83 protein-coding genes, 3 tRNA genes and 2 pseudogenes (1 of these 88 cut by a window edge) are annotated in these 101,409 nt (G+C 70.2%); 38 read left to right on the top strand and 50 right to left on the bottom strand.

What is annotated here, in order from left to right:
- From murJ to trxA, 6 genes and pseudogenes are all read left to right on the top strand, one after another.
- Positions 1-1,916 (top strand): murein biosynthesis integral membrane protein MurJ (gene murJ / locus AC07DS_RS09035; RefSeq protein ID WP_479143814.1); only part of this gene is annotated, 1,916 nt, incomplete at its 5' end.
- A gap of 118 nt (positions 1,917-2,034) precedes the next feature.
- Complete coding sequence (locus AC07DS_RS09030) at positions 2,035-3,750, top strand: protein kinase family protein (RefSeq protein ID WP_479143813.1); 1,716 nt, start codon at positions 2,035-2,037, stop codon at positions 3,748-3,750.
- Between the two features lie 26 nt (positions 3,751-3,776).
- Positions 3,777-4,502 carry an RNA polymerase sigma factor SigM gene (gene sigM / locus AC07DS_RS09025; RefSeq protein WP_479143812.1) on the top strand — a complete coding sequence of 242 codons (726 nt, stop codon included), beginning with the start codon at positions 3,777-3,779 and terminating at the stop codon, positions 4,500-4,502.
- Entirely contained in the window at positions 4,499-5,428 is a 930-nt protein-coding gene (locus AC07DS_RS09020) for an anti-sigma factor family protein (RefSeq protein ID WP_479143811.1), read from the top strand. Before sigM ends, AC07DS_RS09020 begins: the two co-directional genes overlap by 4 nt.
- 170 nt (positions 5,429-5,598) lie before the next feature.
- Positions 5,599-6,564 (top strand): thioredoxin-disulfide reductase, encoded by a 966-nt coding sequence (trxB, locus tag AC07DS_RS09015; RefSeq protein ID WP_479143810.1) that lies wholly within the window; start codon positions 5,599-5,601, stop codon positions 6,562-6,564.
- A 33-nt stretch (positions 6,565-6,597) separates the two neighbouring features.
- Positions 6,598-6,933 (top strand): annotated as a pseudogene (gene trxA / locus AC07DS_RS09010) (thioredoxin); the annotation flags it as partial.
- Positions 6,934-7,010: 77 nt separating this feature from the next.
- On the opposite strand, the gene AC07DS_RS09005 reads toward trxA, so the two are convergent.
- From AC07DS_RS09005 to rpmH, 9 genes are all read right to left on the bottom strand, one after another.
- Positions 7,011-7,628 (bottom strand): GNAT family N-acetyltransferase, encoded by a 618-nt coding sequence (locus AC07DS_RS09005; protein WP_479143809.1) that lies wholly within the window; start codon positions 7,626-7,628, stop codon positions 7,011-7,013.
- A gap of 316 nt (positions 7,629-7,944) precedes the next feature.
- Positions 7,945-9,045, bottom strand: coding sequence for a ParB/RepB/Spo0J family partition protein (locus tag AC07DS_RS09000; protein ID WP_479143808.1), 1,101 nt, complete (start codon positions 9,043-9,045; stop codon positions 7,945-7,947).
- Positions 9,042-10,115, bottom strand: coding sequence for a ParA family protein (locus tag AC07DS_RS08995; protein ID WP_479143933.1), 1,074 nt, complete (start codon positions 10,113-10,115; stop codon positions 9,042-9,044). Before AC07DS_RS08995 ends, AC07DS_RS09000 begins: the two co-directional genes overlap by 4 nt.
- Positions 10,116-10,423: 308 nt before the next feature.
- Positions 10,424-11,140, bottom strand: coding sequence for a 16S rRNA (guanine(527)-N(7))-methyltransferase RsmG (gene rsmG, locus AC07DS_RS08990; RefSeq protein ID WP_145878958.1), 717 nt, complete (start codon positions 11,138-11,140; stop codon positions 10,424-10,426).
- A 117-nt stretch (positions 11,141-11,257) separates the two neighbouring features.
- Positions 11,258-11,770, bottom strand: a complete 513-nt coding sequence (locus AC07DS_RS08985) for a Jag family protein (protein WP_145878960.1) — start codon at positions 11,768-11,770, stop codon at positions 11,258-11,260.
- Positions 11,771-11,785: 15 nt separating this feature from the next.
- The gene (gene yidC, locus AC07DS_RS08980; RefSeq protein WP_479143807.1) at positions 11,786-13,066 is read right to left on the bottom strand and encodes a membrane protein insertase YidC; all 1,281 of its coding nucleotides are present in this window, start codon (positions 13,064-13,066) and stop codon (positions 11,786-11,788) included.
- Positions 13,067-13,069: 3 nt separating this feature from the next.
- Entirely contained in the window at positions 13,070-13,435 is a 366-nt protein-coding gene (gene yidD / locus AC07DS_RS08975; RefSeq protein ID WP_479143806.1) for a membrane protein insertion efficiency factor YidD, read from the bottom strand.
- Entirely contained in the window at positions 13,432-13,803 is a 372-nt protein-coding gene (gene rnpA / locus AC07DS_RS08970) for a ribonuclease P protein component (RefSeq protein ID WP_479143805.1), read from the bottom strand. The genes yidD and rnpA overlap by 4 nt, the downstream gene beginning before the upstream one ends.
- A 21-nt stretch (positions 13,804-13,824) precedes the next feature.
- Positions 13,825-13,962 carry a 50S ribosomal protein L34 gene (gene rpmH / locus AC07DS_RS08965; RefSeq protein ID WP_015659252.1) on the bottom strand — a complete coding sequence of 46 codons (138 nt, stop codon included), beginning with the start codon at positions 13,960-13,962 and terminating at the stop codon, positions 13,825-13,827.
- Positions 13,963-14,336: 374 nt separating this feature from the next.
- On the opposite strand from rpmH, the gene dnaA reads away from it, so the two are divergent.
- The 9 genes from dnaA to AC07DS_RS08920 all read left to right on the top strand — a co-directional run bounded on the left by dnaA (position 14,337) and on the right by AC07DS_RS08920 (position 27,222).
- The gene (gene dnaA, locus AC07DS_RS08960) at positions 14,337-16,319 is read left to right on the top strand and encodes a chromosomal replication initiator protein DnaA (protein ID WP_479143804.1); all 1,983 of its coding nucleotides are present in this window, start codon (positions 14,337-14,339) and stop codon (positions 16,317-16,319) included.
- A gap of 1,010 nt (positions 16,320-17,329) precedes the next feature.
- Positions 17,330-18,460 carry a DNA polymerase III subunit beta gene (gene dnaN / locus AC07DS_RS08955; RefSeq protein WP_336113188.1) on the top strand — a complete coding sequence of 377 codons (1,131 nt, stop codon included), beginning with the start codon at positions 17,330-17,332 and terminating at the stop codon, positions 18,458-18,460.
- A 154-nt stretch (positions 18,461-18,614) separates the two neighbouring features.
- Positions 18,615-19,490 carry a phosphogluconate dehydrogenase (NAD(+)-dependent, decarboxylating) gene (gene gnd / locus AC07DS_RS08950; protein ID WP_479143803.1) on the top strand — a complete coding sequence of 292 codons (876 nt, stop codon included), beginning with the start codon at positions 18,615-18,617 and terminating at the stop codon, positions 19,488-19,490.
- A 52-nt stretch (positions 19,491-19,542) separates the two neighbouring features.
- Positions 19,543-20,664 carry a DNA replication/repair protein RecF gene (gene recF / locus AC07DS_RS08945; protein ID WP_479143802.1) on the top strand — a complete coding sequence of 374 codons (1,122 nt, stop codon included), beginning with the start codon at positions 19,543-19,545 and terminating at the stop codon, positions 20,662-20,664.
- Positions 20,661-21,206: a DciA family protein gene (locus AC07DS_RS08940; protein WP_145878975.1), complete on the top strand. Its 546-nt coding sequence runs from the start codon at positions 20,661-20,663 to the stop codon at positions 21,204-21,206. The genes recF and AC07DS_RS08940 overlap by 4 nt, the downstream gene beginning before the upstream one ends.
- A 375-nt stretch (positions 21,207-21,581) precedes the next feature.
- Complete coding sequence (gyrB, locus tag AC07DS_RS08935) at positions 21,582-23,651, top strand: DNA topoisomerase (ATP-hydrolyzing) subunit B (protein ID WP_479143801.1); 2,070 nt, start codon at positions 21,582-21,584, stop codon at positions 23,649-23,651.
- Positions 23,652-23,693: 42 nt separating this feature from the next.
- On the top strand, positions 23,694-26,288 hold the full coding sequence (gene gyrA, locus AC07DS_RS08930; protein WP_479143800.1) for a DNA gyrase subunit A: 2,595 nt from the start codon (positions 23,694-23,696) through the stop codon (positions 26,286-26,288).
- A gap of 19 nt (positions 26,289-26,307) precedes the next feature.
- Positions 26,308-27,036 carry a DUF3566 domain-containing protein gene (locus AC07DS_RS08925; RefSeq protein ID WP_479143799.1) on the top strand — a complete coding sequence of 243 codons (729 nt, stop codon included), beginning with the start codon at positions 26,308-26,310 and terminating at the stop codon, positions 27,034-27,036.
- Between the two features lie 112 nt (positions 27,037-27,148).
- Positions 27,149-27,222 (top strand) — tRNA-Ile (locus AC07DS_RS08920).
- Between the two features lie 204 nt (positions 27,223-27,426).
- Here the strand turns inward: AC07DS_RS08920 and AC07DS_RS08915 are convergent.
- Complete coding sequence (locus AC07DS_RS08915) at positions 27,427-31,572, bottom strand: nSTAND1 domain-containing NTPase (RefSeq protein WP_479143798.1); 4,146 nt, start codon at positions 31,570-31,572, stop codon at positions 27,427-27,429.
- A gap of 427 nt (positions 31,573-31,999) precedes the next feature.
- A complete protein-coding gene (locus AC07DS_RS08910) occupies positions 32,000-32,470 on the bottom strand; it encodes a hypothetical protein (RefSeq protein ID WP_479143797.1) in 471 nt (156 codons plus the stop codon).
- A gap of 224 nt (positions 32,471-32,694) precedes the next feature.
- Between AC07DS_RS08910 and AC07DS_RS08905 the strand changes: the two genes are divergently transcribed.
- Entirely contained in the window at positions 32,695-33,150 is a 456-nt protein-coding gene (locus AC07DS_RS08905) for a hypothetical protein (RefSeq protein WP_479143796.1), read from the top strand.
- Positions 33,151-33,182: 32 nt separating this feature from the next.
- Positions 33,183-33,395, top strand: a complete 213-nt coding sequence (locus AC07DS_RS08900; protein ID WP_479143795.1) for a ferredoxin — start codon at positions 33,183-33,185, stop codon at positions 33,393-33,395.
- 16 nt (positions 33,396-33,411) lie between these two features.
- Here AC07DS_RS08900 and AC07DS_RS08895 read toward each other — a convergent pair whose 3' ends face one another.
- The 3 genes from AC07DS_RS08895 to AC07DS_RS08885 form a co-directional block, all read right to left on the bottom strand.
- The gene (locus AC07DS_RS08895; RefSeq protein ID WP_479143794.1) at positions 33,412-34,170 is read right to left on the bottom strand and encodes a glycosyltransferase family 2 protein; all 759 of its coding nucleotides are present in this window, start codon (positions 34,168-34,170) and stop codon (positions 33,412-33,414) included.
- A gap of 8 nt (positions 34,171-34,178) precedes the next feature.
- Positions 34,179-34,826, bottom strand: a complete 648-nt coding sequence (locus tag AC07DS_RS08890; protein ID WP_479143793.1) for a UTRA domain-containing protein — start codon at positions 34,824-34,826, stop codon at positions 34,179-34,181.
- A 169-nt stretch (positions 34,827-34,995) separates the two neighbouring features.
- Positions 34,996-35,325, bottom strand: a complete 330-nt coding sequence (locus AC07DS_RS08885; RefSeq protein WP_479143792.1) for a DUF6344 domain-containing protein — start codon at positions 35,323-35,325, stop codon at positions 34,996-34,998.
- Between the two features lie 348 nt (positions 35,326-35,673).
- On the opposite strand from AC07DS_RS08885, the gene AC07DS_RS08880 reads away from it, so the two are divergent.
- On the top strand, positions 35,674-35,802 hold the full coding sequence (locus AC07DS_RS08880; RefSeq protein WP_003999697.1) for a DLW-39 family protein: 129 nt from the start codon (positions 35,674-35,676) through the stop codon (positions 35,800-35,802).
- A 304-nt stretch (positions 35,803-36,106) separates the two neighbouring features.
- Positions 36,107-37,369 carry a hypothetical protein gene (locus AC07DS_RS08875; protein WP_479143791.1) on the top strand — a complete coding sequence of 421 codons (1,263 nt, stop codon included), beginning with the start codon at positions 36,107-36,109 and terminating at the stop codon, positions 37,367-37,369.
- Here AC07DS_RS08875 and AC07DS_RS08870 read toward each other — a convergent pair.
- Together AC07DS_RS08870 and AC07DS_RS08865 are read right to left on the bottom strand one after the other, a co-directional pair.
- On the bottom strand, positions 37,333-38,736 hold the full coding sequence (locus AC07DS_RS08870; protein ID WP_479143790.1) for a serine/threonine-protein kinase: 1,404 nt from the start codon (positions 38,734-38,736) through the stop codon (positions 37,333-37,335). The two genes, AC07DS_RS08875 and AC07DS_RS08870, sit on opposite strands and share 37 nt — an antisense overlap.
- A 130-nt stretch (positions 38,737-38,866) precedes the next feature.
- Entirely contained in the window at positions 38,867-39,415 is a 549-nt protein-coding gene (locus tag AC07DS_RS08865; RefSeq protein ID WP_145878989.1) for a helix-turn-helix domain-containing protein, read from the bottom strand.
- Positions 39,416-39,596: 181 nt separating this feature from the next.
- Between AC07DS_RS08865 and AC07DS_RS08860 the strand changes: the two genes are divergently transcribed.
- A tRNA-Ala gene (locus AC07DS_RS08860) sits at positions 39,597-39,669 on the top strand.
- Positions 39,670-39,745: 76 nt separating this feature from the next.
- Here the strand turns inward: AC07DS_RS08860 and gntA are convergent.
- The 16 genes from gntA to AC07DS_RS08780 form a co-directional block, all read right to left on the bottom strand.
- The gene (gene gntA, locus AC07DS_RS08855; RefSeq protein ID WP_479143789.1) at positions 39,746-40,843 is read right to left on the bottom strand and encodes a guanitoxin biosynthesis heme-dependent pre-guanitoxin N-hydroxylase GntA; all 1,098 of its coding nucleotides are present in this window, start codon (positions 40,841-40,843) and stop codon (positions 39,746-39,748) included.
- Positions 40,833-41,684, bottom strand: a complete 852-nt coding sequence (fabI, locus tag AC07DS_RS08850; protein ID WP_479143788.1) for an enoyl-ACP reductase FabI — start codon at positions 41,682-41,684, stop codon at positions 40,833-40,835. The genes gntA and fabI overlap by 11 nt, the downstream gene beginning before the upstream one ends.
- A gap of 46 nt (positions 41,685-41,730) precedes the next feature.
- Positions 41,731-43,098 carry a condensation domain-containing protein gene (locus tag AC07DS_RS08845; RefSeq protein ID WP_479143787.1) on the bottom strand — a complete coding sequence of 456 codons (1,368 nt, stop codon included), beginning with the start codon at positions 43,096-43,098 and terminating at the stop codon, positions 41,731-41,733.
- Positions 43,088-44,362, bottom strand: coding sequence for a beta-ketoacyl-ACP synthase II (fabF, locus tag AC07DS_RS08840; protein WP_479143786.1), 1,275 nt, complete (start codon positions 44,360-44,362; stop codon positions 43,088-43,090). The genes AC07DS_RS08845 and fabF overlap by 11 nt, the downstream gene beginning before the upstream one ends.
- 12 nt (positions 44,363-44,374) lie before the next feature.
- On the bottom strand, positions 44,375-46,114 hold the full coding sequence (locus AC07DS_RS08835; RefSeq protein ID WP_479143785.1) for a thiamine pyrophosphate-binding protein: 1,740 nt from the start codon (positions 46,112-46,114) through the stop codon (positions 44,375-44,377).
- Positions 46,111-48,771: an aldehyde dehydrogenase family protein gene (locus AC07DS_RS08830; protein ID WP_479143784.1), complete on the bottom strand. Its 2,661-nt coding sequence runs from the start codon at positions 48,769-48,771 to the stop codon at positions 46,111-46,113. Before AC07DS_RS08830 ends, AC07DS_RS08835 begins: the two co-directional genes overlap by 4 nt.
- A gap of 66 nt (positions 48,772-48,837) precedes the next feature.
- Positions 48,838-50,127: a hypothetical protein gene (locus tag AC07DS_RS08825; RefSeq protein WP_479143783.1), complete on the bottom strand. Its 1,290-nt coding sequence runs from the start codon at positions 50,125-50,127 to the stop codon at positions 48,838-48,840.
- Positions 50,124-51,353: an MFS transporter gene (locus AC07DS_RS08820; RefSeq protein WP_479143782.1), complete on the bottom strand. Its 1,230-nt coding sequence runs from the start codon at positions 51,351-51,353 to the stop codon at positions 50,124-50,126. Before AC07DS_RS08820 ends, AC07DS_RS08825 begins: the two co-directional genes overlap by 4 nt.
- An 8-nt stretch (positions 51,354-51,361) precedes the next feature.
- Entirely contained in the window at positions 51,362-52,375 is a 1,014-nt protein-coding gene (locus AC07DS_RS08815) for an AurF N-oxygenase family protein (protein WP_479143781.1), read from the bottom strand.
- Entirely contained in the window at positions 52,372-53,634 is a 1,263-nt protein-coding gene (locus tag AC07DS_RS08810) for an ATP-grasp domain-containing protein (RefSeq protein ID WP_479143780.1), read from the bottom strand. The genes AC07DS_RS08815 and AC07DS_RS08810 overlap by 4 nt, the downstream gene beginning before the upstream one ends.
- A 35-nt stretch (positions 53,635-53,669) precedes the next feature.
- Entirely contained in the window at positions 53,670-58,601 is a 4,932-nt protein-coding gene (locus tag AC07DS_RS08805) for an amino acid adenylation domain-containing protein (protein ID WP_479143779.1), read from the bottom strand.
- Between the two features lie 14 nt (positions 58,602-58,615).
- Complete coding sequence (locus tag AC07DS_RS08800; RefSeq protein WP_479143778.1) at positions 58,616-59,368, bottom strand: thioesterase II family protein; 753 nt, start codon at positions 59,366-59,368, stop codon at positions 58,616-58,618.
- Positions 59,365-59,574 (bottom strand): MbtH family protein, encoded by a 210-nt coding sequence (locus tag AC07DS_RS08795; RefSeq protein WP_479143777.1) that lies wholly within the window; start codon positions 59,572-59,574, stop codon positions 59,365-59,367. Before AC07DS_RS08795 ends, AC07DS_RS08800 begins: the two co-directional genes overlap by 4 nt.
- Positions 59,575-59,576: 2 nt before the next feature.
- The gene (gene sbnB / locus AC07DS_RS08790; RefSeq protein ID WP_479143932.1) at positions 59,577-60,590 is read right to left on the bottom strand and encodes a 2,3-diaminopropionate biosynthesis protein SbnB; all 1,014 of its coding nucleotides are present in this window, start codon (positions 60,588-60,590) and stop codon (positions 59,577-59,579) included.
- Between the two features lie 20 nt (positions 60,591-60,610).
- Entirely contained in the window at positions 60,611-61,627 is a 1,017-nt protein-coding gene (gene sbnA / locus AC07DS_RS08785) for a 2,3-diaminopropionate biosynthesis protein SbnA (protein ID WP_479143776.1), read from the bottom strand.
- A 175-nt stretch (positions 61,628-61,802) separates the two neighbouring features.
- On the bottom strand, positions 61,803-62,822 hold the full coding sequence (locus tag AC07DS_RS08780) for a helix-turn-helix transcriptional regulator (RefSeq protein ID WP_479143775.1): 1,020 nt from the start codon (positions 62,820-62,822) through the stop codon (positions 61,803-61,805).
- A gap of 164 nt (positions 62,823-62,986) precedes the next feature.
- On the opposite strand from AC07DS_RS08780, the gene AC07DS_RS08775 reads away from it, so the two are divergent.
- The 4 genes from AC07DS_RS08775 (at position 62,987) to AC07DS_RS08760 (ending at position 66,634) form a co-directional block, all read left to right on the top strand.
- Positions 62,987-63,277 (top strand): hypothetical protein, encoded by a 291-nt coding sequence (locus AC07DS_RS08775; protein ID WP_479143774.1) that lies wholly within the window; start codon positions 62,987-62,989, stop codon positions 63,275-63,277.
- A gap of 197 nt (positions 63,278-63,474) precedes the next feature.
- Entirely contained in the window at positions 63,475-63,654 is a 180-nt protein-coding gene (locus tag AC07DS_RS08770; protein ID WP_479143773.1) for a hypothetical protein, read from the top strand.
- A 47-nt stretch (positions 63,655-63,701) separates the two neighbouring features.
- Complete coding sequence (locus AC07DS_RS08765; RefSeq protein WP_479143772.1) at positions 63,702-64,658, top strand: ParB/RepB/Spo0J family partition protein; 957 nt, start codon at positions 63,702-63,704, stop codon at positions 64,656-64,658.
- Positions 64,659-64,762: 104 nt separating this feature from the next.
- Positions 64,763-66,634 (top strand): AfsR/SARP family transcriptional regulator, encoded by a 1,872-nt coding sequence (locus AC07DS_RS08760; protein ID WP_479143771.1) that lies wholly within the window; start codon positions 64,763-64,765, stop codon positions 66,632-66,634.
- Positions 66,635-66,694: 60 nt separating this feature from the next.
- Here AC07DS_RS08760 and AC07DS_RS08755 read toward each other — a convergent pair whose 3' ends face one another.
- Positions 66,695-67,519: an SDR family oxidoreductase gene (locus AC07DS_RS08755; RefSeq protein WP_479143770.1), complete on the bottom strand. Its 825-nt coding sequence runs from the start codon at positions 67,517-67,519 to the stop codon at positions 66,695-66,697.
- A 202-nt stretch (positions 67,520-67,721) separates the two neighbouring features.
- Positions 67,722-68,423 (bottom strand): DUF5324 family protein, encoded by a 702-nt coding sequence (locus AC07DS_RS08750; RefSeq protein ID WP_479143769.1) that lies wholly within the window; start codon positions 68,421-68,423, stop codon positions 67,722-67,724.
- Positions 68,424-68,666: 243 nt separating this feature from the next.
- Here AC07DS_RS08750 and AC07DS_RS08745 point away from each other — a divergent pair, with 243 nt between their 5' ends.
- Both AC07DS_RS08745 and AC07DS_RS08740 read left to right on the top strand, forming a co-directional pair.
- A complete protein-coding gene (locus AC07DS_RS08745) occupies positions 68,667-69,200 on the top strand; it encodes a peptidylprolyl isomerase (protein WP_479143768.1) in 534 nt (177 codons plus the stop codon).
- 122 nt (positions 69,201-69,322) lie between these two features.
- The gene (locus tag AC07DS_RS08740) at positions 69,323-70,207 is read left to right on the top strand and encodes a rhomboid family intramembrane serine protease (RefSeq protein ID WP_479143767.1); all 885 of its coding nucleotides are present in this window, start codon (positions 69,323-69,325) and stop codon (positions 70,205-70,207) included.
- 259 nt (positions 70,208-70,466) lie between these two features.
- Here the strand turns inward: AC07DS_RS08740 and crgA are convergent, their stop codons facing one another.
- A complete protein-coding gene (crgA, locus tag AC07DS_RS08735; protein ID WP_145879029.1) occupies positions 70,467-70,721 on the bottom strand; it encodes a cell division protein CrgA in 255 nt (84 codons plus the stop codon).
- Positions 70,722-70,861: 140 nt separating this feature from the next.
- Between crgA and AC07DS_RS08730 the strand changes: the two genes are divergently transcribed.
- The 6 genes and pseudogenes from AC07DS_RS08730 to AC07DS_RS08705 all read left to right on the top strand — a co-directional run bounded on the left by AC07DS_RS08730 (position 70,862) and on the right by AC07DS_RS08705 (position 75,134).
- On the top strand, positions 70,862-71,650 hold the full coding sequence (locus tag AC07DS_RS08730) for a DUF881 domain-containing protein (protein ID WP_479143766.1): 789 nt from the start codon (positions 70,862-70,864) through the stop codon (positions 71,648-71,650).
- 21 nt (positions 71,651-71,671) lie between these two features.
- Positions 71,672-72,313: pseudogene (locus AC07DS_RS08725) on the top strand (class E sortase); the annotation flags it as partial.
- A 64-nt stretch (positions 72,314-72,377) separates the two neighbouring features.
- On the top strand, positions 72,378-72,575 hold the full coding sequence (locus AC07DS_RS08720; protein WP_186581498.1) for a hypothetical protein: 198 nt from the start codon (positions 72,378-72,380) through the stop codon (positions 72,573-72,575).
- Complete coding sequence (locus AC07DS_RS08715; protein ID WP_145879037.1) at positions 72,572-73,210, top strand: aminodeoxychorismate/anthranilate synthase component II; 639 nt, start codon at positions 72,572-72,574, stop codon at positions 73,208-73,210. The genes AC07DS_RS08720 and AC07DS_RS08715 overlap by 4 nt, the downstream gene beginning before the upstream one ends.
- Positions 73,207-74,370, top strand: a complete 1,164-nt coding sequence (locus AC07DS_RS08710) for a class E sortase (RefSeq protein ID WP_479143765.1) — start codon at positions 73,207-73,209, stop codon at positions 74,368-74,370. The genes AC07DS_RS08715 and AC07DS_RS08710 overlap by 4 nt, the downstream gene beginning before the upstream one ends.
- A 14-nt stretch (positions 74,371-74,384) precedes the next feature.
- Complete coding sequence (locus tag AC07DS_RS08705; protein ID WP_479143764.1) at positions 74,385-75,134, top strand: class E sortase; 750 nt, start codon at positions 74,385-74,387, stop codon at positions 75,132-75,134.
- A 218-nt stretch (positions 75,135-75,352) separates the two neighbouring features.
- Here AC07DS_RS08705 and pknB read toward each other — a convergent pair whose 3' ends face one another.
- The 6 genes from pknB to AC07DS_RS08675 all read right to left on the bottom strand — a co-directional run bounded on the left by pknB (position 75,353) and on the right by AC07DS_RS08675 (position 83,507).
- Entirely contained in the window at positions 75,353-77,335 is a 1,983-nt protein-coding gene (gene pknB, locus AC07DS_RS08700) for a Stk1 family PASTA domain-containing Ser/Thr kinase (RefSeq protein ID WP_479143763.1), read from the bottom strand.
- 172 nt (positions 77,336-77,507) lie between these two features.
- Entirely contained in the window at positions 77,508-78,989 is a 1,482-nt protein-coding gene (locus AC07DS_RS08695; RefSeq protein WP_479143762.1) for a penicillin-binding transpeptidase domain-containing protein, read from the bottom strand.
- On the bottom strand, positions 78,986-80,431 hold the full coding sequence (locus AC07DS_RS08690; RefSeq protein WP_479143761.1) for an FtsW/RodA/SpoVE family cell cycle protein: 1,446 nt from the start codon (positions 80,429-80,431) through the stop codon (positions 78,986-78,988). The genes AC07DS_RS08695 and AC07DS_RS08690 overlap by 4 nt, the downstream gene beginning before the upstream one ends.
- Before the next feature lie 24 nt (positions 80,432-80,455).
- Positions 80,456-81,997 (bottom strand): Stp1/IreP family PP2C-type Ser/Thr phosphatase, encoded by a 1,542-nt coding sequence (locus AC07DS_RS08685; RefSeq protein WP_479143931.1) that lies wholly within the window; start codon positions 81,995-81,997, stop codon positions 80,456-80,458.
- Between the two features lie 132 nt (positions 81,998-82,129).
- Positions 82,130-82,648, bottom strand: coding sequence for an FHA domain-containing protein FhaB/FipA (locus tag AC07DS_RS08680; protein WP_479143760.1), 519 nt, complete (start codon positions 82,646-82,648; stop codon positions 82,130-82,132).
- A 10-nt stretch (positions 82,649-82,658) separates the two neighbouring features.
- A complete protein-coding gene (locus tag AC07DS_RS08675; protein ID WP_479143759.1) occupies positions 82,659-83,507 on the bottom strand; it encodes an FhaA domain-containing protein in 849 nt (282 codons plus the stop codon).
- Between the two features lie 394 nt (positions 83,508-83,901).
- Between AC07DS_RS08675 and AC07DS_RS08670 the strand changes: the two genes are divergently transcribed.
- A tRNA-Leu gene (locus tag AC07DS_RS08670) sits at positions 83,902-83,985 on the top strand.
- A gap of 190 nt (positions 83,986-84,175) precedes the next feature.
- Here the strand turns inward: AC07DS_RS08670 and AC07DS_RS08665 are convergent.
- The 3 genes from AC07DS_RS08665 to AC07DS_RS08655 form a co-directional block, all read right to left on the bottom strand.
- Positions 84,176-84,808, bottom strand: coding sequence for a hypothetical protein (locus AC07DS_RS08665; RefSeq protein ID WP_479143758.1), 633 nt, complete (start codon positions 84,806-84,808; stop codon positions 84,176-84,178).
- Between the two features lie 385 nt (positions 84,809-85,193).
- The gene (locus AC07DS_RS08660; protein ID WP_479143757.1) at positions 85,194-85,649 is read right to left on the bottom strand and encodes a hypothetical protein; all 456 of its coding nucleotides are present in this window, start codon (positions 85,647-85,649) and stop codon (positions 85,194-85,196) included.
- Between the two features lie 40 nt (positions 85,650-85,689).
- A complete protein-coding gene (locus tag AC07DS_RS08655) occupies positions 85,690-86,880 on the bottom strand; it encodes an amidase domain-containing protein (protein ID WP_479143756.1) in 1,191 nt (396 codons plus the stop codon).
- 467 nt (positions 86,881-87,347) lie between these two features.
- On the opposite strand from AC07DS_RS08655, the gene AC07DS_RS08650 reads away from it, so the two are divergent.
- A complete protein-coding gene (locus tag AC07DS_RS08650; protein WP_479143755.1) occupies positions 87,348-87,683 on the top strand; it encodes a helix-turn-helix domain-containing protein in 336 nt (111 codons plus the stop codon).
- A gap of 57 nt (positions 87,684-87,740) precedes the next feature.
- Here AC07DS_RS08650 and AC07DS_RS08645 read toward each other — a convergent pair whose 3' ends face one another.
- From AC07DS_RS08645 to AC07DS_RS08630, 4 genes are all read right to left on the bottom strand, one after another.
- On the bottom strand, positions 87,741-88,538 hold the full coding sequence (locus AC07DS_RS08645) for a hypothetical protein (RefSeq protein ID WP_479143754.1): 798 nt from the start codon (positions 88,536-88,538) through the stop codon (positions 87,741-87,743).
- A 728-nt stretch (positions 88,539-89,266) separates the two neighbouring features.
- Positions 89,267-89,443 (bottom strand): hypothetical protein, encoded by a 177-nt coding sequence (locus AC07DS_RS08640; protein WP_479143753.1) that lies wholly within the window; start codon positions 89,441-89,443, stop codon positions 89,267-89,269.
- Positions 89,444-89,656: 213 nt separating this feature from the next.
- Entirely contained in the window at positions 89,657-90,586 is a 930-nt protein-coding gene (locus AC07DS_RS08635; protein ID WP_479143752.1) for an NAD-dependent epimerase/dehydratase family protein, read from the bottom strand.
- 29 nt (positions 90,587-90,615) lie between these two features.
- Positions 90,616-91,578: a ScbA/BarX family gamma-butyrolactone biosynthesis protein gene (locus tag AC07DS_RS08630; RefSeq protein ID WP_479143751.1), complete on the bottom strand. Its 963-nt coding sequence runs from the start codon at positions 91,576-91,578 to the stop codon at positions 90,616-90,618.
- Positions 91,579-91,967: 389 nt separating this feature from the next.
- On the opposite strand from AC07DS_RS08630, the gene AC07DS_RS08625 reads away from it, so the two are divergent.
- On the top strand, positions 91,968-92,699 hold the full coding sequence (locus AC07DS_RS08625) for a response regulator transcription factor (protein ID WP_479143750.1): 732 nt from the start codon (positions 91,968-91,970) through the stop codon (positions 92,697-92,699).
- Positions 92,700-92,812: 113 nt separating this feature from the next.
- Positions 92,813-93,463 (top strand): ScbR family autoregulator-binding transcription factor, encoded by a 651-nt coding sequence (locus AC07DS_RS08620; protein WP_479143749.1) that lies wholly within the window; start codon positions 92,813-92,815, stop codon positions 93,461-93,463.
- 39 nt (positions 93,464-93,502) lie between these two features.
- On the opposite strand, the gene AC07DS_RS08615 is transcribed toward AC07DS_RS08620, so the two are convergent.
- Entirely contained in the window at positions 93,503-93,877 is a 375-nt protein-coding gene (locus AC07DS_RS08615) for an ArsR/SmtB family transcription factor (protein ID WP_145879062.1), read from the bottom strand.
- Between the two features lie 459 nt (positions 93,878-94,336).
- Between AC07DS_RS08615 and AC07DS_RS08610 the strand changes: the two genes are divergently transcribed.
- Together AC07DS_RS08610 and AC07DS_RS08605 are read left to right on the top strand one after the other, a co-directional pair.
- Positions 94,337-98,068 (top strand): ACP S-malonyltransferase, encoded by a 3,732-nt coding sequence (locus AC07DS_RS08610; RefSeq protein ID WP_479143748.1) that lies wholly within the window; start codon positions 94,337-94,339, stop codon positions 98,066-98,068.
- Between the two features lie 141 nt (positions 98,069-98,209).
- Positions 98,210-99,700, top strand: coding sequence for a hypothetical protein (locus tag AC07DS_RS08605; protein WP_479143747.1), 1,491 nt, complete (start codon positions 98,210-98,212; stop codon positions 99,698-99,700).
- A gap of 821 nt (positions 99,701-100,521) precedes the next feature.
- Here AC07DS_RS08605 and AC07DS_RS08600 read toward each other — a convergent pair.
- Positions 100,522-101,409 carry the 3' portion of an MFS transporter gene (locus AC07DS_RS08600; protein ID WP_479143746.1) on the bottom strand. The gene runs 561 nt beyond the window's last position, so only the last 888 of its 1,449 coding nucleotides appear in the window; its start codon lies off the right edge, out of view — the gene reads right to left on this strand; its stop codon occupies positions 100,522-100,524.

Genomic DNA, 101,409 nt, shown 5'->3' with positions numbered 1-101,409 from the left:
CCTTCTCAGAGAAAAACAAGAGCCCCCCCCCCCCCCCCCTCACCCCCCCCCTCCCCCCCCCCCCCCCCCCCCCCCCCCCCCCCCCCGGGCCGGGCCCGGCGGCTCCGTACCCGGCGCCGCCGCACGCCCAGAGCCCGCAGTACGCGAACCAGTACGCCGAGACTCCGTACCAGGCCGGACAGCCGGTCCAGCCGCCGGTGCCGGCCCCGGCCGCGGCTCCCGAGCCCGTCGGTCCGTCCGCTCCCGCGGAGGCCTCCGCGCCCACGGCTCCCGCCCCGAAGAAGGGCGGGAAGGCCGGCGGGCTGCTCAAGTCCAGCGCGGTCATGGCGGCGGGCACGATGGTGTCCCGGCTCACCGGTTTCATCCGCTCCGCGCTGATCGCCGCCGCGCTGGGCCTCGGCTTCCTCGCCGACTCCTTCCAGGTGGCCTACCAGCTGCCGACGATGATCTACATCCTCACGGTCGGTGGCGGTCTCAACTCCGTCTTCGTGCCCCAGCTGGTGCGCTCCATGAAGGAGGACGAGGACGGCGGCGAGGCCTTCGCCAACCGGCTGCTGACCCTCGTGATGGTGGCCCTGGCCGCACTGACCGGTCTCGCGATGCTCGCGGCGCCGCTGCTGGTGCGGGCGCTGTCTCCCACCATCGCCGACAACTCTGCGGCCAACGACGTCGCGGTCACCTTCACCCGCTACTTCCTGCCCTCGATCTTCTTCATGGGCATCCACGTAGTGATGGGGCAGATCCTGAACGCGCGCGGGAAGTTCGGCGCGATGATGTGGACGCCGGTCCTGAACAACATCGTCATCATCATCTCGCTCGGCGCGTTCATCTGGGTCTACGGCACCGCAGCCAACTCCCACCTGGACGTCGCCAGCATCCCGCCGCAGGGCCAGCGACTGCTCGGTGTCGGTGTGCTGCTCGGCCTGGTCGTCCAGGCCCTCGCGATGATCCCCTACCTGCGCGAGACCGGATTCCGGATCCGGCTGCGCTTCGACTGGAAGGGCCACGGCCTGGGCAAGGCCGCGATGCTCGCCAAGTGGACGATCCTGTTCGTCCTCGCCAACCAGGTGGGCGCCATGGTCGTGACGCAGCTCTCCACCGCCGCCGGCGACGCTTCCGGTGTCAAGGGCACCGGCTTCGCCGCCTACGCCAACGCCCAGCTGATCTGGGGTCTGCCGCAGGCCATCATCACGGTGTCTCTCATGGCCGCGCTTCTGCCGCGCATCTCGCGGTCGGCCGCCGAGGGCGACAGCGGGGCCATCCGCGACGACATCTCCCAGGGCCTGCGCACCACCGCGGTCGCCATCGTGCCCATCGCCTTCGGCTTCCTCGCCCTCGGCATCCCCATGTGCACCCTGATCTTCGGTTCCGCAGGCACCAACTCGGCCGTCAACATGGGTTACATGCTGATGGCCTTCGCCCTCGGCCTCATCCCGTACTCCGTGCAGTACGTGGTCCTGCGCGCCTTCTACGCCTACGAGGACACCCGGACGCCCTTCTACAACACCGTCATCGTGGCGGCGGTCAACGCGAGCGCCTCCGGGCTCTGCTACCTCCTGCTGCCGGCCCGCTGGGCGGTCGCGGGCATGGCTGCCGCGTACGGCCTCGCCTACGCGATCGGTGTGGGCGTCGCCTGGCGGAGGCTGCGCAAGCGGCTCGGCGGTGACCTGGACGGCGCACGGGTGCTGCGGACGTACGCGCGGCTCGGCATCGCCTCGGTACCGGCGGCCCTGCTCAGCGGTGCGGTCTGCTACGGCATCGGGCACACTCTCGGCCAGGGCGTCATCGGCTCCTTCGCGGCGCTGGTGGTCGGCGGCGCGGTCCTGCTCGGTGTCTTCTTCGTCGCCGCCCGCCGGATGCGGATCGACGAACTCAACTCGCTCGTGGGCATGGTGCGCGGGCGTCTGGGTCGCTGAGTCGGGGGTAGGCGCACAACCATCGTCCGCAGCTGTGTGTCGTGCATAGCGTCGGACTGTGGGCACAATTGGATTCGGCGTCGGACAGCGTGCAACAGATGGGGAGGCAGGGACGACGGTGGCGGAACGGAGCACGGCTGCCGTCGACGTGGCAGACAACAGCGGCGAGCAGCCGCTGACCGCCAAGGCGGACCAGTCCACGGCCGACGGGGTGGCCCAGAACCCGGAGCGGGACACGGACAGCGAGGGGCAGGGGAGCGGCGGAACGGACGGTCATGGAAAGAAGGCCTCACCGCCGGAACTGCACAGCGGTCACAAACTCGCCAGACGCTACCGTCTCGAGGAGTGCGTCACCCGACTGGACGGATTCAGCAGCTGGCGTGCGGTCGACGAGAAACTCCGTCGCGCCGTCGGCGTTCACATCCTGCCCGCGGACCATGCGCGGGCCCGGTCGGTACTGGCCGCAGCGCGTTCCTCGGCGCTGCTCGGCGATCCACGCTTCGTCCAGGTCCTGGACGCCGTCGAGGAGAACGACCTCGTCTACGTCGTGCACGAATGGCTGCCCGACGCCACCGAACTGACCGCGCTGCTGGCGGCCGGCCCACTGGAGCCGCACGACGCCTACCAGATGGTCAGTCAGGTGGCCTCCGCCATGGCCGCCGCGCACCGCGAGGGGCTCGCCCATCTGCGGCTGAACCCGAACGCCGTCCTGCGTGCCTCCACCGGTCAGTGGCGCATCCGCGGCCTGGCCGTGAACGCGGCGCTGCGCGGTATCAGTTCCGACACCCCGCAGCGCACCGACACCGAGTCGATCGGCGCCCTGCTGTACGCCGCGCTGACCCAGCGCTGGCCGTACGAGAACGATGCCTACGGCCTGTCCGGCCTGCCCAAGGACATCGGCCTGATCGCCCCGGACCAGGTGCGCGCCGGTGTCCACCGCGGGCTGTCCGAACTCACCATGCGCGCCCTGGTGAACGACGGGGCCACCGCGTCCCGGCACGAGGCTCCTTGCACGACTCCGGAGGAGCTGGTCAAGGCGATCGGCGAGATGCCCCGCATCCGCCCGCCGGAGCCGGCGTTCACGGCCCCGCCGGAGTACCAGCGCACGACGTACCAGCAGGGCACGTACGGACGCCCCGCAGCGCGCCCTGGCGTCTCTCAGCCGATCGCGGCCCCGCCGGCCCCGCTGCAGAGCCGCACCGGCAAGGCTCTGAAGTGGGCTGTCTCGGCGCTCCTCATCGCCGCACTGGGCCTGGGCAGCTGGCAGCTGGCGGACGCTCTGATGGGCCAGGGCGAGTCGGACGACACCAACAAGACACAGGTCCAGGACGGCGGGGACAAGAACGGCGCGAAGCCGAAGGCAACGCCGATAAAGATCGCCAATAGCCGGGAGTTCGTCGCCGTCGGCGACCCCCAGCACCCCAACGATGTCTCCAAGACCTACGACCACAACGCGTCGACGTACTGGAGGACCAAAACCTTCACCGAAGGCCCCCCGATCGCGCCGCTCAAGCCGGGTGTCGGCATCGTCTATGACCTCGGTTCGGCGAAGAATCTCAGCACGGCCACCCTGGACCTCCGTTACGGCGGCAACCACACGACCGTCGAGCTGTACGCGGCCGACACGCTGGAGCCGGCATCACTCGACTCGATGAAGAAGATCGGCAGCGTCACAACCTCGGGTAATACCGCTACGGTGAAGGTCACCAAGTCGGTGAAGACGCAATACGTCCTCGTGTGGCTGACCGCTGTGCCGTACTCGGGTCCGGACTCGGTCACGTATTCCCAGGCCGGCTTCAAGCAGGCCATCGGCGAAGTGCGGTTCACGGGCTGACGTCTCACTCGAACCGGAGGGGGCAGATGGCGGAGGGCGCCGGATACGACGGTGTGAGCGACCAGGACCTTCTCGCCCGCCATGTGGAAGGCGACCCCGATGCCTTCGGTGAGATCGTGCGGCGGCATCGGGACCGACTCTGGGCGGTGGCGCTGCGCACTCTGGGGGACCGCGAGGAGGCCGCTGACGCCGTCCAGGACGCGCTGGTGTCCGCCTACCGGGCAGCGCACACCTTCCGGGGGCAGTCGGCCGTCACGACCTGGCTGCATCGCATCACCGTGAACGCCTGCCTGGACCGGGCCCGCAAGGCCGCCTCCAGGAAGACCGCTCCGGTCGACGACACCGAGCGGCTGGAACAGCTACTGGAGCCGCACGAGGCGGCCTCCGCTCCGGCCGAGCGGAACGATGTGCACCGTCAGCTCCTCGAGGCCCTCGGCACGCTTCCGTATGAGCAGCGTGCGGCTCTGATCCTCGTGGACATGCAGGGCTATCCCGTGGCCGAGGCCGCCCGGATCCTCGATGTACCGACGGGGACGGTGAAGAGCCGTTGCGCCCGAGGCCGGGCCAGACTTCTTCCGCTGCTCACCCATCTGCGGCCCGGCCATACCGATGACGAAAAAGAACCCGGGCCGGGACGGAACCGGGTGGAAGGGAAATCCGTCCCACCTGCGACGGATCCCCATGACAAGGGTCCTGGGCGTACGGGTCCGAGCGATTCAACCGTAGTGAAGGGCGGAGGTGGGCGAGCGTGACTTCCTCGACAGACACGGCCGGGCACCCGGACGTCGCCGAGATTTCCGACCTCACCGAAGGCCTCCTCCCACCGGATCGAAGCACTGCGGTACGGCGCCACCTGGAAGGGTGCGAGCTGTGCGCGGACGTGCATGCCTCGCTGGAGGAGATCCGGGGGCTGCTCGGCACCATGCCGGGGCCGCCGCGGATGCCGGCGGACGTCGCCGGGCGTATCGACGCCGCCCTTGCCGCCGAAGCGCTGCTGGCCTCCACCGCACCTGAGGCTCTGGCCGCGCCCCTCCTCGTTTCCGAGGAGCCGGCCCGCACCGGTGGTCGTGTTTCACGTGAAACATCGGTCCCGTCGGACCGCCCCCGCGGGCGCCCCAGCGGATCCACCGGCCCGGGAAGGAAGGGACGCGAGCGTGCTCGGCGCCGCCGGACCGTCGCCCTGGGTGCCGTTCTCACCGCCGCCGTCCTGGGAGCCGGCTCGCTCGTCCTCCAGTCGCTCATGGGTGGCGGGGCCGATACGACCGCTCACGGCCGACCGACACCGGCCACCAGCGCGTTCTCCGGGGACAGCGTGCAGAGCCAGGTGAAGGACCTGCTCGCCACGAAAAAGGGCACGGAGCCGGGCTCCGAGAGCCGGCGACCACGCTCCGGTATCGACTCCCAGCAGAACAGCCCCGGGTCCACCCAGAGCGCGAACACCCTGATCCAGACGCAGCCCTCGGTTCCCGACTGCGTCCGTAAGGCGATCAACAGCAGCGACGCAGTCCTCGGCGCCAAGACCGGTACCTATGGCGGCAGGAGTGCCTATCTCGTCGTGATGCCCGACGTCGGCGACAGCACCCGAGTCACGGCCTATGTCGTCGACGCGGACTGCGTCCACCAGGCCACTTCGTCCGTCGGTAAGGTCCTGCTCAAGCAGTCTCTCCCTCGGACCTGAGTCGGTAGAGGATTCATCTCCGTCTGTGCGGTCATCCGTACCGTGGGCGATCCCCGTGTGCCCGGACACAACGGGAATGCGCGCCCCTTAGGATCCGTTGGGTGGGGTGAGAGTTCCGAAAGGGGCTCCCACCGGTCGACTGACGCAGACCAGAGACGAGGAACCAAGCCGTGAGCGACGTCCGTAACGTGATCATCATCGGCTCCGGGCCGGCAGGCTACACGGCGGCGCTCTACACCGCGCGCGCCTCGCTGAAGCCGCTGGTGTTCGAGGGGGCTGTCACCGCCGGTGGCGCGCTGATGAACACCACCGAGGTGGAGAACTTCCCGGGCTTCCGCGACGGCATCATGGGTCCTGAGCTGATGGACAACATGCGGGCGCAGGCCGAGCGCTTCGGCGCCGAGCTGATCCCGGACGACATCGTCTCCGTCGACCTGACCGGTGAGATCAAGACCGTCACAGACACCGCGGGTACGGTCCACCGGGCGAAGGCCGTGATCGTCACCACCGGCTCCCAGCACCGCAAGCTCGCCCTCCCGAACGAGGACGCGCTCTCCGGCCGGGGTGTCTCCTGGTGCGCCACCTGTGACGGGTTCTTCTTCAAGGACCAGGACATCGCCGTGATCGGCGGTGGGGACACCGCGATGGAGGAGGCCACCTTCCTCTCGCGGTTCGCCAAGTCCGTGACGATCGTGCACCGCCGTGACACCCTGCGCGCCTCCAAGGCGATGCAGGAGCGTGCCTTCGGCGACCCGAAGATCAAGTTCGTCTGGGACAGCGAGGTCGCCGAGGTGCAGGGCGACCAGAAGCTCTCCGGTCTGAAGCTGCGCAACGTCAAGACCGGTGAGCTTTCCGATCTGCCGGTGACGGGCCTGTTCATCGCGATCGGCCACGACCCGCGCACCGAGCTGTTCAAGGGCCAGCTGGACTTGGACGAGGAGGGCTACCTGAAGGTTGCCGCCCCGTCCACCCGCACCAACCTGACCGGTGTCTTCGCCGCCGGTGACGTAGTCGACCACACGTACCGGCAGGCAATCACCGCGGCCGGCACCGGCTGTTCCGCCGCCCTCGACGCCGAGCGCTTCCTCTCCGCCCTCGCGGACGAGGACAAGGCCGAGGCCGCCGCCGCCGTCTGACCTTCCCTTCCCCGCCCCACCGCAGAAGATAAGGAGCCCACCGTGGCCCTGAAGAGCACGACCGACGCGTCCTTCGACGAGGACGTCCTCAAGAGCGACAAGCCCGTCCTGGTGGACTTCTGGGCCGAGTGGTGCGGCCCGTGCCGCCAGATCGCTCCGTCCCTCGAGGCCATTGCCGCCGAGCACGGCGACAAGATCGAGATCGTCAAGCTGAACATCGACGAGAACCCGGGCACGGCCGCCAAGTACGGCGTCATGTCCATCCCGACCCTCAACGTCTATCAGGGCGGTGAGGTCGTCAAGACGATCGTCGGTGCCAAGCCGAAGGCTGCGCTGGTGCGCGACCTCGACGAGTTCATCGCCGAGTGACGTTTCACGTGAAACACGAATGGGCCAACCCTTCTGGGTTGGCCCATTTGCATGAGGCTCTCGGCTGACACCGACCACTACAGCGGCCGCAGCACCGGTTCCTTCTGTACGGCCCCCAGCAGCCTGTCGAGCGCCATCTCCACGTCTTCCTTCCAGGAGAGCGTCGAGCGCAGCTCCAGCCGCAGACGGGGGTGCGTGGGGTGCTGCCGGACCGTCTTGAAGCCCACGGCCAGGAGATGGTCGGCCGGCAGCAGACAGGCGGGTTCCCTCCAACGGGCGTCACCGAACGCCTCGACCGCCTTGAAGCCCCGGCGCAGCAGATCCTTGGCGACCGCCTGGACCATCACCCGGCCCAGCCCCTGCCCCCGGTAGCCGGGCATGATGAACGCCGTCATGAGCTGGACGGCATCCGGTGAGACCGGACTCGTGGGGAACGCCGTGGAGCGCGGGACATAGGCCGGCGGCGCGTAGAGAACGAAGCCCACGGGGATGTCGTCGACGTAGACCACCCGGCCGCACGATCCCCAGTCCAGCAGGACAGCGGAGATCCAGGACTCCTTCTCCAGCGCGGAGGTGCCCGCCTTTACCGCGGCTTCGCCGCTGACGGGGTCGAGCTCCCAGAAGACGCACGAGCGACAGCGCTTGGGAAGGTCCTGAACGTTGTCCAGCGTGAGCGGTACGAGCCGGCGCCCCATGAAGGCTGTTCCTCGCTTCCTTCGCCCGCTGCGTCGCGAGCGGCTGTCAGAGCGCTCCGTTCCCTGAGCAGGCTGCCGACGAATCCGCCGACGGCCCCAAGGCCCAAGCCAGCGCTCACCAATCCGGTGCGGCTCATCGATCGCATGGCCCCTGTCTCCCCACTCAGAGATCCGCCAGGTGGATGCGCCTACCCCATCCGCATCGTATCCACGAAGCGATTCCCTCGATACCTGCCTCAAAGCAAAGAGCGGACCGCCTTCCGGTACACCGGATGCGATCCGCTCCCCTGCCCCCTCCGGCGGGACCGCCGGAGGTTCAGTCGTCCTGTTCCTCGGAGTCGCCGTCGTGGAGACCCTTCTGCAGAACCGGCCCCTCGCCCGGGGCGAGGCTGCCGAGAATCCGCTCAAGGTCCTCCATGGAGGCGAACTCGACGGTGATCTTGCCCTTCTTCTGACCGAGGTCGACCTTCACCCGGGTTTCGAAGCGGTCCGACAGACGGGTGGCCAGCTCGCTCAGCGCCGGGGAGACCCGGGCACCGGCCCGCGGGCCCTTGGAGCGCTGGGTCGTCTGGGGCCGCGAACCCATCAGGGTCACGATCTCCTCGACGGCCCGCACCGAGAGGCCCTCGGCCACGATGCGATGCGCCAGTCGGTCCTGCTCGTCCGAGTCCTCGACGGACAGCAGCGCCCGGGCGTGACCGGCGGAGAGAACCCCGGCGGCGACCCTGCGCTGGACCGCCGGCGACAGCTTCAACAGCCGCAGGGTGTTGGAGACCTGCGGGCGGGAGCGCCCGATGCGGTCCGCCAGCTGGTCGTGCGTGCAGTTGAAGTCCTTCAGCAGCTGGTCGTAGGCGGCCGCCTCTTCCAACGGGTTCAACTGCGCCCGGTGCAGGTTCTCCAGCAGGGCGTCCAGGAGGAGCTTCTCGTCATCGGTGGCCCGGACGATCGCCGGGATGGCCTCGAGGCCGGCCTCACGGCAGGCCCGCCAGCGGCGCTCACCCATGATGAGCTCATAGCGGCCGGGACCCAGCTGTCGTACGACTACGGGCTGAAGGAGGCCGACCTCCTTGATGGAGGTGACCAGCTCCTGCAGCGCGTCCTCGTCGAAGACCTCACGCGGCTGCCGCGGGTTCGGCGTGATGGCGTCGAGGGGCAGCTCGGCGAAGTGGGCACCCACCGGAGGCACGGGAGCCTCCGCGGCAGGGCTCAGCGAGGGCTCCTCGGTTTCATGTGAAACAGGCGGCAACGTGGCCACCTTCGCCGCGGCCACCCCGCGGTCGGTCGTCAGCACCGGAACCGCTGCCGGAGACGTGGACGTTCCACTCCCCATCGCGGCCGGAGCCGGGTTCTTCTCGGTCGGGGCAGCAGGGATCAGCGCGCCGAGTCCACGGCCCAGCCCCCTCCGTCGCTCGCTCACTGGATACCCTCCACCATGCTCGGGTCGTTCTGGGCGCCGATGTGGGCCTGGCTGGCGTCATAGCTGACGCCGATGCCCTTCAGCGCGATTTCTCGGGCCGCCTCAAGATAGGAGAGGGCACCGCTCGATCCAGGATCGTAAGTCAGCACCGTCTGCCCGTAGCTCGGCGCCTCGGAGATACGGACTGAGCGGGGAATGCTCGTCCGCAGCACCTCGTCGCCGAAGTGAGTGCGCACCTCTTCCGCAACCTGCGAGGCGAGACGCGTCCGGCCGTCGTACATGGTGAGCAGGATGGTCGACACATGCAGGGTGGGGTTGAGGTGCCCCCGCACCAGGTCGACGTTGCGCAGCAGCTGGCCCAGTCCCTCCAGCGCGTAGTACTCGCACTGGATGGGGATGAGGACTTCCTGGCCCGCGACGAGCGCGTTGACCGTCAACAGGCCCAGCGAGGGCGGGCAGTCGATGAGGATGTAGTCCAACGGTTGCTCGTACGCCTGGATCGCGCGCTGCAGCCGGCTCTCACGGGCCACCAGGGACACCAGCTCGATCTCCGCACCGGCGAGATCGATGGTGGCAGGAGCGCAGAAGAGGCCTTCGACATCAGGGACGGGCTGGACGACCTCAGCGAGCGGCCTGCTCTCCACCAAGACGTCGTAGATGGAAGGCACTTCCGCGTGATGATCGATACCCAGCGCCGTGGAGGCATTGCCCTGCGGGTCGAGGTCGATCACCAGAACGCGGGCGCCGTGCAGAGCCAGCGAAGCGGCAAGGTTGACGGTCGTCGTGGTCTTGCCCACGCCGCCCTTCTGGTTGGCGACCACCATGACTCGGGTCTGCTCAGGGCGCGGCAGGCCTTCGCCGGCGCGGCCCAGAGCCTCCACCGCCAGTTGGGCAGCGCGACCGATGGGAGTGTCGTCCATCGGGGGCGGTGTTTCACGTGAAACATCCGCCCCCATCGACTCGGTACGGGGACCGGGGACCGGATCGGTCATCGGTCCCGCGATGTTGGCGTCGGACCGCACGGATTCACTCTCCTCGACTTCAGGCTCGCAATGAACAGAGCCTCCCATGTCTTCGGGGTCGTGAACCAGTGAGGCCTGGTGTTCTGTGGAGAAATCCACCTCTGTGGACAACTCCGATGCCTCCCCGAGTGAACCGAGAGGCTTCCGGTCGCGAGGTTCGGCCGCGGCGCGGCCGCGACTGATGATGCCGTGCAGCAGTGAGCGACGTTTCACGTGAAACACGATGCACAGCGATGGCGGCCGGACCGTCGCGACACTCCGGCTTGCGTACGTTTGGCAGCTTGTGTGGAGTACGTCTCGTCGTCAGGACGGTCAGAGATGCCTGCCTCCAAGGCCGGCAACACCGATCTCGCGCGTCAGCGACGTCGCCGTACCCGCCCCGTCCGGGCCGCCTTGGCCCGCTTGGCCGCGAAACGCACACCGCCCGGGCTCTCTCCCACCTCGACCCGCACGACCGTGGACGGGGGATCCACCACGCCCTCGCCCACATGCAGGATCGAGGTCGACACCGCACCGAGCTTGCTGAGCGCGGTGGCCGCCGCCTTCAGCTCCTCCTCGGCGGTGTCCCCCTTGAGCGCGAGCATCTCGCCGTACGGGCGCAGCAACGGGATGCCCCAGGTGGCCAGACGGTCCAGCGGAGCCACGGCGCGGGCCGTCACCACATGGACCGGCGGCAGCTTGCCCATGACCTCCTCGGCCCGGCCGCGCACCACGGTGACGTGATCCAGGCCCAGCAGCTCGACGACCTCGGTGAGGAAGGTCGTGCGCCGCAGCAGGGGCTCCAGCAGGGTGATGTTCAGGTCGTCCCGGACCAGGGCCAGGGGGATACCCGGCAGACCGGCGCCCGAGCCGACGTCGCACACCGTCACCCCCTCGGGGACCGCTTCCGAGAGCACTGCGCAGTTCAGCAGGTGCCGCTCCCACAGACGGGGCACTTCGCGTGGGCCGATCAGGCCACGCTGCACACCCGCCTCGGCGAGCAGCTCCGCATAGCGGACCGCATCGGCGAAGCGATCACCAAACACTTCCCGCGCCTGCTCGGGCGCGGGGGGAAGCGCCGCTGCCTCCGTCACGGGGACCGTCCTTCCGTACAGCGCCGGCGCTTCGCGCACCGACCACCAGAACTACCAGGCTGACAAAGTTCGGCCCCGTCTGCGGGCAGACGGGGCCGGTAAAACGTGAGAGTCCGATCAGGCGGGCAGCACGACGACGAACCGCTGCGGCTCCTCGCCCTCCGACTCGCTGCGCAGCCCGGCGGCCTTGACCGCGTCGTGCACGACCTTGCGCTCGAACGGGGTCATCGGCTTGAGCTTCACGGGCTCGCCGGTGTTCTTCACATCGGCGGCGGCCTTGGCACCCAGCTCGGACAGCTCGGTGCGCTTCTTGGCGCGGTAGCCCGCGATGTCCAGCATCAGACGGCTGCGGTCGCCGGTCTCCCGGTGCACGGCCAGGCGCGTCAGCTCCTGCAGTGCCTCCAGCACCTCGCCGTCACGACCGACCAGCTTCTGCAGGTCGCGGCTGTTGGTGTCGCTGATGATCGACACGGAGGCGCGATCGGCCTCGACATCCATGTCGATGTCGCCGTCGAGGTCGGCGATGTCCAGCAGACCCTCCAGGTAGTCCGCCGCGATCTCGCCCTCCTGCTCCAGGCGGGTGAGGGTGTCTGCACCCTCGGCAGCGGCGGAGGTGGTGCCTTCCGTCACGGGATGGGCTCCTTCTTACTTCTTGGACGGGGACTTGGGCCGCTGCGGGCCACCCTTGCGCTGGCCGGACTGGGCCTTGCTGCGGGTGCCGGAGCCGGGCTTCTCGGGCTCCTTGGCAGCGGCGGGCTTGGCGTCCTGCGGCTCGTCGGCGTCGGACTTCTCCAGAGAAGTGGCCGACGTCTCGTCGCCCGCCTGCTTGGTCGCGCCGGACTGGCGCTGAGCCTTGGTCTGACGCTTGGGCTGCTGGCGCCGGGCGGCGGCGGTGGTCGCCGTCGTGCCGTCCTCGGTCTGCGCCACGGCCTGGCTCTCGCTCTTCACCACGGTGCCGTCGGTCTGGGCCGCGAGGCCCGCCTTGCTCAGCCCGTTGATGAACTTGCGCTCGAACTCGTTGCGGTCGCGGCCCTTGGCGACGATCGCCTTGACGATGGTCTTCTCGCTGCGGCGACGGATCTTGCCGTGGTGCGTGACGTGCTTGGTGAGGCGCTCCAGGTAGGCGGCCTGGGCCTTGGAACCCGGGGTCGGGTTGTTGTGGATGACGTACATCTGCTGGCCCATGGTCCACACGTTGGTGGTCAGCCAGTAGATCAGGACACCGACCGGGAAGTTGATACCGAAGACGGCGAACATGATGGGGAAGACGTACATCAGCATCTTCTGCTGCTGCATGAACGGCGTCTTCACCGTGGTGTCGACGTTCTTCGTCATCAGCTGGCGCTGCGTGTAGAACTGCGACGCCGACATCATGACGATCATGACCACGGTCACGACGCGGACGTCGACGACCGAGGCGCCCAGCGCGTGGATCGTCTCGGCGCTGTCCTTGAACTTCGCGGCGAGCGGGGCGCCGAAGATGTGCGCCTTACGGGCGCTCTCCAGCAGCGGCTGGTTGATGACGCCGATGGTCTCGCCCGACGCGATGCCGTTGAGCACGTGGTACAGGGCGAAGAAGAACGGGGACTGCGCCAGGATGGGAAGGCACGAGGAGAGCGGGTTGGTGCCCGACTCCTTGTACAGCTTCATCATCTCTTCGGACTGACGCTGCTTGTCGTTCTTGTAGCGCTCCTGGATCTTCTTCATCTCGGGCTGGAGCGTCTGCATGGCCCGGGTCGCCTTGATCTGCTTCACGAAGAGCGGGATCAGGCAGATACGGATCAGGATCACGAGGGACACGATCGACAGGCCCCAGGCCCACCCGGTGTCGGGGCCGAAGATGGCGCCGTACACCGTGTGGAACTGGACGATGACCCAGGAGACAGGTGTCGTGATGAAGCTGAAGAGGCTGGCAATCGTGTCCACTAATCATGCTCCTTGGGCATGGGACGAGGTCTCTGCGGCCGGGCTCGGGGAAAGCTCGGAGTGAGGCTTCTCCTCGATGGCCGGTTCGGCGGCGGAGGTCCCGCCCTTGCGTGCGCGCCAAGCGTTGCGCAGCAGTTCGTGCCACCGCGGGCGCTTGCGCGGCGGAACATGGTCCACACCGCCGAGCGACCACGGATTGCACCGGAGGATGCGCCAGGCGGTGAGTGCCGTTCCCTTGATCGCACCGTGCCGGTCGATGGCCGTGAAGCCGTAATGGGAGCACGACGGGTAGTACTTGCACACCGGCCCCAAAAGCGGACTGATCGTCCACTGGTACAGCTTGATCAGAGCCAGTAGCGGGTACTTCATCGCGCGCCCCTTCCCAGCAGCCGCTCGAGGGCGGCGTCCAGGTCTCGGGCCAGCTGTGCGTGGTCTGCGTCGCCCGCTCCGGGCAGCGCTCGTACGACTACCAGGCTACCGGGGGCAAACAGGACGACTCGGTCACGCATCAGGTGGCGAAGTCTGCGCTTCACTTGGTTGCGCACGACCGCTCCACCCACAGCTTTGCTCACGACGAAACCCGCACGCGTCGGGGGAGCGCTCTCCCCTGGCGCGTGCGGGTCCGTGGCACCGCTACGAAGGTGGACGACGAGGGTCGGGCGACCTGCCCGACGACCCCGCCGTACCGCGGTCGCGAAGTCCTCGCGCCGCCTCAGCCGGTTCTCGGTGGGCAGCACGACGTCATGACCTGATCGGGATCAGGCGGACAGGCTGGCGCGACCCTTGGCACGACGGTTCGCGAGAATCGCGCGGCCCGCACGGGTACGCATCCGCAGGCGGAAGCCGTGGGTCTTCGCGCGACGACGGTTGTTCGGCTGGAAGGTGCGCTTGCTCACTCGAGGGCTCCAGAAATCAAATCGGTGGTGGCGGGTGCCGTCCTGGCTGTCACCGTGCGCCCACGAGTAGCTCGCGTCACGCCCGAGTGCACCGCTTCCCGATCACCTGACGTGACCTGTGCCCTTCGGAGGCAGGCGGCAGCAGCCATCGACAACTCGACCTGGTTACGGTACGCGGGGCTACGCCATCCGGTCAAACCGAGGGTCGCCGAGAGACACTATCCACAGGCTGGGGACAACAACTTGAACCGTAGCCGCCGCGCTGACTACCGTGGCTGGACTCCGATTCGTTCCCTTATCCCCGCCCGACCCGATTTTCATCCCGACCCGTCCCACAACCACACGTTCGTGGGACCTGTGAGAGAGCGTGCCCTGTGGCTGACGTACCTGCCGATCTTGCCGCAGTGTGGCCACGAGTACTCGAGCAGCTCCTCGGCGAAGGCCGAGGACAGGGCGTCGAGGCGAAGGACGAGCACTGGATCCGGCGCTGCCAGCCGCTCGCGCTGGTCGCGGACACCGCCCTGCTCGCGGTACCGAACGAATTCGCGAAGAACGTACTGGAGGGCCGTCTCGCGCCGATCGTCAGCGAGACCCTGAGCCGCGAGTGCGGCCGCCCCATCCGCATCGCGATCACCGTGGACGACTCGGCCGGCGAGCCGCCGGCCCCGCAGGCACCGCCCGCCCAGCCGCAGCGGCAGCAGCGCTACGAGGAGCCGGAGCTGCCCTCCGGACCGTACGAGGGCTACGGCCGGCATCGTGCCGCCGAACCGCTCCCGGGCAGCGAGCCGGGCCCCCGCGGGGACCAGCTGCCGACCGCCCGGCCCGCGTATCCGTCCGAGTACCAGCGGCCCGAGCCAGGCGCCTGGCCGCGGCCCGGACAGGACGAGTACGGCTGGCAGCAGCCGCGCCTCGGCTTCCCCGAGCGTGACCCGTACGCCTCGCCGTCGCAGGACTCCTACGGCTCCTCGGGGCAGGACACCTACGACTCGCCGCCCCAGGACTACCGCCCGAAGGGCATGGAGCGCCCGTCGTACGACCAGCAGCGCGGCGACTACGACGCCCCGCGCCCGGAGTACGACCGTCCGGACTACGACCGCTCGGAGTACGAGCGCCCGAACTACAACTCCCGTGCCGACTACGACTCCGCGCGCGCCGAGTACGACCAGCGCGACCCCGTCCGGCGTGAACGGCCCGACCAGTCGGCCGGAGCCGGCCCGGTGCACCGCGGCGGCCCCGGCCGCCCGGACCTGCCGCCGGCCGGCGGGAGCGGTGCGCCCGGTCCGCTGGCCGCGAAGCCCGCGCCGGCGAGCGGTCCCGGTGAGCCGACCGCGCGGCTGAACCCGAAGTACCTGTTCGACACTTTCGTCATCGGCGCCTCCAACCGGTTCGCGCACGCTGCCGCGGTGGCCGTCGCCGAGGCACCCGCGAAGGCCTACAACCCCCTCTTCATCTACGGGGAGTCGGGGCTCGGCAAGACGCACCTGCTGCACGCGATCGGGCACTACGCCCGCAGCCTCTACCCGGGCACGCGCGTGCGGTACGTGAGCTCCGAGGAGTTCACCAACGAGTTCATCAACTCCATCCGCGACGGCAAGGGCGACAGCTTCCGCAAGCGGTACCGCGAGATGGACATCCTGCTCGTCGACGACATCCAGTTCCTCGCGGACAAGGAGTCGACGCAGGAGGAGTTCTTCCACACCTTCAACACGCTCCACAACGCGAACAAGCAGATCGTGCTCTCCAGCGACCGGCCGCCCAAGCAGCTGGTGACGCTGGAGGACCGGCTGCGGAACCGTTTCGAGTGGGGTCTGATCACCGACGTCCAGCCGCCCGAGCTGGAGACGCGCATCGCGATCCTGCGCAAGAAGGCGGTGCAGGAGCAGCTCAACGCCCCGCCGGAGGTACTGGAGTTCATCGCCTCCCGGATCTCGCGGAACATCCGTGAGCTGGAGGGCGCGCTGATCCGGGTGACGGCGTTCGCCTCGCTCAACCGGCAGCCGGTGGACCTGGGCCTCACCGAGATCGTCCTCAAGGACCTGATCCCCGGGGGCGAGGACTCGACCCCCGAGATCACCGCGTCGGCCATCATGGCGTCCACCGCGGACTACTTCGGCCTCACGGTCGACGACCTGTGCGGCACCTCGCGCGGCCGCCAGCTGGTCACGGCCCGCCAGATCGCCATGTACCTGTGTCGTGAGCTCACGGACCTGTCCCTGCCGAAGATCGGCGCGCACTTCGGCGGCCGCGACCACACGACCGTCATGCACGCGGACCGGAAGATCCGCGCGCTGATGGCCGAGCGGCGCTCGATCTACAACCAGGTGACCGAGCTGACCAACCGCATCAAGAACGGCTGACGGCAGCCGCAGACCGACGCTGAGGGCGCCCTCGGGAAGACATCCCGGGGGCGCCTCTTCGCGTCCGGGTGCGACAACCCTGGCGGCCGCTCTCCGCGCCCCCAGCCGCCGTCCTCCGCGTCCTCAGCCGACCGTCCTCCGCGTCCTCAGCCGACCGTCCTCCACTTCCCGGGCAGCCTCCGGCACCCCTCATCGCGCCCTGCCGACGGCTCGTCGCCGCGCCTCGGGTGTCCCTCCCCGGCCACCGAGTGTTCGATTAAGTGCCTGGTTACGGCCGCTCTCCACAGATTCGGTGAGTTTCTTCCGTCCACATGCTGGGGACTGTGGAGTTGTCCCGAACTGCGTCCACAGGCAGCTTGGGGAAGCGGCGTCCGCCCAGCTCAGCTGCCTGTGGAATCGTGGACGAACGATCTCCACAGTCTGTGGACGAAACGGAGATCCACAGACTGTGGACGAAGTTTTCCACGGGAAGCCCACAGGCTGAGGCCGGTTGTCCCCAGCGAATCCCGGCTTCTCCACATGGCTGTCCACTGTTCGGCAACGCGACGCACCCTCTCACCGCGTCGAGTGAACCCCGTCACACGAAGCTGCCGGATTGGGGTGTGGGAAACGTGGGTAAACCTGGGGACACAGCTGGGGAGAACTGCCCTCGAGCTGTGGGCGGTGTGTGCAGAACTTTCTGTTCTCCACAGAGACCCCTGGTTGTCCACCGCCTCCACCCACAGGGTCAGTGGACAAAATTCGTGCTCTGAGCTGGGCAAACGTGGTTATCCACGGTATCCACAGCCCCTACTACTACTTCCGACTAGAGAGAGCTCGGAATCCGTTTCGAAGCGGGGCCTGTGCACAACTCGCGCTCTCGAGCCCGGCTGCCCCTCGGAGCGACTTGACCCCGACAGGCACCTACTGTCAGTGCGGTGCGTCAGACTGGTCCCCGGTGTCCTGCCCTTCGCAGTGGGCGGTGAGACCGAGTCGGAGGACTCAGTAGCAACAGCAGGAGGCGGCTTACGGTGAAGATCCGGGTGGAACGCGACGTACTCGCGGAGGCAGTGGCGTGGGCTGCACGCAGCCTCCCGGCCCGTCCGCCGGCGCCTGTCCTCGCCGGCCTCCTGCTGAAGGCCGAGGACGGCCAGCTGAGCCTGTCGAGCTTCGACTACGAGGTCTCCGCTCGGGTGAGCGTCGAGGCCGAGGTCGAGGAGGAGGGCACGGTTCTCGTCTCCGGCCGGCTGCTCGCCGACATCTCCCGCGCTCTCCCCAACCGCCCGGTGGAGATTTCCACAGACGGTGTACGGGCGACCGTGGTCTGTGGTTCCTCGCGATTCACACTGCACACCCTGCCTGTGGAGGAGTACCCGGCGCTGCCGCAGATGCCGACCGCCACGGGCACCGTTCCCGGCGAGGTCTTCGCCGCCGCCGTGTCCCAGGTGGCCATCGCCGCCGGCCGCGACGACACGCTGCCCGTCCTCACCGGTGTGCGCATCGAGATCGAGGGCGACACGGTCACCCTGGCCTCCACCGACCGCTACCGCTTCGCGGTCCGCGAGTTCCTGTGGAAGCCGGAGAACCCCGACACCTCCGCGGTCGCCCTGGTCCCGGCCAAGACGCTCCTGGACACCGCCAAGTCGCTCGGTGCGGGCGACAGCGTCACGCTGGCGCTGTCCGGCTCGGGCGCGGGCGAGGGACTGATCGGTTTCGAGGGCGCGGGCCGTCGTACGACCACGCGTCTGCTCGAGGGCGACCTGCCGAAGTACCGCACGCTGTTCCCGACCGAGTTCAACTCCGTCGCCGTGATCGAGACCGCCCCCTTCGTGGAGGCCGTCAAGCGTGTGGCCCTGGTCGCCGAGCGGAACACCCCGGTGCGGCTGAGCTTCGAGCAGGGCGTGCTGATCCTGGAGGCCGGCTCCAGCGACGACGCACAGGCTGTGGAAAGGGTTGACGCGCAGCTGGACGGCGACGACATCTCGATCGCCTTCAACCCGACGTTCCTGCTGGACGGTCTGAGCGCCATCGACTCCCCGGTGGCCCAGCTGTCGTTCACGACGTCCACCAAGCCCGCGCTGCTCAGCGGCAAGCCGGCGCTGGACGCCGAGGCGGACGAGGCCTACAAGTACCTGATCATGCCGGTGCGGCTCAGCGGCTGAGCCGCAGCCGCCGGTATCCACAGGACAAAGCCCCAGGTGAGGGCATACGTATGAGCGCGTATGCCCACAGCTGTGCGTGAGGGTCCGGGACTAGGCTCGGACCCGGGTACGCAGGTGCCCCACACGCCACACAGCAACCTAAGGAACACAACTGATGGAGCTCGGTCTCGTCGGCCTCGGCAAGATGGGCGGCAACATGCGCGAGCGGATCCGCCGCGCGGGCCACACCGTCCTCGGATACGACCGCAACGCCGACCTCGCGGACGTCCACAGCCTCGAAGAGCTTGTGGGCAAGCTCAGCGGTCCGCGCGTCGTCTGGGTGATGGTCCCGGCAGGCGAGGCCACGCAGTCCACGATCGACCGGCTCGGCGAGCTGCTGGAGCCCGGTGACGTGGTCGTGGACGGCGGCAACTCCCGCTGGACGGACGACGAGAAGCACGCCGAGGAGCTGGCCGCCAAGGGCATAGGCTTCGTCGACTGCGGTGTCTCCGGCGGCGTCTGGGGCCTGGAGAACGGGTACGCGCTGATGTACGGCGGCGACGCCGAGAACGTCGCCAAGGTGCAGCCCGTCTTCGACGCGCTCAAGCCGGAGGGCGACTTCGGCTCGGTGCACGCCGGCAAGGTCGGCGCGGGCCACTTCGCGAAGATGGTCCACAACGGCATCGAGTACGCCATGATGCAGGCCTACGCCGAGGGCTGGGAGCTGCTGGAGAAGGTCGACTCCGTGGAGAACGTCCGCGAGGTCTTCCGCTCCTGGCAGGAGGGCACGGTCATCCGTTCCTGGCTGCTCGACCTCACGGTGAACGCGCTGGACGAGGACGAGCACCTCGACCAGCTGCGCGGTTATGCACAGGACTCCGGTGAGGGACGCTGGACTGTGGAAGCCGCCATCGACAACGCGGTGCCGCTTCCCGCGATCACCGCGTCGCTGTTCGCGCGGTTCGCCTCCCGCCAGGAGGACTCGCCGCAGATGAAGATGATCGCCGCGCTGCGCAACCAGTTCGGCGGCCACGCCGTAGCGAAGAAGTAATCCACAGGGTCGCTCCGCGATCCACAACCCTGGGGGAGGTCGGCGAACGACCATGCACGTCACGCATCTTTCGCTGGCCGACTTCCGCTCGTACGCCCGGGTCGAGGTTCCGCTCGACCCGGGCGTCACCGCCTTCGTCGGCCCCAACGGGCAGGGCAAGACCAATCTGGTCGAGGCGGTGGGCTATCTCGCGACCCTCGGAAGCCACCGCGTCGCCTCCGACGCCCCCCTGGTCCGCATGGGCGCCGAGCGGGCCGTCATCCGGGCGCAGGTCAGACAGGGCGAGCGGCAGCAGCTGGTCGAGCTTGAGCTGAACCCCGGCCGGGCCAACCGCGCCCGCATCAACCGGTCCTCGCAGGTCAGGCCGAGGGACGTGCTGGGGATCGTACGGACCGTGCTGTTCGCTCCGGAGGACCTCGCGCTGGTCAAGGGGGATCCGGGTGAGCGGCGCCGGTTCCTGGACGAGCTGATCACCGCGCGCTCGCCGCGCATGGCGGGTGTGCGTTCGGACTACGAGCGGGTGCTCAAGCAGCGCAACACGCTCCTCAAGACCGCGGCGCTCGCGCGCAGGCACGGCGGCCGCTCCATGGACCTGTCCACGCTGGACGTGTGGGACCAGCACCTCGCGCGCGCGGGCGCCGAGCTGCTCGCGCAGCGTCTGGACCTGGTCGCCGCGCTGCAGCCGCTGGCCGACAAGGCGTACGAGCAGCTGGCCCCGGGCGGCGGTCCCATCGCGCTGGAGTACAAGCCGTCCGCGCCCGGCGAGGCGCACACCCGCGAGGACCTGTACGGCCAGCTGATGGCGGCGCTCACGGAGGCGCGCAAGCAGGAGATCGAGCGGGGCGTCACCCTGGTGGGCCCGCACCGGGACGATCTGGTTCTCAAACTCGGTCAGCTGCCCGCCAAGGGCTACGCCTCCCACGGCGAGTCGTGGTCCTACGCCCTCGCCCTGCGCCTGGCCTCGTACGACCTGCTGCGGGCGGAGGGCAACGAGCCCGTACTGATCCTCGACGACGTGTTCGCCGAGCTGGACGCCCGCCGCCGTGAGCGGCTGGCCGAACTGGTCGCGCCCGGCGAGCAGGTGCTGGTCACCGCCGCTGTGGACGACGACGTACCGCACGTACTGGCCGGCGCCCGCTACGCGGTGGCCGACGGGACGGTGGAGCGCGTATGAGCACCGACGAACCCACCCCGAAGAACCCCGGGAAGTCTCCGGAGCCCTCCGGTGTCGACCTCGCGCGCGTGGCGCTGCGCGCCGCGAAGGAGCAGGCACGCGCGCGTGGCGACGCGGCGCGGCAGAAGAAGCAGGCGCGGCGCGGCGGCGGTCTGCGCTCGGGCGCGCGTGCGGACGGACGCGACCCGATGGCGCTCGGTGCCGCGATCAACCGGCTGCTGAACGAGCGCGGCTGGGAGACGCCGGCCGCGGTGGGCGGTGTCATGGGCCGCTGGCCGCAGATCGTCGGCGAGGACCTGGCGAAGCACTGTGTGCCGCAGCGGTACGACGAGGACGAGCGGGTGCTGTCCGTGCAGTGCGACTCGACGGCGTGGGCGACCCAGCTGCGGCTGCTCGCCCCGACCCTGGTCGCCCGGCTCAACGAGGACCTCGGACACGGCACGGTCCGGCTGCTCAAGGTCAACGGCCCCGGCGGTCCCGCCCGGCGCTACGGCCCGCTGCGGGCTCCGGGGAGCACGGGCCCGGGCGACACCTACGGGTGACGTACCTCACGTCGTGCGGTCGGCGTGTGGTCGGCGTGTGGTGCCGTCGTACCCCTTGGCGCAGCCCTGTGCACAGGTGTGGATCGCGTACTGACCCCCCAGTAGCCAAGGGTTGACGGCCCGAAGCGCTGAGTGGCGCTGTGAGCCCCTTGGAGCCCCCATCCGTATATCGGTACCCGGCCGAGACCGGTTCAGGGCGGCACATGAGGACTCAGGTACCGGCAAACCCCCATCACTGTCGGCGCTACCGGTAGACTGGAAGCCAATCCCGCCCCAATCGTGGGGACCGCCCGGGAAAAGCTGAGCAACGCTGATCAAGGCTTACCAACGCAACATGCCGCAGCCGCTCCGGCAACCCGCCGACGAGCCCGGCTCGTGCTGTGCCAGAAAGGGCGCTTCGTGGCCGATTCCGGCAACCCCAACGAGAACATCCCGTCCACCGACGCCGGCGTGACTTCCGAGGCCACCGCCTCCGCGTCGTACGACGCCAGCGCCATCACCGTGCTCGAAGGGCTGGACGCGGTCCGCAAGCGGCCCGGTATGTACATCGGCTCCACGGGCGAGCGCGGTCTGCACCACCTGGTGTACGAGGTCGTCGACAACTCGGTCGACGAGGCGCTGGCCGGGTACGCGGACACCATCGACGTGACGATCCTCGCCGACGGTGGCGTGCGCGTCATCGACAACGGCCGTGGCATCCCCGTGGGCATCGTGCCCTCCGAGGGCAAGCCGGCCGTCGAGGTCGTGCTGACGGTCCTGCACGCGGGCGGCAAGTTCGGCGGCGGCGGTTACGCCGTCTCCGGCGGTCTGCACGGTGTGGGTGTGTCCGTCGTGAACGCGCTGTCCACGAAGGTCGCCGTCGAGATCAGGACGGACGGCCACCGCTGGACGCAGGACTACAAGCTCGGCGTCCCGACGGCCCCGCTCGACCAGCACGAGGCGACCGAGGAGACCGGTACCTCGGTCACCTTCTGGGCCGACCCCGACATCTTCGAGACCACCGAGTACTCCTTCGAGACGCTGTCCCGGCGTTTCCAGGAGATGGCCTTCCTCAACAAGGGCCTGACCCTCCGGCTCACCGACGAGCGCGAGTCGGCGAAGGCGACCAGCGGTGCGGACGAGGCGGGTGCGGACGAGAAGGCCGAGGTCAAGACCGTCACGTACCACTACGAGGGCGGCATCGTCGACTTCGTGAAGTACCTCAACTCCCGCAAGGGAGACGCGGTGCACCCCACCGTGATCGACCTGGAGGCCGAGGACAGGGACAAGAGCCTGTCCCTCGAGGTCGCCATGCAGTGGAACAGCGGCTACAGCGAGGGCGTGTACTCCTTCGCGAACATCATCCACACCCACGAGGGCGGTACGCACGAGGAGGGCTTCCGTGCGGCCCTCACGAGCCTGATCAACAAGTACGCGCGCGACAAGAAACTGCTGCGCGAGAAGGACGACAACCTCACCGGTGACGACATCCGTGAGGGTCTGACCGCGATCATCTCGGTCAAGCTGAGCGAGCCGCAGTTCGAGGGGCAGACGAAGACCAAGCTGGGCAACACGGAGGCCAAGACCTTCGTGCAGAAGGCGGTCTACGAGCACCTCAACGACTGGCTGGACCGCAACCCGGTCGAGGCCGCGGACATCATCCGCAAGGGCATCCAGGCGGCCACCGCGCGCGTGGCGGCCCGCAAGGCCCGCGACCTGACCCGCCGCAAGGGCCTGCTGGAGAGCGCGTCCCTGCCGGGCAAGCTGTCGGACTGCCAGTCCAACGACCCCACCAAGTGCGAGATCTTCATCGTCGAGGGTGACTCCGCCGGCGGCTCGGCCAAGTCCGGCCGCAACCCGCAGTACCAGGCGATCCTCCCGATCCGCGGCAAGATCCTCAACGTGGAGAAGGCCAGGATCGACAAGATCCTGCAGAACCAGGAGATCCAGGCGCTGATCTCCGCCTTCGGTACGGGTGTGCACGAGGACTTCGACATCGAGAAGCTCCGCTATCACAAGATCATCCTGATGGCGGACGCCGACGTCGACGGCCAGCACATCAACACCCTGCTGCTGACCTTCCTGTTCCGCTTCATGCGGCCGCTGGTCGAGGCCGGGCACGTGTTCCTGTCCCGTCCCCCGCTCTACAAGATCAAGTGGGGCCGGGACGAGGTCGAGTACGCGTACTCGGATCGTGAGCGCGACGCGCTGCTGGAGCTGGGCCGTCAGCGCGGCAAGCGGGTCCGTGAGGACTCGATCCAGCGCTTCAAGGGTCTCGGCGAGATGAACGCCGAGGAGCTGCGCGTGACCACCATGGACATCGAGCACCGCGTCCTCGGCCAGGTCACCCTCGACGACGCCGCCCAGGCCGACGACCTGTTCTCGGTCCTGATGGGCGAGGACGTCGAGGCCCGCCGCGCGTTCATCCAGCGCAACGCCAAGGACGTCCGCTTCCTCGACATCTGAGTCGGTCTCAGCTGACCGCACCAGAAAGGATCTTCACCAGCAATGGCCGACGAGAACACTCCAGTCACCCCTGAAGAGGGCGGCGACAGCACCGTGCGCATCGAGCCCGTCGGGCTCGAGACGGAGATGCAGCGCTCGTACCTGGACTACGCGATGTCCGTCATCGTGTCCCGCGCGCTGCCCGACGTCCGGGACGGTCTCAAGCCCGTCCACCGCCGTGTGCTGTACGCGATGTACGACGGCGGCTACCGCCCCGAGCGCGGCTTCTACAAGTGCGCGCGCGTGGTCGGCGACGTCATGGGCAACTACCACCCGCACGGCGACTCCTCGATCTACGACGCCCTGGTGCGCCTCGCCCAGCCGTGGTCGATGCGGATGCCGCTGGTGGACTCAAACGGCAACTTCGGCTCTCCGGGCAACGACCCGGCGGCCGCCATGCGCTACACCGAGTGCAAGATGGCGCCGCTGTCGATGGAGATGGTCCGCGACATCGACGAGGAGACCGTCGACTTCACGGACAACTACGACGGCCGCTCCCAGGAGCCGACCGTCCTGCCCTCCCGCTTCCCGAACCTGCTGATCAACGGATCCGCCGGTATCGCGGTCGGTATGGCGACCAACATCCCGTCGCACAACCTGCGCGAGGTCGCGGCCGGCGCCCAGTGGTGCCTGGAGAACCCGGAGGCCTCGCACGAGGAGCTCCTGGACGCGCTGATCGAGCGCATCAAGGGCCCCGACTTCCCGACCGGCGCCCTCGTCGTCGGCCGCAAGGGCATCGAGGAGGCCTACCGCACCGGCCGTGGCTCCATCACCATGCGCGCGGTGGTCGAGGTCGAGGAGATCCAGAACCGCCAGTGCCTGGTGGTCACGGAGCTGCCGTACCAGGTCAACCCCGACAACCTCGCGCAGAAGATCGCCGACCTGGTGAAGGACGGCAAGATCGGCGGCATCGCGGACGTCCGCGACGAGACGTCGTCCCGTACGGGCCAGCGCCTGGTGATCGTCCTGAAGCGGGACGCGGTCGCCAAGGTCGTCCTGAACAACCTGTACAAGCACACCGACCTGCAGACGAACTTCGGCGCCAACATGCTGGCGCTGGTCGACGGCGTGCCGCGCACGCTGTCCCTGGACGCGTTCATCCGCCACTGGGTGACGCACCAGATCGAGGTCGTCGTCCGCCGGACGCGCTTCAGGCTGCGCAAGGCCGAGGAGCGCGCGCACATCCTGCGCGGTCTGCTGAAGGCCCTGGACGCCATCGACGAGGTCATCGCGCTGATCCGGCGCAGTGCGACCGTCGACGTCGCGCGCACCGGTCTGATGGGCCTCCTGGAGATCGACGAGATCCAGGCGAACGCCATCCTCGAGATGCAGCTGCGCCGGCTGGCCGCCCTGGAGCGCCAGAAGATCGTCCAGGAGCACGACGAGCTCCAGACGAAGATCAACGAGTACAACGAGATCCTGGCCTCCCCGGTCCGCCAGCGCGGGATCGTCAGCGAGGAGCTGGCCGCGATCGTCGAGAAGTACGGCGAGGACCGTCAGACCAAGCTGATCCCGTACGAGGGCGACATGTCCATCGAGGACCTGATCGCCGAGGAGGACATCGTCGTCACCGTCTCGCGCGGCGGTTACGTCAAGCGGACGAAGACGGACGACTACCGGGCGCAGAAGCGCGGCGGCAAGGGCGTGCGCGGCACGAAGCTGAAGGAAGACGACATCGTCGACCACTTCTTCGTCTCCACCACGCACCACTGGCTGCTGTTCTTCACCAACAAGGGCCGGGTGTACCGGGCGAAGGCGTACGAGCTGCCCGAGGCCGGCCGGGACGCGCGCGGCCAGCACGTGGCGAACCTGCTCGCCTTCCAGCCGGACGAGGCGATCGCCGAGATCCTCGCGATCCGCGACTACGAGGCGGCGCCGTACCTGGTCCTGGCCACCAAGTCAGGCCTGGTCAAGAAGACGCCTCTGAAGGATTACGATTCGCCCCGCTCCGGCGGTGTGATCGCGATCAACCTGCGCGAGCGCGAGGACGGCTCGGACGACGAGCTGATCGGTGCCGAGCTGGTCTCGGCCGATGACGATCTGCTTCTGATCAGCAAGAAGGCACAGTCGATCAGGTTCACCGCCTCGGACGACACCCTGCGCCCGATGGGCCGCGCCACCTCCGGCGTCAAGGGGATGAGTTTCCGTGAGAGCGATGAACTTCTGTCGATGAATGTTGTTCGACCCGGTACGTTCGTGTTCACTGCCACGGACGGCGGGTACGCGAAGCGGACCGCTGTCGACGAGTACCGCGTCCAGGGTCGCGGCGGCCTCGGCATCAAGGCCGCCAAGATCGTGGAGGACCGCGGTTCTCTCGTCGGCGCGCTGGTTGTCGAGGAGAACGACGAGATCCTCGCGATCACCCTGTCCGGCGGTGTGATTCGTACGCGAGTCAACGAGGTCAGGGAGACGGGCCGTGACACCATGGGCGTCCAACTGATCAACCTGGGCAAGCGCGATGCCGTGGTCGGTATCGCACGTAACGCCGAGGCGGGGCGCGAGGCGGAGGAGGTCGACGGCGAGGGTGCCGTCGACGAGACCGCCGAGGGTGCCGCGACCACCGGCACGGACGAGGGTGAGGCGCCCTCGGCCGAGTAGGCACGAGGAGTGAGTCATCGTGAGCGGAGCCGCGGGCGCGGGATCGGCCGGTACCTCTGTGGGTACGGAAACGGACGGCGGCCGTGGCTCCGCCGCGCGTGCGGCGGACCCGCACACGACCCAACTGCGCAAGATCGAGGCAGGCACGACCGACTCGCCCTCGACCGACACGCATGCATCCCAGGGGGGAACTGTGACGGACACCCGTGGCCCGCAGACCCAGCCCGGCCCGGCCGAGCGGCAGCAGGCGTCCCCGCTGCCCGGTGAGCGGCGCCCCGAGTCCGCGGAGCAGCCCTACCACCCGCCGCAGGCCTATCCGGCGCAGGCTCCCACCGGGGCCGTGCGCCGGCCGCGCACCGGCGCGAAGACCGCGCCGCGCACCCGCAAGGCCCGTCTGCGGGTGGCGAAGGCCGACCCGTGGTCGGTGATGAAGGTCAGCTTCCTGCTCTCCATCGCGCTGGGCATCTGCACGATCGTCGCCTCGGCGGTGCTGTGGATGGTCATGGACGCGATGGGCGTGTTCTCCACGGTCGGCGGCACGATCTCGGAGGCCACCGGTTCCAACGAGGCGAACGGCTTCGACCTCCAGGCCTTCCTCTCGTTGCCGCACGTCCTGACGTTCACGTCGATCATCGCGGTGATCGACGTGGTCCTCGCGACGGCGCTGGCCACCCTCGGCGCGTTCATCTACAACCTCTCCGCGGGCTTCGTGGGCGGTATCGAGCTGACGCTGGCCGAGGACGAGTGACCCCACCTGCCGGGCTCTCCTGACAGTCCCCGGACAACCGATTTTGGGACTGCTGCCCTCGTGCGCTAATCTTCAGGAGTCAGCGCGCGGGACACATACCGCAGAGCGCGGCGGGGCTATAGCTCAGTTGGTTAGAGCGCATCCCTGATAAGGATGAGGCCACAGGTTCAAATCCTGTTAGCCCCACAGAAAGAAGACCTCCGGTCCACTTGGGCCGGGGGTCTTCTGCATGTCCGGGGCTTTCCACGGGTTTCACGGTACGAAAAAAGGCCCGACCGCTGGCGACGGGGGATGCACCAGCGATCGGGCTATGGCCAAGGGTAACAAGGTTGAGCCGCTTGCGGGAGATAACGGGCCTGTTGGTTGGGGTAGTTGGCTGATCTTGATCGGTCAGTCGGCGCACGGAGGGTCGTACGACAGCCGCGGGAGGTACTCGTGCCACCGCTGCGGGGTCAGAACGTTCCTGGTCACCGCGCAGATGTGCTGGATTGCCGCGTCGGAGTCCAGGCGCCACAGGCGGATCGTGTCGGCGCCGCTGGACACCCCGAGGACGTGGCTGTCGGGGCTGAAGGACAGCCAGTTGCCCGTCTTGGCATAGGGGCTCATCGACTGGCCGATGGGTGTGGCCGACGAAGGGCGGGCGACGTTCCAGATCCGGACCGTGTTGTCGTCGCCGCCGCTCGCCAGGGTCCGGCCGTCCGCGGTGAACGTCAGCGAGGTGACCGCCTCGGTGTGGCCGGTGAGGGGGGAGCCGAGCGCGGTCGCCGCCCGGGGGTCGGTGACGTTCCAGAGCCGCACGGTGTCGTCGTCGCTGCCGCTGACGAGGGTGCGGCCGTCGGGGCTGTAGGCGAGAGCGTTGACGGGGCCGGTGTGCCCGGTGATCGGACGGCCGATCCGGGTGACATGGCCGGGGTCGGTCACGTTCCACAGCCGGATGGTGAGGTCCGCGCTGCCGCTGGCGAGGGTGTGTCCGTCCTGGCTGAAGGCGAGGGCGTTGACGTAACCCCGGTGGCCGGTGAGCGGCTTGCCGAGCGGGACGGTACGGGAGGGGTCGGTGACGTTCCACAGCTGGATGGTGCGGTCCTGGTAGGCGGTGGCCAGGGTGCGGCCGTCCGGGCTGTACGCCACCGTGTGGAAGCCCGCGAAGCGGGTGCGCAGGGCGATGGGCCGCCCGGCGGGGACCGGACGGGCCGGATCGGTGACGTTCCACAGGTACAGCGTCCCCGTCCCGTTCAGCACGGCGAGGGTGCGGCCGTCGGGGGAGAACATCATCGAACGGTGCCCGCCGTCCGTGCCCATGAACGGCTTGCCCAGCGCCACGGGCCGGTCGGGCGCCGCCACGTTCCACAGCCGGACCCTGCCGTCGCGCGCGGCCGTGGCCAGCACCTTGCCGTCCGGGCGGAAGGCCCCGCTGCGGCCGGTCATGTCCCGTGTCGGTACCGACCACAGGCGGACCTTGCTGTCACCGCTGCCGGTGGCGAGGGTGCGGCCGTCGGGGCTGAACCCCAGCGCGAACATCTCGCCGCTGCTGCCCGCGAGCGGCGCGCCGACCTGCGAGGGGGACGCCGGATCGCTGACGTTCCACAGGCTCGCCGTGCTGTCCGCGCTGGCCGCGGCGAGCCGGCCGCCGTCGGGGCTGAAGGCCACCGACCAGATGGGGCCGGTGTGCCCGGTGAGCGGTGAGCCGATCGCTGCCGCGTGCGCGGGGTCGGACACGTTCCACAGCCGGATGGTGTCGTCCGCGCTGCCGCTGGCGAGCGTGCGTCCGTCGGGGCTGAAGGCCACCGAGTGCACGATGTCCGTGTGGCCGCTCAGCACCGTGGGCAGGGCCTTGGGGTGACCCGGATCGGCGGTGTTCCACAGCCGGATCGTGTTGTCGTCGCTGCCCGCCGCGAGCGTGCGCCCGTCGGGGCTGAACGCGACGCAGCGCACCGCCGCCGTGTGGCCGCCCAGTGTGCGCAGCGGCTTGGGCCGGCTCGGGTCCGCCACGTTCCACAGGCGGACGGTCCGGTCCTCGCTCGCCGAGGCCAGCGTGTGTCCGTCGGGGCTGAAGGCGACCAGGTAGATCGTGCCCGTGTGGCCGGTCAGCGGCCGGCCCAGCGGCACCGGGTGGGCGGGGTCGCGCACGTCCCACAGCCGGATGGTGCCGTCGTCGCCGGCGCTGGCCAGGGTGTGTCCGTCCGGGCTGAAGACCGCGCTGCTCACCCAGCTGGTGTGTCCGGTGAGGGGTTTGCCGAGCGGCTTGGGGCGGCCTCGGTCGGCCACGTTCCACAGGCGGACGGTCCGGTCGTAGCCGGCCGTGGCCAGCGTCTTGCCGTCGGGGCTGAAGGAGGTGAGGTAGACGGCGCCGGTGTGGCCGAGCAGGGGCGTGGCCAGGGGCGCGTTCACGATCGAGATCAGACGGCTGTACGTCCCCTCGTCGCCCGGCCGCAGCCGGTGGGCCACCAGGTCGAGCTGGGCGGCCAGCGAGGGGTCCGTGTGCTGGACCCGGTCCGCCTCCGCGAGCACCTGTTCGAACACGGCGTCGTCCCGCTGCTGCCACGCCACCACCGCCGAACCGGCGGCCAGCACGGCCAGCACGACCAGTGCCGCCACGGCCCCGCGGCTGATCAGGACCGTCCGCCTGCGCAGCCGGACCGAGGCGGCCAGGAACTGCATCGCGCCGCGGGTCAGATAGGTGTCACCTGCGGACTTCGCCCAGCCGCGGGCCTGCTCCAGGCGCGAGCCGCGGTAGAGCAGCGAGCTGTCCCGGTCCGAGGCCTCCCAGGCGCGGCCGTCCTCCTCCAGCCGCTGGCGCACCAGATGATCGCTGCGGTCCTCGTCGATCCAGTGGCGCAGCCGTGGCCAGGCGTGCAGCAGCGCCTCGTGGGTGATCTCCACGGTCTCCGCGTCGAGCGTCACCAGCCGGGCGCGGACCAGGGCTTCGAGCGACTCCTCGGTCTTGCCGGGGTCCGCCGACTCCTGCGCCAGCTGGCGCCGTGTGCCGCGCCTGCGGGTGGCCTGGGTGTCCTCGCCCAGCCGGACGAGCCGCAGCAGGAGCAGCCGGGCGGCCGTGCGGGCGGCCGGATCGAGGCCGGACCAGGCGCGCTCGGCGGTCGCCGCGACCGCGCCCTGGATGCCGCCGGCCGCCCGGTATCCGGCCAGGGTCAGCCGCCCCGACTTGCGGCGCTGCCAGGTGGCGAGCAGGGCGTGCGAGAGGAGCGGGAGCACTCCGGCGTCGTGGGCGCCGCGCGGGCCGTCGGCGCTCACCTCCCGCACGATCAGCTCGGCCAGCCCCGGCTCCAGCTCGAGTCCCACGGCCTTGGCGGGTCCGGTCACCGCCTCGCGCAGCTCGGCCGTGGTCAGCGGCCCGAGCACCATGTGCCGGTGCTGCAGCGCGTCGGCCAGCTCCGGATGGACCAGGCACTGCTCGTAGAAGTCGGCGCGGATGCCGAGGACCACGACGGCGGGCGCGGGGCCCGGCGAGTCCGCGGACGGGGTGCAGGCCGCGTGCAGGAACTGGAGGAAGGTGCGGCGGTCGGGCTCGTCGGCGCAGAGGGTGAAGGTCTCTTCGAACTGGTCGACGATGATCACCGGACGGGTGGCCGGGGCCACGCCCGAAGGGGGCGCCGGGGATGCGTCCGCGGGGGTGGACGTGGAGGCGTCGCCGGACGCGGCCCCGGCCGAGGAGGCCGAGGCGTCCGAGGCGGCCGACGCGTCCGGAGGCGCCCCCCGGTGTGCCCACGCCGTGACGGCCTCGCGCACCGCCTCGGCGAAGTCCGCGGTGTCGGAGCCCGGTGCCGCCGGGTTCCTTGCGGCGTCCTCCTCGGCCTGCCGCGCCTTCGCGGCGAGAGAGGCGAGTTCCGGTATGCGGCGGGTCAGTTCGCCGAGCGGATCGGCGCCCGGCACGAGCTGGAGCACGGCGTTCGGCCGGCCGCCGTCCCCGAGCGCGCCGCTCTCCACCGCCGGCACCAGACCGGCGTTCAGCAGCGACGACTTCCCCGCGCCCGAGGCGCCGACGAGCATGATCAGGCCGCCCGGCCACTCCGTCGCACGCAGCAGGGCCACGAGAGCCTCGGTGCTCCGCTCCCGCCCGAAGAACCAGCGGGCGTCCTCCTGGCGGTAGGGGGCCAGTCCCCGGTAGGGGCACACACCGCCGGCGACGGGCGGGGTCTCGGCCGGTGCCTGCCGGTCCTCCTGCCGGGGCGCCGAAGCGCGCTCGCCCGCCGGGTCGGCCAGCGCGCGCTCCCACAGGCGCTGCCACTGCGCGAGGTCGTACAGGCCGCCGGAGACGGCAACGGGCCGGGCGCGCCGGGCCTCCGGGATCAGGATCTGCAGGACGGCCGCGAGGGCGGCGAACTGCGCCGGTACGTTCTTGGCCCGCCGCCAGTCACTGATGCGCTGGGCGGACACCCGCACGGGGCGCCCGCGCTCGTCCACCCGCTGCAGCCGTACGACCGCCTCGGACACGCTCTTGAGGGGAGGGTTGCCCGCCTCCTTGTAGAGCAGCGCGAGACGCTCGGCGAAGGCCACGCGTGCCCCTGAGTCGGAACCCAAGGCCCCACCCCTTACTCCCCCCGTGTCTGGACGTCCGGACCGGAAAACTCACCCTATACGGCTGACCTGCGGTTACACGGTGGTCCGGAGACCGGAACCTCCTCGTCGTGGACGACAAATGGCAGGATCACGACGCGGTATCCGCCTCATCACACACCGTCCGGACAGGCCACCGGCCCAGCGCTCGGAAAGACACCCGGGGCGCCGAACGTTCTCGGTCAACTTCGCCGGGAGCGCCGGCGGCACCGACGCCACCCAGCTACCTCATGGACACGCACTTCGGTCCGCGCCGACACGCCGACGCGGCACGGATCGACGACACCCGCTCCGTTCGGCACCGGCCTCCACGTGGGGAGAGGCCGGTGCCGGACGGGCCGGGTACCGGCACCGCCCCGACCGGTACCTCCCAGGGCTCGACCGGTACCTCCTAGGCGATCCACCCCGCCGCGCGGGCGGCGCCGACGGCCTGGTGTTCGGCCTCGTCGGCCGTGGCGTTCAGTGCCGGGTCGCGGCCGGGTGCCGTGCCGCCCGCGGCGGCAGCCGCCGCCCGGGAGGCGGCCAGGGCGGCGCGCAGGGCCGGGGCGGCATCGGCGGTGTCGTGCGCGGCGGCCACCTGGGCCGCCAGGGCGGCGGCCGCCGCGGCGTTCCGGGCGCAGCGGGCGTCCGCCGCGGGATCGGGCGCGCTCGCGGCCAGCGCGTCGAGCGATCCGGCCGACAGCCGCAGCGCGGCCGCGGCCCTGCCGACCGGGCTCGTCGGCACGAGCTGGGCGGCCTCCTGGGTTACGCCGGCGTGGCGGCAGACGGCGACGGCACGGTCGTACGCGCTGCGGGCGCGGTCGGCGTGGATCTTTCTCAGCGCCGCCGGCGCCGCGGTGACTGCCTCTTCGAGTCCGCTCATCTTCGGTCTCTCCCTCTGCCGAGACGGCTTTGTGGCTGTCGGGGACGGGGCGCGGGCAGGGTGCCATGCCGGCCGTGAAGAGGCCAGAAGCGTGCCGTGGATCGCCCTGGAAACCTGACGACCCGTCAGCTAAGGTCGGCCCGCCTGCCGTTCCCGAAGGGGTGAGTGCCTTGGTGAATCGTCCTGATTGCCCCCAACCTCCCGGTACCCCGCGCTGGGTCGCGATGTTCTACCAGCCTTCCCGGGCCTCCTGGCGGGTGGGCGCGGAGTCCCCCGACCGGACCCCTGTGCTGTACGCCGTGGGAGACATGGCCCAGACCGTACGCGCGCGCGGGGACGACATGACGGTCGCGGTGTGGGGTCCGCAGGACGGCGCCTGGCACCGGTTCGACACCCCGGCGGCCAGGCCGTCCGCACCCGAGGCGTCCCCGGCACGCCCCGGGGAGCCGGCCAAGCTCGCCGAGCGCATGTCGGACCGCCGCCACCAGGTGCTGATGGCCGGCCTGAGCAAGGCGGGTCTGTACGACCTCTCCGCCGAGGACGCCGAGGCGGTGCGGGCGCTGGTCGACCGGCTCGACGAACCGACGGTCCGCCGGGTCGCCCACTGGCTCGCCGCAGCGGGCGGGCCGCAGCGCGGCCAGGGGGTCCACCGGTTCACCGGGCGGCCCGCGGGGCAGTGACGTCCTGGAAGTCACCCGAGGCTGGAGGACGTATGAAGGTCTCCCTCGACCGCACCGTGTGCTACGGCTCCGCCGAGTGCGCGCACCGGGCCCCGTCCGTGTTCGCGTTCGAGGACGAGTACGGCGTGGTCCGGCCCGGCAGGGAGGAGTCCGGGGACGATCCACAGGTGTGCGAGGCCGCCGAGAAGTGCCCCTCGCAGGCCATCGTGCTCACCGGACGGGACGGAGGGGTCCGGGCCGGCTGAGACGGAGGGGCTCCGGTCAGCCGCCGGCCGGGTAGGTCCACCCGAAGTCCGCCAGCGCCCGGGCCCTGGCCTCCGCCACGGCCATGCGCGCCTCCCGCTCGGCCGGGTCGACATGCGAGGCCTGCCCGGTCGCCTGCCCCTCCCACTTGCGGTAGAGCAGCCCCACCTCGGCGGAGAACCAGCCGCGGCTGACCGCGTTCAGCGCCAGCAGCAGGCCGGTGTCCTCGGAGGCGGGCAGGGCCATCCAGCCGCCCAGCGCCGTCAGCAGGTCCCGGCGGACGAAGAGCGTCGCCGGATGCACCTGGGCCAGGAACCCGTTGTCCTTCCAGAAGCGGAGGACCGCCCCGCGCTCGACCGGGCCTTCGTCCGGATCGCCGGGGAAGCCGGCCGTGGAGCCGTCCGGCAGCAGGTCCAGGACCCGCGAGGTCGTCCAGCCGATCGTGCGGTCCGCCTCCAGCGCGGCCAGGTCGCGGGCGAGGGTGCCGGGCGGGAGCTGGTCGTCGGCGTCCAGGACCTTCACGTACTCCCCGCCGGCGTGCGCCAGCGCGATCGTGCGGGCGACACCGGGCCCGCCCGGCCGGCCCTGACGGAAGCTCACCCGCTCGTCGTCCGGGACGTACGGGCGGACCGCGTCCGTCGTGCCGTCCTCCTGGATCACCCAGTCCCACTCCCAGCCGTCCGGAAGCCACTGCTCGCGCAGGGACTTGTGGGCCTCCGGCAGGAAGCGGGCGGACGGGGCGTGGACAGCGGTGACTACGGTGATGCGCCGTGACACGGCGGCATTCACCACCTTTCCAGACGAGTGGTGAAGAGCAGTTCCGTACGGTCGCCGGGCAGCACGACGTCGCAGACCTCCACGACCTGGCCGTGGATGTCGTACGAGGTCTTCCGGACCAGGATCACCGCCGTGCCGTCCGGCAGCTCCAGCTCCCGGGTCTCCTGCGGGGTCGGCGGACGCGCGGTGCAGCGTTCCTCGACACGGTCGATCTCCACGCCCACGGTGGCGAGCTGATGGTGGGTGCCGCCGGGCCAGGGCTCCTTGGACACGTCCAGGAGATCGGGGTCGGCCGCCGCCACGGCGTGCAGGAGATAAGAGGTGACGAGGCCGAAGGGGGCCGTCTCCGCCGCGCACCGCGTGCGGTAGCCGCGTTCGAGGAGGGGCGTCCCCTCCGGCACGCCGAAGACCTCGGCCAGCGGTGCGGGTGCCTCGATCGTGCGGTAGCGCGCGAGGAAGACGAGGTCCGCCGGGACCAGACCGGTGTCGTGCTCCGTGGCGCCGGTCGCGGCCCGGGTGGTCCGGGGCTGCCGGGCCCGGTCCTTCTCCCACTGGTGACGGCCGCTGTCGCGCACCACCCGGGTGCGAGGACGCCGTGCATACGTGTCGCGCCCGTGCGGCCTGTCGTCCGCGATCTCCTCGTAGGCCCTGGCCACGTGTCCAGGCTACGACTCCCGAAGAGGACCCGACGACCCGGCGGTCGTGGTCCCGTGGAACGCGCAAGACCCCCGGCCGTCCCGGCCGGGGGTCTGTCCGTGTCGACTGGTGGGTACGCAAGTCGCCGTCATGTCGAAACGTCTGCGGTCCTGCGTGCTGCCGTGCGGCTCAGCAGTCGAGGGGGGCCGTGGACTGGTCCGCCGGGTCCGTCTGCGCTTCCGTCTCGTCGAGGTGCCGGTGCCGGCAGCTGGGCGATTTCCCGTGGGCCTCGGCCCGGATCCGCTGCTTCATCGTGGGGGGCAGTGACTTGCCATGGGACCAGGCCCAGTGGTGCATCGCCGGGACCGTCCGTTCCGCGACGGTGTTCTGCGGGCTCTCGGTCCGGGGTGTGGCCGTCGCCGTGGTGGCGGTGGCGGTGGCGAGTCCGAGCGCAGTGCACAGTGCGAAGAAGGCGGTGACGATGGCGGTCCACAGCTTCATGACCTTGTTCTGGGTCATGGCCCCTCACTTTCGGGTTGGGCGATTTGCGTACTTTCCTCATGATGTGTATGAGGTTCGCGAAGTGGTGGACCTCCGCCCGTGGCGCGTCGATGTTCCGATGAACACCACTCGGATGGCCGTAAGAAGGTCGGAAAACCGCCAAAACCAGGTGAGGGAGTGCGAAGGGGGAGCAAAGTCACGGTCCGTGGGGGTGTGATCACCCTCCGATCGGAGCGGCGCCGACCTGGTCTATTGCGCTTCCGGGGGCGGGAGTTGGGGCCCGACGCAGGTCACCGATCGATATCGGTCGGTGTGTATAGTCGGGCGCCAGAGGTCCCCTACGTCAAGGAAAGACGAGGTCGCGCGGTGAAGAAGCTGCTCCTGGTCGCACTGGCCGCCATCGGCGGGCTCCTCGTGTACCGCCAGATCCAGGCGGATCGCGCCGAGCAGGATCTGTGGACGGAGGCGACTGACTCCGTGCCCACGGGTTCGTGAGTACCGATCCAGAACCTGATCAGACCCCGGCCGCCTGCGCGGTCGGGGTTTTGTGTTGTCCGGGCGGGGTCCCCGGTGCGACTCGTGTTGCGCGTCCTCGACAGGTGGTGTAGCCGTTCCGGCAGGACGCGCGGACACGGCGACGGACGGGGCGTTCGTTTCGGACGGCCGTACGGATTCCACGGATGGCGCAGGGGCACCCGGGGCAGGATGGGCCACGGTCGGGTACGCGGCGGCAGAGGGGTGGCACGTGCGGGGGCGAGGGCGTACGACATGGTGGCCGCGGGGCGCCCGGGCGGCTGTCGTGACCGCCGTCCTGTGCGCCGTGGCCGCGCTGCCGGGCGGGATCGCGGCGGCAGGCGAGCCGGGGGCGTACGCCTTCGCTCCGGATGCCCTGACGGTCACCGGCGCGGCGAGTCCCGCCGACGCCCCGCGGCTGGAGCCCGGCCGGACCTACCGCAGCTCCCTGCCCAGCAACGGCAGGCGCTTCTACCGCCTCGACCTCGCCGCCGCGACCACCACGGCGTACGTCCCCGTCACCGCCGTACCCCCCGCCCACGCCACGGTCACGGCCACCGACGGCATCCGTGTCTCGGTCCAGGACGCCGCGGGCGGCTCCTGCTCCAACGCCTCCGCCCGCTTCGGCGCCGCGCTGAGCCCCCGTCCGGTCACGGCCCTGGCCGAGCGTGAGCCCGGCCGGACACTGTGCCCGGGCGCGGGGACGTACTACGTGCTCGTCGAACGCGTCGACTCCGGTACGGCGGGCCAGGCGCAGCCATGGGATCTGGAGATCAAGCCGGTCACGGAACCCCGCCCGGCGAAGGCCGGGCCCACCATCGCGCCCCGGGCCTGGGACTCCGCCTCCCCCGAGCCCCTGGCCGGCGACCCCCGCGACCGGACCGGCGGCACCGGCTTCACCACCGCCCGCCTGCTGGGTGAAGGAGTCTGGCGGAGCCGCGTCGCCCCGGGGCGGACCCTCTTCTACAAGGTGCCGGTCGACTGGGGCCGCCGGGTGCACGCCGTCGCCGAGCTGGACGGTTCCCCGAGCGGCCACGGCTATGTCGGCGGCGCCCTGAACCTCTCGCTCTACAACCCCGTCCGCGGACTCGTCGACGACGCCTCCCTCGGCTACACCGGCACCCGGAAACCCGTCGCCCTCGCACCGCTGCCGCCGGTCGAGTACGCCAACCGGTACGCCGTGCTCAGCGGGGAGAACGCGATGCGCTTCGCCGGTGACTACTACCTGGTCGTGCACCTCAGCGAGCAGATGGCCGGCACCTTCGGGCAGGGGCCGTTCGGCGTGACGCTGCGGGTACGGCTCGACGGGCAGGCGCAGAGCGGGCCCCGGTACGCCGGGCGCCCCGTGCCGGACGACGTCTTCACGATCACGGAACAGGACCGGGTCGCGGCGGCGACCGGGAGCACCGGCGGCGGTGACACCGCGATGCGGGCGCTCGCCGTCGGGGGGATCGGCACCGGGACCGTGCTGCTGCTGGTGCTGGGGGTGTGGACCATGGCGGCCCGGCGGGCTCAGACGCGGGTCAGCGCCCAGAAGCCCACGGCGTAGCAGACCAGCGCGAGAAGCAGGATCGGGATCGTGGCCCTGGCCGGGGGACCGGGGCGGCGGGCGGCGCGGCGGGCCCGGCGGCCGTGCGCACGGGGTGTCCCCGCCGGCCGTGCGAGAGGCGGAACCCGCGGGTCCTGAGCGGTGTACGAAGCGGTGGAGGTGTCGACGCACGGCCGCGTCTCCGGGACGAAGTGCGGCTGCGCCTCCGGGAAGACGCGCGGCTGCGCTTCCGGCACCGGGGGCGGAGGGGGCACCGGGGCGGGGGGCATGCCGTACCGGGCGCCGGGGTGCGCCTGCTGGGCGTACGGCTGGGGGTTCGGGGTCGGCTGCGGGGGCGGGAGGTGGAAGCTGCCGGTGTCCGACATCGGGGGAAGCGCGGAGTGCTGCGAGTCGCCGCCGCTCCGGCGGGGGTCGGCCGCCGGTCGCTCGGTGCTGTCGGTGTCCGTGCCCGGCCGCGCTTCGCGTACCCGGACTCCGGACGCGCGCTCGAGCGGGCCGTCGGGGCTGAATCCGGAGGGCAGCGGCCCGAGTTGGTCGAAGATCTCGATCAACTCGTCGTCGGGGCCGGGCTCCGGCAGGAGTTCCGCGGCGGAGGCGAGCGCCTTGCGCGCTCCCGTGGCGGTGCGGAAACGGGCCGTCGGATCGGGCTGGAGCAGGGTGGCGACGACCTGCCACAGCGGCTCGGGAACTCCCTTCGGCGGGCCGGGAGTTCCGTGCTCCATGAAGTACTGCACCAGCGCCTTGGCATCGGGCTTGGCACCTTCGAGCAGATACAGCGCGACCAGGCCCACGGCGAACAGGTCGGCGGGGAAGTCCGGTTCGGCGCCCAGCATCTGCTCGGGCGCCAGGTAACCGGGCGTGCCCACCACGAGGTTGGTCTCCGTCAGCCGTGGTTCACCGAACCGCATGGCGATGCCGAAGTCGGACAGCCTGAGCCGCGGCCGGCCGGTGCCGGTCACTTCGAGCAGCAGGTTGGCGGGCTTGATGTCCCGGTGGACGACCCCTTCCGCGTGCACCGCGGCGAGCCCCGACAGGAGCTGGTCGAGCAGGACGCACACGTACGCCGGGGGCAGTGGTCCGTAGTCGCCGACCAGGTGGACCAGCGAGCCGCCCCCGACCAGGTCCATGGTGAACAGGACCTTGTCGTCGTCGGCGGCCCAGCTGGCCGGGGCGAGGACATGGGGATGGTCGATACGCAACGCCTGTTCCCGTACGAAGCGCAGCAGCGAGTGGGCGTCGCGCTGCTGGAGCACCTTGGCGGCCACATAGCGCCGGCGCCGGTGGTCCCAGGCGCGCCACACGGCACCCGCACCGCCGCGCCCGATCGGGTCGGCCAGCTCGTACCGGCCGGCGAAGACCTCACCCATGACAGTCCGCCGCTCCTCCCCCTAGCCCCGCGTACCCCTCTACTCCCTCTACCCCCTCTGTCCCCCGCGTCCCCCCTCCGACGCCCCTGGGCCCGGCCCCGGACCCCCTCCGAGGAACCGGGCCCCGAGGTCAGTTCTGGTGGGACTGGTAGTGCGCGACCGCGTCCGAGGTGCGTCCTGCGCCGTAGACCCGGAGGAACTCTGCCAGTTCGGGGTGGCTCGGGGCGAGGGTGTCGGCGGCCTCGATGATGTCGCCGGCGGCGGCCACCGAGCGCAGCAGCGACTGGATCTCGCGCACCACGCGCTTGACCGTCGGTGCCCCCGAACCGCTCGTGGTCTGAGTGGTGTTGTTGAGCACGGATCCCCCCTGGGACTTCTTGATCTCGTCCATGCGGTCGGTCGCCTCGGCCGCGCTGACGCTGCCGTCCGCGACCTGTGCCGCCAGCTCCTGCAGCAGCTGCACCCGCTGGACCACCGCGGGATTGCCGATCTTGGCGCGCTGGCCGCTCATCAGCTGCGACAGCATCGGGGCCGACAGGCCCAGAACCGCCGCGAGACGGGCCTGGTTGAGCCCGAGATCGTCGATGAGCTTACGGAAGAGCGCCCCCAACGGCTCCCCGTACCAGTTCCGCTGCAGCTCCCGCGCTCTCGCGGTCGCTTCCTGCTGTGCGGCGTCCATTGCGTCTCCCCATCGCTTCCCCAAAAAACCGCGGTTCGCTGTAGCGAACCACGACGAGCATCTTACGGAGAGTGGTCATCCGCGGGGACCCCCAATCTTTTTGCGGGATACGGGGGGTGACCCGGTACTCTGGTCTGCGGCGCCCGCCGGAACGCAAGATCCGGCTGACGCTTCCCTTTCCGGGGCCTTAGCTCAGTTGGTAGAGCGCCGTCTTTGCATGGCGGATGTCAGGGGTTCGACTCCCCTAGGCTCCACAACGTATGACCCCTCTGAACTGCGGAAACGTGGTCGGAGGGGTCTTTTTTCGTGCCGAGGCGGTGCCGCGGTGCGTCAGTCCCCGGTGCGGGCCGTGAACGGGCAGGCCCAGCTCTGCTCGGTCATGCGGCCGCTGTAGTGGCGGGCCTCGTCGCGATACGTCAGCAGGCTGGGGTTGGCCGAGCCGTGCAGGGCGTCGTCGCGCTCCCTGATCTTCTTGCGCATCTTGAAGAAGGTGCGGCCCAGGGCGTTGAACTGCAGATGCGAGTTGAACACCAGGGCGGGCAGGGCGAAGCGGCGGCTGGGGCGGGAGGCGCCGGGGTGCAGGCCCACCACGAAGAAGGGGTGGCCGAAGAGGGAGAGGGCGAAACGGGGGGAGGCCGGGTCGGAGTCGTAGAGACCGGTCCAGGGGTGGTGGCGGCTGTCCTCGTCGTGCAGGGCCTGGAGATGGCGCCAGACGGTCTGCTCGAAGGTCTGCTCCGAGGTGTCCGGGAGGCGGTCGAAGGTCATGACGAACGACGAGAAGCTCTGTGCGCCGGGTTCGAAGGAGTCCAGGAAGGTGCGCAGGGCGTCCAGGTTCGTGCGGACGGCCTCGGGGGACGCCGGTTCGCCGCCGTGCCGGTGGGTGATCCGGTCCCGGCGCAGCGCGGCCTTGGCGCCCAGACAGACGAAGTCCTCCCGGCCGATGAGTTCCGCCAGCGCCGCGCGGACGGCCTCCCCGGCCAGCGGCCGGCGGGACAGGATCCGTGCCGTGGACACGGTGACGGCGGAGCCTGCCCGGTCGGTGACCGTGACCTCCACGGTGACCAGGCCGCCGCCGAGGGCCGCGCGGGCCTCGACCAGGCGGCCGCGGGCCGACAGGACGTCCCCGGCGCGGATCGGGCGGAGGTGGCGGTAGTCCTGGGACAGATGGGTGGCCGAGGTGTAGTCGTAGCCCAGCGGGTGCCGGTCCAGCACCGGCAGCTCGGCCCCGGCGGCCAGCCGGACGGCGAAGGTGGGCGGTGCGACGACGTCCGGGTGGCCCAGCGCGCGGGCCGCCGCCCGGTCACGGTAGACGGGGTTGGGGTCGCCTATCGCGTCCGCGAACTCGGCGATGCGGTCCGCCGTGACCTCGACGGGTCCGACCGCCGCCGTGCCGCCCGGTCCTGTCGGGGCCAGGATGTCAGCGGGCACGGAAGCCCCCGTCCCCGACCGCGTGGGCGCCGCCGTCGACGTGCAGGATCTCGCCGGTGGTGGCCGGGAACCAGTCCGAGAGGAGGGCCACGCAGGCCCTGCTCACCGGGTCGAAGTCGGCGGAGCGCCAGCCCAGTGGCGCGCGTCGGTCCCACTCCCGCTCGGCCTGGCCGGGGTCGGTGTCCTCGCCGTAGGTGGCGTGTCCGGCCGGGGTGCGCAGGGGGCCGGCGGCCACCAGGTTGACGCGGATACCGCGGTCGCCGAGGTAGGCCGCGAGGTAGCGGGCGCAGGCCTCCAGGCCCGCCTTGGCGACCCCCATCCAGTCGTAGCCCGCCCACACCTGGCGGGCGTCGAAGTCCAGGCCGACCACCGAGGAGCCCTCCCGCAGCAGGGGGAGCAGGGCGGTGGTGAGGGCCTGGAGAGAGACGGTGGAGACCTCGAAGGCCGTCGTGGCCTCCTGCCGTGACGTGGTCAGGAAGTTCCCGCCCAGGGCTCCGGGCGGGGCGAAGGCCACCGCGTGCAGGACGCCGTCGAGGCGGGCGGTGTGCTCACGGACCCGGTCGGCGAGCGTGGTCAGGTGGTCGTCGTCGGTGACGTCCAGCTCGACGACCGGGGCGGGCCGGGGCAGCCGGCGGGCGATCCGATCGACCAGGGAGAGGCGGCCGTACCCGGTCAGGATGACCTCGGCGCCCTGTTCCTGGGCCGCGCGGGCCACGTGGAACGCGATCGAACGGTCGGTGAGCACCCCGGTGACCAGGATGGTCCTGCCCGCCAGCAGGCCCGACGGGCCGGCCGCGAGCCCGGTGGCGGGTGCGGCCGGGGGTGCGGTCGAGGAGGGCACCGGTGTCACCTTCGGGTCGTCCTTTCAGAAGTGAGGGTGCGCACTCTCAGGAAGCGAGGGCGCGCACGCGGGTGCGCAGGGCCGCGGTGGTGAGGTCCGGCTCGTGGGCGGTGGCCTCGACCACGGCCGTGACCGTGTCCAGCAGCGGCCGCGGGTCGGGCAGCGCGCGGGTGTCGTAGGCGAGGGTCGCCTCCACGCAGTCCGGCCGGTCCATGTAGTAGTTGAGCCAGATGGCCGCCGTGGCCGGACCCACCGGGCGCTCGCCCTGCCACAGCGGGGCGAGGAAGTCGCGGGTCGCGGTCGTCGCCCTGGTACGCGGGCCGAGGGCCAGGGGACGGGCCGGCGGCAGGATGTTCACACCGATGGTGCGCGGGGCCAGCGGGGCGACCTCGCGGATCGAGCGGCCGTACGTGGGCGGCAGGTCCTCGTTGGCACGGGCGTGCGCGGTGATCCAGTCGCCGACGGCGGCCGGTTCGGGGCTCGGGGGCAGCAGGACGACGGGCTCCACCAGAGGGCCGACGACCAGGACGTCCTCCGGCCGGGTGTGGCCGTGGCGCAGGCTGAGCAGCGGCTGGGGGCCGTCGGACCACAGCCCGGCCGCCAGGGAGGTGGCGGCGAGCAGGACGGCGGCACGGCTCAGACCGCTCAGGGCGGCCGCCTCGGACAGGACACCGGGGAGCCGTTCGGACAGCGGGCCGTCGAAGTGGCCGTCGTCCTGGAAGGCCGCGGGCGGGGTGCTGCCCGGCAGTTCGAGCGGCGGTCCCGGCAGCGGGTAGGGGGCGAGCAGGTCCTGCCAGCGGGCGAGGCTGCGTTCGCGGACCGACTCCTCGGGCAGGTCCCGCAGGAAGCCGGCGAAGTCCCGGCCGCGCGGGGTGTGGCCGCCGCTGCGGTAAGCGCCCGCCACCGCCCGGGTGATCAGGCCCAGCGCCCAGCCGTCCAGCACGGAATGGTCGAAGGAGAACGCCAGCAGCGGCTCCTGCTCCTCCCCCGCCTGCGTCGCGCGCACCAGGACGACCCGGCCGACGGGGTCGGCGCGCAGGTCGGGCTTGTCGAACACGACCGGGGCGACGACGGCGGCCGCTTCGGCGGAGAGCCGGCCGTCCGTCACGGTCACGGGGACGTCGACGGTCTCCAGCTTCAGCGGGACCGGCTCACGGCGCTCCAGGCGCGGCCCGGCGTCCGTGGCCCGCAGCCGCAGGTGCAGCACGTCGGTGGCGAGGGTGACCCGCTCGACGGCTGCGGCCAGCCGCTCCTCGTCGAGCGGACCGTGGATCCGGAACACGTTCCACGGCAGCTCGGAGGGGTTGCGGCGCAGATAACCGTCGGCGTCCACCTCGCCGTTGGCGAGTGCCCGCACCGGCATGCCGTACGCCGGAAGCGTTGCGCCGCCCACGTTCACAGACTCACTGCTCACGGTCCGCCTCCCAGGAACGCAGGACGAGTACGGCGTTGTGGCCGCCGAAGCCGAAGGAGTTGCTCATCGCCACGTCGACCCGGTGTTCCTGGGCCTGGTGCGGGACGAAGTTCAGGGTCTCGTCGATCGGGCGGTGGCAGTTGATCGTCGGCGGCACCACGCGGTCGCGGACGGCCAGGCCGGCGACGATCGCCTCCACGGCGCCGGCGGCGCCGATCAGATGACCGGTCATGGACTTGGTCGAGCTGATCGGGACGCGTTCGGCGTGACTGCCGAAGACCGCCCGGATCGCCGCGACCTCCGTGCTGTCGTTGGCCTGCGTCGAGGTGCCGTGGGCGTTGATGTAGTCGACGTCCGTGGGCTCGAGACCGGCGTCGGCGAGGGCGCCCGCCATCGCGGCCCGGGCGCCCCGGCCCTCGGGGTGCGGGGCGGTCCAGTGGTGGGCGTCGGAGGTGGACGCGTACCCGGCGACCTCGGCGAGGATGTGCGCGCCGCGGGCGCGGGCGTGCTCCTCGGACTCCAGGACCAGGACACCGGCGCCCGCGCTCATCACGAAGCCGTCCCGGTCGGTGTCGAAGGGGCGGGAGGCCTCGGCCGGTGCCCCGCCGCGGGTCGACAGCGCGCGGGCGTTGCCGCTGGAGGCCAGGTCCAGCCGGTTCAGGATGTGTTCGGCGCCGCCCGCGAGGGCGATGTCGACCGTGCCGTGCCGGATCCAGTGGGCGGCCTCGCCGATCGCGTCCGCGCCGGAGGCGCAGGCCGTGCTCAGGGCCCGGGTCGGCCCGGCCGCCCCGAACCGGAAGCCGATCTCGCAGGCCGCGCTGTCGATGGCACCGGTGATCTGCGCGAACGGGCTGACCTTGCGCGGGCCGTGCTCCGCCAGGGTGGCGAAGTGCCGGCCGTGGGCGGCCATGGCGCCGTAGCCGCTGCCGATGAGGACCCCGGTGCGGGCGCCGCGCTCCTCGTCGAGGACGAGACCGGCCTGCCGCATGGCCTCGCCGACCGCCGCGTAGGCGTACTGGGCGTAGGTGTCCATGCGCCGGATCTGCGGGGGCTTGAGGTGGTGGGCGGGGTCGAAGCCCTTGACCTCGCCGCCGAAGGTGGTGGCCAGGCCGGTGGTGTCGACACCGGTGAGCGGGGCGATGCCGCTGCGACCGGCCCGCAGTGCGGCCCAGGTCTCGTCGACGGTGAGGCCGAGCGGGGTGACCGCGCCCCAGCCGGTGACGACCACCCTGCGGCCGGCCGCCGCCGTGCGTGTCGTGGACATGGGTCCTCCCCTCTACTTCGCGCCCGGCTCGGGGAGCACGGGGAAGTCGCCGCCGGCCACGTCCGCGCCGAACATCGCATCGGTCAGCCGCACCGGCACATTGAGGACGACGACCTCACCGGCGGCGGCCTTCTCCCAGGCCAGCGCGACGTCGCCGGGCAGGGAGGCCTTGTCCCGCACGGTCACCTGGTGCAGTCCCGGCAGCTGCGGCGCCTGGGCGCCGACCGCCTCGGGGTCCACGAAGGCGTGGTCGCCGACCGGGTGTTCCCGCTGGTCCAGCTGGACCTGGAGCCAGCCGTAGCCGCCGTTGCGCAGGACGACGTAGATCAGTCCGCCGCTGTGCGCGACCGCGGTGGGCAGGTCGGCGGCGGCCATCGCGAAGGCGCCGTCGCCGACGAAGGCCACCACCGGCCGCCCGGGCGCGGCGATCTTGACGCCGAGCGCGGCGGCGGCACCGAAGCCGAGGCTGGTCTGCTCGGACGGGACGACGCTGCCGGCGCCCGAGTGGCAGGAGTAGAGCGGGTACTTGTACGACCACATGTCCTGCAGGCCGTTCTCCTGCACCAGGATCCGGTCGGCGGGCAGGGCGGCGTCGAGCGCCCGCAGCACCTCGGCGATGTGCAGGTCCGGCGACTCGGCCAGCTCGTCGAGCAGCGCCTGGCTGTCGGTGTGGATCTCGTCGTGCACGGCGCGTACGGCCGTCGCCCAGCCGCCGTCGGCGGGTTCGGCGGGCAGCGCCGTGAGCCAGGACCGTACGGTCGCCCCGGCGTCGGCCAGCACCTTCGGTCCCCGCAGCATGGTCTGGAAGTCGGCCGCGGCCAGGTTGACCTGGATCACCGGGATCTCGCGGCCGAGTGCGGCCGGCCACTGGAACGTGGCCGTCTCCTCCAGCCGGCTGCCGAGGGCGACGACACAGTCGGCCTCGGCCCACAGCCGTACCGCCTGTTCGGGGGTGTACAGGCCGGCCAGTCCGCAGAACTGCGGGTGCGCCTCGTCGACCGCGCCGCGGCCGGAGGCCGTGCAGACGATCGCCGCGCCGGTCCGCTCGGCCAGCCGCTCGACCTCGTGGCCCCGGTTCGCGTGCCGCATGCCGCCGCCGACCAGCAGGACCGGCCGGCGGGCCGCACGCAGCGCGTCGAGCGCGGCGGAGCCGGCGGGCAGGGCGACCTCGTACGGCGTCTCCGCCGCCACCGGCGCGGCCAGGGCCCCGGCCCCGGCGGGCGCGGTCTCGGCGAGCAGGTGCTCGGGGAGTTCGACGTAGACCGGACCGCGCTCATGGCGGGCGACCAGCAGGGCGCGTTGCAGGGTGGGCACCAGCCGGTCGGGGTGGTCGACCCGGGCCGCGTACTTGACCAGGGGGCTCACGACGGCGAGCTGGTCGAGCTCCTGGAAGGCGCCGCTGCCCCGGTGCCGGGCGCCGGTGCCGCCGCTGAGCAGCAGCAGCGGCACGGCGGAGGCGGAGGCTTCCAGCAGGCCGGTGACGGTGTTGGTGACCGCGGGTCCCTTGCCGACGACGGCGACGCCGACCTCGCCGGACTGCAGGGCCCAGCCGGTCGCCATGAACAGGGCGTTGCGCTGGTCGCGGCTGAGGACGAACCTGAGGCCCGCCTCGTGCGCGGCCTCCAGCGCGTACATGTCGTCGCCGGGCAGGCCGAAGACGGTACGCGTCCCGGAGGCGGCCAGCACCGCGGCGGCCGTCGTCCAGGCAGCGGCGGCGGTGGCCTCGGCGGAGGTGTCGGGTGTGTTGCTCATGACCTTCCCGGCAGGTAGTCGGCGACGGCCTTCGACAGCAGCAGCGGCTCGGTGTGCCGCTTGCGGTCCACGGCGATGTAGTTGGCGCGGATGCCCCGGCCACCGAAGGGCTTGTTGCCGTCCTCGATGTCGATGAGGGTCTCGTCGACGCTCACCATGTGGCGCTCGCGCAGGGCCTCCACGGTCTTCGGCAGGGAGCCGAACACGGAGGCTGCCATGGCGCGTTCCGCGTAGTAGGGGTGACGCAGCACCTCGTTCAGCCAGTCCTCGGAGGAGAAGGGCACCACGTTGAAGACGGGCGCGAACATCTCCGGCGGCAGGAACAGGGTGTCCGTCGGGTGGATCAGCACGGTCGGCCGCACATGGCGGTCCACGAAGTCGATCCTGCCGCCCGCGGCCACGAACTCCCGCTTTCCTCGCAGGTAGTCCAGGGTCGTGTCGAACGCCTCGTCGTAGAACATGGCGCTGTAGTCGGCGGTCGTGTCGTACGGGGCGCCCAGCCGCAGGGCCTCGACCCGGCGGGAGAGCAGGTTGCAGAACTGGGCGCTGACGGAGGTGTGCACGAACACCGCGTCCGGGCCGAAGCAGTCCTGCCCGGAGTTGAGCATGCGCACCCGGATCAGGCCGTCGACCGCGCGGTTCAGGTCGGCGTCGGCGCCCACCACGTACGGGTTGATGCCCTGCCCGAAGAAGCAGAACACCGTCTCGCGTGGCAGCTGCTCGCGGATCGTCTCGGCGTTCTCGTACGACCCGGTGAAGACCAGGACGTCGGACTTCTTGCCGACGTTGTCCAGGAACTCGCGCTGGCCGCTGTCGTCGAGCACCAGCGGCAGGTCGTGCACGGTGCCGATCAGCTTGTGCAGGGCGCGGGTCTGGGAGTCGATCATCCGCGACGGCCGGAAGACGATCCGCCGGCTGTACAGGCTGGGGATGACGACGTACAGGATGTAGCCGTACAGCGGGATGTTCGACGGCATCAGCACGCCGATCTGTCCCGCCGCCGGCGGGCGGAAGCGGGAGACCTCGGCGACCGCGCCCTCCAGCGCCTCGATGGAGGCGTCGATCTCGTCGGCCGCGGTGCGGTGGTTGGAGACCTCGGTGAGGATGCGCAGTACCTCGGGGCGGCGCTCGGCGAGCAGCCGGGCGACGTCCTGGAGGACGGTGATCCGGTCGGTGAAGGGGATCGCGGGACCGGCGGGCTTCGCGGCCCGCTCGGCCTCCTTGGCCTCCTGGGCGCGGCCGCTGCGCAGCGCCGCCTGAGCCATGTAGCCCAGCGCGGTCAGATTGGCCTTGCCGTTGGTGTGCTCCGGGAACTCGGACACCACGAGCACCTTGTTGGGCTGCTCGTACTCGGCGACCAGGTCCGCGAAGACGCGCCGCCAGTGGGCGGCCGGGCGCTCCTCGGGGTCGGCGACCACGAAGACCAGGTCGGTGCCGAAGCGCCCGTTCTCCACCGGGACGACCCGCACCGGGCGGCCGCACTCGCTGGCCTTGGCGGTGATGGCGTCGGGGTAGAGGGTGTTGCCGAACCGGTGGACGGCGGCCTTGCGGCCCAGGATCCGCAGGTTGCCGTGTTCGTCGAGGAAACCGAGGTCCTGGGTGCGGTGGACGCTGCGCTGGTTCTCCCGGACGCGGCCGCCCGGCTCCAGCACGCCCACCATCAGGTCGGGTGTGTGCACGACGACCTCGCCGACCTGGCCGGCCGGCAGCGGGCGGTCCTCCTCGTCCACGACGGTCACCGTGATCCCGTCGAGGGGGCGCCCGCAGTGGTGGGGGTTGTCGGGCGCGGCCAGCGCGATGTTGCCGGCCTCGGAGCTGCCGTAGCCGTCCAGCAGGGGCCGGCCGAGGCGCTCGGTGAAGCGGCGCTGCAGGTCGTCCTGGAGCGGCTCGCCGCCGACGCACCACATGCGCACCGACTCCAGCAGCGCGGTGGACGCGCGGCCGCGGTCGAGCAGGCGCAGGATGCCCTCGTACACGGCCGGTACGGAGTCGACGACCGTGACGCCGAGGTCGACGACCGCCTCCAGGGCGAGGTCGGTGCGCCGGCTGGGCAGCAGGACCAGGCCGGCCTTCGCCTGCCACCACAGCAGCAGGATCGACAGGCCGTACTGGTGCGTGAACGGCAGCAGCGGCAGCAGCACGTCGGACTCGGTGTACTTCATCCGGTCCTGGGTGCGTGAGACGTTGGCCAGCACCGAACTGCCGGAACGGACCACGCCCTTGGGGCGGCCGAGGCTGCCGGAGGTCCACACGATCAGGGCGTCGGGGCGGCGGGCCCAGCGGTCGAAGGACAGCTCGGCCTGCTCACCGTCCTCGGCGGCCGCCGTGTCGAGTTCGTGCAGCGGGATCCACGGGGCGTCCGACTTGGCGAAGGCGGAGGCCTGTTCCTCGTGGTCGGAGATGAAGAAGTCGGCGTTCGCCTCCTCCACCAGGCGGGCGAACTGGTTCGGGGTCACCCCGCGGTCCACCAGACCGACCGAGACGCCCATGTCCATCAGGGCGAGGGTGGTGAGCACCGAGGCCGTGGAGTTCGCGGCCGAGAGCAGGACGCGATGGTCGCCGTCGACCCCGCGGGACCGCAGCGCGCGTGTCACGCTCGCGCAGGAGGCCCTGACCTCGCGCCATGAGCGATTGCCTTCATTGCGGCTGATCAGCACCAGAACAACACATCCAATCTTCGAACCGGGTCGCCACGACGCTAAGAGGGGCTGCTCAAGCGGGAATCAAGCGGAAATCCGCTCGGATTCCAGGGACTTTGGGGACTCCGTCTCCACGGGGGTGACGGGCTCGGTGACGTAGCAGCCGGCGGACTCCAGCGCGCGGATCGCCGCGAGATCGCGGTCGAGTTCCGCCTCGGTGTCCGCGACGAGCGAGACGTAGCCGGGCGAGGTCGCCATGTCGACGGTCCGGCGCACGGGCCGGCCCTCGCGGACGCCGGTGACCAGCCGCTCGAACGCGGGCAGGGTGGCGAAGCTGTCGTGCCAGGCCGTGGCGGTGCCGGCCCGGCCGTTGATCAGCCAGACGTTGCGGACGGTCCTGCTCCAGCGCACCTCGGTGTCCCGGAAGGCCCGGAAGCCGTCCGGGTCGGTGAGGGCGAGGGCGAGCAGTTCCACGTGCGAGGTGCCCGAGTGCCGCTCCAGGACGTCGGGCAGCATGGCCCCCATCAGCCGGGCCCCGGTCTCGATGAGCACCGGCCCGTCGGCGGTGAGCATCACCTCGCTGTGCGCGGCCCCGTCGGTGATGCCGAGGGCGGTGACCGCCGCCACGACGTACTCGACCAGCCCGGCGACGTGCGGGGCGGTGAGCGGCAGCGGCTGCTGGTAGTCGTACAGCGGCGCGCCCTCGGGTCCGTGCGTCTTCGCCGACAGCCAGACGTCCGACACCTTCTGCACACCGTCGACGGCGACCGTGTTGACGATGTACTCGGTGCCGACCAGGTACTTCTGCACCACGGCCGACGGGTTGGGGTTGCCGAAGTAGTCGGTGCCGGCCATGACGGCCGCGGCGGCCGAGCGGACGTGGTCCCCGGTGGTGCAGATGTGCACGTTGTCGGTGCCGGCGCTGGCGGCCGGCTTGACCACGACCGTGCCGCCCGCCGCCCGGAACCAGTCCACGGCGGCCTCGGGGTCGGTGGTGCTGAAGCCGACCGGTGCGGCCAGGCCCGCCGCGGCCAGGCGCCGGGCCATGGCGTACTTGTTCCGCCGGGCCTCCACGCCCTCGAACCGGTTTCCGGGCAGGCCCAGTTCGTGGGCGAGGGTGTCGGCGAGGACCACCCCGCACTCGGTGCCGGCGACCACCCGGTCGACGCCGGCCTCCTTCAGGGCGCGGACGGCGTCGGCCGGGTCGGGGAAGTGGCCGAAGTCGTGGTTGTAGAGGGCGGGCCGGAAGGAGGGCAGCAGCCGGGGCGGGGGGATCTCCTGGCTGCGCAGGTGGACCACTTCCACACCCCGCTGTCCGAGCTTGTCGGCCAGCAGGCTGCCGGTCGAGTAGCCGTCGACGATCGCGATCTTCACTGGGCCACCCCCGCCTTCTCCAGCTCCTGGTCCGCCTGCGCGGTGTGCGCGGTGTGCTCGGTGTTCTTCTGACGGGAGCGCAGTCGCGCGTCGCAGACGTGGGCGAGGGCGGCGACGGCGGCGGCGGTCGCGCCGAACACGGCGAACGCGGTCCCGGGCCCGCCGTGGTCCAGGCCGGCGCCGGCCAGCGGGGAGCCGATCACGTTGCCGACCAGGATCGCGCTGGCGTAGGTGCCCATCGCCACGCCCTTGGTGCCCTCCGGTGCGATCCCGCTGACCGCGCCGGCGCTCGCGGACAGGGCCGGGGCGACGAACAGGTTGGCCGGGACGGCCAGCAGGCACAGCCAGTACCACTGGGTGGCCAGGCCGATCGGCATGCACAGCAGGCCGAGCACCGCGGTCAGCACGAACACCGACGGCGGACGCTTCATGGCGCCGTAGAGGAAGCCGCCGGCCACGGAGGCGACGCCCGCCAGGACCAGCAGCAGCCAGCTCCAGGCGAGCTGGCCGTGGCGCTGGAGCGTGCCGATGGCCGCGACCTCGAAACCGACGACCGCGATGGAGGTGGCCACCGTGACGCCGAGTGCGCACACCATGCGGGCCGTCAGCCAGCTGCGCAGACCGGGGGTGGGGCCGCCGGTGGGGCGGGCCTGCTGCAGCGGCGGGTTGAGCACCAGGTAGGCCACGCCCACCAGCAGCTGCAGGCCGCCCATCACGAGGAACGCCACGGTCGGGGAGGCGGCCGAGGCGAGCAGGATGCCGATGGTCGGGCCGGCCATGTAGGCGATGTCGGTCGTCATCGCGTCGACCGCGTAGGCGGTGTGCCGGTTCTCATCGGTGACCATGCCGGCCAGGGCCAGCCGGATCACCGTGAAGGCGGGCAGGGTGGTCAGGCCGCCGAGGAACGCGGCGCCCAGCAGGGCGGGGTAGGGCAGGAAGTGGGCCAGGCTCCAGAACACCGCCTGGGCGGTCACCAGCAGGCCGAAGACCCGGCGCAGTCCGTAGCGGTCCAGGCCGCGCCCCTGGAGCGGGGCGCCGAGGCCGGCGCCCGCCGTCCAGCAGGCGGCGACCAGGCTGCCCGCGGCGAAGCCCCGGTGCAGATGGCCCACGATGTGCAGGATGAGGACCGAGGAGATGCCGAGGCCGGGCATCTTGGCCAGCAGTCCGATCACCATCAGCGACCGCAGGCCGGGTTCGGCGAGCAGCCGTCGGTAGGTCGAGAACATGTCGTCTCCTAGGCCTTGGCGGCCGGTTCGTCCCAGGGCCAGTCCACCTGTCCCAGGAGGTCCATCTCCGAGAGCAGGCCGCGCAGCCCGCTGAAGTCGCGCACCAGGTTCCGGCGGCCCGCGTCCTGCTGCACCTCGGCGATCATCCGGTCGGCGCCGGTGACCCCGTGCAGGGCGAGGATGTGCTGCCAGGTCCGGTAGTCGTTGGCGACGAACGCCTCCAGGCCGGTGAGCATGGTGTCCACGAAGAACCTGCGCTGGTCCGCGGAGAGGAAGTCGTAGACGGTCTTGGCGAGTTCGCCGGTGATGGCGGAGTGGCAGATCTCGTCGCGGTTGTGCAGCTTCACCGTGGTGGAGTTGATCTCCTGGATGTCCGGGTCGTCGGACAGCAGGTGCAGATAGGCGCTGATCGACGTCTCGGAGACGGTGGCGAAGGCCAGCGTGGTGAGCTTGCGCTGCCACTCCTCGCCGCAGGCGGCCCGCATTTCCTCGTGCCGGTGCACGATGTGCGGGGCGGGCAGCACCGTGTCCGGCAGCGTGATGCCCCGCTTCTGCCGCGTGATCGTGCCGGCGTTGAGGTGCATCAGCGTGTGGTACTGCTCGTCGACCATGGCCTGGGCCAGCGAGGTCTCCAGCGCGGGCCCGCCCAGGGACGGGAACTCGCCCTCGATGACGTAGGCGAACGCCGGGTTGGCGATGCGCTGTTCGGCCATGATGGTGTGCCGGTTGTAGGCGAGCCAGGACCAGCTCAGCATCGACCGGCGCACCTCGGGCGGCAGCCCCTCCCAGACGGGGTGGCCGACGAACGGGACGATCCGCTCCGGATAGTCCGGGCGCGCCGCGTCGAACAGGTCCTCCAGCTCGGGTTCCTTGCGCTTGACCGCGGCACGCCGCTGCCAGTTCCCGGCCAGGCGGGTGATGACGGCGTTCTCCACCGGGTCGGCGGGGTCGTACGGCGGGAAGCCGGGGATCTCGATCAGGCCGCCGGTGTGCGGGGCGTCGTTCAGGGTGATGGTGGTCATCGGGTCTCCTCGCCCCGCTCGATGTCGTAGAACTCGGGGCCGTCCAGGTAGCAGAGGGCGTTGACGTCGCGTTCCACGACCTCGGCCGACGGGTGGGCGAAGCCGATCGCGAGGGTCTTGGTCGAGTCGTCGACGGTGCGGACGACGGTGTCGCCGGGCCGCACGAACATCTCCACGTTGTTGAAGCTCTCCATGCCGCGGACGACGTCCAGCAGCGGGTAGGAGCGCAGGGTGCCCGCGACCGGCGCCGTCGGCCAGCACACCGACACATGGCGCTCGAGCCGGTAGGGCCGCTGGTGGGTGGCCAGGAACCGCTCGGGGTGCAGGTAGGCCTCCACGGTCCAGCCGATCTGCGACTCCCCGGCGCCGAGTTCGGCGTAGTAGGGGGTGTTCGCTCCGGCCATGCGGGCACCTACCTCGACCAGGCACGGCCCCTCGGCGGTGACGATGACCTCCAGGTGGGCGGGGCCGTGCCGGATGCCGAGGGCGTCGAGGACCTGCTGCGCGTACTCGGTCAGCTCGCGGCTGACCGGGGCGTCGTGGGCGATCAGGTGGCCGCCGGCGATGCGGTCGCGGACCCCGGGGACCGACATCTTGCTGTACTTCCAGATGTCGGTGACCCGGTGGTGGCCGTCCCGGCTGACGGTGTCGACCACGTACTCGGCGCCGACCAGGTACTCCTGGGCCACGGCCGCGGTGTTGGACTCGGAGAAGACGGTGGTGCTCGCGAGGATCGCCTTGAGCGCGACCGCCGAGTCCTCCGGGGTGTCGCAGACGGCGACGCCGTCGTTGGCGGCGCTGCGCAGCGGCTTGACCACGATCCGGCCGCCGACCTCGCGGTGGAAGTCCATCAGCTCCCGCGGGTCGCTGACCAGCTTCTGCCGGGCGCCGCGCACGCCCGCCGCCTTGATCGTCTCGACCATGACGAACTTGTCGCGGCGGGCGGGTGAGAGCCGGGTGCCGTTGGTGGGGACGCCCAGCGCCTCGCTGAGCGCGTCGGCCAGCTCGACGCCGTACTCGCCGGCCGCGACGACCGCGACGGGCGCGTGCCGGGCGACGGCCCGGACGGTGTCGGCCGGCACGCCCCGGTGGACGATGTCGTCGCTGAAGGCACTGGTGTCGAAGGCGCCCCGGTAGCACTGGGGAACCTCCTCGGTGCTCTGTACGCGTACGACGTCGCAGCCGCTGTCCAGGAACGCCTGGACGAGCGCGTAGCTGGACGGGTACGCGTCGACCAGGACGACGCTGGGGTTGCTCATGTTCGTCTCTCTCTGTGTGCTCACGCTCTGTGTGCTCACGCCGCCGCCTCGACAGCCTTCGCGAGGCCCGCGACGGTCGGATTGCGGAAGACCAGGACCGGGGAGACGCGGTGGCCGAGCCGCTCGCTCAGCCGGGCCGCGACCGCGGTGATGGCCAGCGAGTTGCCGCCGACGTCGAAGAAGTTGTCGTCCGGCCCGAAGTCCCCGTCGAAGCCCAGGCACTCCTGCCAGACCTCGGCCACCAGCGTCTGCTCCTCGGTGGTGTGCTCCCGGACGGTCGCGGGCGTGCCGGCCGGCCGCGGGTCGGGCAGCGCGTCCCGGTCGACCTTGCCGTTCGGGGTGAGCGGGATCTCCCCGACGACCGTGAAGCCCTGCGGCAGCATGTACGGCGGCAGCCGGTCCGCCAGGTGCGCCCGCAGCCCGGCCGCGTCCGCGCCCCGCACCGGCGGCTCGGGGATCACGTAGGCGGCGAGCTGCTCCACCCCCGTGCTGGTCCGGCGCACCGCGACCGCGCAGTCCGCGACCGCCGGGTGGTCGCGCAGCGCCGACTCGATCTCGCCGAGTTCGATGCGGTAGCCGCGCACCTTGACCTGGTGGTCGTTGCGGCCGAGGAAGACCAGGTTGCCGTCGGGCAGCAGCCGTACGACGTCACCGGTGGCGTACATGCGGGCGCCGGGCTCCTCGGCGAACGGGTCGGGGAGGTACGCCTGCGCGGTGCGCGCCGGCTTGCCCAGGTAGCCGCGGCCGACCGCGCTGCCGCCGACGTACAGCTCGCCCCGGCAGCCCGGGACCACCGGGCGCAGCCGGTCGTCCAGGACGTACAGGCGGGCGTTGTCGGTGGCCTGGCCGAACGGGACGCTCGGCCGGTGCGAGTGCCGTTCGACCAGGTCCTCGGTGATCGGGCAGAACGCGGAGGTGACGGTCGCCTCGGTGGGGCCGTACTCGTTGAAGACGCGGCAGCCGGGGCGGGTGACCTCCAGGATGCGCCGGGCCACGTCGTGGGGGACTGCCTCGGCGCCGGTGAACACCAGTCGCACGGAGGCCAGGTGGGCCGCGCAGTCCGCGCCGGACTCCAGCAGGATGCGCATCTGCGAGGGCGTCGCGTTCAGCGTGGTGATGCCGCGCTCGGCCACCTCGCGCAGGAAAGCCTCCGGGTCGTAGGCGGCCGTGGGGCCCGCCAGGTGCAGCTGGGCGCCGGAGACCAGGCACTGGAAGATCTCCCACACCGAGTTGTCGAACGCCACCGAGTGGTTCAGCAGCGCCCGGTCGTCGCCGGTCAGGCGGCACAGCCGCTGGTTCCAGGCGAGGAAGCCGGTGATGTTGGCGTGGGTGATGGCCACGCCCTTGGGCCGGCCGGTGGAACCGGACGTGTAGATCACATAGGCCAGGTGGTGGGGTTCCGCTTCGTCCACCGGTCCGGGCTCGGGCAGAACGCCGGGCTCCTGGGCGACGGGGACCACCCGGACCGAGCCGTCGAACAGACCCGCAGAAGGGTGTCCGGGGTCGGCCACCACCAGGCGTACGCCGGAGTCCTCCAGCAGGTACTGCAGGCGGTCCGCCGGGTAGCCGGGGTCGAGCGGCACATAGGCGCCGCCGGCCTTCAGGACACCCAGCAGGGCGACCACCAGCTCCACCGAACGCTCCAGGCACACACCGACCAGCTGCTCGGGCCCGACGCCCTGCGCGCGCAGCACACGGGCCAGCGCAGCGGCCCGCCGGTCGGTCTCGGCGAAGGTCAGCGAGGTGCCGTCGCCCGCCACGCACACCGCGTCCGGGGAGGTGCGCACCTGCCGCTCCCACATCCGCACCAGGGTGCTCGGCTCGGGCAGCGGCTCGGCGAGGTCACCGGCGGCCAGGGCGCGCAGTTCCCCGGCGGAGAGGATCTCCAGCTCCGACAGCCGGGCTCCGCGGTCCGCCACCATCTGCTCGATCACCCGCAGGAGGTGCCGGCCGAGACCCTCGACGAAGTCCTCGTCGAACAGGTCGGTCGCGTACTCGACGGAGACGCTGAGGCCGCCGTCGCCCGCCGCGTGGTCGGTCACGTCGAACGCCAGGTCGAAGCGGGCGGAGCCGAGGCGGCCCTCCAGCTCCTTGCGGTCGTACACCTCCGGCAGGGCGCCCGCCGGGGGCTCCTCGTGCAGGGCGAACAGCACCTGGAAGAGCGGGTTGCGGCTCAGGTCGCGCTCCGGGCACAGCTCCGCCACCAGCTTCTCGAACGGCAGCTCCTGATGCGCGTGGGCGTCCCGGGCCACCTCCCGCACCCGGCCGAGCAGTTCGGACCAGGTGGGGTCGCCGCTCAGGTCGGTGCGCAGCACCGCCGTGTTGACGAAGTAGCCGCACATCCCGGCGGTCTCCGGGCGCGGCCGGCCGCCCATCAGGGTGCCGACGGCCACGTCGGTCTCGTCGGCGTACCGCCCGAGCAGCACCTGCAGCGGGGCCAGCAGACCCATGAACAGGGTGACGCCCTCGGCACGGCAGGCCGCCCGCAGTTGTTCGGCCTGCCCGGCCGGGACGCGCAGGAACGTACGGCGGCCGCGGTGACTCGCGACGGCCGGGCGGGGCCGGCTGGTGGGCAGTTCCAGTGCGGGCACCCCGGCCAGCCGCTCCCGCCAGTGGGCGAGCAGCCGCTCCAGTTCGGCGCCGCTGATCCGCTCGCGCTCCCACTGGGCGAAGTCGGCGTAGGTCACCGGCAGCGGTGCCGGGGACGGCCGGCGACCGGCGCGCAGGCCGGCATAGAGGTCGCCGAGTTCGCGCACCAGCAGGTCCACCGAGGTCCCGTCGCAGGCGATGTGGTGGATCGTCAGCAACAGCACGTCCCGCCCGGGGGTGCGCAGCACGTCCGCGCGCAGCAGGGGTGCCCGGTCGAGGGCGAAGGGCGCGCGGATCCGCTCGGTCAGCAGCGTCCGGAGCTCCTCCTCGGTCACCTCCGTGCACGGCACCCGGACGTGCGCGGCCTCGCGGAGCTCGGGGAGGAGCCGGCCGTCGACGGGGACCAGCGCGGTGCGCAGCGTCTGGTGGCGGTCGACCAGCGCGGTCAGCGCCTGCTCCAGTGCGGGCAGCTCGGCCCGGCCGTCCGGGAAGGACAGTGCGACGGGCAGGTGGTAGGCCGGGACGTCCTCGTTGACCTGCTCGAAGAACCAGATGCGCTCCTGACCGAAGGACAGCTCGGCCCGCGTCGCCGGACGGATCGGCTCCTCGTCGACCGCCTCCAGTTCCTCGAGCGCGGCCGCCAGGGCGGCCGGTGCCGGATGCGCGAAGACCGACTGGACACCGACCGGCACCCCGAGCACCTCGCGAAGCCGCGCCACCGCGCGCACCGCCGCGAGCGACTGGCCGCCCAGACCGAAGAAGTCGTCGTACGGCCCCACGTCCGTGAGCCCGAGGATCTCCGCCCACACCGCGCGCACCGCGTCGGTGTGCGCCGGCAGCGGACCGCCGGTGTTCTCCAGGCCCGGCTCGCGGACACGGTCGTAGCCGAGGGCGAGCACGGCGCCCCGGTCGGCCTTGCCCGCGGGCGTGCGCGGGAGCGCGTCGAGGACGGCGTAGCCCTGGGCGACCATGTGGGCCGGCAGGTGTGCGGCGAGGTGGTCGCGGACCCGGCCGGGCAGCCCGGCCGCGGCGTCGCGCGCGCCCGGCGCGGCGACCAGGAAGGCCACCAGCTGGTCGCCGCCGGCCGCCTCGCGGTCGACGACCACCACCGCGTCCGCCACCTCGGGGTGGCTGCGCACACAGTCCTCGATCTCGCCGAGTTCGATGCGGTAGCCGCGCACCTTCACCTGGTGGTCGTTGCGGCCCAGCAGCTCCAGGTCGCCGTCGGCGCTCCAGCGGGCGAGGTCGCCGGTGCGGTACAGGCGCCCGGTGCCGTCCCCGAAGGGGTCCGGGACGAAACGCTCGGCGGTCAGCGCGGGCCGGCCCAGGTAGCCGCGGGCCACGCCCTCGCCGCCGATCCACAGCTCGCCGGTGACGCCCGGCCCCGCCTCACGGCCCTGCCCGTCGACCACGTACAGGCGGGTGTTGGACAGGGCGGTGCCGACCGTGACCCGGTCGCCCGCCTCGTCGATGCGGGCCGCGGTGGCCCACACGGTGGCCTCGGTCGGCCCGTACAGGTTCCACAGGGTGCCGCCGGTGGCCACCAGATCGCGGGCCAGCTGCGCATCCAGGGGCTCGCCGCCGGACAGCAGGACCCGGCCGTGGCCGGCCCGCCAGCCGGAGGCCACCAGCATCCGCCAGGTCGTCGGCGTCGCCTGGACCACGGTCACCCGGCCGTCCTCGATGGCGGCGGCCAGCACCTCGGGGTCGGTGTTGGCGGCCTGCGGGGCCATGACGACCGTCGCACCGAGGGTCAGCGGCAGGAACAGCTCCAGTGTGGAGATGTCGAACGACAGCGGGGTCAGCGCCAGCACCCGGTCGCCGGGGGCGAGCCCGGGGCGCTCGGCGACGCTGCGCAGGAAGGAGGAGATCGCCGCGTGCTCGACGGCCACCCCCTTGGGCAGGCCGGTGGAGCCGGAGGTGTAGATGACGTACGCGAGGTGGTGCGGCCGCGCCGGAGAGGTGAACGGCGCGGCCGGTTCGGTGGGTACGTCCTCCATGAGCAGCAGTTCGACCGACCCGGGTACCGCGCCGCGGATCCGCTCGCGGTGCGCGCGGTCGCACAGGACCAGACCGGCACCGGAGTCCTCGGTCATGTGCCGCAGCCGGTCGGCGGGGTAGCTCGGGTCCAGCGGCAGGTACGCGGCGCCCGACTTCAGGATGCCGAGCAGGGCCACGGTCATGTCGACCGAGCGGCCGAGGCAGACACCGACCAGGCACTCCGGGCCGATGCCGCGGGCCCGCAGGGCGGCGGCGAGCGCCGTGGCCCGGCGGTCCACTTCGGCGTAGGTGGCCTGTCGCGGGCCCGCGACGACGGCGACCGAGTCGGGAGCCGAGGCGACGCGCTGCTCCCACAGGGCGACCAGGGTGGTCGACATGAACTGATCCTTTCTCAGCCCCACGCGGGGGCGGTGCGCGTGATCGTTTCCGCCAGCTGCTGTTCCGCGCCGCGTACGTAGAGGTGTCCGCCCGGGAAGCGGCGCAGCTCGAAGCCGGCCGTGGTGTGCTCGCGCCAGCCGGCCAGTTCCACCGCGTCGACGGTGTCGTCGTCGGCGCCGGCCAGGACGGTGAGGGGACAGGACAGCGGCGCCTCGGCCCGGTGCGCGTACGTCTCGCACACGGTCAGGTCGGCGCGCATCAGCGGCAGCAGCAGCTCCTGCAGCTCCGGATCGAGACCGGCGAGTTCGACATCGTCGAGGCGGGCGAGCAGGTCGGCGTCCGGCAGCTGGTGCAGCGGGTCCCGGTCCGGCAGACCGGGGGCCCGCAGCGCGGACAGGAACAGCCGGGCGGGCAGGGCCGCGCCCAGGGCCCGCAGCGCACGGGTCACCTCGAACGCCACCAGCGCGCCCATGCTGTGCCCGAAGAAGGCGTACGGCAGCCCGGTGTGGCCGGCGATCAGCGGCGCCAGCCGGTCCACGACCGCGTCCAGGGAGGTCAGCGGCTCCTCACCGAACCGGTTCTCCCGTCCGGGCAGCTGCACGGTGCACACCTCGACGGTGTCCGGGACGTGCCGGGCCAGCTGGTAGGCGGAGGCGCCGGCACCGGCGTGCGGGAAGACGAACAGGCGCTGCCTCGCGGTGTCCTCCCGGCTGCCGAGGCCGCGCAGCCACAGCCGGTCGAGGGCGGGGGTGGTCTCGACGGTCATCGCCGCGCCGCCCGTTCACGGCGCACGGACAGCGGGGTCAGGTCGGTCCACACCGCTTCGACGTGGTCCAGGCACTCCTGCTTGGTGCCCTGCCGGCCGGCCGGGGTCCAGCCGGCGGGCAGCTCGCGGCCGGCGAACCAGATCGAGTACTGCTCCTCGTGGTTGCGGACGACGAGGTAGCGGTCCTGGGTGTCGCTCGCGGTCATGGTCACACCCCCACACCGTCGAAGAAGCCGGTCTGCGGGTGGCCGCCACCCGCGGCGACGACCCGGTCGTGCACCCACTTGCCGACGGCGAGGTCCAGCACGCCGAGGCCGAACGGGGAGAAGACCGCCGGACGGCCGGGATGCCGGCGCAGCCGCTGCCGGAGCAGGTCGCCCAGGGTGCCGTCGACGAAGTCCCGGTTCCCGGTGCGCTGTTCGGCCAGATGCAGCGAGGTGCGCTCGCGCACGGCATGGTCGACGTCGTCGGTGAAGTTCTGTGCGGCGAGGATCAGCTCGGGGGCGAGGTCGCGCAGCGACAGGTGCAGCACCACCGGGTTGTGGGCGAGCAGCCGCGCATCGTGCAGGTGGGGCTCGCCGGCCACGGTGGTGAGGACCACCAGGTCGCAGTCGGTGAACGCGTCCTCGACACGGTCGGCGATCACGACCTCGGCGTCGGTGTGCTCCGCGACGGCGGCGCCGTAGCGCTTCGCGGCGTCCTGGTCGAGATCGAACAGGCGGAAGCCGCCGATCTCCCAGTCGAGGTCGCGCAGGAACTTCCAGACGTGCTGGGCGATCAGGCCGGTGCCGACGATGCCGACCCGGCGGGCGCGGCGCTCACCGATGAGCGTCTCGGCGCCCAGGACGGCGGAGGCGGCGGTCCGGGTCGCCGAGATGATCGACGACTCCATGCAGGCGAACGGGAAGCCGGTGGCGCAGTCGTTGAGGATCAGAGTGGCGGAGGCGCGCGGGATGCCGTGCCGGGTGTTCTCCGGGAAGCTCGCGATCCACTTGTTGCCTGCCACCTCGAACTCGCCGCCCAGGTAGGCGGGCAGGGAGATGATGCGGGCGCGGCTGTTGTGCGGGAAACGCAGGAAGGAGCTGTGCGGGTTGGCGCTCTGCCCGGCGTCGTGGGCCAGGTAGGCGGCACGGACGACCTCGACGAGCTCCGGGCGGTTGTGCTCGACCTGGGCGGCGATGTCACCCGCGTCGATCACCGTCATGGGCGGTGGGGTCACGATGGGCACGGGAGAGTCCTCCTTCAGTTGGCGGCCAGCGCGGCGACGGGCGAGGCCAGGGCCTCTTCCGCGAGGAGCTGCTGGAACCAGCCGGGGTTGTAGATGGTCTTGGCGTAGGCATGGCCCCGGTCCGCGGCGATGAAGGCGACCTTGGGGCGGCGAGCGCCGGGAGGGTTGCGGGCGAAGTAGCTCTGGACGGCGGCGTAACAGCTTCCGGTCGAACCGCCCGCGTACAGGCCGTACTTGGCGGTGAGGGCGCGGCAGCCCTCGACCGCGCGCACCTCGGAGACGATCTCGACCTCGTCGATCAGCGCCTGCTCGCACAGGGGCGGCACGATGCTGGAGCCGATGCCGGGGATGCGCCGCTTCTTCGGCGGACCGCCGAAGATCACCGAGCCCTCGGTGTCCACGGCCACCACCACGCAGCGCGGGAAGGCCTCCTTGACCCGATGGGAGACGCCGGCGATGGTGCCGCCCGTCCCCACCCCGACGAACAGGTAGTCGATCGGGCCGGCTTCCGCGATCAGCTCGGCGGCCGTGAAGCGGTAGTGGGCGTCACGGGCGTCCGGGTTGGCGTACTGGTTGGGCCAATAGGCCTGCCCGAGGTGTACCAGGAGTTCCTGTACCCGGGCCAGGCGGGTGCGCAGATATCCGCCCGCCGCGTCCCGGGTGGAGACTTTCTCGACTCTCCGGCACAGCAGGCGCAGGTGTGCTTCGGTCGCCTCATTGCAATTGGGGTCGATCACCGGCACGAAGGAAATTCCCAGCATGCGGCAGTAAAAGGCCAGCGCCAGGGCGAAGTTGCCCGACGAAGACTCGACCACCGTGGTGTTCCGTGTGATCTCCCCACGGGCGATGGCCCGTTCCAGGATCCACAGTGCCGAGCGGTCCTTGGTGCTGCCGGTCGGATTGCAGAACTCCAGCTTGGCGACAATGTCGCATTCGTCGTCCGCCAACGGAATCAGCGGGGTCCCCGCGAGACCGGAACGGAGCCGTCCTATCCGTTCGATCAGGGTTTGGTCAGCACGCCTTTGAAGCATGCGGCGACTTTGGCACGCGGTTTCCAACCCCGGCTCAACCGCGACTCAAGCGAAGCGCGAGGAGGGGGAACGGCGAAGAACGAGTCCGGAAAGGGGGGCTCGGGAGGCGGCGGGCGGGCCCGTTCGACCGCACCCCGTGGACAGTTGGACGGGGTGCGGGCGGGTGGCGCTCTCGTCAGTCGTCGGCGGCGTGCAGATAGCCGCGGTGCACCGCCTGCACGCCCGCCTGGAAGCGGCTGCGCGCGTCCAGCAGCGTCAGCAGCGCGGACATGGTGCGGCGCACCGTCCGGTCCGACACCCCGAGTTGGTGTGCAATCGCCTCGTCGGTGAGCCCTTGCGCCATTAGTCGAAGCACTTCAGCCTGATGCGTGGTGAGTGTCTTGCGGCTGCGCTCGGGACGCGTTCCGATGGGTCGCGCGGACTGCCACACGGTCTCGAACAGCGCGTGCATCAGAGCGATCGTGCCCGGGTTGTCCACCAGAACCGCACCGGCTCCGGTGTTCTTGCTGTCGGTCGCGATGAGCGCCGTACGCCGGTCGATGAGAATGAGGCGATTGGGAAGTGTGGGTGTGGTGCGGACCTGTGCGCCCTGGGCGGCCAGCCATTCGGCATGGGCGACGGTGGGCGGATCACGCCGGATGCTGTCCAGATAGACCGTGCGCATCCGGACGCCCCGATTGAGCAGCCGCAGATTGAGCGGGCGTGAGGCGTCCATGTTCTCCGGGGTCTGCGGACCTCCGGGAGCGAACGTCAGGAATTCCTCCCGGGCCTCCTTGGTGAGGATTTCCAGATGCTCCCGGATGGCTTCGACACCGGACAGGAAATGGAATCCCGCACCGGCGCCGGGGGTGTACTGGTCCGCGAACTGGGCGATGGTCTCCGCGACCACCGCACGGCTCGCCTCCACCCGCTGCTGGTGCGCGGCCAACTCCGCCTGCTGCTGGGCCAACAGCGCCTCCAGGGCGAGCATCGGGTTCACCGGGCGCACCCGGGACTCGTTCTCCGCCGAGGTTCTGACCAGCGCCAGCTCGCTCAACCGGTCCAGTGACTCCCGTACCTCGTGCTCGGGCAGACCGAGATCGTCGGCCCACTCGCCGACATCACCGTCCGGGCGCGCGAGCATCGTCCGATACACAGCCTCCGAGGCCGTGTCTATCCCGAGTCCAGAAAGCAATGGGATCTCCTCCTCGGACACCCTGGTCCCCCTTGCTAGGGCTCTCTGTGCGGAGACAGAAATGCATGTGGAGATTACACGAATGGGGGGACCGCAGCCGTGACGGAGATCGCTTCCGCCTATGCCGTCCTGGAAAGCCTTGTCCCGGGTGGCAAAGCCACCGTCTTACCGTGGAGTTGTAATTGATGTACCTCGTCCACCTTCACCTGGGGCCGCATCCGGCCGGCCTGGAGCTGCCCGAGGACACCGCACAGGCCGTCACCGACGCCGCCCCGCCCGCCTCGGAGCTCCGCCATGTCACCGTGCACGCCGCCGACGAGCCCGCCGTCGGCCTCTACCTCGCCGCCGACGGACCGGAACAGGCCGAGGTGACGGCCCGCCTTCTGTGGTGGAGCACGGTCGCCGCGCGGCCGCGGCTCGGCGGCTGGCCGCTGCTCGGCACCCGGGTCACCATCTCCCTGCCCACGGCCCGCTGACCCGCCCGCCGGCCGGCGCACCGGCCGCGACCCGCGCCCGGCCGCGGACTTGTCCGCCAGCGGACATGTCCGCTCTGCCCGCCCGGAAACCCCTTCTCCTGGCCCGCGACCCCGGGTGAAATGCAGTTGTCGGACCGATCACAGACCGGATCGGCCACGACACGAACAATCACGCAACTGTTGAAGGGGAGACGACGATGCGTCGAATTGCTGTTCTCGGGGCTGCGATCGCGGCGGCACTGGCGATCGTGACGGGGGCGACGCACCAGCAGGAGCACACGGCGCAGCGGGCGGGAGACGCCGGCTGGCAGCGGGCGGCCTCGTCCACGGTCCTCGCCGACGCGCAGGCCGTCTCGGGCGACGCGGGCTGGCAGTAGGAAACCCGGACGACGAGGGCGCCCGCGAATCCCGCTTGGAGGCTGCCATGGCCGCAACCGACTGCCGCAACGACGCCGAGCACCTGCTCGCACTCCGCGGTGAGCTGCTCGAACTGCCGGTGCAGGACATCCCCGTCGACACGCTGCGGGTGACGGACTCACCCCGCAGCCGGGTGGAGGACCCGGGCCACTCCCGGGTCCTGGCCCAGGCCGGGGACGCGCTGCCGCCGGTGGTCGTGCACCGCGCGACCATGACGGTCGTCGACGGTGTCCACCGGCTGCGGGCGGCACAGCTACGGGGCCGCACCACCATCCCCGTCCGCTTCTTCGACGGCAGCGCGGAGGACGCGCGCCTGCTCGCGGTCGCCCTCAACGTCACCCACGGCCTGCCGCTGACCCTGGCCGAACGCACCGCGGCCGCGGAGCGCGTCCTCACCGCCCGGCCGGACTGGTCCGACCGCGCGGTGGCCTCCCTCGCAGGACTGTCCGCCGGCAAGACGGCCGAGATACGGCGCCGGGTGCTCGACCCGGCGGCCCCCGGCGCCAAACGGATCGGCCGCGACGGGCGCGCCCGCCCACTGGACGCCTCCCACGGCCGCGCCCTGGCCGCCGCCCTGCTCAAGGAGGACCCGACGGCCTCGCTGCGCGGGATCGCCCGGGAGGCCGGGATCTCACCGGCCACCGTCGCCGACGTCCGCGCCCGGCTGGCCCGCGGCGACGACCCGGTCGGCACCCGCGGCTCCGCCCGCCGGACCCCCGCGCCCGCGGCACCCGGGCCCGCACCGGACGTGGGCGAGATGCACCGCCGCCTGCGCCGTGACCCGGCGCTGCGCTTCAGCGAGACCGGACGGTCCTTCCTGCGGCTGCTGGAGGCGGGCGCCGCACTCGCCCGGCACCGGGAGGGCATCGCCGCCGGCCTGCCCCCGCACTGCAGGACCGCCGCGGCCCACCTGGCCCAGGCCTACGCGCAGAGCTGGGAACTGTTCGCCAACGAGCTGCAGTGACGCACTGCCGCACCGCGCCGGCCGCACGAACTGCGGCCCACACCGGCAGAGCCGGACACCGGGCCACCGCCCGGCCGAGGCCCGCCGGACAACGGGGAGAACCAATGCGAGTCAATCTTCTGGGACCACTGGAGATCTACACCGGCGAACCCGGCGTCAACGCCGTCCCGGCAGCGCAGAAAGTACGCCAGACCCTGGCCGTACTGGTGCTGAACGCAAACCGGGTGGTGCGCTTCGAGCAGCTCATGGAAGAGCTGTGGGAGGACAACCCGCCCGCCAGCGCCCACACCGCCCTGCAGACGTACGTGTACGAGATCCGCAAACGCTTCGCCCTCGGCAACCCGAGGAGCGGCGGACCCGACCGCGGCACCGGCCGGCCCGTGCTCGGCACGGCGAGCGGCGGCTACCAGCTCAGCCTGCCCGAGGACCAGGTGGACGCCTTCCGGTTCGAGCCGCTCGTCGCCCGGGCCCGCAAGGAGTTCCGCGCCGGAGACCACCGGCGCGCCCGCGACTCGGTCGCCGCGGCCATGGCGCTCTGGCGGGACGCGGCCCTCGTCGACATCCGCAAGGGACCCCTGCTGCAGGCCGAGGCGCTGCGCCTGAACGAACTCCACACCAGCGCCACCACCCTGCGCATCGAGGCCGACCTCCAGCTCGGCCGGCACCACGAGCTGATCGGCGAACTGACCTCCCTGGCCGCCCTCGAACCCACCAACGAGACCGTCCAGCGCAACCTGATGACGGCCCTGTACCGCACCGACCGCCGCGCCGACGCCCTCCGCGTCTACCAGCGCGCCCGCTCCCAGATCGCGGACGAGTTCGGGCTCGACCCCTCACCCGAACTCCAGGCCCTGCACACCGCCATCCTCCAGTCCGACACCAGCCTGCTGCGACCGGCCGAACCGTCCCCGGCACCGGCCGCACCCGCCCCCGCCCCCCGCGTGCCGTGCCACCTGCCCGCACCGCAGGAGCGGCTGACCGGCCGCGGCGGCCAGCTCGCCCGCGCCATCGGCGCACTCACCGCCAAGGCCGCACCCGGACCGGCGCTCGTCGTGGTGAGCGGCGCCCCCGGCACCGGCAAGAGCGAACTGTGCCGGCACGCGGCCCGCCGGGCCAGCGGCCACTACCCGGACGGCCAGCTCTACGGCCGCCTCCTCGACGACACCGGACGGCCCGTCGGCCATGCCGAGATCCTCCGCTCCTTCCTGCGCGGACTCGGCGCGACGGAGGACCTGCTGCACCTGGGCACGACCGACCTGAGCCTGATGTACCGCACCTGGACCGCCGACCGGCGCGTCCTGGTGGTCCTGGACGACGTGACCGGCCCGGACGACCTCGGCCTGCTGCTCCCCTCCGGCTACGGCTGCGGCGCGGTCGTCAGCAGCCGGCGGCGGCTGTTCGTATCCTCCAGCACCGAACACATCGAACTGGACCGGCTGCCGCTCGACGACTGCCTGCACCTGCTGGTCTCCCTGGTGCCCGAGCACCGCATCACCATGGACCCGGACGGCGCCCGGCAGCTGGCCGAGCTCTGCCACGGCCTGCCCACCGCCCTGTTCGCAGTCGCCGCCCGACTCCGCCTGCGCCCGCACTGGACCGCCCGCCAGGCGATCACCTGGGCGACGACCGCCGCACAGGCCGGTGAGGACCCGCTGGGGCTGCGGGCCGCACTGGAACGCACCCTCGCCACACTCCCCGCACACCTCCGCCGCGCGGCACACACCCTGCTCACCCCGAGCGCCCCCGACCGGCCCGCCCCCGCCCCGGCGGCCGCCCTCCTCGGCACCGGCGAGCAGCAGGCCGCGACCCTGCTCGAAGAACTGGTGGACGCCTACCTGCTGAGCGCGACGACCCCTCCGTCCACGGACGGCTGCTACAGCTGGGAGCCGGCGGCCCGGGCGCTGCGGGACCCGGTGAACCGTGCCGTTGCGGCGGCACCTGCCGGCAACGCCGTCCGGCATCCCATGGCGGCCTGACGGCACCGGTGGCCGCCGGCCCGGGCCGGATCAGCCGAAACGCACGTCACACGCGCCCCCTCACCGCTTGTTGAGGCGCAGCGCGGTACGCGCGACGAGGTCGCCGACGGCGGCGGGAGCGAGGCGCAGCAGCGGGGCCGACACCGCCCCGGGACCCACGCGGTAGCGGCGGCGCGGCTTCTGCGTGAGGAGAGCACGGCGCACGGTGCGGGCGACGGCCTCCGGACCGGGCGGCGACCACGCGGCGACGCGCCGGCGGGCGACCATGTAACCGTGCGCGTACCGCGAGTCGGCCGGAAAGTCCGCCAGGCCCCTGGAGAGCATGGGCGTGTCGATGAAGCCGGGCTCGACCAGGCAGGCGCGGACCCCGCTGCCGGCGATCTCCATGCGCAGGCTGTCGGTGAGCGCCTCCAGCGCGTACTTGCTCGCGCAGTACCAGCCGGTGAACGGGACGGAGACCAGCCCCCCGAGCGAACTCACCTGGACGATCCGCCCCTCGCCCCGGCGCCGCATGCCCGGCAGCACCAGCCGGGTCATCCGGGCCACGCCCAGCAGATTGACCTCCAGGGCGTCCCGGGCAACCTCCTCGGACACGTCCTCGAAGGCGCCGACCGGCGCGACTCCCGCGTTGTTGACCAGAGCCCAGGGTCCCCCCTCCGTCACCTCGTCGATCTCCGTGACGGCGTCCTGGCAGGAGCGCCGGTCCGTCACGTCCAGGAGCACGGTGCGCACGGTGAGCCCGACTTCGGCCGCGGCGGCCGCGAGCTTCTCCGCCTTGTCGGGGGTGCGGGCGGTGCCGATGACGTTGAAGCGGCGGGCGGCCAGGTCGAGCGCGGTGGCCCTGCCGATACCGCTGGTGGCTCCGGTGACGACGACGGTCTTCAAGGGGCGGTCCTTGTGAGAAGGGTGGGGCGGGCCGGGCCGCCTCTCCGGATTCTTGATCACCTTCTGCACAACTATGTCGCATATGGGAGTCGATATCCGTTCAAGGCACGTCCGGGGCGGACGACCCGCACGTCGTCCGCCCCGGAGCCCCGCCGGCACTCGGGGGTCGACACCCGGACGGCGCCGCCCCCCTCAGTCCTTCTCAGTCCTTGTCCTCGCGGTCGGCCGCGTCCTCCTCGGTCTGCTTCGCCCGCACCTCCGGGTCAAGCGCCGAGGGACCCGTGCCGTCCACCGAACTCAGCCGGCCGGACTCGGGCACCTCCGTCGCGGCGGGCGGCTCCACCAGCCAGTCGGGATTGGCCTGCTTGTCCCACCACTTCCAGGCGCAGAACGCGCCACCCGCCACCAGGCCGAGCAGCGCCAGCACCTTCAGGGCACGGCCCCTGCGGGAACGCCGCTCGTTCCTGCGGGCCAGCTTCTGGATCTCCTGCGCCGAGACCTGACCGCGCAGCGCCACCAGCGCGGCGGCACCCCGCGCGGCGGCCTCGTCCGCCACCGGAGCGGCGGCGGCCATCGCATGCTCGATCTTCGGACGGGAGTACTCGGCCGCCTGCCGCGCGGCCTTCCGGGTCAGGTCGGCGGCCTCCTGCGCCGCCAGGTCCACCTTCGGCGGCACATGCGCGAGGGCCTGCTCCAGCCGCGGAGCGAGCCGCGCGTCGTACTGCACACGGGCCTGTTCGGCGGCCTGGGACACCACGGGCGCCAGCCGTACGCGTGCCTCCTGCGCGTAGTACGAGGCACGCTCCTTGGCTGTGTCGGCGTAGGGCGCCACCACTTCCGCGGCGTGCAGCACGCTGTCCTTCGCCGAGCCGGTCGCGGCGCGCACGCTGTCGATGCGGGTCACGGGTTTCCTCCTCCTCGGTGGCGTACGGTAATTCGCCTTTCCACCCTTTTAAGGATCATGCCTGCCCGCGGCCCGCGCGTCATGCGAGGGCGGGCATATGGGTGCAACAAGGGCTTCCTGTCGACCCTGCCACGAATCACGGCCGGGCGCTCCCCTCGCGGCGGAACTCGGGCCGGCCGGGCGTCACGGGCCCCGCACCGTGCGAGGATCGGGGAGTCACACGAGGACAACGGAAGGCGGATCGTGGCCGAGCAGCTCTACGCCACCCTGAAGACCAACCACGGCGACATCGTGGTCAGGCTGTTCCCGAACCACGCGCCCGCGACGGTCAGAAACTTCGTCGAGCTCGCCCAGGGCGAGCGGGAGTGGACGCACCCGGGCACCGGCGCCGTGAGCCACGACAAGCTCTACGACGGCACCGTCTTCCACCGGGTCATCGGCGGCTTCATGATCCAGGGCGGCGACCCCCTGGGCAACGGCATCGGCGGCCCCGGCTACGAGTTCGGCGACGAATTCCACCCCGACCTGCGCTTCGACCGCCCCTATCTGCTCGCCATGGCCAACGCGGGACCGGGCACCAACGGCTCCCAGTTCTTCATCACGGTCAGCCCCACCCCGCACCTGAACCGCAAGCACACGATCTTCGGCGAGGTCGCGGACGGCGCCGGCCAGAAGGTCGTGGACGCGATCGCCGCCGTACCGACCACTCTCCCGAACAACCGGCCGGTCAACGACGTCGTCATCGAGACGATCGTCGTGGAGAAGCGCGAGGGCTGACCCGGGCGCGCCCCGGCATCCGCCCCAGGAAACCGCAGGGAACCAAACGTCCCGCTCGTCCGTAGGGAAGAGCGGGGCGGGGTATGGGCCGGGGGACAGGCCACGACCAGCAAGGGGATCTCATGGAACAGGCCGAAGGCAGCACGCAGGACGCCCGCAGCCTGCCCGGGTGCTACCGGCACCCGGACCGCGAGACCGGCGTGCGCTGCACCCGCTGCGAGCGCCCCATCTGCCCCGAGTGCATGGTCAGCGCCTCGGTCGGCTTCCAGTGCCCCGAATGCGTGCGCAGCGGTTCCGGCACCGGACACGCCCCGGCCGCGTCCCAGCCGCGCACGGTGGCCGGCGGGACGGTCACGGCCGACCCACGGCTGGTCACCAAGATCCTCATCGGGATCAACATCGCCGTGTTCATCGCGGTCCAGGCCAAGAGTTCGCTGCTGAACGACCTGGTCCTGATCGGCCAGTGGCCCCCGAAGCCCTACCAGCCGACGATGGGCGTCGTCGAGGGCGAGTGGTACCGCTTCGTGACGTCGATGTTCACGCACGAGGCGCCCTGGCACATCGGCTTCAACATGCTCAGCCTGTGGTGGATCGGCGGCCCGCTCGAAGCGGCCCTCGGCCGGGCCCGCTATCTCGCGCTGTACTTCGTCTCCGGGCTGGCCGGCGGCGCGCTGACGTATCTGCTCGCAGGCCCGTCGCAGGCCTCGCTCGGCGCCTCCGGTGCGATCTTCGGCCTGTTCGGCGCGACCGCGGTCCTGATGCGCCGGCTGAACTACGACATGCGGCCGATCATCGCCCTGCTGGTGATCAACCTGATCTTCACCTTCGGCTTCCACAACATCGCCTGGCAGGCCCACATCGGCGGCCTGGTCGCCGGTGTCGTCACCGGCTACGCCATGGTCCACGCCCCGCGCGAGAAGCGGACACTGGTCCAGTACGGCACCTGTGTGCTCGTCCTGGCCGTGGTGGTGGTCATGGTGCTGCTCAGGACCGCTCAGCTCACCTGATACCGAACCGTTGTCCACAGCGTGTGCCGGATCTTGTGCACGCTGTGCGGAAACAGCTGTGCCCCCTGCCGCTCGGATGCGTTTCCGCAGGTCGGGCAGGGGGCGAACGGGTGTATGAGGGCCGGTAGGGCAGTCACACCGGCGTCAACGTCCGATGGGTTATCCACAGATCGTAGTCTTTTCCCCAGGGGGGTGTGGATATTGGACCAGGCTGTGGATAACTCAGTGAACAACCCTGGGCAGAGCTAGCGCGGAGCCGCTACTTCCACTGCGTGGAGACGCCGAACCCGGCGGCGATGAAGCCGAAGCCGACCACGATGTTCCAGTTGTCCAGGCTGTCGATCGGCAGCGAGCCGTTGCTCACATAAAAGACGACGATCCAGGCCAGGCCGATGAGGAACATGGCCAGCATGACCGGCGCGACCCAGGCGCGGTTGGCGAGCTTGATGGCCTGCCCCTGCTTCGCGGGCGGCGGCGTGTAGTCGGCCTTCTTGCGGATACGTGACTTCGGCACGAGGGTCTCTCCTGTCGATGCGCTGCGTGGCCGCGCAGGTAACTGGGTCGGTCCGGGGCAGCGTACAAGGGGACACTGAGTTCTCCCCCGGGCGTCCGTTAGCGTAGTGCTTCCGCGGCGCCGAAGGAGATAAGGGTACGTTGAGCAATTCTGCCGACTCCCCCGGGACGGGATCAACGGGTTCCGGCCCGCCTCGTGGACTCCGCTTCCGCCCGGTGCGGATTCTCACGATCGCCGTCTTCGCTCTGGCCGGGCTCATCTTCTTCACCAGCTTCAACACGGCCAAGGGCACCGACATCCGTCAGGACGGTTCCCTGCTGAAGCTGTCCGACCTGATCCAGGAGCGCAGCCGCAAGAACAAGGGGCTGGACGAGTCCAACGCCACGCTGCGTGACAGCGTGGACGCGCTTGCCGAGGGCGACGACGGGAGCACCAGGGCCCAGGACGAGAAGCTCCGGGGCCTGGAGGACACGGCGGGCACCCAGAAGCTCACCGGCAAGGCGATCAGCGTCACCCTCAACGACGCCCCGCCGAACGCGACCGCCAAGCTCCCCGGCTACCCCGAGCCGCAGCCCGACTACCTGGTCATCCACCAGCAGGACCTGCAGGCCGTGGTGAACGCCCTGTGGCAGGGCGGGGCCAAGGGCATCAAGGTCATGGACCAGCGGCTGATCTCCACCAGCGCGGTGCGCTGCGTCGGCAACACCCTGATCCTCCAGGGCCGCGTCTACTCGCCGCCGTACAAGATCACCGCTGTCGGGGACCCCGCGAAGCTGCAGCAGGCGCTCGCCGCCAGCAAGGCGATCCAGACCTACATGGTGTACGTCAACGTCTACGGCCTCGGCTGGAAAGTCACCGAGGACGGGACGGTGACTCTGCCGGGCTACTCGGGCACAGTGGATCTGCACTACGCGAAGCCAGTGGAGTAGGTCCCCCGTCAGGAGCCGCCGGTGCGCGTGATCGTCCGGACCGTCAGCGAACTGTGCATCACCGTCGGCACCCTGATCGTGCTCTTCGTCGTCTACGTGCTGTTCTGGACGGGCGTCAAGGCCGACGGCGTCATGAACGACCAGATCGACCAGTTGCACCAGCAGTGGTCGAAGGGGAGCGTCCGGCCCGCCGGGGGGAGCGGCGGGGCCGCGCCGAGCGCGGCGGATCCGGCGGCGTACCACTACGGCAGGCCGTTCGCGATCATGTACATCCCGCGGCTCGGTTCCACGTGGAACAAGCCGGTGCTGGAGGGCACGGGCACCGACGTGCTGAAGAAGGGTCTCGCCCATTACACCGGGACCGCGCGGCTCGGGCAGGAGGGCAACTTCGCGGTCGCCGGCCACCGGCGCACCTACGGAGACCCCTTCAAGGACTTCCCGCGGCTGCGGTCCGGTGACGCGGTGGTGCTCACGGACGGAACCACCTGGTTCACGTATCGGATCGACAAAGGGCCCTACAAAACCGCGCCGACGGACGTTGAGGTGATCGACGCTGTGCCACGTAAGTCGGGGTACACGCGTCCGGGCCGGTATCTGACGCTGACCACGTGCGATCCGGAATGGGGGCACAGCCACCGGCTGATCGTGTGGGCGCACCTCGACTCCACCCAGCCCGTGGAGTCAGGCGAACCGGAGGCGTTGCGCCGTTAGTCTGGTGCAGTACGGCGTGAGTCAGGTGCCGTGGTGGAACGGAAGGGACGGCATGTACGGCTGGATCTGGCGGCATCTGCCGGGGAACGCGTGGGTGAGGGCACTGATCTCACTCGTACTGGTCCTGGCCGTGATCTACGTCCTCTTCCAGTACGTCTTTCCCTGGGCCGAACCGCTGCTGCCCTTCAACGATGTGACGGTGGACAACCAGTGAGTGCGCGGATTCTCGTCGTCGACAACTACGACAGCTTCGTCTTCAACCTCGTCCAGTACCTGTACCAGCTGGGTGCCGAGTGCGAGGTGCTGCGCAACGACGAGGTGTCGACGGCACACGCCCAGGACGGCTTCGACGGCGTGCTGCTCTCGCCCGGGCCCGGGACGCCGGAGGAGGCCGGGGTGTGCGTGGACATGGTCCGCCACTGTGCCGCGACCGGTGTTCCCGTCTTCGGTGTCTGTCTCGGCATGCAGTCGATGCAGGTGGCGTACGGGGGTGTGGTGGACCGTGCGCCCGAGCTGCTGCACGGCAAGACCTCCCCGGTGGAGCACGAGGGCAAGGGCGTCTTCGCCGGGCTGCCCTCGCCCTTCACGGCGACCCGCTACCACTCGCTGGCCGCCGAGCCGGCCACCGTCCCGGCGGAGCTGGAGGTCACGGCCCGCACGCACGACGGCATCATCATGGGCCTGCGTCACCGCGAACTCCCGGTCGAGGGTGTGCAGTTCCACCCCGAGTCGGTGCTGACCGAGCACGGGCACCGGATGCTGGCCAACTGGCTGGTGGAGTGCGGCGACCAGGGTGCCGTGGCGAGGTCTGCGGGGCTCGCCCCGGTGGTGGGCAGGGCCACGGCGTGACCGCGCTGCGCCCGGAGCGCGAGGACTTGTACGGGGAGACACCGTACGAGTCCTATCGCTCTGCGCCGTACGCGGCCGCGGGCGACCCCCCTACGGCGCCGATGCCTCCGATGGCTTCGGCGCCTCAAGCGCATCAGGGGCATCATCATGGACCTGCGATGCATCCGGCGGCTTCGATGGCTTCGCTGGACGAGCAGGCGACCACGCTGCTGCCGCCGGTCGACGACGAGACGGTGGCGCTGCGGATCCCCGCTCCGCCGCAGAGCCCGGAGAGCGGGTTCCTGCGCGCCTCTGCGGCCTCCTCGGCCTCCTCCGCCACCGGAACCGCATCGGGCGGCCGCGCGGCCCGCAGAAAGGCCGCCAAGCGGCGCGGCGGCCGCCACGGCGGGACCCGAGGGCCGGCGGGCGGGCCGGACACCTCCTCGGAGTCGTCGCCGCAGCGGCCGCTCTCCCGTGTCGAGGCCCGGCGTCAGGCGCGGCTGCGCAAGCCGGGCCCGGCCGTCGTCGCGAGCCGGGCGATCGGCGAGGTGTTCATCACCACCGGCGTGCTGATGCTGCTGTTCGTCACCTACCAGCTGTGGTGGACGAACGTCCGCGCCCATGCGCAGGCGGGCAGCGAGACACACCAGCTGCAGGACGACTGGGCCAGCGGCAAGCGGGCCCCCGGGGTGTTCGAGCCTGGGCAGGGCTTCGCCATCCTGCACATCCCGAAGCTGGACGTGCTGGCGCCGATCGCGGAGGGCGTCAGCAACAAGAAGGTGCTCGACAAGGGCATGGTCGGGCACTACGGCGAGGGTGCGCTGAAGACGGCGATGCCGGACGCGAAGACCGGCAACTTCGGACTGGCCGCGCACCGCAACACCCATGGTGAACCGTTCCGTTACATCAACCGGCTCACGCCGGGCGACGCGGTCGTGGTCGAGACGCAGGACACGTACTTCGTGTACAAGGTGACCTCGACGCTGCCGGTGACCCCGCCGTCCAACACCAGCGTGCTGAATCCGATCCCCAGGGGCTCCGGATTCACCGAGCCGGGCCGGTACATCACGCTCACCACCTGTACGCCGGAGTTCACCAGCAAGTACCGGTTGATCGTCTGGGGCAAGATGGTCGAGGAACGCCCGCGCAGCAAGGGCAAGCCGGACGCGCTCATCGAGTAAGGCAGAGGGAACAAGTGGCAGCGACCGCCGACGAGACCGAAGAGCACACCGACGCGTCCGACGCGGCCCAGGCCCCGCGCCGCCGCCCCGGCAGGATCGCGCTGGCGGTCAGCGTCTTCGGCGAACTCCTCATCACGGCGGGCGTGTTGCTGGGCCTGTTCGTCGTCTACTCGCTCTGGTGGACGAACGTGATAGCGGACCGCAAGGCGGACCGGGAGGCCGACAAGGTCCGCGACCACTGGGCCCAAGCCGCCGACTCCGGCCCCGGCGCGCTGGACACCAAGGACGGCATCGGCTTCCTGCACGTGCCGTCGATGCGCAACGGCGAGGTCCTGGTCGAGAAGGGCACGGGTACGGACGTCCTCAACGACGGCGTGGCCGGCTACTACACGGACCCGGCCAAGGCCATGCTGCCCATGACCGGCAAGAAGGGCAACTTCACCCTCGCCGCCCACCGGGACGGTCACGGCGCGAAGTTCCACAACATCGACAAGGTGGAGGAGGGCGACCCGATCGTCTTCGAGACGAAGGACGACTGGTACGTCTACAAGGTGTACTCGATCCTCCCCGAGACCTCGAAGTACAACGTCAAGGTCCTCTCCCAGATCCCCAAGGAGTCCGGCAGGAAGAAGCCGGGCCACTACATCACCCTGACGACGTGCACCCCGGTCTACACCTCCGAGTACCGCTACGTGGTGTGGGGCGAACTGGTCCGGGTCCAGAAGGTGGACAGCAAGCGGACACCGCCGGCGGAGCTGCGCTGAGGTGACTGCTCCAGAACCTTCAGCGGTTCGCAGGCGCTCCACTCTTCCAGCTCGCTTCGGTGGTCCTCCACCACGGATCCGAGCGTCTTGACGGTGACCTCGAAGTACGCCGCCACCATCGCCGTAGTCACAGCGTGCGATCGCAGCCCGCGCCGTACACGCGGATGGGCCCCCGCCGGGAAGTTCCGGCAGGGGCCCATTCACGTGTGTGCGGGGTGTCACCCGCTGGTGCCGCCGAAGATGTTCGTCCCGCCGTTGTTGCCGTTGCCGCCGCCCTGGTCCACCGTGATCAGGGTGACCGTGTCGCCCTGGTTGACCGTGGTGCCCGGTTGCGGGTTGGAGGCGACGACGATGGCGTTGTCGTCCTGGGAGCCCTGGACGGCGACCTGAAGGCCCGCCTGCTGGAGCATCTGCCGGGCGTCCTTCAGCTTCTGCTGCAGGACCTGCGGGACCTGCGTCTGCTGCTGGCCCTGCGCCTTGCCGACGTTGATCACCACGTTGGTGTTCTTGGAGACCTGCTCGCCCGCCTGCGGGTTGGTCGAGAGGACCTTGCCGTCATCGTCGGGGTTGTTCGTGGCGGTGTCGGTGCAGGTCGGCACCAGGCCGAGGTTCTGCAGCTCGGTCTTGGCGTCGTCGCAGGACTTGCCGACGAGGTCGCTGGGGATCGTGATCTTCTCCTCGGCCTTGGCGACCGTGAGGGTGATCGTGGAGCCCTTCTGCTTCTTCGTGCCGCCCGGGGGGTTCTCGTCGGTGACGACACCCGGGGTCTGCGAGGAGACCTCGACCTTCTTCTCGACCGTGAAGCCCTTGTCCTTCAGCTGGGACTCGGCGTCGTCGAACTGGATGCCGCGGACGTCCGGCACGGTGACCTTGGGGGCGCCCGTCGACACCACCAAGTTGATCGTGTCGCCCTTCTTGACGTCCGTACCGGCCTGGGGGTCCTGGGAGCAGACGTTGCCCTTCGGCTGGGCGTCGCAGGGCTTGAAAGTGGGCTTTGCCAGTTTCAGGTCCCGGTTGACGGCCATCTTCTGGGCGGTGGCGTAGCTGTTGCCGATGAAGTGCGGGGCTCCGAACGTCTCGTTCGTGTTCTTCTGGCTGAAGACCCACTTCCCGATCAGGATCGCGCCGATCAGGACCAGGACGGCCGCGACCACGAGGAGGATCGTGGAGGTGTTGTTCTTCTTCTGCTGACGGCGCCGGTCGGGGCGGTCGTCGTAGCCGAATCCGCCCTCGTCCGGGTTCATCGGCGGGAGCATGGTCGTCGCTCCCGCGTCGGCGCCGGGACGCAGTGCCGTCGTCGGCTGGTCGTCGGGGTAGCCGCCGTAGCCGACCGCGCCCATCGCGGCCGTCGCCGCGACCGGCTGGCCGTCGAGGCAGGCCTCGATGTCGGCGCGCATCTCGTCGGCGGACTGGTAGCGGTAGTCCGGGTCCTTGACCAGCGCCTTCAGGACGATGGCGTCCATCTCGGGGGTGATCTCGGGGTCGAAGACGCTCGGGGCCTGCGGCTCCTCGCGGACGTGCTGGTAGGCCACGGCCACCGGGGAGTCGCCCACGAAGGGCGGCCGCACCGTCAGCAGCTCGTACAGGAGACAGCCGGTCGAGTAGAGGTCCGACCGGGCGTCGACCTGCTCGCCCTTGGCCTGCTCCGGGGAGAGGTACTGCGCCGTACCGATGACCGCCGCGGTCTGGGTCATGGTCATGCCGGAGTCGCCCATGGCGCGGGCGATGCCGAAGTCCATCACCTTGACCTGGCCGTTGCGCGTCAGCATGACGTTCGCCGGCTTGATGTCACGGTGGACGATGCCGCTGCGGTGGGCGTACTCCAGGCCCTGGAGGATGCCGATGGTCATCTCCATCGCACGCTCGGGCAGGAGCTTGCGGCCGGAGTGGAGCAGCTCACGGAGCGTCGAGCCGTCGACGTACTCCATCACGATGTACGGGATCGAGACCCCGTCGATGTAGTCCTCGCCCGTGTCGTAGACCGCGACGATGGCGGGATGGTTGAGCGAGGCGGCCGACTGGGCCTCCCGGCGGAAGCGGGCCTGGAAGGACGGATCGCGCGCGAGGTCCGCGCGCAGCGTCTTCACCGCCACGGTGCGGCCGAGCCGGGTGTCATGCGCGAGGTAGACCTCCGCCATGCCACCACGGCCGAGCACCTGGCCCAGCTCGTACCGGCCGCCGAGGCGACGCGGCTCTTCCATAGCTACCTACCAGCCCTCTCCGTGGGTCTCGGCCGCGCACGTCCGTGTGCGGCCGAAGGCTGCCGTCCGGGCCTACCGTACCCGGCTCGCGTTGTGTGACCTGGCCAAGCCCGTAACCCGATACAGGACCGGTATCGCAACGTGCAACGATGTGAAGGGGACGTGTGCAGGGTCACTTCTGGGACTTGATGACCGCCTCCATGACGTTCTTCGCGATCGGGGCGGCCAGGCCGCCACCGGAGATGTCGTCGCGGTTGGCGTTCTCGTCCTCGACCACCACGGCCACGGCGACCGGCGAGCTGCCGTCGCTGAGCCTGGCGTAGGAGATGAACCACGCGTACGGGTTGGCGCTGTTCGCCACACCGTGCTGGGCGGTACCCGTCTTGCCACCGACGGTGACGCCGCCGCCGATCTGCGCCTTCTGGCCCGTGCCGCTCTTGACGACGGTCTCCATCATCGACTGCAGGATCTGCGCGTTCGTCGGCGACAGCGGGCGGCTCAGCTCCTTCGGCTCGGTCTTGGCGACCGGGTCGACGTTGGAGGACTGCAGCTCGTCGACCATGTACGGCTTCATCAGCTTGCCGTCGTTGGCGACGGCCGAGGCGACCATGGCCATCTGCAGCGGGGTGGCCGCGGTGTTGTACTGGCCGATGGAGGACAGGGCGGTCTGCGAGGAGTTCATGTTCTCGGAGAACACCGAGGCGTTGGCGCGGACCGGGGTGAACTGCTCGGAGTCGAAGCCGAACTTCTGGGCCTCGGCCAGCATCTTGTCGTTGCCGAGGTCGGCGCCGATCTTGCCGAAGACGGTGTTGCAGGAGACCCGCAGCGCCTCACGCATGTTCGCGTTCTTGCAGGGGATGTTCCCCTCGTTCTTCAGCTCGGTCGTGGTGCCCTTCATGATGTAGGGCAGCGGGGAGTCGGTGTTCTCGTCCGCCGACTTGTACAGCCCGTTCTCCAGCGCGGCCGCGGCCGTGACCACCTTGAAGGTGGAGCCCGGCGGGTAGGTCTCGCGCAGCGCCCGGTTCAGCATCGGGTCGGCCGGGTTGTTCTTCTTCTGGAGCTTGGTCCAGTTCTTGGAGTCCACGTCGGTGGAGTTGCCCGCGAAGGACGAGGGGTCGTACGACGGGTACGAGGCGAGCGCGAGGATCTTGCCGGTGGACGGGTCGAGGGCGACCACGGCGCCCTTGCCGCCCTGGTTCTTGAGGCCCTCGTACGCCTGCTTCTGCGCGGCCGCGTTCAGCGTGGTGACGACGTTGCCGCCCTGCTTCTGCTTGCCCGTGATCATGTCGAGGGTGTTGCGGAAGAAGAGCCGGTCGTCGTTGCCGGTGAGGATGCCGTCGTTGATCTTCTCCAGCTGGCTGCTGTCGAAGGCCTGCGAGGAGTAGCCGGTGACCGGGGCCCACATGGGCCCGTTCTTGTACGTGCGCTTGTACTTGAAGTCGCCGCTCTTGGACTCGACGGATCCGGTTATCGGGTCGCCGTCGACGATGATGTCGCCCCGCGGGTTCGCGTACCGCTCGATGGCGACCCGGCGGTTGTTCTTGTCGGTGCGCAGCGAGTCGGACTTGACGTACTGGAGCCAGTTGTCGCGGATCAGCAGGGCCATGACGAGGAGTCCGCAGAAGATCGCGATCCGGCGCAGGGGCTTGTTCATGACGGGCGGACCACCTGGGTCATCTCGGCGTCGGGGTTGGCCGCGGGCGTGGGCGCCGGCCGGCGGGCGGTGTCGCTGATGCGGATCAGGATGCCGATCAGCGCCCAGTTGGCGATCACGGAGGAACCGCCGTAGGCGAGGAACGGCATCGTCATACCGGTCAGCGGGATGAGACCCATCACACCGCCGGAGACGACGAACACCTGGAGGGCGAAGGCGCCGGACAGGCCGATCGCGAGCAGCTTGCCGAACGGGTCACGGGCGGCGAGGGCGGTGCGCACACCGCGCTCCACGATCAGGCCGTAGATCAGCAGGATCGCCATGATGCCTGCCAGGCCCAGCTCCTCGCCGAAGGTGGCGAGGATGAAGTCGGAGTTGGCGGCGAACCGGATCAGCTCGGAGTGGCCCTGGCCCCAGCCGGTGCCGAGGGTGCCGCCGGAACCGAACGCCCACAGGGCCTGCTGGAGCTGGTCGGAGTGGACTCCGGTGACGCCCGGGGTGCGGCTGAGCACGTACTCGTGCATCGGGTCGAGCCACGCCTGGACACGCACCTGGATGTGCGGCTCGAAGCTCGCCACGCCGACGGCGCCGACGGCGGACATCAGCAGACCGAAGACGATCCAGCTGGTCCGCTCGGTGGCGACGTACAGCATGATGACGAACATTCCGAAGAACAGCAGCGACGTACCGAGGTCGGTCTCGAAGACCAGGATGAGGATCGAGATCGCCCAGACGACGAGGATCGGGCCGAGGTCGCGGCCGCGCGGCAGGTACAGGCCCATGAAGCGGCGGCTGGCCAGGGCCAGCGCGTCCCGCTTGACCATCAGGTAGCCGGCGAAGAAGACCGCGAGCACGATCTTGGCGAACTCACCGGGCTGGATGGTGAAGCTGCCGACCTGGATCCAGATCTTGGCGCCGTAGACGTCGGCGCCGAGGCCCGGGACCAGCGGGAGCAGCAGCAGGAACAGCGAGGCCGCCATGGAGATGTACGTGTAGCGCTGCAGCGTGCGGTGGTCCTTGAGGAAGAACAGCACGGCGACGAAGAGCGCGATGCCCATCGCGGTGTAGATCAGCTGGTTGGTCGCCTTGCCGCCGGCCACGCCGATGCCCTGGAGCAGCTTGGACTGGTCCAGTCGCCAGATGGCGACCAGGCCGAGACCGTTGAGCAGGGTGGCCAGGGGCAGCAGCAGCGGGTCGGCGTACGGGGCGAACTTGCGTACGACGAAGTGGGCGATGCCAGCCAGCAGGCCGAGGCCCAGGCCGTAGGCCAGCAGGCCCGCGGGCACCTGGTCGTTGAGGGCCAGGCCCACGTTGGCGTAGGCGAACACCGGGATGGCCACGGCGAAGATCAGCAGGGCCAGTTCGGTGTTGCGGCGGCTCGGTGCGCCGATCGCGCCGATCGTGGACGTGTGGTGGGTCGACGAATTCGAAGTACTGCTCATCGTGTGACAGGGCCTCTCACGGCTTTACTGCTTGCCGCACTGATCGACGACCTTCTGCTCATCCTCGGAGAGGCTCGGGCCGGGGTTGGGCGTCGCGGTCGCGGTCGGGGTCGGGGACTTGGACGAGGGAGACTTCGTGGAGGCCGACGGGTTCGGCGTCGGTGATGCCTTGGACGTGAAAGCGGTACGGGTGGTTCCCGTGGTGCCTCCGGCCTGGCCCTGGCCCGTCTTGGCGTTCTTGTCGGTCTCCGCGGCCGTGCGTTCCGCCTGCTTCCGGCAGGCGGAGGCCTGCACGGCCAGTGCCTCGATCTTCGTCTGGGCCCGCTGCAGATCACCTGCGGCGATCGTGTTCTTGACCTGCTTCTGCTGGTAGGGCGGCAGGTACTTGAGTTCGATCTCGGGGTGGTCCTTCTCCACCTTCGAGAGCGACACCCAGGCCAGGTCCTGGCTGATGCCGCGGTACAGGGCCACGTGCTCGCCGCTGGTGCCGACGTAGTACTGCGTCTGCGTCCAGCGGTAGCCGCTGTAGAGGCCGCCGCCGATGACCGCGAGGGCCAGGCCGCCGTAGAGGGATCGCTTCAGCCACTTGCGGCCCTTGCGCGGCTTGACGAAGTCCTCGTCGCTGTAGTCGCCGAAGCTGCCGCTCGGGATGTAGCCGGTGTCGCCGGAGCCGGGCGGGCCGAACTCGCCGCCGCCCTGTCCGTGGCCCTGGCGGCCGAGGTGCGAGGCGCGGCCGGCCGGGGTCTGCATGATGCCGTTGTCGTGCAGGTGGTGCTGGTTCTCGGCGACGGCGCCGACCACGACCGGGGTGTCGGAGAGCTGCCCGGCGAGGGTGTCTCCGGTGTCCAGGTCGAGGACGTCGGCGACGATGACGGTGATGTTGTCGGGGCCGCCGCCGCGCAGTGCGAGCTGGATCAGCTCCTGCACGGTCTCCTGCGGGCCCTGGTAGCTGGCGAGGGTCTCCTCCATCGTCTGGTGGGAGACGACGCCGGACAGGCCGTCGGAGCAGATCAGGTAGCGGTCGCCGGCCCGGACCTCGCGGATCGACAGGTCGGGTTCGACGTGGTCGCCGCTGCCGAGGGCGCGCATCAGCAGGGAGCGCTGCGGGTGGGTGGTGGCCTCTTCCTCGGTGATACGGCCCTCGTCGACGAGCCGCTGCACCCAGGTGTGGTCCTGGGTGATCTGGGTCAGCACACCGTCGCGCAGCAGGTACGCCCGCGAGTCGCCCACGTGCACGAGACCGAGCCGCTGCCCGGTCCACAGCAGGGCGGTGAGGGTGGTGCCCATGCCCTCGAGCTGTTGGTCCTCCTCGACCATGGCGCGCAGCTGGTCGTTGGCGCGCTGCACGGCGGTACCGAGGGAGGTGAGGATGTCGGAGCCGGGCACGTCGTCGTCGAGCGTGACCAGGGTGGAGATGACCTCGGAGGAGGCGACCTCGCCGGCCGCCTGGCCGCCCATGCCGTCGGCGATGGCGAGCAGGCGCGGACCCGCGTAACCGGAGTCCTCGTTGCCCTCCCGGATCATGCCTTTGTGCGATCCGGCGGCGAAGCGCAGGGACAGGCTCATGCGCACCTCGCCAGTCGGCTCCGGGTACAGCCGGTCGTGTCGAGCCACACTGCCCACCCTCCGGTCGGGAGCGCGCCGGAGACCGGGGTGCGGCCTGCCGCTGCGTGCTCGCTCCGCTCGCTCATTGTCGTACTACTTCCGCAGCTCGATGACGGTTTTGCCGATGCGGATCGGCGCGCCCAGCGGGATCGGTGTGGGGGTCGTCAGCCGGGACCGGTCCAGGTAGGTGCCGTTGGTGGAGCCGAGATCCTCGACGATCCACTGGCCGTCGCGGTCCGGGTAGATCCTGGCATGGCGGCTGGAGGCGTAGTCGTCGTCCAGCACGATCGTGGAGTCGTGTGCCCGGCCCAGGCTGACGGTCTGGCCCTGCAGCGCGACGGTGGTGCCGGTCAGTGTGCCTTCGGTCACAACCAGTTTGCTGGGGGCGTTGCGGCCGCGCCGCCCGCCGCCGCCCTGCTGGGCGCGCTGCTGCGGCGGTGCGGGCTGCTGCCGGGCGGCCTGCTGCGGACGCGCGGCCTCCCTGCGCGCGCCGCGCTGGGTGACACGCGTACCGAACAGGTCGCTCCGGATGACCTGCACGGCCACGATCACGAACAGCCACAGTACGGCCAGGAAACCCAGCCGCATGACCGTGAGGGTCAGCTCTGACATTGCCCCCGCTTCACCCTTCGGCTTGCCGGTAAATGATGGTGGTGCTGCCCACGACGATCCGCGAGCCGTCGCGGAGCGTAGCGCGGGTGGTGTGTTGCCCGTCCACCACGATGCCGTTGGTGGAACCGAGGTCCTGGATCGTCGAGGGCGTTCCGGTCCGGATCTCGCAGTGCCGGCGGGAGACGCCGGGGTCGTCGATCCGCACGTCGGCGTCGGTGCTGCGGCCCATCACCAGCGTCGGGCGGGAGATCTGGTGGCGGTTGCCGTTGATCTCGATCCAGTAGCGGGTGCGCCCGCCGCTCGCCGGGGCGGCCGAGGGCCGCTGCGGGGCGGGCTGAGGGTAGCCGTAGCCGCCGGGGCGCCCGCCGGGCGGCGGCGCGGACGGCATCGGAGGCGCACCGGAGGGAGCGGCGGGCGGGTAGCCGGAGCCGGCCTGGCCGGGGCGGCCGGCCGGAGCCGAGGGGGCCGCGCCCTGCTGGCTGGCCGAGGAGGCGAGGGTGCGCGAGCGAACCCGGTAGAGCCCGGTGTCGAGGTCGTCCGCCTTCTCCAGGTTGACCTTGATCGGGCCCATGAAGGTGTAGCGCTGCTGCTTGGCGTAGTCGCGCACCATGCCGGCGAGCTCGTCGCCGAGCTGCCCGGAGTAGGGGCTGAGGCGCTCGAAGTCCGGCGCGCTCAGCTCCACGATGAAGTCGTTGGGGACCACGGTGCGGTCCCGGTTCCAGATGGTGGCGTTGTTGTCGCACTCGCGCTGGAGCGCACCGGCGATCTCCACCGGCTGGACCTCGGACTTGAAGACCTTGGCGAAGGTGCCGTTGACCAGACCTTCGAGGCGCTGCTCGAACTTCTTCAGGACTCCCATGGGGCACCTCCTCCGTCGCTGACGCTGCTTCCTTGCCCTGCTCTGTGCCGCTGTCCTGCCCGGTACTGCTTACTGATCGTATCTACGCGTCCGGCAATCAGCCGGTTCCCCGATCAGCTCCCCTTCGAACTCCTCCAGACAAGGATCGTAGAGGCGGGCACTGACCAGTGTCCCGCACCCTGCTGTGGTCCTGGTCCGTCTCCTGGGGAGATGCCGGTGACCGGTACGAGGTTGATACGTGAACAGGGACTCCCTGAAACGCGGCCGCGTGGCCGGTGCGCTGCGGGGTCCGGCGGCCGGGAAGGGATGTGAACCCACCCCGTACGACGTGCTAATGTTCTGCATGTCGGAAGGGGCCAGCCCGAAAGGGACGAAGCCGGAAGACACACCCAATGCGCGGGTGGCGGAATAGGCAGACGCGCTGGATTCAGGTTCCAGTGCCCGCAAGGGCGTGGGGGTTCAACTCCCCCCTCGCGCACAACGAGAAACCGATGAAACGGGTCTCTGCCGGTGACGGAAGTCACGGTAGGGGCCCTTTTCTCGTTGTGTCCGGGTTTGTGAGGGATCGCACAGTCGGAGAACGACGCAGCCCGCCCGTGAGCGATTTCACGGACGGGGCCAAGGGTTTTGCTGCGGATGATGTCGAGTTGTTACCGGGGTCGGCCCGGTTAGGCGGCGGGTGCGAGGTGGCCGGTCGGGGTCCAGATCTTCGGTTCTTTCGTCTGGCGGCGGTGGTGGGTGCGCCGTCGTGGGCGTTCGCCCCCGAGGGACAGCGTGTCCAGCCACTTCTTGATCTTCCGGCGGTTGGCGTGGGCCAGCTGGAAGGCGAGCAGGATCGTTTGGGCTGCGATGCCGCGGACGCGGCGGGAGCCGGCCGACTCGATGCCCTCGGCGAGGGGGTTCTTCGTGTAGCCGTTGTAGCCCTCGACGCTGTTGCGGAGCCGGAAGTAGACCTTCTGCCATTGCGTGCCGCCGTACTCCAGGGCCTGCCAGTGCTTGGCGCCGGTCTCGGGGCTGATGGTGATGGTGCGCCGGCGGCAGACCTTCAGGGGGCCGACCGGGCTGGGCTCCGGGTCGACCAGCGGGAGATGGATCCCGCGGCCCATGGTGCGGGGCTTGATGGGGCACTGGGCCTTGCCTGCCTCGGCGGGGCACATCATCCGCTGGTAGCCGTCGGCGTCGGCGTTCTCCTTGGGCATCAAGCGGTAGCTGCGGCGGGCCGCGACCAGCCGGACCCAGGTCTCCCGGTCGATGCGGTCGGCGTGGAGGTCGAGGGTGGCGTTGATGAGGGGTTGAGGCATGGAGGGGCGTACCAGCGGCCCTCGACGAGAATCGCTCCGTGGGTTCCGCCCTGACGGGCCAGTCCAGGTAGCGGCGACCCGGCAGCACAGGGCAGGCGTCCCCACAGCCCATCGTGATGACGATGTCGGCGGCCTCCTGCGCAGCAACGGGTTCAGGAGGTGCGCGACAGCAGCCCTGCTGTCTGATGGGCACCGAATCGACCTACACGGCGGGAAACGATCAGTTGGCGCCGGACTCGTGCGGCGCAGTGATCGTGCGGCGTTGGCTGTCCATCGACAGCCTGACCGTCGCCTAGTTCTCGGACTCACCCTCGGCCGACAACATCCCGGAGCCCGGAGACGTCCCCTCGGGGGACGGGAGCGCATCGGCGCGTTTGGTCGCCCTTCAGGGAGCTGTTGGTGTGGCGGTCGAGGCCGGCGTCTTTCCGGGCTGGGTGGGCTGTCCGGTGAAGACGACGAGGTGCCACGTCCCCTTGTCGCGGGTCACCGTGAAGGTGTCGTTCATGGGTTTGCCCGCCTTGTCGGTGGCGGAGAGATGGGCACTGCCGGTGTTGGGGCCCATGTCGTGGTTGATCTCGAGGTTGCTGATCTTCCATCCCCGTCCGCCCTTGTCGGCGAGGATCTTTGAGGCTTCTCGTCTCGACCAGGGCTCGTCCTTCACGCCGCCGATCCGGATGAGACCGGTCGTGCTGCGTGCGTTGAGAGCAGAGATGTAGTCAGTGACGGCCTGGCGCGCGCCGTCAGTCGGTGAGGCAGCAGGTTTGGCTTCACCCTTGTTTGACGAGCAGCCGGCGAGGGCCAGTAACGCGAGCGCGGCGACGGCGATGCGGCGACGGTTCATGGCAGGGTTCCTTCTTCTCCTGTGAGGGGTCGGCAGCCTGTCATGTGCGATGGGCGTACCACCAGGTGTTCGGGTGGTCGGAGACGAGCGTGTTCACGGGCTTGTTGTGCGTGTCGTAGGTGTGATACGTGAGGTAGGGAATGCCCCTGTACTTCTTGGTGACGAACATCGAGTGATCGATGACGTTGTTGCGGTTCCAGTCGGCCTGGAGAACATCCGAAGCGAGCAGGTCGTACACGTTGCGAAGTGCTTTCGTCCGCTTCGAGTGCTTGATCGCGAACCAGTACCAGTTCTCGGCTCCGCCCCAGGTGTACGAAGTCCAGAGACTGGTGGGTCCGTAGAACCAGTACTTGTTGCTTGTGCGCTGGATGATGGAGCCGCCCGCAGGCTTCCAGCCGCCGGCGAGCATGATCTGCGACAGGAAGTTCGTGCAGTCATTGCCGCCGTAGGTGCGGAAGGCGGAGTTGTGGTGCTTCCAGTGCTTGTCCGCGTAGGCGATCATCTTGTTGTAGCTGTACGCGGCTGTCGCCGCGGGTTTCACAGCTCCAGGGCCGGTTTCGGTGCCGGTATCGCCAGGCGGTGTGGTGCTGGAACCCTCACCCTTGGGGCCCTCGTCCTCGTCCGCGGTTCCACCCCCGTCCGTCGTCTCCGGCTCCACATCGACGTCGGAGACCTGTGTGGTCGGCGTGGGGCCGCCCTCGCTGTCGGCTTTGTCGGAGGCCAGGAGCCACGTGCCGTCGTCGGCCTGTTTGAACTTGACCGTATGCGGGACGGACAGCTCCTCGTATTCGGGAGCACCGTCCTCGACTTCCTTCTGCGTGAACGGAAAGTACAGACGGGTGTCTTCGGTGACTCGAAGCGTGGCCTGCTGACCGTCGACCGTGGAGTCGTCGACACTGACGTCGACCTGGGCCTTGGTGTAGGTGGTGCCGACCTTCTCGTACCGCTCCCTCTTGGCGGCCAGAGCGGACAGATCGTTCAGCGTCTGAGCCGACATGGCGGGCGTTGCCCTGATGCGGGCTGCGACACCCCGGAGAGTGGGCGGGCTGGTCGTGAGCATGTCGGCGCGCTGCTGAAGGTAGCCCTCGGCAAGCTGTGACAGTGACGACGTGGTGGCGTCCGCCGAGGAACTGGCGTCACTCGGGACGGCGCTCGCGGGTATGTCGACGAGTGCGAGTATCGCCGCCGTGCCGGCCGCGGCGAAGGCGAGTCTGCGCTGCGCGGGGCGCATGAGACCTCCTGATCATGAGCTGACTGGTCGTCGTCAGCCTGCATGGAAGGAGATCAGATCCGGGCGGAGCGTTCCCTTCTGGCTCTTTTCCTGCTAGGGAATGTCCGATTCCTCAGCTCGTGACGCTTCAGTCTCAACAGGTACCTGCTCAGCCGGTGAGGGACACTGCCCGACGCCCACGCGTCGCGCTGTTGACGATGTCCCGCCGGGCGGTCATGCCGTGGATCTCGCGGGCGCCGGACCGCCCGTTGGAGTTACCTCACACCCCCATTGGGGTGATGTTGAACCAGTCACGGATTGGCTGCTGGGGGAAGCTCATAGGCGCAGGTCACAGGCGCACTGACGGAGCGATGTGCGCCGTCGTGTCCGGGGATTTTGCGGGAACCGAGTGTTTAGCTAGACCTAAAGGTGGCATCCTTGAGGCAGCGGCAACATCCGCTGTCGTCATATGAGTTGGGGGTCATGCCGTGAGCTTCTTCGCTCGCAGTGAGAGTAGCGCCGAATTAGCCGGCGCTCAGTTGGCGCGGCAGGCAACAGCTTCCCTCGCGGGCTTGTTGGCAGGGCTGGGAAAGACGCGTTCGGATCTCGCCAAGGCCATGGGTGTCAGCCCTGGTCGGGTCAGTCAGATCATGTCGGGTGACGCAAATCTGACGGTGCGTACGTTGGCTGCGGCAGCGGAAGCGCTGGGCGCTGACGTCGAGATCAGGTTTTCTCCCCGCCGCCCACACACCGTAGAGGGGCAGTCCGCGAGCAGCGGAGAGTCCTCGCCTTTGCGTGGAAGTGGCATCCCTACGCATCGATGACCCTGTCAGGCTGCCGACCAGGGACTTGCGAGTTTCTGGTGAGGCCGACTGCCGCGACTAGGGACGGTTGCGGCGGAGGCTGAATCCTCGCCGTTGCTGAGGCAGCGCGGAACTGTGGAAGGCATCGTTGGACAGTGCCTTGGAGCGCAGTGCCTCGAGGTCGGCATGTTCCGTCCGGCGGCCATGCACGTAGGCGTACAGCAACAGGTCTCCGCAGCGGTTGCTGGCTTCACCGAAAGCACTGCGGCACTGATAGACCTCTTCCTCGGTCGGCTCCCGCATCCAGGCGATGTGGATTTCACGGCGGGCCTCATCCGTCTTCGTCTGCACCTCAAGCGCGTTGATCATGGCTTTGTCGGCAGCGTCGAAGAGGTTGGTGACCGCTTTGGCGAGTGGGGGATGCCGGTCCACCAGGTAGTTCTTGAGTTCGTGTACGAACACACGGAGCTGCGTTGACTTCTCGAAGCCGTCCATGAACTGGTCACACCAGCGGCGAGCATCCAGCCGCATGCGGTACTCGAGTCGTTCCCTGAACCAGGCAATGCCCAGTGTCATGAACTTGACGTAGGGCTGAGTCGTGTCGTCCTGCCTCTTGCGCGGCATGGTCGTGATCCCGGTGGCCAGGCCTGCGGCGATCGGAGGCAGCTTCGCCAGGTGCGGAAGCGCCAGCCCGGCGGCGATCCCGACTGCGCCGGTCAAAGCGAGAACCAGGAGCGTCAGTCCGGTGGATCTCCAGCTGCCCAGCAGCCGGCCCTTGCCAGCGGAATGGCGGGCTAAGCCGATCCACGCAACGCCGGCGCTGAGGGCGGCCGGTAACGCGTAACCGGCGAGCCAGCTGTGGTGGTACCAGGTCATGAACGGCCCCAAGTCGCGCATGGACAGGTAGGACCGTCGCAGGCGAGCAGAGGGGCGAACTGGGCTCCCCCTCGGCGTGTGCGCCCAGCCCCCACGCTGCAGGCCTACAGGGAGAGGGCTGCCGCGAGTACCGCAGATGATGTCACCCGCAGTTGCCCTGCGGCGTTACTTTGAGCAACAAGTGACCACCGGCTGCGGTGATCCAGCCACTTTGTGCCTCGCAACGGCCGGGGCCCTCGCCCGGCACCTCGGCGGGAACCCGCCACCGCCGCAACTTGAGGCCGGGATACCTGGACTGGCTCGACGACCTGGCCCACCCCGGATCCAGCCTCGGTCCGGAGTATCCCCGCAACCGTCACGGAAGAGTCCCTGGCCTGGGGCATGGGAAAAACCACTCGGCAGTGCGGGAAACGATCTGAGTAAGCTGCAGGTAGGCCCTGACCAGCGCATTTCGTCGGTTCCCCAAAACGAGAAACCGATGAAACGGGTCTCTGCCGGTGACGGAAGTCACCGCAGGGGCCCGTTTCTCGTTGTGTCCGGGTTTGTGAGGGATGGCACAGTCTGGAGATCGCCGCGGCCCGCCCCGCCGGTGAGTTATTTCACGGACGGGGCCAAGGGTTCTGCCGCGGGTGATGCCGTGTTGTTACCGAGGCCGGCCCGGCCGGGCGGCAGGTGTGCCGTTCTGGTCCGCGTGGATCACGCACCGGCTCGGCGCGGATGGCCGCCCTTCAGGAGGCAGCCGGGGTGGCGGTCGAGGCCGGTGTCCTGCCGGGCGCGGTGGGCCGTCCGGTGAAGACGACGAGGTGCCACGTCCCCTTGTCGCGGGTCACCGTGAAGGTGTCGTTCATGGGTTTGCCTGCCTTGTCCGTGGCGGCGAGATGGGCACTGCCGGTGTCGGGGCCCATGGCGTGGTTGATCTCGAGATCGCTGATCTTCCATCATCGTCCGCCCTTGTCGGCGAGGATCTTCGCTGCTTCCCGTCGCGACCAGGGCTCGTCCTTCAGCGGGTTTGGCTTCGTCTTTGTCCGACGAGCAGCCGGACAGGGCCAGTGACGCGAGCGCGGCGACGGCGGTGGGGCGACGGTTCACGGCAGGGCTCCTTCTTTGACGTCGTACGGTCAGACGGCGAGCAGACTCCGGCGGTACCACCCCGCCGACTCGGCGAAGTCGGTCTCGAAGTCCGGGCCGGGGGTCAGACGCAGATCGCGCCAGAGCGGGGCACCGTCGAACCAGTGGTCGGTCCGCAGCATGTCGAGCGCGTGCGCCAACCGCGTGTCCGCCGCCAGGTGCGTCCGCGCACGGGACACCGACAGATCTTGTCGCGGCCAGGGGAGCGAGGCACACGCGGCAACCGCGCGCAGCAGCGTCGCCGCGCGGACCGGCACCGGGTGAGTCGCGTGGTACGTCATGGACTTGAGGTCGGCCGCGGGCGCGAGACCGGCACCGACCACGAGGCGGGCCAGGTCCCGCGCGGAAACCAGCGAGATCCTGGAGGTCCAGCCCTCGACGCTGCCGGGCAGCGCGCGCAGGAGCCGGGCGAGAGCCGGGACGACCCACATGTCCCCCGGGCCGTGGACCAGATGCGGACGCAGGACGGTCCCGCCGGCTTCGAGAACGGCGTCCTCGGCCGCGGCCCGGCTCATCGACGTGGGTGAACCCGGGTTCCGGACGAGCTGCCCGGGTGCGGCGTCCCGGAAGGTGCCGCGGCCGTAGACGGACGCCGTGCTGACATACACGATGCGGGACACCCCGGAGCGGCAGGCTTCGGCGACCAGGTTTCTCGTTCCCCGGGCGTTGACGGACTCGTTGCTGTCGGCTGCCGTGCCGATGTACGACGCGCAGTGCAGCACGACGTCCACCCCCTCGCACACGCCTCGCAGCGAGCCCGGGTCGGTGAGATCGGCGGGCACGATGCGATGCCCGGTCCCGGCGGCGGGCACCGGACGACTGTGCGACAGCAGGGTGAGGGCCACGCCCTGTCGCGCGGCCTCCTGGACCACATGGCCGCCGACGAAGCCCGCGGCGCCGGTGATCAGAACGGTACGCACGTTGAGACTCTCCGGATGACGTGTGGGGATCAGACGATCGGACGCCGCAGGGTCAGGTCCGCGGTGAAGACCTGCTCCCCCTGCTGAGTTCCGGTCACCTGCACCCGGAGGTCTCCTGCCGCGTCGGGGTCGTCGGCACGGGCCTCGATCCAGCACGGGACGTCGAGTTCGGCGTAGCGCGTGAACTCGGTTCGCAGACCCAGGAGAAGGGCGCTGGGCTGCCCTGTCGCAGCACGGGCGGCCTGTCGGGCGGCCTCGATCAGGACCATGCCGGGGACATGGTCCACCGGGTGGTCGAAGAAGCCCGCGTGCCCGGTGTCGACGCGGAGTTCCCACCGGGGTTCGCCGGGCTCGGCAGGAGCGGCGAGTACGACGTGCCCGGGGTTGCTGTGACCCACCTCGGCCGGGTCGACCGGTGCCGGAAGGACATGGCCGGTGGCGGTGGGGCGCCCGTCGCGCAGCCGTCGGTAGGCGGCGGGGCTGGTGCAGCTGAAGCCGGCGCCACCGGTGGCTATGGTCAGCCCGTCACGCCGGACGGAGACCTCGTAGCGCATGCCGGCGATGGTTCTGCCCCTGCGGACGATGTCGTGGCACACCGTGTGCAGTTCGACGTCGGTCGGGGCGGAGCCGACCTCGAACGCCGAAGCGGTGGCGGTGAAGAACATGTCCCGCATCAGGAACTGGTGGCCGAACGGGACTCCGTACTCGGCGTGGGCCAGCAGGCTTCCGGTCTGGCGGATCGACTCGACCATCAGCAGCTGATCCTGGTGGCCGCCCACCGGGGCGAAGAGGGCGTGACTGCGCGGCCACTGCGCCCGGACCACGAAGGGGTCGGAAGCGCCGTCCGAGGCCGTCGGGCCGGAACTCCAGCCGGTGAGGAACACCTCTGCCACGGAGGCGCGGTGGACGTACTCGCGGGGGACGGTGGTGGTGAGAAGAGGGCCTGCAACCGGACTGCGATCGATCATGGTTGTCTGGGCCGTGGTCGTCATGCGGCACTCCTGCTCTGCTCGAGGACAGGGGCCAGCCGGACGTGCGCCCATCCCCCCCGTCCCCCAACGGCAGGCGCACACCTCGAACATACAGACAGGTCGGCTTGATTTTAAAGTAAAAGATCTACAAAGTTGGGCGGATCTGTCCCGTTAACATGCCCGTCACACCCGTCTTACGCATCCGTCACATGTGAACTGGGCCTGCTGGAAGGGGCTTTGGGATGGAATATTCGTATCCTTCGGCGCAAAGACCTCATATGACGGCCCCTTGCCGCGTCGCTCCCTCGGGTGCACGGCTCACTCAATCACGTTGACATCCAGACAACCCTGCCTGGTACGGTTGGCGCTCAAAAGTTCGAAGGTTGCGCCCTTGGGGGAAGGAGCGTGCTGTGAATCGGCAGGTCATGGATCTGGCGAGACAACACAGAGGGGGAGGGCAGTCGCCGGCGGACGGGCGGGCACTGCAGATTCTCGTCGTCGAGAACGACGCCCTGGCCGCTGAAGGCCTGGCGCAGGAGCTGCGCAGACACGGATATCTGGCGAGCAGCGTGTCCACAGGTGCGGAGGCTTTGCAGGCCTACGGCGGTGTCGACATGGTCCTGCTGGACCTCGACCTCCCCGATCTGGACGGCCTGGAAGTGTGCCGCCGGATACGGGTGGCCGGCAATGTGCCGATCATTTCGATGACCGTGCGCGAAGCCGAACTCGATTGCGTTCTCGGGCTGCAGGCCGGCGCCGACGACTACATCGTCAAGCCTTATGGCTTGCGGGAGCTGCTCGCCCGGATGGAAGCGGTGTTGCGCCGCGTCCGGCCTCAGTCGTCAATGACCAAGATCATAACACACGGGCCGCTGCGAATCGACGCCGGTGCGCGCGAACTCCTGCTGGAGGGACGGCGGGTGGACCTCACCCCCAAGGAGTTCGACCTGCTGTACCAGCTCGCCTCGCAGCCGGGCACCACGCTCTCCCGCCGTCAATTGCTGAGCCAGGTGTGGGACGACGAGTGGTCGCACCGCGGCCGCACCATCGACACGCACGTCAGCAGTCTCCGGAGCAAGCTCGGATCGAGCCGTTGGATAGTGACGGTGCGCGGCGTCGGTTTTCGGATCGGACATGTGTGAATCAAGACATGTATGAACCAATAGGACTCCGGGCCCATGGGGACGCCGCATCGGTGGAAATATAGAGCAGGCAAGTTTGTATGTTTTCGAGCCTGAGATGTGAGGATCCGACGATGGCCCGACAGGAGCGAGGCATCAGGTCGAAACGCTCAATCCTGGAGGCCGCAGCCGCTGTGTTCGGCGAGCGCGGATACGACGCGGCGAGCACGAACGAGATCCTCGCCAGAGCCGGTCTCACCCGCGGTGCGCTGTATCACCACTTCCCCTCGAAGGAGTCGATCGCGGCAGCAGTGCTGGAGGCGCAGGGCGAGGCCTTGGTGGTGCCGGACCAGCCGGTGAAGCTGCAGGCCATCATCGACCTCACCCTGGCGTTCTCGGTCCGGCTGCAGACGGACATGGTGCTGCGGGCCAGTGTGCGGCTGGCCGTCGAACAGTCGTCCTTCTCGACCTCGGCACAGGCTCCCTACAACCAGTCGATCACTTTGGTGGAGGACCTCCTGCGGCAGGCCGAGAAGCAGGGCGAGCTGCTGCCGGGGGCCGATCTGGCGGAGGTCGCCTCGACGGTCGTCGCCGCTTTCACCGGCATGCAGGTGATGTCGGAGGCCTTCAGCGGCCGGCAGGACCTGCCCGCCCGGATCTCCACACTGTGGCGACTGCTCCTGCCCGGAATCGCCGCGCCGGGCATGCTGCCGCGTCTGCGTACCAGTTGTCCGCCCGAGCCGGAGAACCCGACGGGTGCTTCCGGCGAGGCGGCACCTGCATGACGGATGTGCCCGGGGTGCAGAGGCGGTCCGGGCCCGGAGTCACGAGGGAAGGAGAGCCGCCGTGTGCTCCTTTCCGACGGCCCGTTCGAACTGCTCGATGAGCGAGGCGATGCGCTCTTCGTCGCGCCGGTAGTGGGTCCACTTCCCGACGCGCGTGGAGCGCACGAGACCCGCACGTTCGAGCACCGCCATATAGGCGGAGACGGTGGACTGCGCGAGTCCCGTCCTGGCCTGGATGTGGCTGACGCAGACACCGACCGCGCGCGGATCCGTGACAGCGGGATCGACCGGGAAGTGCGCTTCCGGTTCACGCAGCCACTGAAGCACCTGGAACCGCACGGGGTTGGCGAGCGCCTTGAGGGGTTCGAGCAGGGCGGCGAGGTCGCCTGTCACGGGCAGGTCGTTTGTCGTCATGGGCCTTCCGGTGCTGGCGCGGAGCCGACTTGGTCACATCGACGATAATCGATGCGTTGTGCCTTCGCGAGTTGCGGGCGGTTCCCCCCGGCGTTGGCCGGAGGGGATTCGGTATCGGCATCACGAAACTCGGCAAACGGTCGACGCCGTGTTCAGTAGTCGCAAAAAGAATTTGGGGTCGAGAGCCCAGCGGGCTCTCGACCCCCTTTTTTTGTTTTGCCGAGGTTTGACCTCCGCGCCCTGTTGTGCAGCGTCTTTTAAGTTCTCTGACATTTCCTTGCAGAGGCTCACAGAGACTTGAAAGAAGCCTGTGGAGGCTTGAAGAAGCCTGTATCGGAATGTGTTGAATCGGGTTCGGGCGGGCGGAAATAATTCATTTCACACTCGCGAATGAGAATTCCCCGCGCCCAAAGACGAGCGTGTGATGTTGCCGCCCAGAAGACCCGAGAGGCGATGCTTGTGTCCCGCTCTCCGTCCCTTGCTCCTTCCTCCGTCCACCCCGCACCGGCCACTGCCGCACGACCCGCGCTCGTCGAGGACGTCCTCAGCACCAAGGACCGCACACGCGTGGCCGGGTTCTTCCCCGGTCTGGGCAGCCGGGCCTTCTACCGGGGTCTCGGCCGGCAGCTCCTCGACTCCGGCATCCCCGAGGTCACCGACATCTACCGCGAAGCCGCCCGTGCCCTCGGATTTCCGGCCCGTCCCGACCTGCTTCTCCTGGACCCCGAGAACCTTCCCGAGGGCAAGATGGAGCGCCAGGGCTTCATCGGGGCGTCCTTGCTGGTGCACAGCCTCGCCCTGGACGCCTACCTCCGCGACCGGATCGCGAGGAACGGCGTCCCGGTCGACTTCGTCGCCTACACCGGCGAGAGTTTCGGCGTCCTGACGGCCGCGGTGGCGAGCGGCTCCCTCTCCGTCTTCGACGGCGTCAAGATCGCCCAGGTCTTCACGCCGCTGATGCTCCAGGCCGCCGGCGCGCAGAGCACGGACGAGGCCTTCGCCCGCAGCGTCGCCTCCTATCTGGACGAGTCCGTCCGGCAGAAGCCCCTGGTCGGGGAGCCGTACCACGTGGTCGCCGTGAAGGCGCAGAACCCGGACGCCCTCGCGGTGGTCCTGGACGCGATGCGAGCGGCCTTCCCGCTCACGGACGTCGAGCTGCACAAGACCTACGCGCCGACGCAGGCGAACCTCTACGTCCGCTCCGGAGCCAAGCCCGAGTTCGACGCGTTCGCCGCTTCCTTCACGGACGCGACGACCTGGGAACTGAAGGAACCGACCGTCTTCCTCGCCCACTCCGCGCGGATGCGTCCCGCCCGGGAGGCCCTGGAGAAGTTCTTCGGCACCCACCGGATCCACTTCGACAGCCCCCGCGTCCCGGTGGTGTCGAACCACGACATGTCACTCCTGACCACCGCGTCCGCCGTCCGCGAAGGAGTCCTGGCCATGACGGACCGGGTCATGGCCTCTCGCGACACCTGCGAGAGCCTGAACGGCCTCGACGTGGACATGGTGATGGAGCTGGGGCTGGGGGCGAAGTCCGTCAGACTGCTGCAGGACAACGATGTGGCCACCCCCCTCATGGCCTACACGGGAAGCCATGAGGACACCGCCAGGTTCCTGTGCGCCGTCAACGTGGTGAGTGCCCTGATGTCCCGGCTGGAGCAGCTCTACAGCTCGGGGGAGGAGCTGACACGCGAGGACTACCACCTCCTGCACGAGCTGTTCCGCCTCGCCGCCGAGAACGACTTCTGCGACGACTACTTCTCCCGCACCCTCGGGCGCGTCATCACCGCGGAGATGGTGCGCCCCGGCCGGGAGGGGGCGCCCACGTTCTACCGGTTCCTGGAGATCTTCCAGCACACCCGCAGTCACCGTGAGCACATCGCCGTCGACCAGGGCGAACTCGTCATCAGGGCGAGGACGAAGAAGAGGATCACCGCGGGGGACTCCGCGCTGCTGGGCAAGGCCTACGTGGAACTCACCGTGCGGGACGCGGCCGGCGACATGCGCGCCCGGACACTGCACACCACACGTCCGGAGGTCGTCGTCTTCCACTTCGGCGGACCGTCCGACCACGACGACGAGGCGCCGGCCCGCAGGATCCGGACGCTGCTGGACACCGGGATCACGGCGCACGAGATCCGCGACCGGATGCTCGCAGGCCTGCACCCGGACGGTGACATCCACCCGGCGGGACAGCGCATCGTCTACCAGTACCTGCTGTTCAACGCCCTCGCCCAGCACCGGCCCGCCCTGCTCGCGCAGAGCGACCACTACCTCGCGGGCGCCGACGTCCCGGGCTGGCTGGCGGCCCTGGCCGTCTCCGGAGCCGTCTCCCTGGCCGACGCGGTCACCCTGAGCACCGAGCAGGCGCGCGGGGACGTGACGGAGCGGATCCTGAACGGCCTCACCGCCGCCGGGACCCCCCTCGTCTCCCCCGAGGGCGTGCCGATCCAGTCCCGCAAGGACCTGGAGGACGCCACCCGCGCGGTGCTCCGGGACGGTGCCCTCGACACCGGGGTACGGCTGATCCATCTCAACGGCAACTGCCAGATCGTCGCCCTCGGCTCGGAGCCGGCCGCCACCGACGTCGACACCGGACCGTACGCCACCCATGTCGTCGCCGTCACCGAGCCGGCCGAGGTCTGGAAGAAGCGTGCCAACCTCGCCCTCGACGAGTTCGAGTACGCCTGTGTCCTCGCCCTGACCGAGGAGAACGAACGCGTCCTGGCCAACGCACGCAGCCGCCGGGTCCTCTCCAGCACGGTCTACGCCTACATCAACAGCTACGAGACGATCGTCGGCTTCGGTCAGGGCGGAAGCGAGTCCATGACCGTCTTCGTCCAGAAGGAGGGCGAGGAGCACGTCACGGTCCGCAAGGTCCTGAGCGAGTCACTGACGACCGCGCGCTGGAACCCGGAGGGGGCCGGCGTGATGCTCCCGCCGTTCACCAAGGCGAGGAAGCAGGCCGAGTTCCTGCTGTCCCTGCCCGAACCGGTGCGCGGCTACTTCCCCGAGGTCTTCTCCGTCCTGGAGCGAGAGGCCCCCGTCCCGTCCCATCTGCGGTCCGGCGACCGCACGGTCGACCGGGAAGTCATCTACGAGATGAGCTACGTCGCGGGCGAGGAAGTCAGCCGATACGTCGAGAAGCACACCCCGCCGCCCGCCGTGGTGGCCCGGCTCTACGAGCAGATCATCCGGGTGCTGAACAACGAGGTGCACAGCATCGGCCGCGTGCCGGCACCGGGCGAGACGCTCAACACCTCGTACTTCAGGAAGATCGAGGACCGCCTGGATCTGTGCCGCCGTACGGCACCGCACACCTTCGGCGCGCATCTCCTCGACACCGAGCGGATCCTCGTCGACGGCGTCTCCTACCTGAACCACTCCGCTCTGCTGAAGAGGTTCCGTGAGACGCCGGAGTTCGCGGCGGTCCTCGAACCGGCCTTCCACTCCCTCGTCATGGGCGACACGAACACCGAGAACATCAAGATCACCGACAGTGAGCCGCTGCGGCACGCCCAGCGACTGATCGAAGCCGGGGCACCGCAGGAGGACATCGACGCGGCACTGGCGGCCATCACCCCCGCCGCGCTGGGGATCAGGTTCCTCGACCCCCGGGCCATCGGCTTCAAGAGCGACGGCAGGGACACCCGCGACGACGCGATGTACGACAACAAGCCGTGGCACAACTCCATCGGCCACTACGACGAGATCCACTTCGAGCAGTTCACGATGAGCGTCGACGTCGGCGAGGGCAGGATCCCCAGCGTCGACATCGCGTTCCTGAACGGCAACCCGTACCAGAAGGCGTACCGGGTACGGGACGTGATCGCGCGTGGCGGCAGCGTCGACACCGAGGCGCCCCAGGGCATGGAGGACCACTTCGCCCCCGTCATGACAGCCGCGCTGGGGCTGGACGACCCCGCGTCGCCCTACCTGCGGGACGACCCGTACTGGCTGATCCGGTTCGTGTTCATGATGGGCCAGCACTTCACGGCGATGCCCCCCTTCCATTTCCAGAAGGAACTGGACGGCACCTTCGTGGACACCTACCGGACCCAGCGCCGCCCGGTCGCCATCTACTGCGAGGGCATCAAGTGGCTGAACTGGGCCCTGCAGATGCTGGAAGGAAGCAGGACCGAGTTCCTGGGCCTCGCGGTGCCGCGGCCGCCTTATCTGAACGGCTGAGGACACGCCTTCCGGGAGGGCCCCCGCTCGTACGGCCCGACCGGTCCCGGACCGGCTCTCCCCTCGGCCTCAACTCTCTTGCAGGGAGCCCCCTACGGCGTGGGCTCCCACCCGTACGACCGTCCCCGGAGGAATGAATTCATGAACCCCGTCCCGCGCTCGCTTCCCATCTCCGGGCTGAGCGACATGTCCAATGAATCGCGGATGATCGCGACCCCGTGGAGCCGGATGCTCCGCGGTATCGGCCTCGGCCAGTACCCCATCGCCTATGACCCGGCTGTCGCCGGACACATCCGCGACACCTTCGACAACCTGGCGAAGAAGGTGGCGCCGTCCGACGGCTACACCCTGTTCTGCCGCGAAATGGCGGACTTCACGCTGAAGGCCGCCGATCCCGGCCGCGACCGCGCCTGGATGGAACCGGCCGTCGGGCCGCTGCTGGAAGCCGTCCGAGCCGTGCCCAACCCCTACTATCGGGCCACGGCCGGCAGCATTCTCATGGACGCCTTCGCCAAGCTCGAACTCGACCTGTCGCTGCTGGTCAACGACGATGTGGACTTCCCCGCCGAAGTGCTCGGCATGCTCGACGAGATCGCTCCGGACCAGATCCCGGACGACAACCAGGGGCGGCACGGAGAGTACGAGCGGGTGTCCGCCTGCTGCACGGTCTTCCTCGCCATGGGACAGCTGGGTCTGCGGGACCGCCTGGTCACCGCTGAGCGGAACCACATCATCGAGGCGCTGAACCTGCTGGAGCACTTCCCCATCCCCTACTTCTGCGGGCGAGTGGGCGGAATGCTGATGTCCGTGATCGCGCTGCTCGGCTACACCGAGTACATCTTCGACGGCGACCGCGACTACATGGCGGAGGTCCTCGAGTACCTGACGCGGGCCGACGAGGTGGGGAACTGGCCGGCCTTCCCCAACCCCATGCCGATCCCGTGGCTGAAGGTCTACCCGCTGCTGACGATGCTCAACGCCGTCGCCATGTGCGGCAGGGCGGAGCATCTGACACGGCCGATCGACGCCCTGGCCGAGGCCAGGAACCTGATGGGCCGGATCCCCTGGACCACCCGCGTCCACATGTCGCAGTACTACGTCATGGCCTTGCACAACCTGGGGCGCCTGAAGGAGGAGCTGCCCGACCTGGACACCTTCATGGAGGACGTCGCGGCGGTCCTGGACATCGTCGACCCCGGCGAGAACTTCTCACCCAGGGGCAACGCCTATCCCTACATCATCGAGCTGTCGATGATGACCGGCCGGATGGATCTGATTCCGGACGAGGCGCTGGTGCGCATGGCCGACTCGTTCCCCGATCTGGACCGCACCGGCGACTGGGAGAACCGCATCGACGACAACCGGGCGAACCGCGCGTTCCCGGTCAGCTACGTACTCAACATTCTCGGAGAGATCGGTGCCGCGGAGCTGATGTTCGCTCCCCGGGACCGCTACGACGGCAGCTCGGCCATCGCCTGGTTCGTCGACAACCTGTCCGAAGACGCCGAGGAAGAGGGCGATCGGATCTCGATGATCGACCATGCCCTGGTCAGCTACGCCCTGCGGATGCGCGGTGCCGACGCGGGGGAGACCGAGCTGTTCGAGAAGTTCGTGTTCCCCTTCTCGGCGTGAACTCGCAGTTCCACCAAGGGCTGTGACTGAGCCTCGCGCCGCAGGCGCAGGTGGCTCAGCCGGCTGACGCGGTGCCGTTCGCGGCGGTCGCCCCCGTCCCGCCCCTCCTGGATGGAGGGATGGGACGGGGGTCCTTTTTGTTGTCCAGGCGGCGGTTCTCCGACGGCGGCGAGGCGTCCATCGGCGTGAGCGCGGCGGGGACGGTGGAGCGCGAGCGAGCACGGGCAGGCGTGGAAGCTCTCGAAGGCGTGCGCAGAGGCGTGCGCGGTCCAGGCGGCGGGGACGCCGGCCACCCCGAGGAGGGACGCGGGCCGGTTCGGGGACGACCCGGCCGAGGACCCCGGTGGTGCGTTCGAGGAAGACCGCCGATCCGCCGGTGGTGGCGCATGCCAGGTGGAGGCCGACCAGCAGGGCCCGGACCGGGACGCGGCGCCTTCGCCCGGGGCTCGTGGCATCGGGCGGCCGTGCCCGCGCCCGCGACGAACACGACGGCCCCCCCGCCGGCCGCACATCGTCTCTCCCCCCGGCACCTGCGCGGCCCCGCCTGCGGTCGGGATCGCCTCGGCCGACAGCGCGTGGAGGATCCGGGCATCCGGGCCCTCCGGAGAGCTCCGGGTTCCTCTTGTTCATCCGCGTACCGGACCGCGGCGCGCGACGGCCACCGGTGGAAGGTGATCACCGGTGGCGCGGACCGTTCGTCGGGGGAACGGCTGGTCGTGCGGGTTCGGGCCGGGCCCGGCATACCCGTGCCGGGACGCGGTGCGTCCCGGCGTCGAGTACCTGGAGGTTCGTACTGCCCTCCGTGTCACTGAGTTGCTGCGTTACTGCGCGGTCGCCCGGTCGCTGCGCAGGAACAGGGCGCTGGTGAGGAGACCGAGGAGCACGATGGCGGCGTTCACCCCGATCGCGACCTTCAGACCGCCGAGCATGGCCGAGGTTCCGGTGCCGACCATGGCAGCGGTGACGACGGCGCTCATGATCGGCGTGCCCATCGTGATGCCGACCTGCTGGGTCATGGTGGCGAGGCCGGTGGCCAGGCCCTGCTCGTGGTCGGCGAGCCCCGAGGTGGCGGTGACCATGAAGCCCACGATGACGAGCATGTTGCCGACACCGCCGATGAAGCTGGCGACCAGCATCAGCCACATCCACGAGCGGTCGTCGCCGAGGCCGAGCAGGGCCGCGGTGAACACGGTCTGCAGGATGCCGCCCACGATCAGCGTCTGCTTGCTGCCGATCTTCCCGATGACCTTCGGGGCCGTGATGCCGCCGGTGACCGTTCCCAGGCCGAGAACGCCGAAGGACAGGCCGGCGGTGAGCGCGGAGAAGCCGAGGACGTCCTGCAGGTAGAGGGTCAGCGGGAAGACCAGGGAGCACTCCGTGAGGAACGCGATCAGACCGGCGACGTTGCCCCAGGCCACCGACCGCTTGCGCAGCACACTGAGCGGCACCAGCGGAGCGGACACCTTGCTCTCGACGGCGTAGAACACCACCAGCAGCACCACGCCCGCCGCCAGCGACAGCAGGGTCTCCGCCGAGCCCCAGCCCTTCTCGCCGGCCTGGGTGAGCCCGAAGATGATGGCCAGCAGGCCGAGCGTGACGCAGATGGCGCCGGGCAGGTCCAGCTTGGGGCGCTCGTCGGGCCGGGACTCCTTGATCACCGTCGGGGCGATGAACAGCACGGCGATGGCGACGGGCACGTTGATGAAGAA

It is taken from the genome of Streptomyces sp. NPDC044064, assembly GCF_056434245.1.
Note: the sequence above shows the minus strand (reverse complement) of the source record. Positions and strands in the feature narration are given on the sequence as shown.

What these genes read in the sequence shown, in the direction of transcription:
- sigM (WP_479143812.1), top strand. Translation starts at nt 3,777, where the DNA reads ATGGCGGAGGGCGCCGGATACGACGGTGTGAGCGACCAGGACCTTCTC.
- AC07DS_RS09005 (WP_479143809.1), bottom strand. Translation starts at nt 7,628, where the DNA reads ATGGGGCGCCGGCTCGTACCGCTCACGCTGGACAACGTTCAGGACCTT.
- AC07DS_RS08995 (WP_479143933.1), bottom strand. Translation starts at nt 10,115, where the DNA reads ATGGGAGGCTCTGTTCATTGCGAGCCTGAAGTCGAGGAGAGTGAATCC.
- yidD (WP_479143806.1), bottom strand. Translation starts at nt 13,435, where the DNA reads ATGAAGTACCCGCTACTGGCTCTGATCAAGCTGTACCAGTGGACGATC.
- gnd (WP_479143803.1), top strand. Translation starts at nt 18,615, where the DNA reads ATGGAGCTCGGTCTCGTCGGCCTCGGCAAGATGGGCGGCAACATGCGC.
- recF (WP_479143802.1), top strand. Translation starts at nt 19,543, where the DNA reads ATGCACGTCACGCATCTTTCGCTGGCCGACTTCCGCTCGTACGCCCGG.
- AC07DS_RS08940 (WP_145878975.1), top strand. Translation starts at nt 20,661, where the DNA reads ATGAGCACCGACGAACCCACCCCGAAGAACCCCGGGAAGTCTCCGGAG.
- gyrA (WP_479143800.1), top strand. Translation starts at nt 23,694, where the DNA reads ATGGCCGACGAGAACACTCCAGTCACCCCTGAAGAGGGCGGCGACAGC.
- AC07DS_RS08910 (WP_479143797.1), bottom strand. Translation starts at nt 32,470, where the DNA reads ATGAGCGGACTCGAAGAGGCAGTCACCGCGGCGCCGGCGGCGCTGAGA.
- AC07DS_RS08905 (WP_479143796.1), top strand. Translation starts at nt 32,695, where the DNA reads ATGTTCTACCAGCCTTCCCGGGCCTCCTGGCGGGTGGGCGCGGAGTCC.
- AC07DS_RS08900 (WP_479143795.1), top strand. Translation starts at nt 33,183, where the DNA reads ATGAAGGTCTCCCTCGACCGCACCGTGTGCTACGGCTCCGCCGAGTGC.
- AC07DS_RS08885 (WP_479143792.1), bottom strand. Translation starts at nt 35,325, where the DNA reads ATGACCCAGAACAAGGTCATGAAGCTGTGGACCGCCATCGTCACCGCC.
- AC07DS_RS08870 (WP_479143790.1), bottom strand. Translation starts at nt 38,736, where the DNA reads ATGGGTGAGGTCTTCGCCGGCCGGTACGAGCTGGCCGACCCGATCGGG.
- AC07DS_RS08865 (WP_145878989.1), bottom strand. Translation starts at nt 39,415, where the DNA reads ATGGACGCCGCACAGCAGGAAGCGACCGCGAGAGCGCGGGAGCTGCAG.
- fabF (WP_479143786.1), bottom strand. Translation starts at nt 44,362, where the DNA reads ATGTCCACGACACGCACGGCGGCGGCCGGCCGCAGGGTGGTCGTCACC.
- AC07DS_RS08835 (WP_479143785.1), bottom strand. Translation starts at nt 46,114, where the DNA reads ATGAGCAACACACCCGACACCTCCGCCGAGGCCACCGCCGCCGCTGCC.
- AC07DS_RS08820 (WP_479143782.1), bottom strand. Translation starts at nt 51,353, where the DNA reads ATGTTCTCGACCTACCGACGGCTGCTCGCCGAACCCGGCCTGCGGTCG.
- AC07DS_RS08815 (WP_479143781.1), bottom strand. Translation starts at nt 52,375, where the DNA reads ATGACCACCATCACCCTGAACGACGCCCCGCACACCGGCGGCCTGATC.
- AC07DS_RS08810 (WP_479143780.1), bottom strand. Translation starts at nt 53,634, where the DNA reads ATGAGCAACCCCAGCGTCGTCCTGGTCGACGCGTACCCGTCCAGCTAC.
- AC07DS_RS08805 (WP_479143779.1), bottom strand. Translation starts at nt 58,601, where the DNA reads ATGTCGACCACCCTGGTCGCCCTGTGGGAGCAGCGCGTCGCCTCGGCT.
- AC07DS_RS08800 (WP_479143778.1), bottom strand. Translation starts at nt 59,368, where the DNA reads ATGACCGTCGAGACCACCCCCGCCCTCGACCGGCTGTGGCTGCGCGGC.
- AC07DS_RS08795 (WP_479143777.1), bottom strand. Translation starts at nt 59,574, where the DNA reads ATGACCGCGAGCGACACCCAGGACCGCTACCTCGTCGTCCGCAACCAC.
- sbnA (WP_479143776.1), bottom strand. Translation starts at nt 61,627, where the DNA reads ATGCTTCAAAGGCGTGCTGACCAAACCCTGATCGAACGGATAGGACGG.
- AC07DS_RS08775 (WP_479143774.1), top strand. Translation starts at nt 62,987, where the DNA reads ATGTACCTCGTCCACCTTCACCTGGGGCCGCATCCGGCCGGCCTGGAG.
- AC07DS_RS08770 (WP_479143773.1), top strand. Translation starts at nt 63,475, where the DNA reads ATGCGTCGAATTGCTGTTCTCGGGGCTGCGATCGCGGCGGCACTGGCG.
- AC07DS_RS08765 (WP_479143772.1), top strand. Translation starts at nt 63,702, where the DNA reads ATGGCCGCAACCGACTGCCGCAACGACGCCGAGCACCTGCTCGCACTC.
- AC07DS_RS08760 (WP_479143771.1), top strand. Translation starts at nt 64,763, where the DNA reads ATGCGAGTCAATCTTCTGGGACCACTGGAGATCTACACCGGCGAACCC.
- AC07DS_RS08740 (WP_479143767.1), top strand. Translation starts at nt 69,323, where the DNA reads ATGGAACAGGCCGAAGGCAGCACGCAGGACGCCCGCAGCCTGCCCGGG.
- pknB (WP_479143763.1), bottom strand. Translation starts at nt 77,335, where the DNA reads ATGGAAGAGCCGCGTCGCCTCGGCGGCCGGTACGAGCTGGGCCAGGTG.
- AC07DS_RS08695 (WP_479143762.1), bottom strand. Translation starts at nt 78,989, where the DNA reads ATGAACAAGCCCCTGCGCCGGATCGCGATCTTCTGCGGACTCCTCGTC.
- AC07DS_RS08690 (WP_479143761.1), bottom strand. Translation starts at nt 80,431, where the DNA reads ATGAGCAGTACTTCGAATTCGTCGACCCACCACACGTCCACGATCGGC.
- AC07DS_RS08685 (WP_479143931.1), bottom strand. Translation starts at nt 81,997, where the DNA reads ATGAGCCTGTCCCTGCGCTTCGCCGCCGGATCGCACAAAGGCATGATC.
- AC07DS_RS08680 (WP_479143760.1), bottom strand. Translation starts at nt 82,648, where the DNA reads ATGTCAGAGCTGACCCTCACGGTCATGCGGCTGGGTTTCCTGGCCGTA.
- AC07DS_RS08675 (WP_479143759.1), bottom strand. Translation starts at nt 83,507, where the DNA reads ATGGGAGTCCTGAAGAAGTTCGAGCAGCGCCTCGAAGGTCTGGTCAAC.
- AC07DS_RS08665 (WP_479143758.1), bottom strand. Translation starts at nt 84,808, where the DNA reads ATGCCTCAACCCCTCATCAACGCCACCCTCGACCTCCACGCCGACCGC.
- AC07DS_RS08660 (WP_479143757.1), bottom strand. Translation starts at nt 85,649, where the DNA reads ATGAACCGTCGCCGCATCGCCGTCGCCGCGCTCGCGTTACTGGCCCTC.
- AC07DS_RS08655 (WP_479143756.1), bottom strand. Translation starts at nt 86,880, where the DNA reads ATGCGCCCCGCGCAGCGCAGACTCGCCTTCGCCGCGGCCGGCACGGCG.
- AC07DS_RS08645 (WP_479143754.1), bottom strand. Translation starts at nt 88,538, where the DNA reads ATGACCTGGTACCACCACAGCTGGCTCGCCGGTTACGCGTTACCGGCC.
- AC07DS_RS08640 (WP_479143753.1), bottom strand. Translation starts at nt 89,443, where the DNA reads ATGGGCCCCGACACCGGCAGTGCCCATCTCGCCGCCACGGACAAGGCA.
- AC07DS_RS08630 (WP_479143751.1), bottom strand. Translation starts at nt 91,578, where the DNA reads ATGACGACCACGGCCCAGACAACCATGATCGATCGCAGTCCGGTTGCA.
- AC07DS_RS08620 (WP_479143749.1), top strand. Translation starts at nt 92,813, where the DNA reads ATGGCCCGACAGGAGCGAGGCATCAGGTCGAAACGCTCAATCCTGGAG.
- AC07DS_RS08615 (WP_145879062.1), bottom strand. Translation starts at nt 93,877, where the DNA reads ATGACGACAAACGACCTGCCCGTGACAGGCGACCTCGCCGCCCTGCTC.
- AC07DS_RS08605 (WP_479143747.1), top strand. Translation starts at nt 98,210, where the DNA reads ATGAACCCCGTCCCGCGCTCGCTTCCCATCTCCGGGCTGAGCGACATG.